The sequence below is a fragment of the Aliikangiella marina genome, assembly GCF_007004765.1.
GTDB classification, from domain to species: domain Bacteria; phylum Pseudomonadota; class Gammaproteobacteria; order Enterobacterales; family Kangiellaceae; genus Aliikangiella; species Aliikangiella marina.
Genome location: NZ_VIKR01000003.1, coordinates 576,716 through 659,075 on the forward strand (window position 1 = coordinate 576,716; position 82,360 = coordinate 659,075).

The following is an 82,360-nucleotide window of genomic DNA, read 5'->3' on the forward strand; positions in this document are numbered from 1 at the left end:
GTACAAAAGAAAAATTGACCATTAATGTTGTTGCCAGTGAAGGGAATTATGATCATTACAATTATTTTCCCAGCCGTTCAATAACCACTGTTGGCAATGAAATTTGGGTGGCCAATAATTATCAACCGACGATCACGCGAGTTGACCCAGTCAGTATGAAAAAACTTGGCGAGATTAATACTGGGCAATGGCCAGTGGCAGTCGCTCACAACGAAAATACTTCATTTCCAATCGTTGTTCACATGGCAGAGGATACGATAGGGTTTATTAATCCGAAGACAAAACGTCTCGAAGAGTCGCTTTGGGTGGGCGATGAGCCAAGTAACATTGCACTTTCAAGTGATGGCCTATTTGCTTATGTGACCTTGTCAACCGCCGGGCAAGTTGCAATCGTTGATCTCACTGAACGACGAGTGGTCAAAAAAATTGCGGTAGGCGCGTTTCCTAAAGCGATTGCATTAAGCCCTGATAATCAAAAACTCTATGTGGGCTCCTATCGTTCAGGAACGCCTAACCGAGTCGATTATCCCGATGATCCGATAGAAGCTGAAAAAGATATAACGGTCATCGATCTGAACACGCAATCTGTTGAATACACGTTTATTGATTACGGAAATGTGATTCGCTCAATGACGGTCTCCGACGATAATCAGTTCCTTTTCGTTTCGATTACTCAAGGTTTTAATGATACGAGAATATTTAATCCAAGAGAGATAAGCTTTGCTGATGAAATTATAAAAATTGACCTAGCCTCGAAGACGATCGTCGATCGGATTGATATCTATCGCCAGAGTGGGGAGGGAAAAACTGAAGATGCTGCATTTAATCTATTTAGTGTTACCTACAAAGATAATCGACTTTACGTCGTTTCGGAAGCCTATGAAACGATCATTGAGATCGATGCTGAGTCGATGACCGAAATCCGTCGTGTTCCTAGCGGTCAGGGAAGACCAAGAGCGCTGTTGCTTGATCAACAAGGCAATTTTTACGTGCACAACTCTCAGGGCTTCAATCTGACTAAAATCAATTTCGATCACGCATCAATTATTGCAACAACTCAAACGGCTGACGATCCGAGAACATCGGGAATGGCTTTCGGTCAACGATATTTTACCAACACCGGAATTGGAGTGGGAATCGATCGAGGCTGTAATACCTGTCATGTCGACGGAGAAATCGATACCTTAGTTTGGTTAAACGGAGCGGCGGGAGAACCGGTACTTGCAAAACCTTTAATGTGGATGGAAGGGACTGCACCGATGACATGGAATGGCAATGTCACAAGTATTGAAGGTTATTCTCTTTCAGGCAATGCGAGCGTTGGGCGCAAACCAACTAAAGAAGAGTTTAACGGGCTTTATGAATATATGTCAGGGGTTATGGCGCCGCCGCCTGCTAATGATTGGACTGAGAGAGATGGAAGTCTGTCCGCTGAAGCGATAGCGGGACGAGAAATTTTTGATAGTGCAGGGTGCCGAGATTGTCACTCAGGAAATATTTACACTGATAATCTTCGTTATCTTGATCCGGAAGGTCGGAGTCTTTCCGATACGACAAGTCTAATCGCTACTTATCGGCGTGGCACCTGGGGAAAACGCGGCGATGATATGACGCTAGCACAATCAGTTGAGAGAATGGCAAACGAATGGAGCCAAGTGGGATTAAGTGAAGATGAATTAAGTCAGTTAACTCGTTACGTGTCAGAAATTACGAGTCGCCAGTTCTTTTTGTTATTCTCGTTACCGGCAAACAACGAGCTTTCTGCTGCGATTGATCAACCTATTCGACTAGAGTTTTCTCACAGTATTTGGAAGGCCAGCAAAAATACTAATCGAATTAGACTCATTGATGACGCAGGAAAACAAATTGATACGACATTGGAGATTACTCGTAACGAGTTAATTATTACACCCGCTTCCATGCTTGATTACGATACTCATTACTCCATCGAAATTGATAAAACATTTGAAGCATCTAATGAAACACCATTGGACAATCATTTGTCGCTAGTTTTCAAAACTGCCAAAAAGCCTACAGTGACCTTAGATCCAACGAAGCAGTATGAGTGGCTGGTAGATTTTCCGCATGTGGATCTTTCTTTACCCTCTGGTATTAGTCCAACGCATACGGCTGTTGTGGCTGAACCATTTTCAATTGAAATTACGCCATCAGGGATTGCATTAGATGTTAAGTATTTTGACAATGAAACTGGCAGTAATATCGAACGTGTCATCGGAGTTATCGATGGTGACAAACTTTCTACTGGTCGAATCGGTATTCCTGCAGGGCCAATCGCATTAGCCGATACGACTGGCATGCATGCGACGCTTGTCGACAACAATGGCGATGGAATCGCCGATGTTTATCCATTAGAAGTCGTCAATCAAGATCCACCGCCGCCGTTGCCGAGTGATGATGGAACCCATATAGAAGCGGTGCTAGCTGACGGTCACTCGAAGGTATTGTCGACCTGGTTTGAGGAAGATGTTAGTTGGCGAATCAAAGCCAAAGCTATTGTTGATATCCCTGACAATTGCGAAAGCGATCCGAATGACAATGGTTTAAGTGAAATGTTTGTTGACGGAGCATTCTCTGTAACTTGGCAAAGTGGTAATGGCGTATCGTTTTTTGTCACTTCGCCAGAAGCCGTTATTGAGCAAGATCAGAGCGCACCAGGCGGTTTTAGAGTGACATCAGGCACGACTCACTGGGCGGTCACTCGAAATGGCTTTTCACCCTTTAATGGGCTTTATCTGACATCACCGGTTTTCTTAGAAGGGCAATTGGAAGAGGTTGACGATATCACTGAAGAGAACGGCGGTACCTTTGGCTCATTCAATCCGAATGAGAGCGGATGTTATCGGATAACCGCGATTTATCATGACGGCGGTTTTGCTTTTAGCACTGTAAATACTTTTTACCGGATTGACTAACTGATGCTAGCCAGTTGATTCGAACCATTGAATGAGGGGCAATTGATTAGTTGTGATTGCCCTTATTGTTGACTTTGCAGGTTCGTGACCGATAAAAAAGAGAAAAATGTCGACGTTCTTGATGAATCAATTAACCCAATTCAGCGCGGCCGCAAACCATCTGTACAAAGCAATTTATTTTTTAGTGATTAGGTGCCCATCAGCCTATTGTGCCATGTCTTGCCATCCCAAAAAATTTTCTGAGTCGGCCAGTATCTTAAGTCTTGCTTGAGTGTGATGATCGATTCACGACCAATCAAGTCAAGCATTCTGATACGAACGTACAATTTGTCGGAATGTTTTTGAGATAGCGCAATGAACTGTTCCAAGTCTGTTACTTTTTCACCTTCAAACTCAGTAATCCGCATTAATGGCCTAAGGTTATATCGGTTTGCTGGTGAACCAAAGTAATACCAAGAAATATAAACACCCTTGGGTTCAATGCCGTATTGTGCTGCAACCGCTCGATGCGGTTTTTGGATGAGTGCACCGGACCAAAGATAAAAATTTAGGGTGTCCGTTTCGGTTAATTTCTTGGTAGCGACTAAGAAATCCTGTTGTTTTCCATCACGCCAAACGCTGACCTTAACTCGATCTTTTTCGATGGCATCTTCTAACTCATTAAAATCGCGGATCGGTGAGTTGTCTATGGCCAAAAGTAAGTCACCGTCTTTAAGTTTATCGAAAGCTTCTGAGCCAGCGACACGTCGAGTAATCCTGAGCGCTTGAGGTTTTTTATTACTGTCTTGCAACTGTTCCATCCACTCATCAGATAGACCAAAGTTTCTCGCACTGGCGATAGTGATTGGGCGCAACTCGACTTCGAGCGAATAAACTTCGACAGCCTGATTCTCTGCCCATTGATCGCGAATATCGATGATATGCTTGATAGGCAGTCCGCGATCGATGGTTTGGCTTGTACTATTACTGTAAGCATAATTAGTCCACCAGGAACGAACTTTGCCGCGTTTATCAATTAATACACCACTGGCGACGCTTGGTGGATTATTGATTAAAATACTATTGATATTGCTGTCTCGAAACTGGGGGACATTGGGTAAGGGCAACTCCAATGGTTCGACGGAAGATACCTTAACGCGTTCACTGATGATTCTGTCTGTCGCTTGGTAGCCAACCAACCAAGCAGAGTCTCCTGCCGATAGCTCTTTTGACGAAAGCGGCGCCGAGCGTAAAGGTTTTCCGGGTAACAACATGGGATCGTACTTGAGTAAGGCATAACTATGAACGGGATGTACAAATAAAACTTCTGCAGGAATTTCTGCAATACCTGAGACGTTAATGGTTACGTCGACGAGCTTTATTGGAACAGTATTTCTATCGACCAATACTAACCCATTATCAGCATCCAGTACTAAGCCAGTGCCCGAATAGTGATCATAGTTTTGACCATCAATATGATAAGGTAAATCGGCATTAACCATCACTAAAGAGCGGGCGATCTTTGCCGTTTGCTTATCACTGAAATTAGTAAACTTGACTTCAGTGGGCGGGAATGATTCAAATGATTGATTCCATTCCAAGGGCTCACATTCCCAGATTCCTAACGAATCGTTTCTGAGACATTTTTGTGAATGGTGCAGGTTAGAAATAAATTTAACATTACCAATTTGCTGATTGTTCGGTGAACCGATAGAGACATACTTTATTTTGAAATATTGATTTTGTTTGAGTGGTTTAAGCGCATTCACAAAATCAGCTAAGTTATCCACTTTGCTTTCATTAATTCCCTGAATAACCACGCCACGTCCAATTCCGGCATTACCAAACATAAATCCTGGTGATGCGATATAGACGCCTTTGGCAGATAGGTTGGTTTGGCGTGCAATTTGATAGGAAAAGTCATTAAAGATCCCGCCGGCTAACTGGACAAATTCATCCGGCGTGATTTGATGTAAATCATCGACCGCTAACTCTATCGTCATCGCCTTGCCTTGACGCAGAACTTTAAGCTCGATAGTTTTACCGACATGTTCATCTAAGAAGATTTCAAAAACTTCGTAGCGAGAAACATAGTCGATCGCTTGTGCGGCCGATTTTACCGAAATAATAATATCGCCGGGTCGTAGCTTTTCATATGCAGGTCCCTCAAAAACAGTTCGTTCAACCGTCAGTAAACCATTGCCATTGCCTTTATCTCGAAACGCCTTTTCGAAACTCTCAGGAAGACCTAAACGTCGTACTTGATCATAGGGTTGATAACTTAAGGTCGTTTGGATAGTTCCTCTTGCAATCGGTTGTCCTTTTTGAATCGCCTCGAGTGCGCGGGTCACTTTGTATAAAGGAAGGAAAAAACTCGATGAACTTCGGGTATTACCGCCGGCATTAAGTGCGACAACCTCTCCTTTGATATTGACAACGGGGGCGCCGCTGGAGCCTCCGGAAGTATCAGCCGATGATTGATAGTAGAAGGTATTAAAGTCGTTGTAGCCACCTCGTCGATACCGCGGCGCAGAGCGATCTAATCGTGCCAAGGTTCCGGACAAGATTGACATATGTTCGCCAGAGTCATTACCGATAACCCGGATGTCATCACCAACTTTTGCACTTTTAGCATTAAGCTTGAGTGCTCGAGGTTTTATGAATTGCAAGTCATTAGGATTAAATCGAAAGAATCCAAAGTCGTGCACCGGATCGCGGTAAATTGGTTTGAGTTCAATTTCTTCACTATTTGAGAAAACCGCCTCGGCAGTAATGGGTCCAGGATGAACAACGTGACGGTTGGTCAAAATAATTCCGCGCTCAGCATCAACAATAAATCCGGTGGCTTGAGTAGTCTTGCTACCCTCTGTATCGAAAGTACGAACGGCATTAACGCGAATACTCACAACGGAGTTAGCTAAGTCTTCAATGGTCTTTTTCCATTGGGGAGATTCTGAGGCAGACAGTGAGTGAGCGAATAAGGCTAGGAGGTATAGAGTAATGGCTTTTTTAAACAAAAGAGTGCTACCTTCATGAACTACAAAAATCTATCTGATTACATCATAGCAGTAAATAGACGGCAATCTAGTAAATGAAACTAAGTATGACTAATTAGCTTAGATTTTTAACGGATATTGTTTGCGAATGGTTGAGGTGCGGAAAGTTTTCCGGCAAGAAGTAGCTCAATGTTTCATTGAGAAAGTTTAGGCCTGTACTAGTAGGGCGGATCTTCCCATTTGAACGTTCTAAAAGAGCCGCTTCTTCAGCCGCAGATAAGGCCGTTTCGATTTCAGATAGCAACAAACCGGTGTGGGCAAAAAATAACGATTCATCAACGCCATTCTTAAGCCTGAGTGCATTCATCATAAATTCCAGCGGTAATTCTGCCACTGGAATCGTTTTGCTTGAATCAATAAACGACAAATCGGCGTTCAAGTAATCTTTAGGATGTCGTCTTTTACTGCTCCGAGTGATAGTTTGTTCATCTTGACGACTGATTTTTGCATGCGCGCCAGCACCAATCCCAAGATAGTCGCCGAATTGCCAATAATTGAGGTTATGGGCAGATGGATAGACGCCGTTTTTACTGTAAGCAGACACTTCATAACGTTGATAACCAGCGTTAGCCAGCTTTGCAATACCATGCTCTGAAATTTCGGCTGTTTTGTCGTCGTCAGGCAGAGGCGGCGGTTGATGATAAAATAATGTATTCGGCTCTAGGGTGAGCTGATACCAAGAAATATGCTCTGGCCCCAATTCAATTGCTCTGCTGAGGTCGGCCATGGCTTCGAAGATAGATTGATTGGGTAGTGCATACATCAAGTCTAAATTAATATTGTCAAAACCAGCCTCTCTCGCAATTTGAAAGGCTCGTCCCGCCTCGTCTGCCGAGTGGATTCTGCCGAGCTTGGATAGGAAGCGATCATCAAAGCTCTGTACGCCAATAGAAATACGGTTAATACCTGACTCAAAAAAACCGTTAAATTTATCTGCTTCAACTGTCCCCGGGTTGGCTTCCATAGTTATTTCGATATCGGCATGAAAGGGGATTAAGGCTCTAATTCCGCTAAAAAGCTTTTCGTAACTGTTAGGGCTCAATAAACTGGGCGTTCCGCCGCCGATGAATATACTGTTGAGTTGACGTCCCCACACCTTAGGAATGTCTTGAGAGAGATCTTCAATCAGTCGCTCCACGTACGCGTCTTCGGGTAGCTCTGTTTTAAGTTGATGAGAGTTAAAATCACAATACGGGCATTTCTGAACACACCAGGGAGTGTGTATATAAAGTGATAAAGGAGGAAGTTCGCTTAATGCCATTGACTTATTCGTTATTTACGAAAGTATTGATGATGAAAAGTTTCTTGAAACTGTTTGAGCGCTTTACCCCGATGACTAACCTTGGCCTTTTCCTCGGGCGTCATTTGCGCCGCGGTTTTTTGACTTTGCGGATCAAAGAAAATTGGGTCATAACCAAAGCCACCGTTACCCCTGGGTGATGATAATAGCAATCCTTCCCATGAATCCTGACAAATAATAGGAGTGGGGTCTGCGGCATGACGCAGATAAACAATGACGCATTGATAGCGGGCAACTTTTTCCTCTGGAGAAAAATCTTTGGTGGTTGTTAACAGTTTTTCTAAATTGGTTTGGTCGTTTGCATCTTCTCCCGCATAGCGTGCGGAATAGATCCCTGGTGCACCATTGAGGCAGTCAACTTCAATACCAGAATCGTCGGCGATTGCCGGTAAACCGGTATGCTCGCAAGCATAGCGAGCTTTTTTAATCGCATTTTCGACAAATGTGAGACCATCTTCCAGGGCTTCTCCGATGTCGAATTGGGTTTGCGGGATAAGTTCAATTTCAAACTGCGCCAAGATTCCGCTCAGTTCCGCTAGTTTTTTCTTGTTCCCGCTCGCTAGCACGATTTTCTCAGGCAACATATATTAATTTCCGTTATTCACGATGAAGAGAGAGACAGGCTGAAAAGTCTTAGCCGAGTATTTAGGACCGACTCTAGACGCAGTATACCAAGATACAAAAAAGCCGGCGATATCGGCGCCGGCTTTTTTTAAAACATCATTAATACAACTCGTATGATCGGTTAGTCAACAAGGTTGGTTAATCAATAAACAATTCTTGTCTAAACGTTAACGGTATCAATTTGCCTTTGCGTTCAGGTTGAATTTGTAAGTCGAAACTTAATTTCTCAGAATTATTAAAAGTAAAAGTCGCGATATAATAGACGGCTTGATCTTCACGAATTTCCTTAAATGCCAACTCTTTGAGCTGACCGGTCAAATTTTTTCCATTACCGAATACATTTGCAATCACCGGCTTATCATTTTTCATCACCGTGATATTGACGATACCTGTCCGGCCACTACGTCTGATCTTGTAGGCCGCTGCTACTTCTGCGGGAATATTAGCAGTACTCAATGCATTGTAGTGGATAGTGATATCGCCAATTGTATGCACATTGGCTTGGGCAATAGGTGCAAATAAAAAGCATGTTGCTATGATAATGGACAGCTTGAGGTTTGCATGCTTTAAAAACATCGTTTACTCCTTGTCGTTAAAAGACTAGTGAGACAGATAATTACAAGTACTGATTCAAAATAAAGTGATAGTCACTTGGTTATTTGTTCTTTTAGGTTGGATCTGCAATTAATATTTTAACCTTATTTACTAACCCGTGGCTAAAAATTATTTTTTTATATGACAAAGATCTAATAACTTACAGGGAAATCAGTACTAGGCATAACCTAAATCCTAAAATGCAGACTGATGAAGTAAAGCAATATTGCTCAGCGCTATTAGTCGCTTTTACGTGAAGTCTTATCAAAAAACGCAGCATAAGCTGCGTTTCCATGGTGGTCGTTGTGAACCGATTCGTTTCTGCGGATAAATCTATCGGTTAACGCTAGAAATTCGCACTATGTTAGAGTCTTGGTCGGTAGGCTTTTTATCTTCTAGCGATTTTATCAACTCATTGGCGGTTTGAGTTTCCATCTCTATTTCTTCGACCAAGTTATTCAAAGCCTTTATTTTCCCATCAAGGTTGGCGCGTGACTTGTTGAGTTCGGCTAACTCTTGTTGGTGCTCGGTAATCAGCTTTTGCTGAATTTTTAGTTGTTGAGTGAGCGGATGAATAACATTCTCTGTCCAGCTAATAAGTTCTTGGCGAGTCGATTGAAAGAACTGCAAAACTTCGGTAACCGTACCTGAGAAGAAGCGTCTTACAGCCAGGCTATGCTCGGTAAAGGTGGTGAATAAATTTTTATCAATGCGCTTGGAGTGCTTAATTATCGTATTCAACTCACGCGATAGGCGCTTGGCTGGAAACAGTTTAGGTTCTAACAAAGTCATACCGAAATCATTTGAAAATTTATCATACAGCGAAATCGCCATTTTGTTGGTCAGCTCCGCTTCTCGAGTCAGCTCTTTCATGATGGTGTTCACCGCCAAGAAGAACTGCCTCATATTACTGAATAGGCCGATGGTGGTTTTACTGTTGACTAATTCGTTGAGGGTAATCTCAACTTCTTTGGTCAGTACAGTTGCGCCAATCGTTGATAACAAAATTTGAGTCTGTCTTTCCAGTAATCGTTGGCTGGGCTTTATTGCCAGAAGGCGGTGCTCAAATTCAATTAAATCTTTCTTGTTTTCCTCGATGAGCTCATTAATTCTTTGTTTGTTTTCACCCGTTAAGCTCTGTAGCTCTTCTCTCTGTTTATAGATGCGGTCATTTTTATTCGCTAACAGCTGTAAAGCTTCTTCAACTAACTCTTTACCTTCTTTTGCAACCGAATCCCAGATAATTTGCTCTTTATTTTCCAACAAGCTACTTGATAATAAATGTTCCAGCTCGGTAATCTGGCTTTTTATCAACATCGACTTATCCGCGCGCACCTTAGCAACGAGTGCTTTTTGCGCGGAAACGGGAATCACTTGTTTAGCATCAATTTGCAACTGTCGCGCAGTGGTACTGACCATGCGTTTTACCGCTTTCTCAACTTTTTTGCGACTCGATAACTCATCCCACAAGGTGTCGACCTTATTTAACACTGCATACAGTCCCAACCTTGATTCACCGTCGAGAGGCTGAATATAGTCTTCCCAGATTTTCATATCGGATGCAGTTACGCCGGTATCAGCGCCAAGTAGGAATACAACGGCTTGCACAGAAGGCAGCAGTTTTAGCGTGAGCTCTGGTTCGCTGCCAAGCGCGTTGAGCCCAGGGGTGTCCAGAATACACAAGCCCCGCTTGAGCAATGGATGAGCAAAGCTCACTTGAGCGTGTCGCCACGCCGGAATTTCAACCATTGAAGCATCATCTTCTGAGCGTTCGAGCATGTCTTCTTTAAAGCCTAGTTTAATCGCTTCGTCTAGAGAGACCCGCTTAGTCTGCGTAATTGTGTGCAGTGCTAAAGTCATTTCTTGGGCGGAGGCGGTCATCAAAGGTACCTCGGTCCATTGACTCGGCATGTTTCGATATTCAGTCAGTGTTGTCTCTTCAAGGCGGGTTTCAATGGGAAGTAATCTTAAATAAGGGCGGTCTTCTTTGCGGTCGTAATAGATTTCTGTTGGGCACATAGTTGTTCGGCCCGCCTCAGAAGGAAGAATTCTTTGTCCATACTCGGCGAAAAACAATGAATTGATCAGCTCTGTTTTTCCACGGGAAAACTCGCCAACAAAAGCTAAGGTAAGATACTCACTTTTCAATGATTCTTGTAATTTGAACAGTCTGCTATCGAGATCCTCACTGAATAAGTCGTTGCGACGCAACCACAAACGAAAGCGACTGAGCGATCGACCAATGTCGGATTTCCACTGATCGTAGGTATCGATATTATCTGTAAATTCTTGAGACATAGCTATTTTTCTTCACGTTTCTATTGCCGTTTAAAATTATTTTTGGGTGATTATGGCAATAATTGAACAACAAACGCGTCCTGCAACCCCAGCAGTAACCTATTGAGTCTAGCAGAAAACCCATAAAAATCCGTTATCTATATCTCAAAATTGTTGTTAATTCTAGATTAGCGGGAGTTTTGGCGGATTTAAAGGTAACTTGCTGGATTTACGGAGACTTTTTATCTCTCTTTGAGTTTTTATGCGGGGCAAACGCCTTTATCGCAAAGGCGCTGCGTTTTGCCTGGCACGTTTCGCTTAGTCAGTGCTTTAAATCACTAAAGTAGTAAACCGCCAACTAACGGCTCGATATAATAAGAAATTGAGCTTTTCACGAAGAATAGACCAAGTAAAGCCAGCATGGGTGAAAGGTCAAACCCCTCCATTGGGGGAAGCATGCGTCTGATGCGTGCCAACAAGGGTTCAGTGAGTTGAGCGAAAACCAGCATAACCGGGCTAGGCCCCGTGCTCATCGCAAACCAGCTTAAAATCGCGCGGACAAAAATCAAAAACATATATAGGTTGAGCGCAGCGTAAACCACACCGAAAATCGAACCAAATAAGAGCACGATGATGTTGATGCTGCCCATGCCCCCTGAGAGAAGGCTGACTAGGAGAAACTTCGCAATAATGACTAACCAAGCAAGTATAATACTTGATATGTCGAGTCCGCCGAATCCGGGGATGATTTTTCTTAGGGGTTTGACTAATGGGTCGGTTGCTTTGACGACTAACTGCGAAATTGGGTTATAGAAATCCGCTCTAAAATATTGAAGAAAAAACCTGAGTAATACAATACTGGTATAAAAGCTAAGTACTATTTCGATAACCGCTGCAAAAGGATTCATGCTTTATTTTTCTCTTAATTAATTGAGTTGTCCGAGTTCTTTGCCTCGTTGAATCGAGGCATCAACTGCTTTGCGTACTATATCTTCAAATTCATTTGATTTGAAACTCGCAATGGCTGCTGCTGTCGTACCGCCGGGAGAGGTAACTTCTTTGCGCAATTGCTCAAGTGATTTGTTTGGGGTGGATTGAGCTAAAGTTGCAGCGCCTTTCATCGCCTGAGTAATAAGCTCAAAAGCGGTCTTTTCAGACATCCCAGCCTGCACAGCTGCGGTAATCATCGATTCCATCATCAAAAAGAAGTAAGCTGGCGAGCTTCCTGCGATAGCAGTAACTGTATCCATCTGTGCTTCTGCCGCTATCCAGCTGGTCGTTCCTATCGCATTAAAAATAGTTTCTGTAATGCGCTTTTGTTGCTGGTTAACACGACTATTTGCAAAAAGTCCTGAAGCTCCCTCGCCGACAAAAGCGGGTGTGTTGGGCATTGTTCTCACCACAGCGAGTTGTTGTTGCAAATTTTGCTCGATGCGTTGAATTGGCCAGCCTGCAGCAACGGAAATAATAAGTTTATGACTTAAATCGACGCTTTTAATCTGCGAGCAGACATCGGCTAATTTTTGCGGTTTGACCGCGAGTACCAAAATATCCACTTGTTCGGCGAGTGCTTGGTTACTTTGAGTGGTTTTGATATTGAATTTTTGGGTAAGTCGCTCTAACTTTGGCAGGCTCGGATTACTGGCGTATATTTTATGTGCTGGCCAATTTGCGCTGATTAAACCAGCAATGATCGCGGACGCCATATTGCCGGCACCGATGAAACCAATTGTAGCTTCGCTATTTGGCGCGGGAAGATCTGGATGAGTATCTGCGGTCATAGGTGATTGTTTCCTCTTGGGCCGAAAATAGCGGTGCCAATTCTTATCATATTGCTGCCCGCTGCGATAGCTGCTTCAATATCGTTACTCATTCCCATCGATAAAGTATCCATAGATGGAAATTGGTTTTGTAATTTGTGATAGGTCTCCGCCACTTGAACAAATTGTTCGAGTTGTTTTGAATACTCACTTTGCGGGGGCGGAATAACCATCAATCCTCTCAATACAGTATTGGGTTGTTGGTCAACAAACCCAAGTAAGTCTAACAACGCGTCTTTAGACACGCCCTTTTTTTGTGCTTCGTCAAAAAAATTAACTTGTACACAGATTTGCAGTGCTGGTAAATGACTCGGTCGCTGAGCGCTCAGTCGCTGGGCAATTTTTGGTCGATCGACACTATGCACCCAGCGAAAGTTCTCGGCAATTGAGCGGGTTTTGTTGCTTTGAATAGGACCAATAAAATGCCAGGTAATTGCTTGATTTTGTATACTTTTTACCTTTTCAACTGCTTCAGAAACATAGCTTTCTCCAAAATCTGTGATACCGCTCTCATACGCTGCTTGTATTGCACTGACTGGATGTGTTTTACTGACCGCCATCAAACGGATATGGTCAGGGTTTCGCCCCGATTTTTGTGCATTTAGCTGGATAATTTGTCGAATCTGGTGGATTTGATCTGCTATAGTCATAAAAGCGCTTTTATGCTGAGATATGGTCGGTTTTTGAACAACTTAAGGTTTTCAATAATTAGGCTTAAGGTCTTCAAACGCTGAAAAGTGTAAAAGTATCAATCAATTAAAAAATCCGCTAGTATTTTAGCATCTAAAAAGAATAAATGTTGGAGTATTCAATCAATGGATATCACCGAGTTACTCGCCTTTAGTGTGAAGAATAAAGCTTCTGACTTGCATTTATCTGCGGGGTTGCCGCCGATGATTCGTGTTGATGGCGATGTGCGTCGAATTAATGTCCCACCAATGGACCATAAAATGGTTCATAGTTTGGTCTATGACATTATGAACGACAAACAACGCAAAGATTTTGAAGAATTTTATGAAACTGATTTCTCGTTTGCGTTGCCCGGTATTGCGCGCTTCAGGGTCAATGCTTTTAATCAAAATCGTGGCGCCGCGGCGGTGTTTCGTACCATTCCATCACAGGTGTTAACGCTAGAAGAGTTGGGTGCGCCGCAAGTGTTCAAAGAAATGTGTATGCATCCTCGTGGCTTGGTGCTTGTAACCGGCCCGACTGGTTCTGGTAAATCAACGACCCTTGCCGCGATGATTGACTACATCAATGACAATCATTACGGACACGTGTTAACGATTGAAGATCCCATTGAGTTTGTGCATGAAAGTAAGAAGTGTCTCGTAAACCAACGTGAGGTTCACCGTGATACGCTAGGATTTAGTGAAGCGCTACGTTCGGCACTTCGGGAAGATCCGGATATTATACTAGTTGGTGAGATGCGTGACTTAGAAACGATCCGATTGGCGTTGACTGCGGCCGAAACTGGTCACTTAGTTTTCGGGACCTTACATACTTCGTCTGCGGCCAAAACCATCGACCGTATTGTTGACGTTTTCCCCGCAGCAGAGAAAGATATGACCCGCTCGATGTTATCGGAATCTCTCATGGCGGTAATTTCGCAAACCTTATTGAAGAAAAACGGTGGTGGCCGGGTGGCGGCACACGAAATTATGATCGGTACGCCGGCGATCCGAAACTTAATTCGAGAAGATAAAGTTGCGCAAATGTATAGCGCGATTCAAACTGGTTTAGGTGTTGGTATGCAGACCTTGGATCAGTGTTTGAAAGACTTACTGGCGAAAGGCTTGATTAGCCGACAAGACGCAAGAGACAAAGCTAAAAATAAAGAAGAATTTTAATTCTTCAATAGTTAAATTATTAAGGTAATCCGGAGCAATTAATAATGGATTTTGAAGGTCTGTTAAAACTAATGGTCACCAAAAAGGCATCTGACCTTTTCATCACAGCAGGTGTACCACCGAGTATCAAAATCCATGGCAAGGTGATGCCAGTAACGCAACGAGCGCTAACGCCAGAAAAAGCACGTGAAGTAGTCTTGAGTGTGATGAACGAAGAACAGCGAAGAGACTTTGCGAGAGTTCATGAGTGTAACTTCGCGATCAGTGCTGCAGGTATTGGCCGATTTCGTGTGAGCGCTTTTCAGCAGCGCAATCATGTAGGAATGGTTTTACGGCGTATTGAAACCACTATTCCGACCATTGAAGAATTACGCTTACCGAATATTCTTAAAAAACTATCATTGACTAAACGTGGGTTGGTGATTTTTGTGGGTGCGACGGGTACTGGTAAGTCGACCTCACTTGCCGCGATGATTGGCTACCGAAACCGTTCCACTACAGGTCATATTATTTCAATTGAAGATCCTATCGAATTTGTCCACAACCACGATAAATGTATTATTACGCAACGAGAAGTTGGCATTGATACCGACTCGTTTGATATTGCTTTGAAGAATACGCTACGGCAAGCACCTGATGTTATTTTGATTGGTGAGGTTCGAACTGCTGATACGATGAATTACGCGGTGGCTTTTGCGGAAACCGGGCATTTGTGTATGTGCACACTTCATGCGAATAATGCCAACCAGGCGCTCGATCGGATCCTCCATTTCTTTCCAAAAGAAAAACATAATCAGGTTTTGATGGACTTGTCGCTTAATTTGAAAGCAGTGGTTGCACAACAGCTGATTCCTACGCCAGACGGGAAAGGAAGACGTCCTGCGATCGAAGTGTTGATCAATTCGCCGCTCATCTCCGATCATATTCGAAAAGGAGAGCTGCACTTATTGAAAGACTTGATGGGCAAATCGAACGAGCAAGGGATGCAAACTTTTGATCAATCTCTATTTAAGCTGTTCAAAGGTGGTGATATCACTTACGAGGATGCTTTACATCATGCTGATTCGCCGAATGATTTACGATTGATGATTAAACTTGATGCTTCTGAGTCTTCAGAGGGAGCTTTCGATACCAACCTAGGTGGCATGACACTAGAAGAGCAAGATCCTCGCTAGTGCTTGTTTTGTTCAAGCGACAAATTGAGTAAGCTGATTGGCTTGCTCTTAAAATATTTTAATGTCATTAACTTTCATAATTAGTTTCGTATTACTCATTCTAATGGCGGCCTTGGGTCGCCATTTTATCCAACTCCCTAAAAATATCTGGTTACTTTTTCTCGCTCAACCATTAGGTATGGCCTCCTCATCGATGGTAGTGTTTGCTGGAGGATTACTTGCAACTAAAATCGCTCCTCGTCCTGAGCTCGCAACTTTGCCATTGACTTTGATGATTTTAGGAACTGCGCTCGCTGTTATCCCCGCCTCGTTGGCAATGAAAAAATTTGGCCGAAAAAATGGCACGATATTAGGACTACTCATTGCGGTAATTGGTGCATTAGTTGCTATGCAAGCGGCGTTAAACTCTGCTTTTAGTTTACTAATCGTTGGCTCGATTTTACTTGGTGCAAGTCTCGCGTTTGTCGCACAAATGCGTTTTGCGGCAATCGAGAGTGTTGAACATTCTCTCGATGCGCCAAAGGCCATATCGGTGTTGATGGTCGGCGGAATTTTTGCCGCAATTCTCGGACCTGAAGTCGCCGTTAGTGGACAGAATTGGTTTGATTCACCTTACGGTTACGCGGGATCTTTTTTAGGCTTAGCGGGACTACTGTTACTGGCCATCATTGTGATTAGCTGGATTGATCCAATTAACCCTCCCCAGCAACATGAAAGCGAAGGTGCAAGACCATTAATTAAAATTATCCAGCAACCTATTTTTATTATTGCAGTCTTAGCGGGTGCAATCGGTTATTCAGTTATGAGTTACGTGATGACAGCGACCCCTTTGAGTATGCATGAGGTAGAGGGACACAGTTTGCACTCGACCAAATGGGTAGTGCAAAGTCATATAATCGCGATGTATTTACCGTCACTCTTTTCGGCGATTCTGATTCGTTACATTGGAATTGCGCGACTCATGATTTTAGGATGTGTCACCTACATCGGCGTTGTATTTATTGCCTTATCGGGGCAACACGTCATGCATTATTGGTGGGCTCTCATTCTATTGGGGATTGGTTGGAACTTTCTATTTACTAGCGGTACGTTATTACTACCTGAATCTTATCAAGGTAATGAGCGATTTAAAGCGCAAGCGGTTAATGATTTCTCTATCTTTATTGTTCAAGCGCTGGGTTCACTGTCTGCAGGCATCATATTATTTAGCCAAGGGTGGAATCAACTTATCTATATTTCGATTCCTGTCATTTTGATAATGTTTGGCATCAGTATTTGGTATTTCGTTTTGTCGCGAAAGGAACTTGTCACGAAAGAAGTTTGACGCGAAAGGAATTTGACACAAAAGGAGTTTGCCACAATAGGAGCTTGACGCGAATCAATCAACTGATTTGCTGTAGTGATCAAATGCGTCCAGCTTTTGGTACCCTAAACTCTCATAAAGCTTTTTTGCCTTGTCGTTGCTTCTTTGCGTCGCAAGTTTAATTGAAAAAATTCGCTGTAATTTTGCTTGCGCTTCGACATGTTGCATTAGGTGCTTGGCTACTCCTTTTTGCCTAAAAGCAGGGGCAACGAACAAGTCGTTTAACAACCAAGTCTGCTCCATACCAACTGATGTGAAGGCGGGGTAAATTTGAACGAATCCTGCTGGTTGTTTTTTGAAAAAAGCTAGCCAAATAATCGAGTCCTGACGATCAATCCGAGACTTTAAAAACGCTAGGCTTTTTGCTTCATTTGCCGGCATATCATAAAATGTTCGATAGCCTTCAAATAGTTCATGCAAGGCGTGAAGTTGCACCAGTGTAGCTGGTTTGATGTTGATCATTTCGTTGATTGTTCCAAAATGACATCAACAATGTAAATCAAGGTTACGACGAAAATCACGACCATAACAATACCAACAAAAATATAATTACCGGCACTACCACTTTCAAAGTCTTGTTTGCGTTTTTCTTCGCTTTGAACACCAAACATTGCAGCTAGAACACTTTGAAAAACACCGAGTACGCCTGGTGGAGTTTGAGTAGCTGATTTATGAGTCGACTCATGCTCTGATTCATTCCCCGAATTATTAACCGAAGTAGTAGCGTTGACTGATAGGTTATTGTCAGATGGGCGATTAGATGTATTCATAGTAATTTAGGCCGACAAATTGTTGGGGTGGTTATTTGATTGATTTTTTAGTGATAGTTTTTGGTTTAGCTGAACGATTCGCATTGCCATTTCTAGCGATTGGTCCGCATTTAAACGTGGGTCAACCAAACTTTTATAAGCGCGATTGAGATCAAACTCCGTCAGTCCTCGAGCACCTCCAATGCATTCCGTGACATGCTCACCGGTCAGCTCAAAGTGCACGCCGCCCAACTGGCTATCCATTTCCTTGTGGATGACAAATGCTTGCGATAGCTCATCAATAATGGCATCGAATCGTCTGGTTTTTACCCCTTGTGAAGTTACCGAGGTATTGCCATGCATTGGATCGCAACACCAAAGCGGCGTTCGTCCCTGTGACTTGATCGCAGTAATTAATTTGGGCAGGTGAGATTGAATATTTTTATTACCGAAACGGGTAATGAGTAATAGTCTCCCCGGTGCATTATCGGGGTCAAGTTGGTCGCAAAGCTTGAGTAGCTGCTCTGGTGAGCAATTTGAACTTATCTTGATACCGACCGGATTTGCGATGCCCCGCATATACTCGACGTGGGCCGAGTTGAGTTGCGCTGTTCGCATGCCAATCCATGGAAGATGGGTAGAAAGATTATACCAGTTACCATTGTCCCCCAGCCGAGTAAGGGCTTGTTCGTAGTGTAAATGAAGCGCTTCGTGGCAAGTATAGATTCTATCTTTAATTTCGTGTCTCGATTTATCTTGAGTGAGGTTATCAACTAACGCAATTGAATCTCGAATATGGGTAAGAATTTGATGATACTCGGCTTCAAATGGCGAGTGAGCAACAAAGTCTAAGTCCCAGCTATCCATTAGGGAGAAGTCTGCAAATTTGTTTTCTACTAAGGTACGAATGTAGTTAAGGGTCAACGAGGCAAATGAATAGCCTTTGAGTAAACGCCTCGGATCTGGTGCCCTTTCTCTTGGGTTAAAGTTCGCGCTGTTAATTAAGTCACCTCGGTAACTTGGCAAGCTAATTCCATCAATAGTTTCGGTCTCGGTTGAACGTGGCTTTGCGTATTGCCCAGCCATTCTACCAACTTTGATTACTGGTTTATTCAATCCATGGACAAGCACCAGCGACATTTGCAGGAGTATTTTTAATTTGCTAGAAATGACATCGGCGTTACAATCCGCGAACAATTCAGCACAATCACCACCCTGAAGAATGAAAGCTTCCCCTTTGGCGGCCTCTGCAACCTTTGCTCTTAGTTCTTCTATTTCATTGACGCCAACAAGTGGTGGTAGCAGACTCAGCTCGTCAATGACCTTGGTAAGCTGGACCGTGTCGGTATAGTTTGCTTGCTGGGATACTTGAAAATTTTGCCAAGTATCGGGTTGCCAAGAGCGCATGAGTTTAACTCGTTTTCACTGTTGCTAGCGGATTATTTCGCATCGGTGCAGCACTTAGAAGGGATTGTGGCATGCTGAATAACACTCAGGATCAAATTCATATTTGCAGTCCTTCTATGTCCGTTATACAACCATTCTTATAAGGCCGATCGAAGTTGAGATCTAATTGCCGGTAGCGAGAAAAATTGATAGTGGTATATTAGCAAAATAACCGTCAGTAATCACTGTCGCGTAAATTGATAAAAACTATGCACAGAAATTGTACAGTGCATACCGATAAAAAGCGTTTGTTATGTTTTTTCATCAAAAGCCTGTTTAGGCTCATCACTAAAACCGATTAGAAGAAATTTTGAATGTCGAAAGTTAAAACCCAATATGCCTGTACCGAATGTGGAGCAATTGCACCAAAATGGTCAGGGCAATGCAGTGAGTGCGGCCAATGGAATACACTGGTTGAGCAAATTGAAGCTAAAAAAGGACCACAAAATGCGCGCTTTGCAGGTTATGCAGGTGCCGACCAAAAACTGCAAAAGCTTAGTGAAGTAGAACATTCGGATACTGTACGAATCGCCACTAGTCTCAGCGAACTCGATAGGGTGCTGGGCGGCGGGCTCGTTCCAGGTTCGGTGGTGTTGATTGGGGGGGACCCCGGTATCGGTAAGTCGACGATATTGTTGCAATCCATGTGTCATTTAAGCGAGAAGTTAAACGCGCTTTATGTAACCGGTGAAGAGTCTGCACAACAAATATCCATGCGAGCCAAGCGACTCGGCCTTAATGGTGAAAACTTGAGTCTCCTGACTGAGACACAAGTGGAGACGATTATCGCGACATCTCAAACTTTGCAACCTCAAGTCATGGTGATTGATTCGATTCAAACAATCTACACCGATTTACTGCAATCGGCGCCCGGTGGTGTCGCGCAGGTGAGAGAAAGTACCGCGCAGTTGGTGCGTTATGCGAAACAAAAGGGTATCGCGTTATTTGTTGTGGGCCATGTGACCAAAGATGGTGCTCTCGCCGGACCGAGAGTACTTGAGCATATGGTCGACGCGGTGCTCTACTTTGAGGGTGAGCGAGATGGACGATATCGAATTTTACGGGCTGTAAAAAATCGTTTTGGGGCGGTTAATGAGCTCGGCGTATTTGCAATGACCGAAGAAGGCTTAAAAGAAGTTCAAAACCCGTCAGCAATTTTTTTGTCTCGTTATCAACAAGCTGCAGCAGGCAGTGCGGTAACCGTAACTTGGGAAGGCTCGCGACCGTTATTGGTGGAAGTTCAAGCATTGGTCGACGAATCACATCTCGGAAATCCGCGACGGGTGGCAGTCGGACTTGAACAAAACCGGTTAGCAATGTTATTGGCCGTGCTGTCTCGCCATGGAGGCGTTTTTTGTCATGATCAAGATGTATTTCTGAATGTTGTCGGTGGTGTGAGAGTCATGGAGACTAGTGCTGATTTAGCGTTAGTGAGTTCAGTAGTCTCCAGTCTTCGAAATCAAGTATTACCGCAAGACTTAATTGTCTTCGGCGAGTTAGGGTTGGCTGGAGAAATCAGACCGGTGCCAAACGGACAGGAACGTATCAAAGAAGCCAAAAAGCATGGATTTAAAACCGCGATAGTGCCTCAGGCAAACCTACCTAAAAAGTCGATGCAAGGCATAAAAACGATTGGTGTGAATCATTTAAGCGAAGCGATCAGTGCACTCGGGGAGGTCTAATCGTACTGCTGGTTCTCCTTCAACCTGGTACGTCGCCAATCGGTATAAATGATTAATTGGGGACAGGTATTTGTGCGAAGCTATAAAAGCGGATTTACCGGCAGGCAGTTGATCACGATGAGTTATTGGTGGGTTATTGCTAGTGGCTGTCTGCCACTAAGAATGACTGAGGGACTCAAAGTCTCTTTCAAGTAGTTGGCTGTCGCCCAAGTTGAGTTCCACTAAACGGCGTAAATGAGTAATGCTATCCAGATCGATATGACGACATTCAAGACCTAAAGAGCCGCCGTCCTGGTGAGTCAATTTAAGGTTCATTGATATCAGCGCTGAAGGGTCATCACTTAGTGGTATTCTCAATTCAAAATCAGACTCTTTATCAAGTGGGTCGAGGTGATTAATTTTAACGAGCGCACCGTGCAAGGATAAATCGATCACTTGGCATTCAACCGGCTCTTCATTGATGATGAATACCGCTTCAGCTTCAAATTGCACGCGATTAAAGTGTCTTCGCTCTTGATCGGACATGATTTTAGGTCGAGTTAAAAAACTATCTACTAAATTTAGCATATAAAACTAAATTTTGACCGCATTTTTGAGTCAAAATTAATCAAAGTTGTTGGGTGTGGGAATCCTACAGATAAGGTAAAATGTCGATTCAGTTAATCAACTAAGCGATTCGATGACAATTCAATGGTATCCCGGGCACATGCACAAGGCCCAAAAAGAAATCAAACAGGCATTGCCTGGGATTGATGTCATTATCGAAGTGGTCGATGCAAGAATCCCATTTAGCAGCGCTAATCCGGTGATTGCTGAGCTATCCTCTCACAAAGGCCTGAACACGCCAATAATCAAAGTAATCAACAAGATTGATTTGGCTGATGATAAGACCACCGCCCTGTGGTGCGAGTATCTCGATAGTCAACAAGGCGTCAAATCCTTACCAGTGACCTCCAATCAACCCGAACTGGTTAAAAAAATCATTCCTTTATGCCATAAAATGGTACCGCAAAGGAGGGAAAAGGGGGAGTCGGTGAGAGCCATGATTATGGGAATCCCGAATGTTGGTAAATCGACTATTATCAATATCTTATCAGGTAGAACTATCGCGAAAGTTGGCAACGAGCCGGCGGTAACTCAGAGACAGCAACGTATAGACTTAGCGGAAAAAGTGACCTTGCATGATACGCCTGGAATTTTGTGGCCTAAGATAGAAAACCGTCATAGTAGTTATCGTCTCGCAATCACTGGAGCAATTAAAGATACTGCACTTGCTTATGATGATATCGCGTTTTACGCAGTCGATTATTTTGCCGCGTATTACCCAGACCGATTAAACGAGCACTTTAAACTCGACTTTAATCCCTCTGATACGCTTCAGCTGCTGGAAGAAATCGGTCGAAAACGAGGTTGTCTCAAGGCCGGTGGTCGAGTCGATCTTGATCGTGTTTGTAAAATTCTCATCCATGAATACCGCAGTGGTTCAATCGGCAAGATCAGTCTTGAAACGCCGGAGATGATTACTAACGAACTAGTGGTTGTTGAGCAAGAGAAACGAGAAAAAGAAGCGAAAAAAGCAGCCCGTAAAAAAGCATTTAAGAAGAAAAAAAGATAATGTTCGACAAACAAGACTTGGTACGAGTAGCCAATACCAACATGCCATTTGGTAAACACCAAGGAATGAGACTGATTGAATTGCCCGAGCCTTATTTATTATGGTTTGCAGAAAAAGGATTTCCTGAAGGGCAGCTTGGGCGCCTGATGGCTTTAACGCTGGAAATCAAAATTAATGGATTAGAAGCATTAATTAAACCCTTGATTAAATCCGCCGATTGATTGTTTAAAAATTCACCGCTCTTATACCCAACTTGTTGATCCAGATTATATTGTGCTGTCTTGGCATATTGTAGTATTGTCATCATAACAATAAGGCGAAGGGGGTATTATGGGGCGTGATATAACCGAGCGTGAATATTCTGCTAGCGATTACGAACAGTTCAATAAAAGAATTCATGATCAGGTCGACTTGCTCAAGGAAGTCATAGCAAGGCCAGGTTTTGGAACCGATGAACCTTGTATAGGCGCAGAGCTGGAAGTCTACTTAATGGACGACAAGAGCGATGTCAGTCCTGTCAATGTTCAATTGTTAGACATGCTCAATGATTCGCAGTTTCAAACAGAATTAAATAAATTTAATCTTGAAATAAACCTTTCACCGGTTAAAGCCGCAGGTAAACCTTTCAGCAATCTCACTAAGGAGATGCTAACAAAATTCAACTATCTTTGGTCGACCGCAGAGCAAATTAATACACGCCCGCTAGCGGTAGGTATTTTACCCACCTTACAAGAAAAACATTTGTCGAATAAATACATGACTGATATCGGTCGCTATCGAGTATTAGGTCGCGAATTGCTTAAACAACGGGGAGAACCTTTCCATATTAAAATTGAAGGCGAAGAGTCGGTCGATTTTTTCTCTTCGGAAGTTTGCGTTGAAGGTGCCAACACTTCATTTCAAGTTCATTTAATGACCAAGCCAGATGAGTTTGCCAATGTATTTAACGCTGCTCAACTCACCTTACCGATGGCTCTTGGAGTGAGTGCAAACTCCGGAATTTTATTGGGTAATTGTCTCTGGGATGAGACTCGGGTGGTGCTATTTAAACAGTCAATCGACAACCGTATTCCGGATGCCTCCGGATGGCGACAACCCTCAAGAGTCACGTTTGGTCATGGTTGGGTGCGAAAAAGTGCCTGGGAATTATTTTCGGAAACGGTCAATCTTTATCAGCCAATTTTTCCGGAATTATACGATACCGATCCCGCTTTGGAAGTTCCCGAACTGGCAGAATTAAACTTGCACATGGGGACTACTTGGCCATGGAATCGCGCTGTTTATTCAAATCAAGGTAATGGTCATGTGAGAATGGAGTTTAGAGCCTTACCAGCTGGACCAACGGCATTAGATATGGCTGCAAATGCTGCCTTTTCGATCGGTATGGCAATGGGGCTTGCTGACAGAGTCGACGAATACATGGCGCGTATTCCATTTCGCTTTGCAGAATATAATTTTTATCGTGCCGCTAAGAAAGGATTAGATGCGACGATATTATGGCCACAAAAATATCAAAATAAACCACAAGAGTTACCTTTGAAAAATGTGATAGACGACATGCTTCAAATTGCCAATGATGGTCTAGCCAAAATCAATGTAGAGAGAGCTGAGCGAGATAAATTCTTAAATATTATTCAGCGACGATTAGCGACTGGTATTAACGGCGCACATTGGAAGAAACAAACCTTGCGACATTTGAGAAAATCCATGGACAATCACCAAGCCTGCGCACAAATGCTTGATCGATACTTTGTCAATCAAATGGGAGGACAACCGGTTAGCGAATGGGAACGTTGTTGGAAATGAAGGTACTCAATCCAGAAATAACTTACTATGATGATAGTTTTCGCTCGCAAATTGAGCCGACGGCGTTAGGGTTTTTACGGCAACTAACGGGATTAACCATTTTTGATCTCAAAGGAAAGGACACTAGTCGGACTCGGGTTGTTACAACATTAATTCATGGCAACGAACCTTCTGGTTTTATCGCGTGTCACCTATGGTTAAGAAGCCAGTCGGTACCAGCCACTAACGTGAGAGTATTAATTTGTAATCCAGAGGCGGCGCGCACCAAGCCCATTTTTACCAATCGTTATTTAAATACCAATGAAGACCTAAACCGTTTTTTTGATGCACCCGATAGTGACCAATCAGAGGTAGCCAACAGAGCGAGACAGATTAAACAGGCCGTTGCAGAGGTCAAACCCGAAGCGGTTATTGATTTGCACAATACTTCAGGAGCCAGTCCAGCATTTGGAGTGGCGTTGAGCGAGAGTGATAATGTACTTGATCTGGTTTCTTTATTTTCACAAAAGCTGATTTTAACCGGGCTGCATGTTGGTGCGCTCATGGAACTCGACTTTAGCGCGCCGATTGCGACTATTGAATGCGGTGGTGCGAATGAAATTTTTTCTCACCAAGTAGCGACCGATGGATTACATGAATATTTCACGAGAGAATATATTTTCGACCATCATGCAGGCCGAGTTGAAGTTCATCGACATCCATTAAGAGTTGAGTTAGTTGAAGATGCATCGGTAGGTTTTTCGCATACTCGGTTACCGACAACAGACATTACTTTGCGAGCAGATGTTGAAACTTTAAACCAGCAGTATACACCAGCAGGCGAGTTCCTCGGCTGGTATGATGAGTCCCAACCCCTTCCTTTAAAAGCCATTGATGAGCAAGGTAACGATCAAATTCATCGCGTGATCGAAATAAAAAATGGCTGTCTTTTTGCCGGCCAAAAGCTCCAACTCTTCATGGTAACCACAACCTGCGAAATTGCAACTAACGACTGTTTGTTTTACGCTACTGCAGAACAATAAATAATAATAGGGTCGATTTATGGAATCAATGCATTCTGCTTTGGTTGTTGCTGCAGTATTGGGGCTGATTATTCTACTGGCTGAGAAGCTAGCGTTAACGCGCTATGGCAAGCCGCTCGGCACGGCACTGATCGCGATTATCTTAGGAGCATTATTAGCCAATATTGGCGTCATTCCGAGCGCATCAAATAGTATACCGCTTTACGGTCACATCTTTCATTATATCGCCCCGATATCAATCTTTTTTTTAACTTTAGGCGTTAATTTAAAAAAGATTAAATCTGCCGGCATTCCCATGCTGATTCTATTTGCTTTGGGTTCGGTTGCTACTGTAATTGGTGTTTTCGTTGCGATGTTCATTATCAGTCCTGAGAGTGTTTTGGGAGAGGTAGCACCAGCAATTGCGGGAATGATCGCGGGTACTTACACCGGCGGTAGTGTCAATTTCAATGCAATTGCCTTACATTATAAAGTTAATGAATCTGGGGTGTTATTTGCCGGTACTGTGGCGGCTGATAATGTGATGACCACTTTATGGATACTCATAACCTTAGCCATTCCCAAAATAATGCAGCCATTTTGGCCTAGTAAGAAATTAACGGGTAGCGATAAAAAATCGATAGCAGCGTCGCATCAAACAACCCATCAAGAAACCACTAACTTATCAAGTTTAATGGTACTGATTCCAACTGCTTTGGTTGCTTTGCTGTTGTCCGAATATGTATCGTCCCTTTGGCCCGTGATTCCTTCCATTTTAGTCATCACCACTATTGGTCTTGCCTTAGCGCAAACCAAGTACTTTCATGAGCTACCAGGCAGCCACTTGTTGGGTCTATATTTAGTGTATTTATTTTTAGCCGTCATCGGTGCGTTTTGTGAATTTGCGGCTATCAATAACTTAGAAGAAATCGGATTTACATTGTTACTCTTTGTAGCCTGTGTTGTTTTAATACATGGTTTAGTGGTTATTTTTGTCGGTAAATTGTTAGTTAATGATTGGCAAATGATTGCGATTGCGTCGCAAGCTAATATTGGTGGTGGGACTACCGCTATGGCGCTGGCTGAAACATTTGGTCGCAAAGAATTAATTGTACCAGCAATATTAATCGGTACTATTGGTAACGCTGCCGGAACATATTTGGGCTTTATGGTAGTAGGGCTTCTTTAAAATTTAATAAAAACAATATAAGAGCCCGTTAAGAAAATTATATAGGTTATTCAAATAAAATTCGTCAAATAGAATAATAAGCAAGTCGAGCAAATTGGAATATCGGAGAAGGAGAAAACAATGTTTGTCACAACAAGCTTTAAAAGTAAGCTAGTCTTATTGGCACTGATTTTAAGCTGTTTTGTTACGCCAATCGCGGCAAAACAAAAAGTGGGTGTTGATATTCCATTTGTTAAATATGAGCTTGATAACGGTTTAACGCTGATCGTACATCAAGATAAAAAAGCGCCCATAGTTGCGGTCAATGTTTGGTATCACGTTGGTTCGAAAAATGAGAAAGTGGGTAAGACAGGGTTTGCACACCTATTTGAACATTTAATGTTTAATGGTAGTGAAAATTACAATGACGACTATTTCAAACCCTTTGATCGTGTTGGTGCAACAGGAATGAATGGTACCACCAATTTTGATCGCACTAACTATTTTCAAGTCGTTCCAAAAAATGCACTCGATATGGCGCTGTGGATGGAGTCTGACAGGATGGGGCATTTGCTCGGTGCAATCGATCAAGCGAAACTAGATGAACAGCGAGGTGTTGTGCAAAACGAAAAACGCCAAGGTGAAAATCAACCTTATGGCAAGGTCGTAACCACAATATTTGAGAATATGTTTCCTAAAGGCCACCCATATGCACACTCAGTGATTGGCTCAATGGAGGATCTCAATGCGGCGAGTCTAGAAGATGTTTATGATTGGTTTAAAACTTATTACGGTGCAGCGAACGCGACTTTGGTCATCGCGGGTGATGTTGAGCCTGAAGCGGTTAAGCAAAGAGTTGAACACTTTTTTGGACACATCCCTTCTGGACCACCGCTAGTTAAAAGTGACCAATGGATAGCTAAGCTTGAAGAGGATGTGCGATTAACAATGCAAGATCGCGTCCCTCAATCAAGGATTTATAAGTTATGGAAAATGCCTTCGATAGGCAGTCTTGAGTCGACAGAACTAGATTTAGTTGCAGGTATTTTATCTGAGGGGAAAAACTCTCGACTATACAAGCGTCTGGTTTATGATGAGCAAGTTGCTTCAGATGTTGCCGCTTTTGCTTTTCCTTTAGAAATCTCGGGAATATTTGGTATCCAAGTGACAGCATTGCCGGGTAAAGATTTGTCAGAAATTGAAAAATCAATTGATAATGAAGTCTCAAGGTTTCTCAGCAAAGGTCCAACTCGCGAAGAAATCAAGCGTGTTGTTACAGAACGTCGAGCCGCGTTTATTCGGGGTAATGAACGTATCGGTGGTTTCGGCGGTAAGTCAGATACTTTAGCCTTTAACCAGGTATACATGGGACAACCTGATTTTTATAAAACGACGCTCGCACGTTGGAATGCTGCGAATATCAAGTCGCTGACTAACGTCGCCAACGAATGGATGAAAGCCGGTCAGTTTATCTTGGAAGTTCATCCTTTTGATGAAGGTAAAGTTTCGGAAAATAAGGTTGATCGTAGCAAGATACCTGTTCCTTCTGAGTCGCCTACAACGCGGTTTGCACAGTATGAGACAGAGTCTCTAAGTAATGGACTGAGAGTGATTCTTGCCCAAAGAGATTCAGTACCGGTTATTAACATGCGTATGATGATAGAGGCCGGTTATGCGGCAGATCAATTGGCCGCGCCAGGCACGGCGAGTATGACGATTGATATGATGGATGAGGGCACTGATAGTCGGAGCGCTCTGGGAATCAGTAGAGAGCTTCAAATGCTTGGAACCGAGCTCAATGTTTCTTCCAACTTAGATGTGTCCACCGTCTCTATGTCAACTTTGACGGAAAATTTTGAAGCATCACTGGATATTTTTGCTGATGTAATAATGAACCCCTCTTTTCCTGAAGATGAATTTACACGCCTACAAGCCCAGCGCTTAGCAACAATTAAACAAGAAAAAGCTCGTCCAGTGAGTATGGCTTTACGAGTATTCCCGTCGCTAATATACGGCAAGAACCACGCTTACGGTCTACCAATGACTGGGTCGGGCTTTGAGTCCACGGTTAAATCCATGACGACGGATGATTTAAAGAAATTTCATAGTACTTGGTTTAGACCGAATAATGCGACACTCGTTGTTGTTGGTAACATCTCAATGGCGGAATTAAAAAGAAACCTTGAGGACTCTTTTGATGATTGGGAAGTCGGCGTCACTCGACAAATCAATATTAGTCAGGTAGCGCATCAAGATAAATCGAAAGTCTACCTAATTGATCGCCCTGAGTCGGCGCAATCGATAATCTTTGCCGGACATATCGCACCGCCTAAAAGTAATCAAAAGGAGTTTGCTTTTACGGTAATGGATGAAGTCTTGGGTGGCGGTTTCAACTCTCGACTTAATATGAACTTGAGAGAGGATAAAGGTTGGGCTTATGGTGCACGCACAATCTTAATGGATGCTAATGGGCAGCGTCCTTATATTGCGTATGCTCCGGTTCAAAGTGATAAGACGAGCGAAGCAATGCAAGAAATCTACAAAGAATTCACACAAATTGGCGGTGAATCCCCTCCAACCGATGAAGAGATTGCTCGCGCAAAAGACGCTCAAACTCTGACACTTGCTGGTCGCTGGGAAACAAACGGCGCAGTAGAAGAATCTTTGGCAGAAATGGTGCGCTTTAATTACTCTCCTGACTATTGGGATCAGTACGCCAAAAATGTTCGCCAAGTTAATCAAGCACAAATCGCGGATGTAACAAAGTCTGTGTTAAGTCCTGAGAAGCTGATTTGGGTTGTTGTTGGTGATCGAGCGAAAATTGAATCTAAAATAAAAGCGCTGGAGTTAGGCGAAATTGTATTGATGAACGCTGATGGTGAAGTTGTCGAATAATCGGCAATTATTGACCGTTTAATGATTTGATTGCACAGCTATCTACCAGAGCTTAAATGGTAGATAGCTTAATGATTGAACAGCCGAGTAGTTGATCACCCGAGTATTTGAACACCCGAAAAGCACATTGGTTTAACAATGCTTCGAAAATAAACGCTAAAAGGCAAGTTCATCTTGATACCACAGGCTTACATCTAAAAATTATGCCCCATTATAAAATCTCAAATAAGGAAATTTTAAAATAAATCAGCTAACGACTAGCCAATATATGAATGGGCTAATGTTAGAATGCCCGATCAATTTGTCTCGATGCTGAGTATCTTAGCGCCATTTGTCATTTGGATAACAGCCTTTTGGCCTTCGATGACTTTTCCAAAAACGGTGTAGTTGCGATCTAAATGAAAGTTACGTCCTGTATTGATAAAAAACTGGGAAGTACCGGTATCTTTGCCTGACGTAGCCATACCAACTGTCATTGGCTCATGATTTAAGAAACTAATTTCTTCTCTAATCGTTTGGTTGCTGGCGCCACTTAAATCGCCGATTGAGTCTCCTCCTTGGGCTACAAAATTACCAATTACCCGACTAAAATAGGCGTTATTGAAGGTGCCTTCTCGCGCATTACGCATAAAGTGCCACGCGGTATATGGTGCTGATTCCAACAATTGAATTTTTATTTTACCAACAGTTGTTTTCAACGTGACTATTTGATTAGTTGTTTTTGATACCTCTGAAAAAGACGGAGAAATAGCCTGAACGTTTTTAGGTGTTGCAACTTTGTCTACAACTCTTTTAGCGTAGGCAGCAACTTCTTTATTGGGATCTGTCGTAAAAAATTTAATCGTATTTTTGAAGTCATCTTGTGACTTGGCGTTGAGTTGACTAATCAAACTGATCTTTACATAACTACTTGGGTGGCGTAACAATTGAACGACCCAGCTCATCTCATCTTTTTCTTGTCGTTTGAGTAGACCTCTGATCGCTTCAACAACCATCGCATCATTCTGATGTTTAAGTTGACCTTTGAACAAAGCGATCATCTCTTCGCTTGCTAACTCTGAATTAGCCAGAGTGCTGAGCGCTGTGTGAGCGACTATTGGATTAGTCGATTTAGTGTGTTTACCGAGTTGAATAAGTGCTTGTGGGATGCTGGTTAAATGACGCATCGCTCGCAGTGCTTCTTGTTGAACGGCGATATTCGATGACTCACTTTGTTCTAATAACCAAGCCAAAATTTCACGATTTTTTTCGTTGCCCTTTTGAGTTATTTTGGCGGTGAGTCGAGCAAGGTTGGCCTTGGCCTCATCGCTCAATTCTTGTTGACTAATGTTTAACAAGTCATTAACCGTTAGAAAATTTTCGATTCCGGGAATTCGGTTAAGGAAATAACCGATCATTGCATGTGAAGTATCGCCTTTGGCAAACAGGCCTAATAATTTAGCGTAGTCAATCTTTTGATAATCGTCTTTAAGTTCGCGATTAAATACCAATGCAATCGCTAACCCTTGAAACATTGCGGAGATAGTTTCGGGTTGCTGTTCTTTGTCGAGCCTTGCAAGCATGCGGGTGATTAGATTGTCTGGCGCTAAATTGCCCAGTCCGAGATATAGCTCATGTTTAACCTGGAGGTCTTTCTCCTTTTCAAGGCGTTGCCATAGTAACTCCGCTGCGTTTTTTTGTTGACTCAGCCCAACACCGAGAGCTGCCAGTTTTCTTAATTCTGAACTATCGTTATTTAGCATCGGTGTTATTTTTTCTAAAGCGATTTGTCCCCCGATTCTCGCCAACCCCAATAACGCTGTCTTTTGGATAATTTTATCCTGGCTTTGCAATGCTTGATCAAAGACGAGCGATTCGGCGTTTCTTTGGTCAACAAGCTCGTAAATTTGATGTATCATTGGTTTATCAGCTTCTATTGATTCAGAAGCGCGGCTTAATGGTGTTATCAATAGGCTACAGGCCACAAAACAGGTAAAAATTACACGGTAACAACGCATTTATTAATCCAAGATTTCATTATTAATTGGCAGCCATTGTCTGACAATTAAGAATTTGGTACAAGGTTTCAGGCGAGCTTGAATTGAGAATTATCAACAGAACGCCTATTTTCAATAATTAAAAAACTGCTGAGTAAAAGGTAGAGCACTCAAATGGCACAATACATCTATTCCATGAATCGGGTCAGCAAAATAGTCCCACCTCAAAAAACCATATTAAAAAATATTTCTTTGTCTTTTTTTCCTGGTGCCAAGATTGGGGTACTCGGCTTGAATGGCGCGGGTAAATCGACTTTATTACGCATCATGGCTGGAATTGATACCGATATTGAAGGCGAAGCGATTCCCTTAAAAGGTACCAAAATCGGCTATTTACCGCAGGAACCTCAACTCGACGAAACCAAGGATGTTAGAGGTAACGTCGAGGAAGGGATTAAGGAAATTAAGGATATCCTTAACCGGTTTGAGGAAGTGAGTAATGCATTTGCTGATCCGGAAGCTGATTTTGATGCTTTATTAAAAGAACAAGCTGAGCTACAAGATAAGATCGATAGTGTTGGTGGTTGGGAAGTCGATAGAATGCTAGAAAAGGCTGCCGAAGCCCTGCGTTTACCGCCTTGGGAGGCCGAAGTAAAGCATTTATCAGGCGGAGAAAAGCGCCGCGTCGCTTTATGTAAGTTATTGCTGTCCAAACCAGATATGTTGTTGCTAGATGAACCGACTAACCATCTAGATGCAGAATCAGTCGCTTGGTTGGAACGTTTTTTACAGGACTTTAAAGGAACCGTCGTTGCAATAACGCATGATCGTTATTTCTTAGATAATGTAGCCGGTTGGATACTCGAGCTTGACCGTGGTGAGGGCATACCATGGGAGGGGAATTATTCTTCCTGGCTGGAACAAAAAGAGAAGCGTCTTGAGATTGAAGAAAAGCGCGAAACTGCGCGGATGAAATCGATGAAAGAAGAGCTGGAATGGGTTCGCTCAAATCAAAAAGGCCGCCACGCGAAAAGCAAAGCGCGTTTGAATCGTTTCGAAGAATTGTCTTCGCAAGAGTTTCAAAAGCGTAATGAAACCCAAGAACTATATATTCCGCCAGGGCCTCGACTCGGTAGTCAAGTTATCGAAGCGGATCACATTCAGAAGAGTTTTGGTGATAAATGTTTAGTCGAGGATTTGAATTTTCGCTTACCGCAAGGCGGAATCGTCGGCATTATTGGTCCTAACGGTGCAGGTAAATCAACATTGTTCAAGATGCTCACGGGATTAGAAACGCCTGATGCTGGCGAGTTAAAAGTTGGTGAAACCGTACAAATTGCTTATGTTGATCAGTCTCGCGATAGTCTCGATGATAACAAAACCGTGTGGCAAGAAATTTCTGATGACTCAGATACTATTACGGTTGGCAACTATCAAGTCCCATCTCGTCAATATGTCGGTCGATTTAATTTTAAAGGTGGTGATCAACAAAAATTTATTAAAGACTTGTCGGGGGGAGAGCGCAACCGAGTCCACCTCGCTAAATTATTACGTTCTGGTGGAAATTTGCTATTACTCGATGAACCAACAAATGATTTAGATGTTGAGACGCTCAGGGCCCTTGAGGAAGCTTTGTTGGCATTTCCTGGATGCGCGGTCGTTATATCCCATGATCGTTGGTTCCTCGACCGAGTCGCTACTCACATTCTCGCGTATGAGGGCGATAGCAAAACGGTTTGGTTTGAGGGCAATTATGCCGACTACGAAGCCGATCGAAAACGTCGCTTAGGGGCTGAGGCGGATGCACCGACTAGAATTAAGTACCGTAAAATAAGCTAATAAACTAGATATAATAATGTCGCCATTGGCTTTCGATATTATTGTAAGCTAATGGCGTTTTTAGTTGAATCGAATGATAAAAACACAGAATCCACTCGTCAGGTTTGTTGTAGATTACTTTAGCAGACCTAATAAAAACCGCTTTGAGATTGTCGACGTCTTACGTGGCCTTGCTGTTGTCCAAATGATGATCTTTCATTTCTGCTTTTTATTAAAAGAGTTTCGAATAGCGTTTTTAGATTTTTCTTACAATGCTAATTGGGCTGCTTTTCGAATCGTTATCGTGACGATGTTTTTGAGCTTAGTTGGCGTGAGTTTAAAAATCGCTTGGGAGCGCGGTCTCAAGCGAAAGAGCTACTATCGAAGACTTGCACAATTGTTTTTTTATGGATTAGCATTAAGTTTAACTACCTATATAATCGCTCCTTCTCGAACTGTCATTTTCGGAATTCTTCAGTTTATCTTTGTCGCAAGTATTTTGGGATTGGTTTTTGTTCGCTTAGTGTGGGTCAACTTAATTCTTGGTACCGTGATTATTTGGCTGGGATTTAATTATGCAAACCCAATCTTCAATCAAGCTGGACTGTGGTGGATAGGCATGGTAACTCGAGGTCCAGTGACATTAGATTATGTTCCTCTATTTCCCTGGTTTGGATTAGTTCTCATTGGTATTTTTATTGGTCATTTTGTCGTCCATAAACCTCAATTAGCCCCGATTAAAAGCTGGCATGCGAAAGACTTTGTGAGTCAAACTCTGGCGTTAACTGGTCGTCATAGCTTGACCTTGTACATGGCGCACGTACCCATATTTTTTGTGTTTATCTATCTCTTTATGACTTAGCATTGCCGTCAAATAAAGACACAGCGACCTCTTGCTCTAACAAGTTATTGAAAGTAATTTTGGCCAACTCTGGATCGGATGAATAATATTGGATTTCTCCAGAACCGCTTGCATTTTGCTGGTCCTTGATACGTCTCGCCAATTCGTTAGCAACCGGTAGAGCGCTCTCGAAAATTTTGACTTTCTCTCCGACTATTTTGCGAATGGTTGTTGTCAAAAATGGATAATGAGTGCACCCCAAGACTAAGCAATCGACTTGGCCAATGAACCCAGCTAACTCGTCAGCAATCCGTGCTTCTTCTTGTTTATCAATCGATTTTGCGGCTTCAACTAATTCAACAAAGTAGCTAGATGCTTTTTCGATTATTTGATTATCGCCTTGCAATTGGGATTTTAGGTTGAGGTATTTTTCGCTTTCAAGAGTCGCTTGCGTTGCTAAAACGCCTATTGTTTTTACTTTGGTCATCTCGAGCGCGGGCTTTATCGCTGGCTCTAAGCCAATAATTGGAATCGGGTAAAGGTTTCTAATATGATTAATGGCCGCAGCGGTCGCAGTATTACAAGCAACGACAATCGCTTTGACATTTTGCTTAACCAAAAACTCGGCAATTTCTAAGACTCGAGATTCGATAAAGCCTTGCGAGCGTGTGCCATAAGGCGAATGGAGGGTGTCTGCAACATAGATGATATTCTCTGATGGCATTACCTGATTAACCGCTTTTAAAACGCTTAACCCTCCGGCTCCCGAGTCGAATATTCCTATAGCTCTTGGATTTCTAATAATGACCTCAACAAAACACTTTTTTGCCCTAATTAATCGTTGGAGATTATAGATCATTTGTTTAATCTTTGGTTAATCCTTTGTTATGATGATTGAAGATTTAACAAGACCGATTTATTTATGAAGTACCTGCTAAAGATTGTTACCGCATTCTGCCTAATTATCGTCCTAACCAGCTGCGCCACTTATCGGCCAAGTAATCCAAACAATATTTGCGATATTTTTTGGGGGGAGACTGATTGGTATGAAGCAGCCAGGGACGCACAGCATAAATGGGGAACGCCAATCTATGTAATGATGGCTATCATGCATCAAGAGTCGCGCTTCGTCGATGATGCGCAACCCGAAAGAGATTGGTTCTTGTGGGTCATCCCGTTACCGCGTTCTTCTTCAGCCTATGGCTATGCACAAGCGCAAGATCCTGCCTGGGAAGAGTATACCACCCAAACTGGTAACAGCGGTGCAGATCGAGATGACTTTGAGGATGCGATAGATTTTATCGGCTGGTATACCGATGGTAGTCAAAAACGCTTAAAGCTTTCTAAGTGGGATACCTATGGTCAATATCTTGCCTACCACGAAGGTCGAGGTGGTTATGAACGAAAGACCTACAATAAAAAACCATGGCTTAAGAAAGTTGCGACGAAAGTAAAAAATAGAGCTGCGACCTATAATCGACAATTAAAATCTTGTCAGGCCGATCTCAATGACGAGGTAGATAGCTGGTGGTGATTCTTTATTTGAACTCATCAGGACTTTGTCGCGTCGAATAAAATTAAGCAACCGCTTTAGTGATAAAACGAATTAACTCTTCGACCGGAAGTGCCCTGGAACAGTAGTATCCCTGAATCGATACATCACCAATGGCTTTTACGAAGTCGAATTGGGATTTAGTTTCCACACCTTCACATACAACTTTCATTCCTAGCGCTTGTCCCATACTGACTGAAGCCTCTACGATGGCTTGGGTACGTTGATCATTGGTCAAGTCTGTCATAAAAACTCTATCGAGTTTTAGGGTGTCGATTGGGAAGTATTTAAGGTAGCTGAGGCTTGAGTAGCCTTTGCCAAAATCATCAAGTGCAATTGAAAAGCCAAAGTCTCTAATTTCATATAGTATTTTCTCAGCTAGCTTAAAATCATCGACAAGCAGCCCTTCGGTGATTTCAAATTCAACCAGTGAAGGGGCGATTCCTGCCTTGTTAACAATGCTGGCTAATGTTTTAGCAAGGTCATGGTGCCTGAACTGTCTCGCTGATAAATTAATAGAAAGTCCGATAGGTGACTCACAATTTTGATTAATTACTTTAAGATCTTTAATTGCTCGCTCAACAATCCACTCACCAAGTACTACGATTAAGCCGCTCTCTTCAGCAATCGGTACAAATAAGTCAGGAGGAACAAACTCACCCTGGTTTCGCCATCGCAGCAAGGCTTCGACTTTGATAGTTGAATTGTCTCTCGGTGATATTTGAGGTTGGTAATAAAGTTCTAATGCATCATCCTCTATTGCCGCTCGTAAGGCTTTTTCGGTCCGGAGACGGTCAACTGCGGCATGGTTGAGTTTCTCTGAGAAAAAATGAAAATTATTTTTACCCGACTCTTTTGCTGCATACATTGCCATATCTGCACACTTCAATAACCCTCCAGTGGTAAGTGCATCGTCTGGAAATACCGCAATACCGATGCTGGTCGAAACGTAAAGTTCATGTTCATTAATATTAAAAGGCTGACTAGCTGCAGCTTTAAGTTTACTGGCAATAACCCCGGCATCGTCGGGATGATGGGTTTGGCTGAGCAGTAGTACAAACTCATCGCCACCCAGCCTGGCAAGCGTATCTGTACTGCGCAATAGTTGATTAAAGCGCTCTGCCAAGCTCTTCAATAGCTCGTCACCGACATCGTGTCCTAAGGTATCGTTGATATATTTAAAATTATCTAAATCGATAAATAGCATGGTGACATTGTAGTTACCTCTTTTCGCTCTCAGTATTGCTTGTGAAGTTCGTTCTTCCAGGAGAACTCGATTAGGTAGACCGGTTAATGAATCAAAGTGAGCTAGTTTTTGGAGCTCTGCTTCGGTTTCTTTTAGATCAGTAATATCTGCGTAAATTCCCGTATAGTGGGTAACTTTACCTTCGCTATCTTTAATACTAGTGACCGTTAGCAATTGTGGAACGACCGAACCATCTTTAGTTTTCTCCCAAATCTCGCCGTGCCAATTTCCCTTCTCTTGTAGGCTGGAGTAGAGCTCGTCAAAGAAATTTTCATCGTGATAGTCTGAGCGAATGATTGATGGTTTATTGCCGAGCAATTCTGCGCGGCTATAACCGAAAAGACGCTCAAACGCAGGGTTCATATCGATGATGTTAAAATCTGGATCGGTAATGACTATCCCCTCAATAATATTTTCAATTACCGCATCACTTAAGCTCAATTTTGCATTAAGCTCTTGCAGGGCTTTTTCTTCTGCTTTCCGTTCGGTGATGTCGGTGGCAATACTACAGATGGCATAAATATTACCCGCTTTATTTTTTAAGGGAAATTTAACCGCAATGAATGTATGTTGATTACCGTCGGCGTGTACAGCATCTTCTTCAAAGCTCATAGGCTTATTATTTTCAATGACGATTTCATCGTTTTTCTGAAACTCTCGGGCAAGCTGAGTATCAAGCAATTGAAAATCCGTTTTCCCTATAATTTCACTTTCGCTTAACTGAAAAAAATCTAGAAAAGCATTGTTTACGAGGCGGTATTCACCAGTTGTGTTTTTAATGTTTACAATGGCTGAAGAATTATCCAAGATGTTCTTTAGCTGTTGACGACTTTCATCAAGGTTGTGTCGCTCAATTTCCAGCTGACTAATTTTTTCTTGGAGTGAATTAGTCATTTGATTAAAGCTTTGACTTAATTCGCTAATCTCATCGTTACTATGTTCCGACACTCTTAGGTCATAGTTACCACTGAGGATATTTTTCGTTGCCTCAAGCAAGGAGTTAATACGAGTCGTTATTAATCTCTTGGTGAAAAAGCTAAGAAACAAAACCTCGGTAACAATCATCGCAATAATCAACCAGATTGCAAACTTAGCTTGGCGGAATAGCGGGGCAAATACTTCTGACTCATCGATCACGCCAATGATTCGCCAGTCGATTGATTTAAGCCTATTTTTATAGAGGATAATATCCTTGTTTGGTTGAAGTGTGAGCGATGTAAAATTATTTTCAGTCTTAAATTGGCTCAGCTTAAGTGCATTGATCTCTGCGACGCGATTGGGTTGATTGGTCGATAGTGGTTTACTTCCAAGGTCAACCACCGCTAAGTATCCAGAATTATTAATATTGGTATTATCGACATGTTTAAAGTAGTCAGTTAAATCATAAAACACTTCAATTATACCCAATTGCTCTTGGGCGCGCCGGATAACTTGACTATAGATAAAGAGTGGTCGACTCGAATTCTCGGAAGCTTCAATAAATCTTTGACTTGGGTACAGAAAGTTATTCTCGTGATCGGCTAGTTGACACACTGTCTTGAGCGTATCATTCGTGACCTCGTTTGAGATATACTGAGAGGCTAATAAGCCGCCGTTTAAATCACAGATTTTTAAACCGATATAAGCAGGATTACGAACTGATTGATTATTAAAAAAAGTAATCACTGAATTTAAATATTCTTCGGCTTCTCTATCAAGTCCATATTTTAAATTGAGGTAGTATGATTCTAGTGCGGGTAAACTGCCAATAATTTCAACGTCGCTACTTAACTGAGACAATTCATTCTCAATTTGATTGCTTGCTTGTTCAACTGATACGCGGACATTTTGCACTGTCAGCTCGCGGAGCATTTTTGACATTTGATAAAAGCTCGCAGTTTCAAAGGTTGCTACGCCGAGTGTCAATACAAAAATACTTCGGACTAAAAATTTAAAATGAAGCTTAGCAAATAAGCTCCTGAAAATACGGCTCATTCTGACTCAACCACCTTTGCTCTGGTGAGTACTTCGTAATTAAGGTGGCCAGTAGTATTGTACTCAGTAATATCAAACTTTTTACGGACTGCCGCTGTAATGATTTTTTGGGTCGTAAACAAAAGAAGCGCGTTATCATGAACATATTTGTCCAAGGCTTGTAGTCGTTTTTCATGTTCACTTAGATCGACAACTTGTAGGGCATAGGTAAAGCGCTTATCGAATTCTGGAGAATCCAAAAGCGACCATGGGCTGCCCGACTCGAGAAAAAGCCCAGCGTGAAAAGCGAGATTAAACATTGGGTTGTCGACGAAATTGATCACCATGTCATAATCAGGGCGTTGCCCGGTTTTTATCTTGTGGATGACGACTCGGTTAGACCATTCGGTGCGGCTCACGATTTCAAGTGTCAAATCGACGCCGATCACTTTTAGGTTCTGTTGAATAATTTTTGCCGCTGGCACTGCGGTATCTGCGACCAGTGCTTTGAGTTTTATTGGCAGAGTCACTCCACTATTTTTTAAGAGTGTTCTCGCTTTCCTCGGAGAATACTCATAGGGAGTGAGTTGCGGGTTTGCCCCGAATTCTCCGGACTTACCAATTGATGACATGGGTAGCGCGTTACCAAAATCAGCGAAACGAATAATGTCATCTTTATTGATTGCATGGTTGAGTGCTTTTCGCACATCCAGACTGGCAAGCGCCCCTTGGTTTTTGAGTAAAACAAAATAACTTGCCAAGACGGGTCTTTTAATGATCCGTGCTTGATTGACCGATTGACGCATTAACTTCCCGGTATTGTTGCCACTCAGATTTGGGATAAAATCTAAGGTTCCATCTTCAAATCCTGCCAGCCAGTCGTTGGTTTTGACAATAACATAATTGAGATAATCAATATGCGGCAAGCCTTTTTGCCAGTAATTTGGGTTCTTTTTAAGGCGTATGCTCTGATTACTCAGCCAGCTCTCAAATTGATAAGGTCCCGTACCGACTGGATATTGTTGAAAATGTTCGATGCCATGCTCTTGGATATATTTAGGCGGACATATCGAAGAAAAAAGATTGAGTCGATTCAAGAAAAGACCATCAGGAAATTTGGTATTAAAAATCACTACATAAGGATCTTGAGGCACCGTTTCGACAGATTCTAGGCTGCTAAAAATCCAATTGTTACCAGCCTGATTTTCTGGGTTTAAGATGTAATCGAAAGTGAATTTAACGGCCTGCGCATTGAAGTCCTCACCATTATGAAATTTGACGCCACGGCGAAGCCTAAATACCCAGCGCGTATCAGTAAGCGGTTGCCAGCTGGTTGCTAAGCCAGGCTGAAAATGGCCGTTCAAATCTAGATAAACCAGACCATCGAAAATTTGCGCAATTACGGTGTAAGAGTCCGGATCAAATGCTGGCGATAAAGGTACGATACTCGGCGGATCTTGAGCAAAATAGGCTATTTTTAATTCACTGGCATCAAGGTGACCGCTGAGTCCAAGGAGGAGTCCTAGCACGATCCCCTTCCAATTGGGATACTTCATGTTAACTTATTGATTTAGCGCGCTTTGTATAAGTCTAGCGCAAGATTTCGAATTATCCAGTCGAGCGGAAAAAGGGCCGGTTTTTGGCTTTAATTAGCAGAAGATGGCATTGTCGATAATTAGATCAAATCGTTCTGTTTAAAGGCTCATGAAATTGGCGACAGGGTCAGTCTTTTACTATACAATACGCGCAATTTTTGACCTCAGGCGTATCTCAAAAAGATTCGCTCCTCCTCGAGTAATTACTGGCGGGAATTGACATGTTAGACAACCAACAAACTATTGCAGAATTTGACCCAGATTTATGGCAATCCATTGAAGCTGAAAAAAAGCGTCAAGAAGAGCATATCGAACTTATCGCATCTGAAAACTATACAAGTGCTCGAGTGATGGAGGCCCAGGGATCTGTTCTCACCAACAAGTACGCTGAAGGTTATCCACATAAACGCTATTATGGTGGATGTGAGTACGTTGATATCGCTGAAGATTTAGCGATTGAGCGAGTTAAAGAATTGTTTGGTGCGGACTATGCAAACGTCCAGCCTCACTCGGGCTCGCAAGCAAACTCGGCGGTTTACCTTGCTCTTTTAGAGCCTGGCGACACCGTGTTGGGGATGAGTTTGAATGAAGGCGGTCATTTGACTCACGGTTCGCCTGTTAACTTTTCCGGTAAAATCTATAAATCAGTTCAGTATGGTTTGGATGAGAATGGCTACATTGATTACGCCCAAGTTGAAGCACTCGCATTAGAGCATAAACCAAAAATGATTCTGGCTGGCTTTTCGGCTTATTCGCGCACGGTTGATTGGTCTAAATTCCGAGAAATTGCAGATAAAATTGGCGCCTATTTCCTAGTAGATATGGCCCATGTTGCTGGATTGGTCGCAGCCGGACTTTACCCAAATCCGGTCCCTCATGCAGACGTAGTTACCTCGACCACTCACAAAACTTTGGCAGGACCTCGCGGCGGGATCATTCTTGCTCGAGAGAATGAAGCGCTCCAAAAGAAATTTAACTCGGCAGTATTCCCAGGTGGACAAGGTGGTCCATTGATGCATGTTATCGCCGGCAAGGCGGTGGCATTCAAAGAAGCCCTAAGCGATGAATTTAAAGCGATGCAAAAACAAGTTCTCGCCAACTCAAAAGCAATGGTCGCAACAATTCAAGAGCGAGGCTATAAAATCGTCTCAGGCGGAACAGACAACCATCTATTTTTAATCGATTTAATCGATAAGGATATCACTGGCAAAGATGCTGAAGCTGCACTTGGCGAAGCATTCATCACGGTCAACAAAAATACGGTACCTAATGAGCCTCGTTCACCATTTGTAACATCAGGTTTAAGAATGGGCACGCCAGCTATCACCACTCGCGGACTTAAAGAAGCGGAGTGCACTGAATTAGCCGGTTGGATCTGTGACATTTTAGACGATATTACTAACCAACAAGTTATTGCTGACACCAAAGAAAAAGTGTTAGCGTTGACGGCTAAATTTCCAGTGTACGGCAAATAACGACTTTTGCTGGTATACTTGCAAGCCATTCCGACGTTCAGTTGGAATGGCTTTGTTGTTTCTGTCTTGCGAGTTGTTATGGATTACTGGTAGTTCGGTTACTTTTATCAGTTATTAGGCACAAGTTAGGTCTTTAGTGTTGATTAATAGCGAGCAAGAATGAGTTAACTATGAATTTGGAGCCACCATGCGTTGCCCATTTTGTTCTTTTCACGATACAAAAGTAATCGATTCTCGACTTGTTGCTGAGGGCGATCAAGTTCGTCGCCGACGCGAGTGCCAAGAGTGTGGCGAACGCTTTACGACCTTTGAAGGGGCCGAATTACTGATGCCAAGGGTCATTAAAGGCGATGGAACCCGACAACCTTTTGATGACCAAAAACTGAAATCGGGGATCATGAGAGCGGTTGAAAAGCGTCCTGTGTCGGTCGAAGATGTGGAAAAATCCATTCTAAAAATTCAATCACAGATTCGTGGTTTGGGTGAACGAGAGGTATCCGCCCAAATTATCGGAGAGATGGTCATGGATGCATTGAAAAAGCTCGACCAAGTCGCCTTTGTTCGTTTCGCATCGGTTTATCGTCGCTTTAAAGACGTTAGTGAATTTCGAGAAGAAATTGAGCGCTTAGAATCGAAAGATTAAGCAAGCTTTGTGCAACTGCATCATCAAGTTATGAACCAACCCAACAAGTCAACAGCAACCTGGACAGCAGACGAGCATCGTATGATGTCGCTGGCATTGCAGTTGGCGCGAAAAGGCGTTTACACCGCAAGACCGAATCCTTGCGTGGGTTGCGTCATTGTTAACGATGGCGTGATTGTCGGTGAAGGCTGGCATCAGCAATTTGGTCAAGCTCATGCGGAAATTAATGCACTCAAACAAGCTGGTGACAAGGCGCGAGGAGCGACTTGTTATGTGACTCTCGAGCCCTGTGCCCACATGGGGAAAACTGGACCTTGTGCAAATGCGCTAGTGGATGCGGGTATTAAACAAGTTATCGCTGCAATGGGCGATCCTAACCCGCGAGTATCCGGTAAAGGGTTCGATATTTTAAGAGATGCAGGAATTGAAGTAAAAGTTGGTTTACTTGAAGCGTCCGCAAAACTAATCAATAAAGGGTTTATATCCCGAATGCAGCGCAATCGACCATGGGTGATTTGTAAGTTAGCAATGAGTCTCGATGGCCGAACGGCACTAGCCAATGGAAAAAGTAAATGGATAACAGGGCCTGCTGCGCGTGCGGATGTTCAAAAGCTGCGCGCTCGCCAAGATGCTATAATTACCGGAATTGGAACCGTGATAGCAGATAATCCAAGCTTAACCGTCCGGGCTGCTGACACCATGGAGGACGATGACCCTTGGTTTACTGAAGCTAACAAAAATGGTTTCCAGCAGCCCAAAAGAGTGTTGCTTGATCCCAACCAAAAAGCGTCAGGCCAAGAAAAAGTGTTTAATGCCGACACCCAAGTTTTTTGGGTCACAAGGCGCCCCATTGATAGCGCGCTCGATGACCATATTGTTAATTGGTCTGCGACAGACGCTCTTCCCGCTTTATTGGAAGAAATGGTCAAGGTCGGGTGTAATAGCGTTCTGCTTGAAGCTGGCCACACACTAGCGGGCTCATTTTTAAAAGCTGGGCTTATTGACGAATTAGTTGTCTATATGGCGCCTAAGCTGATGGGAAGCACCGCGATGGGGCTTGTCTCACTTGATTTAGACTGTATGCAAGATATCGTGGATCTGGAACTGACTGATTTGCGTAAAGTCGGCAATGATATCCGTATGACCTATCAGGTAAAAGGTGATTAACTCAACACGACACTCACAAAATGAGCGTCAGTGACAAGTCAGAGGCGAGATAAAAAAATATGTTCACTGGAATTATAGAATCGGTTGGTACAATCGAATCGATAGAATCAAAATCAGGCGATAAGCGATTCAAAATTAATGTTGGCAAGCTGGATATGTCCGACGTCGCTTTGGGGGACAGTATTGCTTGCAATGGTGTTTGCTTGACAGCCATTGCATTTGACGACCACTCATACACTGCAGATGTTTCAGGTGAGTCGCTTAAATTAACCTCATTAGGTGATATCGCTGTAGGGGCATCATGTAATTTGGAAAAAGCTTTGACCCCAACAACCCGCCTTGGAGGACACTTAGTCAGTGGTCATGTTGATGGTATTGGGGAGGTGGTTTCAGTCAAAACTGAGTCGCGAAGTATTCAGTATCAGATCAAAGCGCCACAGGAACTCGCGAAATACATTGCGAAAAAAGGTTCAATCACTGTCGATGGAATCTCGTTAACCGTTAATGAAATTGATGGTGAAACTTTCATGTTAAACTTGGTCCCTCACACGCTCCAAGAAACCAATGCGAAAGAGTGGCAACCCGGCGTTAAAGTTAATCTAGAAGTTGATTTACTGGCTCGTTATTTGGAAAGGTTGTTACAAGGACAAACCCAAGATGTGAATAGCAATGTTACATACCAGTTACTGGCCGAAAGTGGTTTTGTAAAATAAAAAGGATTCAAAATTGAGTGAACTACAACGCTCAAAACAGTGTAAAAAATTAACCAACAACGAGTTTTAACAATATGCAATTGAATACTGCCCAAGAACTAATAGAGGATATTGCCGCAGGTAAAATGGTTATCTTGATGGATGATGAGGATCGCGAAAATGAAGGCGACTTGGTCATGGCATCAAGCATGGTGCGACCAGAAGATATTAATTTTATGGCACGTTATGGCAGAGGTTTAATTTGTTTGACCCTAACTCAAGAGCGATGCGAACAACTTCGGTTGCCGTTGATGGTCGGAAAAAATGCAGCGTCTTTTGAAACAAATTTTACGGTATCGATTGAAGCTGCCGACGGCGTGACAACTGGAATCTCTGCCGCAGATAGAGCTAGAACGATTCAAGCGGCCGTGGCTTCCGACGCTAAGCCCGAAGATATTGTGCAGCCAGGTCATATTTTTCCGATTATGGCAAAGCCCGGCGGCGTGTTGAACAGAGCTGGTCATACTGAAGCTGGCTGTGATTTGGCGCGATTAGCGGGGCTCGAACCGAGTGGTACCATCGTTGAAATTCTTAATGAAGATGGCAGTATGGCGCGTCGCCCCGATCTGGAGAAAGTCGCCCAAGAACATAACCTTAAGATTGGTACAATCGCTGACTTAATTGCTTATCGGATGCATACAGAATTATCTGTCGAGGAAGTCTTATGTGTGGATTGGCCGACTGAATATGGCGAATTTAAGTTGCATGCTTACTCGGACAAAATTGATGGTCAAACCCATGTTGCATTGGTTATGGGAGAAATATCCGCTGAAGAAGCAACCATGGTACGAGTGCACTTATTGGACTATGCAACGGATTTGCTGGGCAAAGATAAGAAGAGTCAAGGAAGCTGGACCATGAACCGGGCTTTGGCCAAAGTGGCCGAGGAAGGTAAAGGTGTCGTTTTATTATTGGGTAATCAATCGTCACCGGAGGCAATTATTGATAGAATAGCGACCCTAGCCGGTGCAGAGAAGTCGAAGAAGTCAGTAAAAGCGCAAGCTGCTGCAAGTAAGGCGTCACGGACTGTCGGTATTGGCTCGCAGATTTTAATGGAGTTGGGTGTCCACAAAATGCGCTTGCTGAGCCCAGAGAAAAAGTATATTGCACTGTCTGGTTACCAGCTAGAAATTGTTGAATACATTGAAGATAAATAGAATATTTAAATAGCGAACGGTTAGAAAAAATTAAGCTGGCTCAAATAGAGTTTGTCAAAAAGAGAGAATAGTATGAAAACCATCGAAGGTAATATGATTGGAAATGGCGCGAAGTACGCGTTGCTTGTTGCGCGATTTAACAGCTTTGTTGTTGAGAGTCTAGTTGATGGTGCTGTCGATGCCCTTAAAAGACATGGGGTTAAAGAGTCGGATATTGAAATCATTCGAGTACCAGGTGCCTATGAAATGCCGATTGCTGCACAAAGAGTTGCCGCAACTGAAAAATATGATGCGATTGTGGCACTTGGTGCGGTGATCCGTGGCGGCACGCCCCATTTTGAATATGTAGCTGGTGAATGCGTTAAAGGGCTCTCACAAGTTTCACTCAACCAAAACTTACCGATTGCATTTGGGGTGTTGACGGTTGATTCAATCGAGCAAGCCATTGAACGTGCAGGTACTAAAGCTGGTAATAAAGGCGCGGAAGCAGCGCTAAGTGCTTTGGAAATGGTGAACCTTTTTAACCAAATTGGCGAATAATTTCCACCAACTGAGTTTATATACATGATTCAAAAACCTTCAACTCGTAAAAAGGCCCGCCGCTACGCTGTACAAGGCATTTACCAATGGCATATGAGCGGCGCACCGATCAATGAAATCGAGTTACAATTTCTAGAAACAATTAATCAAAACAAAGTTGATATAGAGTACTTTAGAGAAGTATTAGTTAATACATTAGCGAAAGTTGCCGAGCTAGACGATTTGTTGACCCCTTATCTAGAAAGAGAGTTTGAAGAGATTAATCCGGTCGAGTTAGCGGTGTTGCGATTGGCAAGTTATGAATTGCAATCGCGAATGGATATACCCTACAAAGTCGTCATCAATGAAGCACTGGAATTAAGTAAAACTTTTGGTGTAACAGACGGTCATAAATTTGTTAATGGAATTCTGGACAAGCTTGCTAAAAAACTAAGACCACTCGAGGCGAAATAAAAGTAGAGCATTTTTCTCTCCGAGGCAAAGCTTGTTTAATCATTCGTAATACTCATTAACACATTTACCTATTTTTAAACCTTATCAATTGATCGAGTGCAAAGGATGCTTGTTAAGATCGCTGTTTTTGTAAGGTTGCTATTGACTCAATTAGCTTCTAAAAGAGTCCGTTACAAGGATTTGAATGAACGAATTTGACATTATTGATCAGTTTCTCAATATCAAAACGGGTCAACGTAAAGACGTAATTAAAGGTATAGGCGATGATTGTGCACTGGTCAAAGTGCCACGCGGTCAGCGCTTAGCATTAAGTATGGACACTTTAATTGCGGGCGTGCATTTTCTCGCGGATGCCAATGCCGCAGATGTTGCTCATAAAGCGGTTGCCGTCAACTTGAGTGATTTATCGGCAGCAGGAGCCGAGCCGGCTTGGATCACTGTTTCATTGAGCTTGCCGGAGTTTGATGAAAACTGGCTCATGGATTTTCATCGAGGCTTGAAGAAAATCGCTGACTTTTTCACGGTGCAAGTTATCGGCGGGGATACCTGTCGAGGACCTTTGTCGATTACCATTCAAGCCCACGGATTTGTTCCTGAAAATGTTTTTCTACAACGTAGTACAGCGCAAGCCGGAGAGTTAATCTGTGTGACTGGAAACCTTGGTGACGCGGCCCTCGGACTAAAGGTTGCACAAGGGGATTTGCAGGTACCGCCCAACGTTGCATCACAACTGTTAAAAAAATATTATACGCCTTACCCGCGAGTAGCAGCCGGAATCGTGTTGCGCGGAAGAGCGACCGCCGCAATCGATATTTCTGATGGGTTACTTGCCGATGTCAATCATATCAGTCAGCAAAGCGGTGTTGGCGCTTTACTTAGATGGGAACGTATTCCCCTGTCAAAAGAAGCACAATCACTCGACAATGAAGAAATGGTAATGCGGGCTGCGCTAACTGGCGGTGATGACTACGAGCTATGTTTTACGGTTGATGAAGATGAGTTAGAGTCGACGAAACAAGCGTTAGAAACCGTTGGTATCGACTGTATTCCGATCGGCCGATTAACCGGTAAGCCTGGTGTAAGGTTATTGCACCATAAAGAAGAATTAACGGTTGAAGCGCTGGGATATAGCCATTTTTAAGCGAGTTGGCGTTTGCTTTGTCCTTTATTACTCACTGAAAACTGAATGCTATTTTAAACTTGCTATTATTTTTCGCTGTATGTCATGATAACTGACATCAAAGCGCGATGAATTGAAGTACGACACTATGGCCGAAAAAATAGCAGCAAGCCAAGTTATGACCAATCCGGTTAATTTTTTTGCATTTGGGTTTGGCGCTGGCTTGGCACCCAAAGCGCCAGGCACTTTTGGCACGCTGGTGGCAATTCCTTTTGTTTGGTTGACCGCTGATCTAAGTCTTTTTTATTACCTAGCATTAACCGCGGTCATTTGTATCGTTGGCGTTTATTTGTGCCATAAATCAGCTGAACAGCTTGGCGTTCATGATCACCCTGGAATTGTTTGGGATGAGATCGCGGGTTATTTTATTACAATGATCGGTTTCTCTTTCACTTGGACTAATGCCATTGTTGGATTTGTATTGTTCCGTTTTTTTGACATCATCAAGCCTTGGCCGATTCGTTGGGCTGATAAAAAAGTCTCTGGTGGGTTCGGTATAATGTTAGACGATATAATCGCGGGAATGTTTGCGTGGGTCAGTTTGTTTTTATTCAATTATTTTGGGAGCGGGCTATGAGACAGTTAGCTTTCCTAATCATTTTCTTTACATTAATTGGAGTGAGTCTGCGCACTATTGCAACGGAGAATTTGAAAGTCATTGGGCTTTTCAAAAATGCAGCGATGGTTGATTATAATGGCAAACAAAAATTGTATCGTGCAGGCCAAAATATTGATAAGAACATTAAACTGATTAAGGCCGATACGAAGGTTGCAGTATTTGAAATCAACGGTAAGTCAGTCGAAATGGGGCTTCAAGCGACACAATCATTTAATGCTAATTACTCTCAGCCTGCGCAAGAAACGCCGAGTGCAAATAAAGTGGCCAAAATCTTACGTGGTAACAATGGCATGTATCATACCCCGGGTTTTATCAATGGTGTAGCAGTTAATTTTTTAGTTGATACTGGTGCTTCTCAAGTTGCTATGAGTGAGCAGGTGGCTAAACGAATCGGCCTGCTCTATGAATTAAACGGCCAACGAGTAGGCGTCAATACCGCTGCGGGCATGGCGACAGCATGGGCTTTAAAGTTGAATAAAGTCAAAGTTGGCGGTATTGAGTTAATTAATGTCGATGCACTAGTGATTAAAGGCGCAGGTCCAACGGATGTTTTACTCGGCATGTCATTTCTTAATCGAGTAAAGATGATCGACAATGGTCAAATTCTGCAACTGACGAAGAAGTTTTAAAAACATTTGAACAACTCAGTTGTAAATCAGTCACGAGAAACGCCCTATGAAAGTCACCTATTACGTTGCCGCTAGCCTTGATGGTTTTATTGCTAAGGCAGATGGCGATGTATCCTGGTTGGAACAACTCGGTATACCAATGGAAGACACCGGTTATGATGTGTTTTTCTCGTCAGTTGATGGGCTCATAATGGGACGAAAAACCTATCAACTGATTAACACGTTTGGTGACTGGCCCTATGGGAGTAAGCCGGTTTGGGTTTGTTCTCACCAATCGGTCAATGCAAGTCCTGGTATTAATTTGCAAGACGAAAATACCCCTCAGTTAGCGTTCGAAGCTGCTGAAGCGAAAGGAATTTCTCATCTTTGGTGTGTGGGTGGCGGAAACTTAGCATCGTCTCTGATTGAAATCGAAAAGTTGTCTAATATTTACTTATCGTTGATGCCGATTATTCTAGGTGATGGCATTAACTTGTTTTCTCAATTAAATAATGCGCAATCGATCAGATTAAAACAGCAAAACACGCATCCCTCGGGAATGATTCAATTAGAGTATCAAATCAATAGTTTTAGCGCCTCTGATGGATAAGATTTGGCTGTTAATAAATTAGATGATTGAATAGCGCTATAAAATTGATGTTTAACGAAACTGGCACATTATGAAGTTACTTTTTTCTTTACTTACAATAGCGTCTCTAGCTGCATGTACAACTGGTCGTTTGGAATATATTACCAAAGAAGGCGAACGAAAATTTGCCTGTGAGACCGAGTACACCTGGGCGCCAAGCGTGGATAAATTTGCGGTTGAATATATTCTTAGTTATTGTGCTCAGCAAGCCAGCGAGAAAGGCTTTACTGTCGTTGATAAGTCACTACTTGAACTTGACTTGAGCGTGCCCAATCCACCCGAAGGAAAGCGCTGGTCGCACGAGTTAGCAAAAGAATTGTATCAGCAAAAAAAACTTTCTGACAAAGAATACGGTTACATCATTGCGTATTTAGATTTAGAGCATGACAAACTTAACTGATTAAAAGCGTGAAGCCAGACGAGAGAAGCGGCATGCTTTTTAGCAATGTCAGAAAATATCAGCTTGTTTATATTATTGCTAGATGAAATAGTCTAACCGTTAAAGGGTCTAACACAATGTCTTCTATTTCTAAGTCCTCTCCAAATCAAGGCATAACATCTTTCCAAGCGTTCACGCAATTAGTCGACTATTCATTGATGGATCAGTTAAATGCTGATCCGAATGCAACAAGCGATGGCGTTGATCATCACCCCCGCCAAGTATTTTCAGGTCACTATGTTCCAGTGATACCGACGCCAATCTTAGATCCAGAATATATTATTCATAGCCATGCATTTTTTGATGAGTTAGGGCTAAATGAAGAGCTTGTACACGACAAAGATTTTATAAGCGTTTTTTCAGGGGATTTAACAAAAGCGAGTAGACCGTTGCGCCGATTTGGTTGGGCTACGGGATACGCGCTTTCAATTTATGGTACAGAATATAGCCATCAATGTCCTTTTGGTACTGGCAACGGTTATGGCGATGGGCGAGCAATATCGCTATTCGAAATTGTAGTCAATGGTCAGCGCTGGGAAATGCAACTCAAGGGTGGTGGACAAACCCCCTATTGTCGAGGGGCCGATGGTCGCGCAGTGCTTCGCTCCAGCGTCCGCGAGTTTCTTGCTCAAGAATATATGCACTCACTTGGTGTACCGACTTCTCGATCACTAACACTTATTGTCAGCCGCTCGGAGACAGTCACTCGACCTTGGTATTCTGAAGATTCAAGTTCCACTGATCCGGACATATTAGTCGATAATCCCGTAGCAATTTCTACTCGAGTAGCCCCTTCATTTTTGAGAGTGGGTCAACTGGAGCTATTCGCTCGGCGGGTTAGAAACAATGATCACCGTGATGCTCGCAAAGAACTACGCATGATTGTTGAGCATCTGATACAAAGAGAATATCAATCGGATATTCCTCAGGGCTTAGATTTTGAAAGCCAATTAGTTCGACTAACTGATTGCTTTCGAAATCGACTGACATCACTAGTGGCTCAATGGATTCGTGTCGGTTACTGCCAAGGAAATTTTAATAGTGATAATTGTGCCGCGGGTGGATACACGCTCGACTATGGTCCATTTGGATTTTGTGAAATTTTTGATTCTGAGTTTCAACCATGGACCGGTGGTGGCAAGCACTTTTCGTTCTTTAATCAGCCTGTTGCCGCAGAAGCAAATTTTCATATGTTTTGGACAGCGATACGTTTACTCGTCGAAGACAACCCCGAAATCTTAGAAAAAGTGGACAACATACGTCGTGGTTTTCGCGAGGAAATGCAAGCTAAAATGAGAGAAATGTGGGCTTGCAAACTTGGTTTAATCGAATATGATTCTGAGTTGTTGAGTAAGCTGCTGCAATTGATGGAGCGCTCTGAAGTTGACTACACAATCTTTTTCCGTGAGTTATCTCATGTCCCAGAAGATATTTCTTCGCTAAAGAAAAGCTTTTATATTAAAACTTCGCCAGAACTCGATGAGCAATGGTGTGCCTGGCTGAGTTGTTGGCGTGATCGAGTCGGTAATAATCGCGATTTAGCCAGTGTTTCGACAAGTATGAAGGCTGTCAATCCAAAGTATACTTGGCGAGAGTGGTTGATTGTTCCTGCATATCAACAAGCCGAACAAGGCGACTATACTTTAATAAAAGAAATCCAAGCAGTGCTGAGCAAGCCCTACGATGAACAATCGAAAGAAGTGGAAGAGAAGTACTATCGATTAAAACCGAAACAATATTTTAATGCGGGTGGTATATCGCATTATAGTTGTTCGTCATAAGGCTAGAAAAAAAAACTTAGTGAAGGGCGGAGTCAATCGAGTCGATAAAGTCAATGACTCAAACGCTTAACTTCAGCCATTCAAATAAGATTTATAGCTTGTAAACCGATAGTCGATCACTGGTTTCACTCGCGCCGGCTTTTGCTGCACCAGCAATAACATAAATATTATTGTCAATAGCGACTGCGCCTAGTCCATGGCGCGGCACTGGCATTTCTCCCACTTGCGCCCACTGGTCGCTATTGGTGTCATATTGCCAAACTTTCTTATAAACTCCACCGCCATTATCGAAGAACTCTCCACCAAATACGTAAATATTCTCGCCAACTGCGGCTGCGGCTAAACCGCCTTGTGCTTGAGGCATCGGTGCTCTTGTTTGCCATTGGTTATTTTTAACATCGTAAACCTCATTGGTTGCCAGATTGCCTCCGTTGACTGTTCGCCCGCCAATGACATACCAAAGGTTATTGACCAGCGCGCTGCATGCACTGTTGCGTGCTGTTGGTATTGCTGGTGCATCAGTCCATTGTTCTGTGGCTGGATCAAAAACAAGGTGGCTATCGATGTCGCTATGGTGGCTCCATTGTCCATTCGCTTGTTTTAGCGGGGTTCTACCGCTCACTAGGTGAATTTTATCGTTAATAACGGCTGCCACGGTTTCACACATCGCAAAGGGCATTTTAACTTTACTCTTTCGCCATTTTTTATCTTCGAGCACTAGCACATCATTACTGGCATACCATCTTTGATCGCCTTTCCCGATAAAACCACTAAACCCGTATAATTTCGATTGATAAGACACTAAAAATGGGTGATGCCTTGGCTCTGGTAAATCGGCCAAACTAGACCAAGTATCAGTTTTGGGATCATAACTAATTACTGAAGAAGAAACTCCGCGAGTGGGGTTTCGATCTGGCGACAATCCACCCGCAACTATTATTTTGCCATCATGGAGCGTAGGATATATTTCCTGCACTCGATAGGGTAAGGGCTGTTTAGTTTGCCATGCGGCATAGCTAAGAGTCGGTAACATGAATAGTGCGCTGGAAGCGCCCAATAAAAGTTCACGTCGTTGCATGGTTAACCCCGAAAAATTAACTGGTTCTATTTTGAAAGTAACATATACTGGCTCAACAGTTTAGATTATTTTTCAAATAAATGGGGTCTGCTCCGTTCTTCAGCTCCTTTTTTGGAGTATGTAGGGCGCTCGTCTGTAGCAAGGTCTGCATCATTATTATAGTGAAGAATTATTTAGTAAGATTGCAAGTTGACTCTAATCCTAATGACTTAAACTATAAAAAAGGATAAATAGATGTTTTTGGACATACTGATAGCTTGGACTCCACTAATTTTGGTTATTATTAATGGGTCGGATTCGGATATTATTTCGGAAACAAGGTAAAGAAGCATCAGGCAGAATTAAAGCCAGATACATCCAGGCCAATGTCTTCACTATCGTTGGTCAGGGGAATAGAGCCCACAAATTATTTTCGAAAATATATTGTGATTATTGATGGCTGTGCAGTGGGAGAAATTTCTTCTGGGGAAACTAAACATTTTGAATTAGAGCCTGGTGAGCATTCAATTCAAATTAGAATTGATTGGTGTAAGACAGTTCCTTTCAGTTTTGAAGTAATGAAAGATAAGAATACTCGGCTAGTTTGTGGTGCAAACTATAATGATTGGAGGTGTTCTTTCATGTGGATGATTAAGCCGTCTAACTGGGTTTATATATCAGAGTTTCAGAGTTACTGATATGATGTATGCAAGGCAAATTCCATTACAACTCTGTCAGTCATTACCTATTAAGCTTATAGAAAAGCAGACGTTCATTACGCTAGGACTCAACAAAACGGGATATACGGTTCTTAGCATCCGTTAAGCCCAATGCGATACGGTTAAAAAAGTAAAGTGGAACGGCCAAGCAAAGATAAAATTGACAGAATCATCAGAGAGAAATACTCAGTGTCTCTGATGAGTGATACTAAATGGGAAAAAATTATAGATCGCGTGACTGATGTAGTAGGCGAGGTTTTTGTAAATTATAAGTTAATCTACTCAGAAGAGGTGTATGATAGTTCTCTTGACAGCTCTGATTTTAAGCCTTTTTTTATCGAGCCCACACTATACAAAGAAGTTGAGTGGTTGGAGTTTCCATATAGTTATTGTGCTCCAGTCAATCGCAATAATCTTAAAGCTGGTACAAAGACATATGATCAAGATGTAGCGGCGATTAAAGATGTGTTGGATATGATTGGGAGGTTTGATTTGGAGCAGTCACAGGCAGGACTAAAAATATACGGTTACAGATAAATAGCATAACAAAGATAGGTTAGAGGCGACCCTAGCGGGCCTCGCCAACTATCGGCGTTCGACAAGATCCATAACTAGGGAGACGCTCATCAATATAAATAGGTTTAAATAAAAGCAGTAATTAGAATACGTTGCTTTCTTAAATGTGATAAGCGCTATAAATTCGTTATTTTGATAGGTGCTAGAGTTAATAATGTCCGATTATACTAAATTATTAGAGTTTAATAGACCTCAATATGTGAAAGACCTAAACGTAAGCCGTGAAATTGAACAAGGGGTTGTTAAGGTTTGGCTGAGACTATCGAGTGAAGAGAGCCTACATCTAGTAGGTTTTGATGATCTTGCTGAATCTATAAGTAACCTAATACAGGCAGAGCGCGCAATAATTTCAAAAGAAAATAGTAGTGGTAAAGAATATGGTACTATTCGGATCGAGTGCTGGGTGGAAGAGAGTTATTCTGAGTTTTTTTGCGACTCTGCATACCAAACTAATTCGACAAGCTTTGTATAGAAGAAAGCACTATCCGACTAGATACATCACAGACTGTGTGAAAACGATCGATTATTTGTTTGATTTGTGATCTAATGATCTTACGGTCATTCAGCCATCGGTTAACTCAATGAAACGTTTCATTCAAGGTGAAAACCGAAGTCAAAGTACCTTATTTCCCGAAGCATTAGATGATTACATCAGCGAAGAAAATCAGATAAGAGTCATCGATGCTTATGTCGATTCAATCGACTTATTATCACTAGGCTTCAAAGGTGTAGAACCGAAAGACACGGGTCGTCCATCCTACCACCCATCAGTCATGCTTAAGTTATATATCTATGGCTACTTAAATCGTCTTCAATCAAGTCGGCGTTTAGAAAATGAAACGCATCGTAATGTTGAATTAATGTGGTTACTCAGCCGATTAACACCAGACTTTAAAACGATAGCAGATTTCAGAAAGGAAAACGGTCGAGGGATCAAGAATGTCTGTCGCCAGTTTATTGATTTATGTCGTCAGTTAAATTTGTTTAGTGAGACAGTGATAGCGGTTGATGGTAGTCGTTTTAAAGCTGTTAATAGAAAGAATCGAAACTTCACCCAGGCGAAAATCAAGTCACGGATTGAGCGAGCGGAAGCGAGTATCAGCGCGTATATGTCAGCGCTTGATAAGGCTGATAGGGACGCACCGAAAGATACAACTACTCAAGAAAAACTAAAAGATAGAATTCAATCATTAAAGGCTAAAATTGTTGAGCTTAATGAAATAGACAAGCGACGAAAGAAGTCACCCGATGGCCAACTGTCATTAACCGATCCAGACTCGCGTGCGATGTCAACAAAGGCGAATATATCAGGGCTTGTGGGATACAATGTTCAATCCGCAGTAGAGTCTAAGCACTATCTGATAGTCGCCCACGAGACGACCAACAGTGGTTCAGATCGAAATCAGTTAGCGAATATGGCCAAGCAAGCACGCTCAGCAATGGGAAAAGAATCCCTAACGGTATTAGCGGACAAAGGCTATTACAGTAGCTTGGATATATTAGCCGTTAAAGAGTTAGGAATGAAGCCATTGGTGCCTAAAATCTTTACCTCAGGCAAGCGAAAGCAAGGAATGTTTACCAGGGATGAGTTTAAGTATCAGCCCAAAAGAAATGAATATAGATGCCCAGCAGGAGAGCGACTACCTTATCGCCATTCGTCATTTGAGCGAGGAATGAACATTCATACTTACTACAGTAGCAACTGTCGAACTTGTAAGCTCAAAGAAAAATGTACAACGGGAAAAGAGCGCAGAGTTCGACGGTGGGAACATGAAGAAGTCTTAGAAAAAATGGACGATGCGTTAAAGAAATTTCCTGACCCAATGTTGGTTCGAAAATCGACAGTTGAGCACCCGTTCGGAATCATAAAATCATGGATGGGTGCAACGCATTTCCAAATGAGGACATTAAAACATGTAAGCACTGAAATGAGTCTGCATGTGTTGGCGTACAATCTAAAACGAGTGATGAAAATAATGGGAAGTAAAACGCTGATAGAAGCGATAAAAGCCTGAGGAAGGCTTGGCTTTAATATATCGATGAAATAAGGCCTTATACGAGCGTATATGACGGCTCTTAAATTGGCGCAAATATTAAAGAAAATATTTCATAATAAAATTAAAATTCGTTAAACCGGCTAAGAGAAAGCCTAAATAGCAATTGAGAGCATAATATGTGATGATAGGGTTTTTTCACACAGGCTGATCACATTTAAGACGTTCGATTGAAAATCTAGGAATTCAAAAAGCTGTCATTAGAATATTCTAACTGTTTCAAATAGAGTATTTTTCACGAGAAGGACGAATGAAAATAGTTCATATATTTCGGTTCGAAAAGCTTAGGGATGGTGGTTCACTAATCGTATCTTTTCAGTCAGATGATTCATGTGAGTATTGGGTCATGTTCCCTGTAGCGAATTTAGAATCTAATCTACCTAAATTTAAGAATCCAGTGCTAGTAAACCGGACTACAGGAATAGAAGTTGAACTGAGTCGAATGGGAGCGAAACAATGGCTTAATCAGCTAGCGCCTTTGTTTTATGCTCGCGATGAGCTTCCTCACGTATCCAAATATTCGGAAAAACGAATTCTCGGTGATATGCTAGCTTTGTGTGATGAAAGCACTTAATATCATAGCGCAAGAACCATCACTTTGCCGTCAAACTCAAGAAATATACCTGAAATCGATGAAGAAAAAGCCGACGTTCACTTTGAGTAATTTAAAGAATTAGAAGATTCGAATAAGTATGGATGAGCAAGATAAAAAAGCATTAGATGATATAGAGCAATATGGTTGCCATGTTCTTAGTATTATGGAAGGTGAAGGAGAACCTTGTTTCTCATATTCAATTGGTATAAACAAGAAGCAAGGCAAGCCCGATTTAGTTGTAGTTGGTTTAAAGAGCGAATTAGCTCATTCCATTATCAACAACTATAAAGACAGACTTCAAGAAGGTGAACTCATCGAGCCCGGAAAATTCTATTCGGACTTTTTAGGTGGATTTGATGTGTGTTTTGATAAGGTATCACTTAAACATTACGATGAATACTTTGGTTGGGGTAAGTGGCTTCATGACGGTTATGAATTCGATGTTTTACAATTGATATGGCCAACTACTGAAGGAGTTTGGCCGTAGGATGAGAATAAGTCCGATTACTATAAATGGGCTCAACCAATTTTGAATGAAAAAGGCGTGATAGAGAAGATAGGCTAAAAGGCTCGAACCATCACAGAGTTGACACTCAGTAAATATGGTAAAGTAAAAATCATTAAAAAAAGCAGTCACTCAAAAGCTCAGCTGACTCGATTTTAGATTTGAGGCTATGGATAAAAAAATATTTGGAAAAGAAGCCTTGGAACAATTAAATGGTTCTGAGAGAATACTTAGACTCAGGTCACTTCAAGGTCTACTCGTAAAAAGACTATCGGTACACGCTTCAGAGAAAGAGTTTTTTAGTGATATGAGACAGATCGTAGAATCCCTTAAGGAAATGGGGCACGATTTGTGGAGTAGAAGTTATGATGGAGAGACTGAAGTTTGGGGTGGTGATTATACGAAGCCCAAGACCAGCGGAAAACTTATTATTTCTTTCAACTTCGATAAAAAGGCATTTGTTGAGTGGGAACCTGATTTAAAGGATTGACAACATTTTAACAGCGAACAATGGATTCAAATTCGCTGAATATGTGTGTATGGCAATCTCCATCACCTAGCTGACGCTCATCGATGAGTTAATGAATAGTTTTAGCGGACATTGAGTCTACGATTCAATTAATATTATGAAAGTTCAAGATTAGTAAATTCGGAACATAGTATGCTTATTTTTATTAAGTTTATTGCAGCGATCTTTGCGATGTTCTTTATTGTAATGGCTTTTGCTGCGGCAAAGGTCTTCTTGGACTCTTTTAAAGAAGAAGATAGGTTTGGAAAGCCAGCAAGCATATTTAACGTATTTGTTATGGGTAATATGCTAAGCGAGAATGGGAGAAAGTATTTAAAGTTATTTAGAGTTTCCCTGTTATCAGCACTAATTTGCGCAGGTTTATTTGCTTTATTGATTTATCTTAATCCTGAGTACATGCCAGAAACAGTGGTTGTGAATAAAAAGTGACAGTCTCTGATCATCACAGAGCGGCCTCTCATTGACTTAGCATACGAGAGAAGTATTATGAGAAGCGGCCACTAAACATGCCAAGTTATCTACCCCTACTAGCTCTCTAGTGTAATCTAAGATGGTGTATTAAATGAGAGATCCGGAACGAATTGACGAAATACTTGATTTAATTGGGCGTATTTGGAAGAAGTACCCTGATCTTAGATTTCAACAATTAATTTATATTTGTCAGTCTGAATACTCAGAAATGCATAAAGGTTTGGGTAAAGTTGAAAGTGAAGAAAAAGACGGATTTAAAAGAGTTGGTTTTGATCTTTTCAATTTAGAAGATGATCAGTTTCTAAAGTATCTGAAATTTAGCCTTAAACATGGCACTTGGAGTAAGGATGCTTGAATTAACTGTTCCGAGTAGTTACATCGATAAGTTATTGGACTGTTTCACTCGTCAAAGAAGGTTTAGATCAGGCTCGAGTCATCACTATCGAGACGTTCGATATGGAATTATAGAAAACAAAAAACAGTCATTCGAAGTGCGGAGTATTTTAGAGAGAAATTAATTGGTTTTAGGCGAAATAATTAAAGTAACAGTTACTAAAGTTCATCCTTCTTACGTTAAAGTTGAATATGAAGGGCGTGAAGCAACCTTGCAGATAGCTGAAATAACGTGGAGAGCTGGAAAAATGTATAGTTCCGATTACGTTAAGGAAGGGCAACAAATTAGAGTAAAGGTTGTCGCTGTAGAAGGTGACGCATTCAGTGTCTCTTTAAAAGAAGCATCTTATGGAGGAAATCCATGGAAGTCTCCACCGAGAGTAGACGAAGAATTCTTTGCATCGGTAGTGCGGATAGCAGAATACGGTTACTTTTTTGAGCTAAATTATTATTGCCATGCGTTAATGTTATTAGAAGACGCACCTGAAACTCTTCAGATGGGTGATAGAGTTAAAGTGAAAGTTAAGTCTTGTAGTTCCGAGAGGCAGCGAGTCGAAGTAGTTCCGGTTTAAAGCTGTAGGTGGCAGGCTTAATTCATCACTTACCTGCCACTTAGTGAGTAAATTTAATAAATGAAAAGCAGACGCTGATAATTTATTTTCACCAACTAATAATACTTAAATGCGTTCGTCAGACTTTTTCAATTAACCAAGAGATACTAAAGAGAAAATAAAGAGAGACCGACGCGCAATTCGCGGGTCTCAATTAAGCGTTAGAAACAAGAAAATGCAATGAGTGAAATTTCAAAATTAATCGATGAATGCATTAAGCTAGGAATAGCCAAGTTTTTGAAGTCTCATGGTTTTAATAAAAGCGGACGAAATTGGCATAAAGAAGTCGACAATAATTGGCAAATCGTAAACGTTCAAGCAAGCTCTGGAAATTTTGCTTCAGAAGGAAGGTTTGCAATAAATTTAGGTGTTTATATTTCGGAGATAGAAAGTTATTGTGGCAATACCTTAAATGGTAAGCCTAAAGAATATGATTCAACAATAGGGATAAGACTGGGATCAACTGATTCCGCGTCAGATTTCTGGTGGGAAATTGATGCTAAATCAGATTTACAAAGTATTTCTAATGATGTTGTGCAAAAACTAGAAAGTCAGGGCATTTCTTGGCTAAATCATCATCTAGATATTAGCAATGTATCAAATAGTCTTAACGTGCAACCATCTGTCCAATCTTTTAGCGCAGCCCTTTTATCAGGCAACGAAGAAGAGGCGAAAAGAAGAGTCATTGCTGCGATAGAGGACAGACCCAGGGCAGAAGCTCACTTTAAACGTTGGTCTACAAAAGCAGGTCTGGAGCTATGAAAGGCTTAACAAGGTTCTGTTGCAGAGCTCTGCCTCGCAATACCCACAAAGCACAGCGTTGAATGTCCACTTTCGGGAAGTAAAAATAGCCCTAAATTTTTGAATCACGACAGTCCGCTTTATGGCAATGAATTATTCGACTCTACTGAGTGCTTTAGCTACCGTAAAATTATCGGTAGACTAGCTCTAGCCATCACAAAGGGGCCTCTGGAGTAAGAACGATGCTTATGCAGCGGCTCAAAAAGCAGTCGTTCAGATATGTGGTCGCAAGTGATCTGAGCCCTTTAGTCTCAAATTAAAAAACTCATGTTATGCGGTTCTTAGGGCCTTATAACACTGTGTTAAGTGTATAAAGTTAGCCGTCTATATAGGATTCAGATGATTATAGAAGAGCCTCTAGGAAGGATTCTAGATATATACTGTGATGTTAACTCATTAGATTTAGTTAATAATATATCTGAGAATTTGAAAGGGTACGATGAAGTTAAATTAAAACAACAGCTAAGAGACGCCATTGAGAATGATTCGATTAGCACAAAGAGTTACGAGATAGTAACCGGAGAGGAATACGAATCACAAGAAGATTTAAAGGCATGGTTTGTCGAGCTTTGGGAGATTATCTTCAAGACTAAATATAGTGATAAATTATAATCAATTAACGGGGCTTTGGAGTCTGACACTTTGTAATTAAAAGGCTCTAAACATCACACTGTAGCCATTGGACGAGTGGATTTTCTAAAGCAAAAGCTGTCGTTCGCTTGTGATGGTCATCTGACCGCGCTAACGCAAGGAATATTTCGGAGTTAGTCTCGTTTTACTCGTTCGAATCTACATAGAAATAACACAATGATTAAATTAAAAGACGCTTATTTAGCCCTTATCTTAAGTTTTGCCTTGGCTTACATGATTGAGTTTGTACTGGGCTATACCAATGCTTGGACGGTTCCGAAAAGTATTTATGAATTTCTCGGTATGCATTTTGGTCACTTTATAGTTGGGTTGCTAACAATAACCCTACCTTATTTTTTAGTTGCTCTGATAGTGATGCCTGCTCTTGTCGTTGTTTGTGGTAAGAATGCTCCTAAATATAGTGTGATTACTTTATTTGGTGTACTTGTTGTATTTGGGTTGTCTTCAAGCTCTTTCGTATTTACCGCGTCTAATTTTGTATTGGTTTTACCCGTAATAATGGGTTTACTCTCTATAGTATTAGCAACATACATCGTGACCAACAAGCTGAGACTTTCTTAGAAGAGTTGGATTAAAGAAAAATGGTGCTTAAAAAGAGTTCTTTGTCAGGCTCTGTTCATCACTTTTCGGACGGCCCTTGCGTTGTTTTAAGCCATTATTGACTTTAAAAGCGGACACTGAAGTCGAGAGATGGGCTCAATAATATTTAATACGAAAGTTTTTCAAGAAAGTACTTAATGAATTGTTCGGTTGAGAAAACATTTGATGGCAAAATAAATACACTTTTGATTTCTGGTGTGATTATTAATAGGTGGCTTTTAGCTAGAGCACTACGAAAGGTGCCAGGGTTGAGAATTACTGTAAAACCTAGTTTATCTGGATTTTATTCTAACAAACCTATATTGTGTTTTAGTTATAAAAATATCGATTTTGTCGCAGAACTAGATCCTTTCTCCAATAACCAGATTGAAATAAGAGAAAAGCATTGCCATGCAAAGCATGAATTACTTGAAGTTTATAAGGTGTTAAATAGTTTTGGATTTCCTTATGTCTGAGAAACTGGACAGAGAATCCTTTGCTGGCCGACTTGAAACATCACATTTTAGCCGGTCGTTTAATCACTATAGTATTTTAAAAGTGGACGTTCGAAAGGAAAGAGTCGTAATTATCGAATTTTCACATTTACCAACTCGCTGAGAGAATTTAGATAATGAAAATTAGAAGCAATCAAACAGTTTGTGAGTGGGTCGGAGTGGTTCCTAGCGAACCTGAAAGTGGAACTAAACTAGGTATCGCTCTTGAAACTCTGGGAAAATCACCTATTAATGGATTGCGACACAAAGAAGAAAATGGAACAAATGGTTGGTATATTTGGTGTGGAGAAGAAATGTCCGACGAGAGTGACTTTTTCGCTCCATTACATATAGGACATATCTCCGAGTACCTTCCGGAAGTTAAAGAGTATTTATCATTGCCACCAGGTTATAGATTCTTAATCGATGGTAAGGATTATGAAGACGTTTGGTATGATGAGGAGTTACTCAATACTTAGCATAATTGGCTTGAGCTGAGTTTGTTGCTCGGCAATCTTCATCACGTTGTTGCCGTTTAGGGGGGACCTACGACCTAAAAGCAATCAAGCGAGCAAGATTTCTGATCCAACTAATTTACAAATAGCGAAGCGTTAAGTCCAAAATGAATAAACACTTACTAATAGTTTTGATAATGTTGACAAGTTCTGGAGTATCTTATTCTTCTAATGTTTTAAAAGATCCGACGATACAACGCGGTGATTTTACGACTGAGGAGAGAGATAAGATAATCCAGCAAGTAAATTCATTGGGAACGAAAGAATCTGTATGTGTGCGGCAATTTTATAGGTCGTATCAAAAATCACTTTTTGACTACTGTGAAGCTAACGGCAATGGAAGTAGTGTAGGTGGAGACTGTGAGCATATTGCATATGCTTGGTCTTTGCATTCAGCGGTTACAGTACAGGCGTTTAGACATTGCGATATTGAACTTAACCAGTCATTGAAGAAAGACGATAAAAGCAAAAGCGCTTCTTAGCGAAGCGTTATGTTGAAGAGGTAAGTTTGATGAAAATTTTAATGTACATAACCCTTTTGACTTTTTCTAGTTTTTCGCTAGCTTGTGCAATGCCGATATCCGGCGAAAAGTACGATGCTTTAATTGAAGTTACAAAAGCTGAGACAGACTTTCATGTGAATGAGTTTGGATATACTGTTAAATTCCCTTCGGTTGTAGATGGGCAAAAGCTTGAATTTGCCGCATTTTATATTGCAAGTTTGAATGACAAAAATTATGAAAACCATATTCGAATACCTATAGATACTAATAAACAAGGTAAGTTTTCTGTAGGCTATGTTGCAGTGATGGGTAAGCTAGATTCAAGTGTTACTGTAAGTGTTGGTTGGGGGCGAGGTGGGATATGTCCTATTAGCGCTAGCAAAACTATAAAACATGACAAATTAAAGCAGTAGATGAACTACTGTTTGAGGCGTTGAGTGTCCACTTTCGGGCACCAATAATGATGCTAGACTAGCAGTATGTGAATGTCTCTTATATGGCATTTCTTGCCTCTAATTAAAGTGAGCCTGCAACGTGAGAACATCTCTCCACTACGGTCGAAATGACAGGCGCAGGACCACTTCATAGTGGCCCCTGTCATTTTTTACAAAGAGTAAACGCTCTATTGTGAATCTTTATACTTTAATAATCTGCTTATAAAGACCATCAATACCTGCTTTATCTTCAGCAATAGCAATTAGCCCATGCGACGCTAAATTTTTAATTTGCCCCATTAATTTACCATCACCAAACAGCTTATTCTCTTCCAGTGGTGCTTTAGTTACAAATAGCGTCACTTGTTTGCCGTCGACTTCAGCAATGATATGCATTGCCTCATCGTTACCAAAATCACAGCCGCTAGCGAAGGTAATTTTTTCTGGTAAGCTTGGCAACGTTAACCCCATCTTAGCTAATTTTGCGATGACAGCTTTGCTTGAAATCACTTTATCTCGTTCTAAATAACCGGCCTCATGATAAACATGCGCAAGTGCTTCTTCGGTGACGGGAAGTTGTTCCTTATTGATTAAGTTAAAGCTTAAAATCGAAACAAGTGCGACAGAGGCCGCTATCGCAAAATTAAAAAAACGATTGCGTCTTTTAGTTAATCGTTGGTTTAAGATAACCTTATCCGCGAGAGCTTCCGGTACATCAATATTCATTGCCTGCTGAAGTTGACTTTCAAACTGTTGCGACTCTTTGATTTCCGCGAGCTTCTCATCGGAAATATTTTCAAATGATTCAACATCAACATCACTCAATTGACTTTGAGGATCGGCGAGCTGACGTCTTTTCTTTTCTAGCTCATCCATTATTACTACCTCTTTCTTGGGAATTATCGACCATAAGTTTTTTCAATTCGGCTCTTGCTCTAAATAATCTTGTGGAAACGGTGTTTAAGTTGACTTCCATCACATCGGCAATTTCATTGGTTGATAAACCGCCGATAATCTGCAGCGATAACGGTTGTCGGTATTGATCGGGTAACTTGTATATTGCTCTGCGTAAAAACATCGATTGTAAATCGTCTCGCCCATCGGCAATTTGCTCTAATTGCCATTCTTCATTGAGTTCGACTAGCGGCAATTGCTTGCGCTCAAATCGCCTCGCATTTTCACGACTGAGAATTGTAAACAGCCAAGGTTTCGCAGAATTAAAGTCTTTTAGCTGATGAATGTTTTTCCAGGCTCGAGTAAATGTTTCTTGGACTAAGTCTTCGGCAATTGAGCGACTTTTGCTTAGCCAATAAGCATAGCGAAAGAGCTGCTGATAGAAGCTTTTAACCAAGCTCTCAAATTGTTTGTCTTTGATTGAAATCATAGTCTAAGATTTGTCTAAAGCTGCAACGTAGTAGGTGGCACAGAGTCTATTCTGTTCTCAACCTATTTAGACCTGCCTAACTGAGCTTTTCTTACACTATAAACCAAAAAAAGGAGCACAAAGGCTCCTTTTTCTAAAATGAGCATGATTTTTACAACTCAGAGAATACGCTATCTGCTGCAGTTAGGGTCTTTTCAAGGGTATCGTCGTCATGCGCAGCACTCACAAAACCAGCTTCAAAAGCTGAAGGTGCTAAATAAATGCCAGCATTGAGCATACCATGGAAAAACTGCTTGAACCGCTCTTGATTTGAATTAACGACCTGCGAAAACCGCGTGACTTGCTTCTCCTCGGTAAAGAAAAGACCAAACATGCTACCCACATGATTGGTCGTAAACGGAACCTTGTGCTTGTCAGCCAGTTCTTGCAGTCCTCTGACCAATCGCTCAGTGTAATCATAAAGGGGCTTTAAATAGTTTTGGATTGCTAACAGGTTGAGCGATGCTAACCCAGCATTCATGGCGATAGGATTACCGGAAAGCGTACCCGCTTGGTATACCGGACCTGCAGGTGCAAGGTGCTGCATAATCGCCTTTTTGCCACCGAAAGCACCAACCGGCATGCCGCCTCCTAGGATTTTCCCTAACGTAGTTAGATCGGGTTCGACATTGTAAAGTGCTTGTGCACTGCCTGGACCAACACGAAAGCCACACATGACTTCGTCAAAAATCAGTACTGCGCCATGTTCGTCACACAGAGTTCTCAAACCTTCCAGAAAACCTGCAACCGGCGGAATACAATTCATATTACCGGCGATAGGCTCAACAATTATGGTCGCGACATCATTGGGATTGGCTTCTAGTAGCTCCCTAACGCTGTCGAGGTTATTGAATTCTGCGGTGAGTGTGTGCTTGGCAAAATCTGCGGGTACGCCGGGGGAAGTGGGTTCTCCCAGAGTGAGTGCGCCTGAGCCCGCTTTAACTAACAAACAGTCAGCATGGCCATGATAACAGCCTTCAAATTTAATCAGTTTGTCTTTACCAGTATATCCGCGCGCTAATCGTATTGCAGACATGGTCGCTTCAGTACCTGAACTAACCATTCGCACTTGGTCCATTGATGGGATCATTTCGCATACCTTGCGAGCCATTACCAATTCGATTTCAGTCGGCGCTCCAAAGCTTAAGCCGTTGAGTGAAGCTTTGACCACCGCTTCCCGAATTGCGCTGTGGTTATGCCCATGAATCATCGGCCCCCAAGAGCCAACATAGTCCACATAGTCTTTTCCGTCGACATCGGTGAAATAGGCGCCATTTGCTTTTTCGACGAAAACGGGTGTACCGCCAACACCATTAAAGGCTCGTACTGGTGAGTTTACAGCACCAGGAATAACTTCTTTTGCTTGGTTAAATAGTTCTTCAGATTTGCTCATAATATTATGTCTTATTAGATAAAAATTTCTCGGTGCATGATATTCAATATATGCGCGGCGTTATTCAACAGCCAATATCCAACACCCTTCACTCCAATACCGTCTTGATTCTAATCGTCCAAGCCGACAAACCAATTGACCTCGCGCTCATATTGATGAAGCTGATTTTCAACGCCGAGGATACAAGCAAACAATGCCATTCTGACTAAAACGCCATTGTCAGTTTGGCGGAAAATCGCCAGTCCCGGTTCTGTATTTAAGTCGTTGTCTAGCTCATTAGCATCGTTGCGAGAGTCTCTAGGAAGCGGGTGCATGATGACAGCATTAGGTTGGCAGTGTTGAGAATAAATTTGTTTGTTCAGCCTAAAGTATCCCCGATATCGATTAGCTTCTTCTTGCGAGCTAAATCGCTCTTCTTGAATTCTGGTTTGGTAAATTACATTGGCTTGCGGCAACCCTTGTTCGAGGGTGTTGCCAATTTCCACTTGATGTCCAGCATTGGTTAATATGTCTACGTACTTGGTAGGCATGGCGAGCGCTTCCGGCGAGATCAATTGAATTTTCAAGCCTTGATAAAGCCCAAGTAATTGGCAAAGCGAGTGCACTGTTCGACCGTGTTTTAAATCGCCGAGAAGCGTCAGGCTAAGGTCTTGAATACCTCTGTCTTGGCTGGCCAGTTCCTGATGAATAGTAAATAAATCGAGCAACGCCTGAGTTGGGTGCTCGTTGGGACCATCGCCGCCGTTAATCACCGGTACTCGGCTGCCGTGCGCAAATTCTGCAACTGACCCGGCTTCTGGATGGCGCATCGCAATTATATCGCTATAACCTGAAAGCACTTGAGCTGTGTCGTAGAGGGATTCACCTTTAGCGAGCGCAGAGTTGGAAAGCCCGGTAGTTTCTCTTACTTCACCACCGAGCAAGTTGAAGGCGCAACCAAAACTGACTCGCGTGCGAGTACTGGGTTCGAAAAACATATTGCCGAGAACCGCTCCTTCCAACACTCGAGTCACTTTTTGACGAGTCGCATAAGGGCGCATCGACTCAGCAACTTTGAATAGGTCATTAATCAGTTCGAGTGATACGTCTTTTACAGAGAGTAAGTGCTGACCTTTGAGTTTCACGGTGACATCCCAGCGAGAATAAGCGAATTAGAAAAGTGCGGCTATTTTAGTCTTTTTTAATACCACTGCCTAGTTTGCATGAGGTTAATCTGAATACAATTGCACGACAAATAAGCTCATCGGGTAAAAACGCCTAGCTTCTCAAGGAGCGGGCTTTTCTTATTGTGCATATGATTAATTAACTCTTCTCGCGCTTGCTCAGCGGTTAACCCATGCTCGACCAGCTGTTTAACGACTTTATCAAAGGCCAAGCGCCTCACATCACCTTGCTCACTGGTATCTCGGCGATCGCCGAAATGATCTAAGATTGCTTGTCCACAAGCACATTGGCGAGCAATTTTGATATAGGTGTTACCCGCCTCATCAATGGACTCAGAGACTTGAGGGGCTGATTGGTAAGCTGTAGTTTGACTAATAAATGCCTGTTCATTTTCATAGCGTTTGCCACAGTTACTGCACGCCTTCGGAAAAGAGGCGTCTTCCAGAGCTTTGAGGTTGTTAAATAGCTGGTTTTCGTTCAAGTCGAGACACCTGTATGCATCATTATACGAGAGTGATCATCGTCACGTTGAGTTAGCAGCTGAAAGTTGCGCTTTTAACTCGGTAAATATCTTATTCATTATGTGTCATTCGCAGACGTCGTGTTCTGCACAATAACCACGCCAGAGTTTGCCATTATAGTCTTTTTACTATTGCTTTGCGTCGCACTATCCTTATTGCTTCGAAAATGGGTAAAAACCAGTGAAATTAGTCACTCGCCCTTTGGTTTTGCTTGGCGGCCTACGAGCGGGCGCCCATCTCATAGCGGCTATCTGAATGTCTTTATTTAATTATCTCTTGTGACGAAACACTGAATTTAACCGGTTTTGTGATTGATCTTTTTGTATTTACAGTCTCAAAAAGGTAGGATGTGCTCAGATAATATTAAAAATACTAACATAATTAGTCAGTTAGCGAATTATTAGCTAAAGTTAAGTTAGACGCAACTCGGTAGGATGCGAGCCTTATGCTTCGGTTTTTAGTCAAATATCTTTTGTTGGCGATTATTTTAGCGGCCGCCGCCATGCTTACAGCACAGTGGAAGCTTGAAAAAGATATTGATAGCTTTGCTAATATGATCGGCGCCTTTGCCGAGTTTGACTATGAGTCGGCCAAGATTAACCTCACCGGTGAAGTGAGGATCAACTCAATCAGAATTTATATTAATTCGATCCAAGCAAACATTGAAATTGGCGAATTGCGCTTTTCAGCGGGTAACCTTTACGATCTCGCTTTTCTTGAATCAAGCTTAAGAGAGCAACAGCTTCCCGAAAACGGGCATCTTTATTTAACGGACGTGCTCATCCCATTCAATAATACCTTACTGAAAGCTGTCAAAACGGACGAAGCGCCAACTTCTGCAAATATTCTCGATGCTGCATTTTGCGGCCAGCATGATCGCATCAGTCCAGTTGAATTAGAAGCAATGGGTTTTGACTACATTGCATTCTCTGGAAAACATTTTTATTTATTAGATAAATATAGTGGAAGTGTGGTTTTCAACGGCAACTTTGATGTTGAAGAAATGTTCGATGTTACTTACCAAATCAATATTAGTGGTGTTATGGCATGGTTGGAGTCGCTTGAAGAACGACGAATAGGTCAGTTTCAAGAACGCGTTATTCCACCGCAGTTGGCGCTATTGGAAGTTCGCAAAAAAGATAGAGGTTTTAATCAAAAGAAAGCTGAGTACTGCGCAATTCGAGAAGGTGTTACAACTGATGAATACTACGCGGGACATATTACTGAAGTGGACAAGCAATTATCCAGTGTGGGTATTTCGGTTAAGGATGATTTTAAAGCGGCTTATCAAGCCGCGATAAAACCAGATAGCCAACTTGCTTGGTTTATTCAACCTAAAGCTAACTTTGAATTCGAAGGGGTTAACTATTATACCTTTGAGGAACTTCGTGATCTAAGTGGTTTAAGGGTGAGTGTAAATGGTACTCAGGTATCAGATTATTTTGAAGGTTGGACTGGTGAGAACTTTAATTTGATCGCTGAAAATTTGATGAAAGAGCGAGCGGCAAAATTGGGTGCGACTTCACCGCTATATCAGCAGGTAGTGATTACTCGAGAGTATAAAGCGATGAACTTAAATCGCGCCGCAGAATTCCTTGAAGAAAAAGTACGCGTAACGCGTGACGATGGGCGAGTTTTTGAAGGTATCTTGTCGCGCACGTCAGACAGGTCGATTTGGCTGTTCCAAAAGTCGTTAACAGGCGATGTGACGATCCCATTTGCTCGGACTCGCATCGTTAAGTTTGAAGTTTATCAATAACAACTGACAAAAACTTGCGAGTTACTGACTGTAATCAAAATTGACATAAGGATAGATAGCGGTCTATTTATTTATGTTGAACATTAGAAAACCTGGTCAATCTAAAAAGGTTTCACGACCGCTAATACGACAACGATAAAAAGAATGATCACCGGAAACTCATTAAACCAGCGATAGAATATATGCCCTTTATCAAAAGTTTTAGTTTGAAATTTTTTTAAATGGTTGCCGCATAAGAAATGGTAACCAATGAGAATTGTCACCAGCGCTAGTTTCACATGCATCCATCCCATCTTCATCCAAGCAGAATTTAAATACAGTAACCATACGCCGAGTCCGACCGTGATAAATAAAAATGGCGTGATAAACCGATACAGCTTTCTTGCCATTATCAATAGGTGATCGTAAGTATTTTTGTCTTCGACCATCGCTAAGTTGACAAATATTCGTGGCAAATAGAAGAGTCCTGCAAACCAGCTAGTAAAAAAAATGATATGGAATGCTTTGATATACAGATACCAGTCTTGCATGAGAGTGTTCGCTCGATTTTTAAAAGTTGCGGTAAATTGGCACCGATAGTTTAAACGCGAAAAACATTAAAGTCTTTTGTTTTGTTAGATTCGTTGCCGGTAGCGTGATTCTGAGCCAATGGGTTCAAATATTTGCGACCTGTTGTTTATGGCTCGAGCTATTTATAACTGTAGTGTGACTCAATCGCCTCACGAGTTAGTATCCCGTATATTTTATCATTGAGTGGTGCAGTGGTTCTGAATATGTAGACTGCGTCAACCGATTCACGATCCATCGTGTCGAGCGCCTCTTCAAGGTTTGCTTGTAAATAAACCGAGGCAATGTCTTGTCGGTCTGCAGGTATCGAAAACAAGTCTATATCGCCATGTTCTGGGGCTTCGTACATTTCTCCCGACTCTTCGGCATTTTTTTTATCTTCAGCGTCTTTTTCTTTTTGCTCAAAATAATATCGAGCTAGATCATTAGCGAGCATAAGATATTTGGGGACCTTATCTTCCATAATTAAAATCCAACGCGGCGTCGACTCTAACAGCTTTTCAGTTTGTTCAAAGGGCAAGTACTTGTCTTGGACTACCATCTTACGTTCCATCAAGCCCGCAACACCGACACTCCGTAAAAATTGGGACAATGGATTAACTTTTAATTCGAGACCTTTGACGCGTAATTGTGATTCGAATATTGATGGCTGCTTGAACAGCTGAGAAACGATTAAATTAGCGATTACCAGGGAGAGCATTCCTGGCAGTAAAACATTCGGGTTGTTGGTTAATTCGAGTAAAGCCATCAAGGCTGCGAGTGGTGCTTGAAGGGTTGCACTCATCATCGTGGCCATGCCAACCATTGAATAAAATGCGTAATCGGACGCATAGTTCGGAAACATGTATCCGCCAAAGACTCCCAGAACGCCGCCAAGTGTTGCCCCAATAAACATCGCCGGACCGATGACTCCGCCGGGCAGCGACAAACCAGAACAAATAATAGTCGCTAAGAGTTTACCAACGAAAGCAATTGCCAAAATTTGTAAGCTTAATTCGCCGTGCAATGCCGAGTTAACGGTATCGTAGCCGATTCCCATAATTTGTGGCGCACCGAGTGCAATTATTCCACAGCAAGTACCCGCGGTTCCGCACTTTAACCAGCTCGACCAATCTCTTGCTCGAGTGGCAACGACTCTAGTCGCCATGATAAAGAAACTCGCAACGACTCCAATGACGAGCCCCAATAAGATAAAGTAAGGAATTTCCCACAAGGATTGAAGATCTAAAGAGGGAACGATAAATGCCACGTCATTTCCAAAAACAATTCGTGACATAATTGCTGCCGTCACCGATGCGATGATCAATGGAATGAAGCTCGCCACGGCATACTCCATCATGACGACTTCCATCGCAAAAATAACCCCGGCTAGCGGCGTGTTGAAACTTGCAGAAATTGCAGCGGCCGTCCCGCAACCAACCAGGATACGAATACTATTATTGGGTAAGTGCATTTTCTGACCCAGCCAGCTGCCAGCAGTTGAGCCGAGATGTATACCAGGCCCTTCTCGACCGACTGATTGCCCTGAGGCAATCGTCATGCCTCCAACAACAAACTGCACTACCGCATTTCGCCAATTCATATAACCTTGGTGAAAAGACATCCTTTCTAGCACGTGGCCGACACCAACTTGGCGTCTCTCTTTACCAACTTTGTGGAGGACGTAGCCAACTAAGAAACCGCCGACTAGGGGTAACGTTAAACGAAACCACCAAGGTGACCCTTCAAAATCATTAGCGCCTTCGCCTGAGTGCCAGAGCACCAAGCCACTTTCGATGAATAATCTAAATAAGATAACAACGCCGCCAGCGAGCAATCCACACACAAGACCCATTACAGTCAAAATGGGGAGCGCGTTTAAGCTACCGAGTTTTAAGCGAATTGTTTCTATAAAGGACATTGATTTTTATTGGTATCTGCCAAGCTCAATTGGGTTTTACTTTAGTTGCAGGGCGACCTTGTAATGAGTGCACAAAATAAGAATGTAGTGAACTTTTACATAAAATGTCGGAAATGCTGCTCGTTTTCCTAAATAACTTTAAGAACAGCATATAACCTATTGATAAAAAAGACAAATAAAATATGAATTTATCGCCCACCGTCTGATATTTTTAGAGACTTGTGAGTCCGAATGTACTAATATGCCGATTATTATTGTCGTAAATCTCAAAATCGATTAATTTGAGCGCCCCGCGGATATTGTTGCGCTACAACCACTTATTCGCAGGTGCCGCCAAGGGAAGGTGGATAGCTTTCGATACAGTTGATGATTTTTAAACGAGCATAGGGCTCGAAATCAGTAAAAGAATTCTTATGCAAGGTCCACAATTAGTCATAAAAGAACAAAAGCCGACGCTCTGGTACGTCGGTATCGCCGCTTTGGCATTAGTCGTTATTCTGATTACCTATTTTATCGGTCGATTTCACGACAAAGCGATTCAAGAAGCGTTGAATGAGAACGTCGCCAACTTGCAACAAGAGTTGGATAAAGTTCAGCGGGCGTACCTGAAAGCTAATGAAAGTCTTGTGATGCAAGCGCAAACGGCCAAAGTCGATAATCAGTCAAACCAGCAGCTCGTTGAAACAGTCAAACAACTGCAAGAGTCAGAGCGTCAACTTCAGTCTGAGCTTCGCTTTTATCGGAATATAATGGCACCCGAACTTGATAAGCAAGGTTTGACTATCGCCGAATTTGATTTAATAAAACCATCTCCCGAGAGTAACCCTCGTTTTAAGTTAGTACTCACTCAGGTGGGTCGACATGAGCAATTTTTGAAAGGCGAAGTGCAACTCAAGGTTCATGGTAAAGTGGGTGAGGTGGTAAAAGTCTATCCGTTTCGTGAACTAGGTACTTTTAGTAATAAAGATTTTCAGTTCCAATTTAGATACTTTCAAAATATCGAAGGTGAGCTTTCTTTACCGGAAGGTTTTACCGCAGAATATATAACGATAGAAGCCAGAACCCGAGGGCTTCGCAAAAACCAAACAGCACAAACACAAGTTAACTGGACCATCTAGGAGAACAGTATGTTGGGTCGAAAGAAGAATCAATCGCCAAAAGCCAAAGCGGGTGCGGCGGATACATTGATTAGCAAAGAAGCCAAGATCAATGGCAATATCAGTTTTACCGGCGTGCTGCATATCGATGGTCATGTACAAGGGGATATCACCGCAGAAGAATTTGAAAACTCACTATTAACCATTGGCCAGAATGGCTACATAGAAGGGGAAATTAATGTCCCGCACATAATGGTATTTGGCCGAGTTAAAGGGGATGTGCACGCACTTGAACATATTGAATTAATGTCAGATGCCAGAATCGAAGGTAATGTCTACTACAAACTTATCGAGATGGCCATGGGGGCAGAAGTCAACGGGCAAATGTTGCACAAAGAAGAAAAACCTAAACTACTCGCCCATCAAAACAAGGCAGAAGCAGAAAATGCTGACAAAACTAAGGCCGAACCTTCCCCACAAACAGAGTTAGAAGTCGACACCGCAGCTAAGTCGTAATTGTTGCCAATAACGATTGGTTTCGTCTTTGAATAAACAGAAATCCCTTATATATTGCAGGGTTATATCATAGTAATGTCCTATGAAATAACTCTGTGATGATTTGCCTTTGCGAGCCGATTAGGGAATAATCGCGTTCATTAAGTCGTGTTTTTTACCAGTAAAGAGTTTCTTATGTCTGCAACAGGCGTAGCATCAGTGAGTCCAATTATTTTCACCCAAGCAGCGAGCGCGAAGGTGAAAGAGTTGGTGACCGAAGAAGAGAATGAAGCACTTAAGCTGCGAGTTTATGTAACGGGTGGCGGGTGTTCTGGATTTCAGTACGGTTTTACTTTCGACGAAAAACAAGCCGACGATGACATGGTGATAAATCGTGATGGTGTTTCGATGGTTGTCGACGCATTGAGCTTTCAATATTTAGTTGGCTCTAAGGTAGATTATCGAGAAGATTTAGAAGGATCGCGGTTTGTTGTGGAGAACCCAAACGCAACGACGACATGTGGTTGCGGGTCATCGTTTTCGATATAGTGATGCGCAAAAACGAGAAAGGCGACCCTTGGTCGCCTTTTTTATGCTTCCTCTGTTTGCAGCGAGCTTTCGCTGAGACTCGTCGAATTAGCGGCATCGGCATCAGCTTCAATCGGCGAATTGCTTTCTAAGTAAAGCGCGATAGTATAAAGCAGAACGCCAAACAACAGCGCGGCGCCGCGAATTGACCAGCCGATGGATTCTCCCCAGTTATCGATCCAAGTAACAAAGCTATAATTTAAGCCGAAAAGTGTGAGTAGAATATAAAGGGTTCCGAAAGTCGTTAGCAATAGTCCTAAATTTTTCATGATGCCGATCCTTTTAAATCAATAGTAAAAATGTTTGCTAGCTTGAGAGTTGTGTCGCTCAATCCACCCAACTAATCTAGTCTAGATTTTAAAAAATGAACGAGTAGCGTTAGAAATCCCGTTTTTTTGTGAGACAATCCACACTTATGAATGACTCCGCATCTAAAATTGAGAAACATGTTTTTGTAGACAAGGAAAACTTGCCACTCATAGCGCATTTGCAAGCGATTTGTCCGGAGTTTTCCAAGCAAAAACTCAAACGAATTTTGCAAGCGGGCTCAGTGTGGCTAACCCAGGGAAAATCAACTAAGCGAGTTCGCAGAAGTCAACGTAAACTCGGCATCGGCACACAAATCCATTTATATTTTGATGAGCAAATCTTAACTCAACAGATTAACCCTCCTGAGCTTGTCGCCGATGCAAAAGATTTCAGTGTTTGGAATAAACCTAAAGGGATGTTCTCTCAAGGTACCAAATGGGGAGACGCTAACTCAATTTGTCGTTGGGTTGAGCAAAATGGTTTTCCCGATAGACCTGCTTTCCAAGTACATCGTCTCGATCGTGCGACCAGTGGATTGATTTTGGTCGCCCACAATAAATCGACCGCTCGAAAACTGACTGCCTTGTTTGAAAATAGACAAGTCGAAAAACATTATCGAGTATCAGTTGAGGGAAACTTTCCAACTATCGATTTAATTGATTCGGATATCGATGAAAAACAAGCAAAAACCGTGATCTTAGAATCGAGTTATAATGAAAATCTCAATCAATCTGCTTTAATCGTGCGTATTGAGACGGGTCGTAAACATCAGATTAGAAAACACTTAGCTAGCCTCGGTTATCCGGTAGTGGGCGATAGGCTTTACGGCAATAATTTTCCTGATGCGCTAAAAACTCCAACAATAAACGAACTCACAAAGGGCATACCGACTGGGGAAATTCGTGCAAAGAATCGATTGTCAAGAAATGAGCGAGCGGATCTTCAGTTAGAGTCGTGCTTCTTGCGGTTCAAACTATCTGATGATGACAAGCGTTATGAGTTTAGTTTGCCTAAATAATTCAAGAAACCAATAACATGATTTGAGCAAAAAATTAATGCTATGTTTTCCACGAGTCTTCAAACTCTAGGGCGAGCTCGTTGAATAATGCGTTCAAACGGAGTGGATTGATCAAGCGTGCCTAACATGCGGCTGGCATTTGAGTTAAGCCGATTATTGATGAAAGTTTCTGCAATAAAGTCTTCCGAAAATTGGATAAGCGCTGATGCTTGCCACACCAAAGCAAGCTTCTCCACAGTAGCTCTCAATTGTGATTCTTGCATTGGGGTGTTGATTTCCTGCTTAATCTCATTCAATTTGTCATCAAACAATTGATATTTGCCTTGCGCCAACTTTAGCTCTGCCATAAACGAGGCTAAAACTTTCGGTTCTTTGAGAATTGCGCGCGCGACATCTAAGCATTGAATATTACCCGAGCCCTCCCAGATGGCGTTGACCGGTGATTCACGATACAGTCTCGCCAAAACATTTTCTTCGATTGCCGCGACGCCACCGATGCACTCCATGGCTTCAGCCGTATGAAGAGATGCCCTTTTGCATACCCAATATTTACCAATGGCTGTCCCCAACCTGATCAGCTGCGATTCTCTTGAACTGTCGAGGTTGTCGAGTGCTTTGGCTAACCGCATACTGATTGCTAAAGCGGCTTCAGATTCGAGGGCGAGATCGGCGAGGACGTTTTGCATCAATGGTTGTTGATGAAGGTTCTTCCCAAAAGCATCGCGGCCACCTGTATGATGAATTGCTTGTGCGGTGGCCAATCCCATTAAAGCTGCCGAACCCACCATGCAGTCAAATCGGGTCATGGAAACCATCTCTAAAATTGTTTTAACACCTTTACCTTCATTACCGATTAACCATGCAAATGCATTTCGAAATTCGATTTCGGAGGAAGCATTGGACACGTTGCCCATTTTATTTTTAAGGCGTTGTATATAGAGTGAATTTTTTTCACCGTCAGGTTTCCATCGCGGTAATAAAAAACAAGATAAACCTTGGTTGGTTTGTGCGAGTACTAAAAACGCATCGCACATAGGCGCGGAGCAAAACCATTTATGCCCCGTCAAAAGATAGGCCTCTCCGGGGCCCGCTTGGTCCAGTGCTTTGGCGCGACTCGTGTTGGCGCGTACATCGGACCCGCCTTGTTTTTCAGTCATTGCCATACCGATTGTGAGCCCCTCTTTTTCGAAGAAGGGAATATTTCTTGAGTCATAAATGTTGGCGGTAATCTTCGGTAGCCACTCTTTGGCGATATTTTCTTGTAACTTTATTGCTGGTACGGCCGAGAACGTCATGGTGAGCGGGCAGCCACTGCCGGGATCGGCTTGATAGTGTAAGTACTCAATTGCGGCTCTCACCACGTGAGCGCCAGGTTGCGCTTCCTTCCAAGGGATAGAGTGATGACCGATCTCGATAGCGGCTCGCATTAACTCATGATAGGCCGGGTGATAATTTACCTGATCGATCCGGCGGCCAAATCGGTCGTGTGATTCTAATTCTGGTTTGTATTTGTTCGCGGCAAATCCAGCATCTAACAATTCATGGCCTACCTTGTAGCCATACTGAACCAATCGTCCTTCGCCCCAACTTCCCGCAAATTGGTCAACATAGTGGGTTAGTATCCGATCACTAGAATAAGCATTGTATTCGCAAAGCGGTTCTGGTTGATTGAGTACCTGATGGGTTTGGTAAGTAAAATCGTTTGACATAGCGAGTAGTGATACTTGAGTAATAAAAAGTTAATCGAGAATGGTTCAGCCAAATACCTTCTAATAAATACGTTTAAAACATAGGTGTTGAACTGCGCTTTTTGTTAATAAGCGGTTTGTCCAAATTAGCTTAATAGGAAGGAAACTATAACATGGATGTAGGAAATCGTCAGATACGCTTCAAAAACATGAGTTCTTTTTTTGTAACTGTCTAAGTTCTAGTTGTGACTCAACGATTAGTGCGAGTTCCCCTTTTTGCTTTTTATACTCTGTCCAGTGCTTGTTTTCTATCGCCCCCAACATTGCATAAAGCAAGTTAAAACTCGGTTGCTTGTTCGACTTTTCTGCTATTGATACAAAAATTTCAATAGCACCAGTTTCGATTAATTCGCCAAGCGTTTTGATACCGTAGTTAGCGAGTTGTTTAGCGCTCACTGGCCCTAAGTTTCTGCATTGTATTATTGGCGTTTTCGAACACTGCATGGTTTATCATCAAGGCAAGTATAGGGCCCCAAGAATTTTTTCTGAGGAAGCGCCGGTGACCGAGGGTAAATTACCACTTTGGAGATGCAGTCTTTGCCGAGCGAGCCAAGCAAAGGTCATCGCTTCTAAATAATCACCACTAATGCCAATTTTATCGCTGGCAAAAATAGTCTGCTTTAAGTGATGTTCGATACGTTCTATTAACAGACGGTTATGAGTACCACCTCCACAAGTATAAACATTGAAGGCGTCTAAAGATAAATCTTGAATGGCTTTTGCAATCGTAATTGCACTAAATTCGAGGAGCGTCTTTTGTACGTCAGCTGGCGATGCATTACTATCAGATGTCGTTATTTTCTCTTCAAGCCAATCGATAGAGAAGTACTCTCTACCAGTACTCTTGGGTGGGGCTAGTTCAAAGTAAGGATCGTTTAAACAATGTGTTAAAAGCGACTGGTCAACTTCCCCTTTTTGGGCGAATCCTGAGTCACGATCGAAATCATCAACTCGAGCTGGATGTTGTTTCATAAACCAAGCATCCATCAAAGTGTTGGCTGTCCCGGTATCGAATCCAATAACGTCGCTCTCTGACTCCTTGGGAAGATAAGTTATATTGGCGATGCCACCTAAATTCAAAATAATGCGATTTTCTTCTGTCGACCGCATAACGGCATTGTGAAACGCGGGAGCTAATGGTGCGCCCTGACCGCCGGCGGCAATATCCATGCGCCTGAAATCTGCGACCGTTTGAATGCCCGTTTCTAGCGCGATGATATTGGGATCACCAATCTGCAGTGTAAAAGGAAACTCGAGTTTAGGTTGATGTCGAATTGTCTGACCATGACTACCGATAGCTTTGATTTTTTCCTTAGGGATGTTTTTAATAGATAAAAACTGATTAACTGACGCCGCAAACACATGGCCCATTTGCACATCCAATTTGCCCATCAGTTCAATACGATTTTCCAGGCTTTTCAAATTTGACTCGTTATCAGCAAGGCTGCACAACTGTCGAAGCGAATCTTTTATGGGAGCGGTTATTGGATGGAGGTAATGCTCAACAAGTTCGCATCGAGCTTGGTCTATCTTAACGAGCGCAACGTCGACTCCATCAATACTCGTTCCACACATCAAGCCAATGTAGAGTTCGGAGTCTGAATTTTCATCATGAATCTGCGACATTAAGGGGCAACTGTATTGTCACTATTTTTAACGGAGTTGTGTGCATATAACTGCGTAAGCCATGGACGTGTCGCATTGGTAAAACGTGCCTTTTCTGATTTATCAATCGGCTCAGCTTGCGGTAGTTTTACCGTTCGTGGATTTCGATGCACGCCATTGACAACAAACTCATAATGCAGATGTGGCGCTTCGGCTAAACCGGTAGCACCAACATATCCGATCACTTGGCCTTGTTTGACACGCTTACCTCGACTAACGGCGCGCTTAGACATATGCAAGTATTTAGTGACTATGCCTTGGCCGTGTTGGATAAAGACATACTTACCATTAAATTTGTTATAGCTTGAAGCAATAACTTTTCCGTCTCCGGCGGCACGGATAGGCGTTCCTGTTTTTGCCCGATAATCGATTCCCCGGTGAGCTTTCCATTTTTTGAGGATTGGATGGAAGCGTCGTGGTTTAAAGTTGGAACTGATATATTTAAATTGCAACGGGGCGCGCAAAAACGCTTTGCGCATGCTCAAACCTTCTGGCGTGAAGTAGCTGGTCGAATTGTTAATATCAGTGTAGCGCACTGCTTTGAAGCTTTTGCCTTGATTGACGAACTCGGCGGCTAAAATTTCGCCATTACCAATTTTTTCACCTTCTAAATACTTTTCCTGATAAAGCATTGAAAAGCTATCGCCTTTACGGATGTCCAAAATAAAATCGATGTCCCAGTCAAAAATATTAGCCAGCTGCATGACTTGGGTATCCGTTAACCCTGCAGCTTTGCCTGCTGCAAAAAGTGAGTTTTCTATGACGCCTTGAGCATAGGCCGTTCTGTATTCGATCGACTTGTTTTCGAAGCGGCTGGCTAAGCTGCCATCGACTTTTTCGATAAACAGCGTTTTTTGAATATCAATCGTATACCTGAGAGCCATTAAATCTTTATCGTTGGATAACTGGTAGTCGAGAACTTCGCCTGGCTTGAGGTTTTTCAGCATCTTGGTGTTTTCATCGAGGGTGATGACTTGGTGAACTTGCTGCGGCGTTAGGCCGATTCGCTGAAATATCTTGGAGAGGTTGTCACCTTTGCGAACCGATTCGCTTTTCCAATTATTCTCACTATCAATAGCCGCTATCGACACTGTCTCTGGTTGTATGCGTTTAATTTCGAGGGGGATTTCAATCGGATCTGAGTATTGTTTATTGTCAATGTTAGTTTCGACAACCTCGATTTCTTGGTTAACTTCTTCAACCACCATTAACGTTTCTGGTTCAGGCTCAGAACCAGACAAGATCAATGTCAAAGTTAAGATACAAATTGCCATAAAACCGATGAGGTAAGGATGGAACATCCATTCCGGTAAAGGCAGTTTATGGGAACGACTAACGAACTCTTTGTTATTTTGTGGCTTGTAATCGTGTTTAATCATACAACTTTGCTTGAGTTCCGTATAAAATGCGCGCTGGCGTTGATTTTGATTGTATTCAAAGTCCGGAAAATAGGCTAGTCCGGTTGCGGTCTCAATATTATCGAACTTCGCGCCGGATTTAAAATCCTAATGCGGCTAATCGCTGCTTTATTAATGATGAGGCCAAAATATGGCCTTGAGAATTGGTTTTATCGAGTAAATCAGGTTTTTGTTGGTAAAAATATGGCAGAGCAAGACTTAATTCAGGATCTCTCCTGGCGCGGCATGATTCAGCAAATGACAGCTGAAGATGAATTAAAAGAGCACCTCTCTGAGGGCCCTAAAACGGTTTATTGTGGTTTCGACCCAACCGCGGATAGTTTGCATATTGGTAGTCTGGTGCCCTTGTTAGCATTAAAGCGCTTTCAACAATATGGCCATAAACCCATCGCTCTAGTCGGTGGAGCGACTGGCCTTATCGGTGACCCATCTTTCAAAGCGGCTGAGAGACAACTCAATTCCGCTGAGGTTGTAGAAGGTTGGGTAGAGCGGCTGAAAGAGCAAGTGAGTCAATTCGTTGACTTTGATTGTGGCGAAAACTCGGCTATTGTCGCTAATAACCTTGACTGGACTAAAGATGTAGACGTTTTGTCCTTTCTAAGAGATGTGGGCAAACACTTTTCAGTCAACGCCATGATTCAAAAAGAGTCAGTGAAACAACGAATTGATCGCGAAGGTGCTGGTATTTCATTTACCGAGTTCACTTACATGATTTTACAGTCCTATGATTTTGCTGAGCTCAATAAACGTTATGACTGTACCATTCAAATTGGTGGTAGTGATCAATGGGGAAATATCACTGGAGGAATCGACCTTACCCGTCGTATGAATCGTCAGCAAGTGTTTGGCATTACCTTACCTCTAGTCACTAAAGCGGATGGGACCAAGTTTGGTAAAACAGAGAGTGGTACTATTTGGTTGGATCCTAAGAAAACGAGTCCCTATGCTTTTTACCAATTTTGGTTGAATACGGCCGATGCAGATGTATACAAGTTTTTACGGTACTTCACGTTTTTGAGTGAAGCGGAAATTATTGCAATTGAAGAAAAAGACAAAGACGCGCAAGGTCGTCCGGAAGCGCAAGGTATCCTCGCTCGTGAAGTCACCAAGCTGGTTCATGGTGACGAAGGTCTTGCTGCAGCAGAACGAATTACTCAAGCAATGTTCAGTGGCTCGTTGTCTGATTTAAGTGAGAGTGACCTCGAGCAGTTAGCGCAAGATGGCTTACCGAGTAGTGAACTGCCAGTTGAAATGGGAGAAAAGCCATTGACGAGTTTGTTGGCTGAATGCGGTATGGTTAATGCTGCACGTGAGGCCAAGGATGCACTGGGTCGCAATGCCGTATTGGTTAACGGGGAAGCAAAAGGTTCTGCCGACAATATGAATAATTCTCAGACGTTCGCGCAAGAGAAGGCTCTTTTTGGCAAATTTTTCTTGGTTAAACTCGGTCGTAAGAAGAACCATTTATTTGTCCTTGGCGATTGATATAAGTCGTGAAACGGGAGTCGGAAAAGGCACTTCGATGAAGCGCCTTTTTTGTTTTTTGGATGTAAATTAACCGATCTGAAAATAAATTTATCTTTTCATTAAAAAAAGCTTGCCAACAAATTTCAACCCCCTATAATGCGCGTCCGCTTCGGGGGAAATGCAACGCAAATCACCGAAGAATGGGTCAACAAAAAAGACTTTAAAAAATAAGTCATTATGATTGTTGACAGGGTGTCTGAAGCTAGTATAATTCGCGCCCCAAGCTTGCTGAGCATGTCCTCAGGAGCGATGTTCTGAAACATTGAAGAAAAAGCAATCTGTGTGGGTACTCATTGATGAATTCACAGTGGTTTTGACCACAAAATTTATCAAGAGATACACCATTGATTGATTTGAGATAGGTTACTTGATTTATTAAGTAATTTAATTTCCTAATTTAATCAGTATTCTTTTGAGCTATTTAAGAACTTTAAACTGAAGAGTTTGATCATGGCTCAGATTGAACGCTGGCGGTATGCTTAACACATGCAAGTCGAACGGCAG

At 42.3% G+C, this 82,360-nt stretch carries 78 protein-coding genes and 1 rRNA gene (1 of these 79 only partly in view); 50 read left to right on the forward strand and 29 right to left on the reverse strand.

Translation table 11 applies throughout. The features are described from left to right. On the forward strand, positions 1-2,933 hold the 3' portion of the coding sequence (locus FLL45_RS14445) for an Ig-like domain-containing protein (RefSeq protein ID WP_142942762.1). Its footprint begins 400 nt before the window's first position; only the last 2,933 of its 3,333 coding nucleotides appear in the window; its start codon lies off the left edge, out of view; its stop codon occupies positions 2,931-2,933. Between the two features lie 188 nt (positions 2,934-3,121). Here FLL45_RS14445 and FLL45_RS14450 read toward each other — a convergent pair whose 3' ends face one another. From FLL45_RS14450 to FLL45_RS14485, 8 genes are all read right to left on the reverse strand, one after another. Beyond that, on the reverse strand, positions 3,122-5,929 hold the full coding sequence (locus FLL45_RS14450) for a trypsin-like peptidase domain-containing protein (protein ID WP_142942763.1): 2,808 nt from the start codon (positions 5,927-5,929) through the stop codon (positions 3,122-3,124). Between the two features lie 94 nt (positions 5,930-6,023). Beyond that, entirely contained in the window at positions 6,024-7,229 is a 1,206-nt protein-coding gene (gene hemW, locus FLL45_RS14455) for a radical SAM family heme chaperone HemW (RefSeq protein ID WP_142942764.1), read from the reverse strand. Positions 7,230-7,240: 11 nt separating this feature from the next. Beyond that, positions 7,241-7,852: an RdgB/HAM1 family non-canonical purine NTP pyrophosphatase gene (rdgB, locus tag FLL45_RS14460; protein WP_142942765.1), complete on the reverse strand. Its 612-nt coding sequence runs from the start codon at positions 7,850-7,852 to the stop codon at positions 7,241-7,243. 178 nt (positions 7,853-8,030) lie between these two features. Then, a complete protein-coding gene (locus FLL45_RS14465) occupies positions 8,031-8,468 on the reverse strand; it encodes a DUF4426 domain-containing protein (RefSeq protein ID WP_142942766.1) in 438 nt (145 codons plus the stop codon). A gap of 351 nt (positions 8,469-8,819) precedes the next feature. After that, a complete protein-coding gene (locus FLL45_RS14470) occupies positions 8,820-10,784 on the reverse strand; it encodes a dynamin family protein (RefSeq protein WP_142942767.1) in 1,965 nt (654 codons plus the stop codon). A gap of 317 nt (positions 10,785-11,101) precedes the next feature. Then, positions 11,102-11,671 carry a YggT family protein gene (locus FLL45_RS14475; RefSeq protein WP_142942768.1) on the reverse strand — a complete coding sequence of 190 codons (570 nt, stop codon included), beginning with the start codon at positions 11,669-11,671 and terminating at the stop codon, positions 11,102-11,104. 18 nt (positions 11,672-11,689) lie between these two features. Further along, complete coding sequence (gene proC, locus FLL45_RS14480) at positions 11,690-12,544, reverse strand: pyrroline-5-carboxylate reductase (protein WP_142942769.1); 855 nt, start codon at positions 12,542-12,544, stop codon at positions 11,690-11,692. Then, on the reverse strand, positions 12,541-13,233 hold the full coding sequence (locus FLL45_RS14485) for a YggS family pyridoxal phosphate-dependent enzyme (protein WP_142942770.1): 693 nt from the start codon (positions 13,231-13,233) through the stop codon (positions 12,541-12,543). The genes proC and FLL45_RS14485 overlap by 4 nt, the downstream gene beginning before the upstream one ends. A gap of 165 nt (positions 13,234-13,398) precedes the next feature. Between FLL45_RS14485 and FLL45_RS14490 the strand changes: the two genes are divergently transcribed. From FLL45_RS14490 to FLL45_RS14500, 3 genes are all read left to right on the forward strand, one after another. Beyond that, positions 13,399-14,433, forward strand: a complete 1,035-nt coding sequence (locus tag FLL45_RS14490) for a type IV pilus twitching motility protein PilT (protein ID WP_142942771.1) — start codon at positions 13,399-13,401, stop codon at positions 14,431-14,433. Positions 14,434-14,477: 44 nt separating this feature from the next. Continuing rightward, on the forward strand, positions 14,478-15,608 hold the full coding sequence (locus FLL45_RS14495) for a PilT/PilU family type 4a pilus ATPase (protein ID WP_142942772.1): 1,131 nt from the start codon (positions 14,478-14,480) through the stop codon (positions 15,606-15,608). A 61-nt stretch (positions 15,609-15,669) separates the two neighbouring features. After that, positions 15,670-16,932, forward strand: coding sequence for an MFS transporter (locus FLL45_RS14500; RefSeq protein ID WP_142942773.1), 1,263 nt, complete (start codon positions 15,670-15,672; stop codon positions 16,930-16,932). 54 nt (positions 16,933-16,986) lie between these two features. Here the strand turns inward: FLL45_RS14500 and FLL45_RS14505 are convergent, their stop codons facing one another. The 3 genes from FLL45_RS14505 to FLL45_RS14515 are packed head-to-tail and all read right to left on the reverse strand — an operon-like array spanning position 16,987 to position 19,127. Continuing rightward, positions 16,987-17,433 carry a GNAT family N-acetyltransferase gene (locus FLL45_RS14505; protein WP_142942774.1) on the reverse strand — a complete coding sequence of 149 codons (447 nt, stop codon included), beginning with the start codon at positions 17,431-17,433 and terminating at the stop codon, positions 16,987-16,989. Next, positions 17,430-17,741 carry a DUF2970 domain-containing protein gene (locus FLL45_RS14510; protein WP_142942775.1) on the reverse strand — a complete coding sequence of 104 codons (312 nt, stop codon included), beginning with the start codon at positions 17,739-17,741 and terminating at the stop codon, positions 17,430-17,432. Before FLL45_RS14510 ends, FLL45_RS14505 begins: the two co-directional genes overlap by 4 nt. A 6-nt stretch (positions 17,742-17,747) precedes the next feature. Continuing rightward, positions 17,748-19,127 carry a 3-deoxy-7-phosphoheptulonate synthase class II gene (locus FLL45_RS14515; protein WP_142942776.1) on the reverse strand — a complete coding sequence of 460 codons (1,380 nt, stop codon included), beginning with the start codon at positions 19,125-19,127 and terminating at the stop codon, positions 17,748-17,750. 353 nt (positions 19,128-19,480) lie between these two features. Here FLL45_RS14515 and radA point away from each other — a divergent pair, with 353 nt between their 5' ends. Beyond that, on the forward strand, positions 19,481-20,848 hold the full coding sequence (gene radA, locus FLL45_RS14520; RefSeq protein ID WP_142942777.1) for a DNA repair protein RadA: 1,368 nt from the start codon (positions 19,481-19,483) through the stop codon (positions 20,846-20,848). A gap of 156 nt (positions 20,849-21,004) precedes the next feature. Here radA and FLL45_RS14525 read toward each other — a convergent pair whose 3' ends face one another. Next, positions 21,005-21,373 carry a PilZ domain-containing protein gene (locus FLL45_RS14525; RefSeq protein ID WP_185964474.1) on the reverse strand — a complete coding sequence of 123 codons (369 nt, stop codon included), beginning with the start codon at positions 21,371-21,373 and terminating at the stop codon, positions 21,005-21,007. A gap of 154 nt (positions 21,374-21,527) precedes the next feature. On the opposite strand from FLL45_RS14525, the gene ylqF reads away from it, so the two are divergent. The 6 genes from ylqF (at position 21,528) to FLL45_RS14555 (ending at position 29,333) form a co-directional block, all read left to right on the forward strand. After that, entirely contained in the window at positions 21,528-22,463 is a 936-nt protein-coding gene (ylqF, locus tag FLL45_RS14530) for a ribosome biogenesis GTPase YlqF (RefSeq protein WP_142942779.1), read from the forward strand. Further along, on the forward strand, positions 22,463-22,684 hold the full coding sequence (locus FLL45_RS14535) for a DUF3820 family protein (RefSeq protein ID WP_142942780.1): 222 nt from the start codon (positions 22,463-22,465) through the stop codon (positions 22,682-22,684). The genes ylqF and FLL45_RS14535 overlap by 1 nt, the downstream gene beginning before the upstream one ends. A gap of 109 nt (positions 22,685-22,793) precedes the next feature. Further along, positions 22,794-24,269, forward strand: coding sequence for a glutamate-cysteine ligase family protein (locus FLL45_RS14540; RefSeq protein WP_142942781.1), 1,476 nt, complete (start codon positions 22,794-22,796; stop codon positions 24,267-24,269). Next, positions 24,248-25,291 (forward strand): M14 family metallopeptidase, encoded by a 1,044-nt coding sequence (locus FLL45_RS14545; RefSeq protein ID WP_142942782.1) that lies wholly within the window; start codon positions 24,248-24,250, stop codon positions 25,289-25,291. The genes FLL45_RS14540 and FLL45_RS14545 overlap by 22 nt, the downstream gene beginning before the upstream one ends. Before the next feature lie 19 nt (positions 25,292-25,310). Then, positions 25,311-26,459 (forward strand): DUF819 family protein, encoded by a 1,149-nt coding sequence (locus tag FLL45_RS14550; protein WP_210247195.1) that lies wholly within the window; start codon positions 25,311-25,313, stop codon positions 26,457-26,459. A 120-nt stretch (positions 26,460-26,579) separates the two neighbouring features. Continuing rightward, the gene (locus FLL45_RS14555) at positions 26,580-29,333 is read left to right on the forward strand and encodes a M16 family metallopeptidase (protein WP_142942783.1); all 2,754 of its coding nucleotides are present in this window, start codon (positions 26,580-26,582) and stop codon (positions 29,331-29,333) included. Positions 29,334-29,629: 296 nt separating this feature from the next. On the opposite strand, the gene FLL45_RS14560 is transcribed toward FLL45_RS14555, so the two are convergent. After that, positions 29,630-31,231 (reverse strand): peptidylprolyl isomerase, encoded by a 1,602-nt coding sequence (locus FLL45_RS14560; RefSeq protein ID WP_185964475.1) that lies wholly within the window; start codon positions 31,229-31,231, stop codon positions 29,630-29,632. Positions 31,232-31,483: 252 nt separating this feature from the next. Between FLL45_RS14560 and ettA the strand changes: the two genes are divergently transcribed. Both ettA and FLL45_RS14570 read left to right on the forward strand, forming a co-directional pair. Continuing rightward, a complete protein-coding gene (gene ettA, locus FLL45_RS14565; RefSeq protein WP_142942785.1) occupies positions 31,484-33,148 on the forward strand; it encodes an energy-dependent translational throttle protein EttA in 1,665 nt (554 codons plus the stop codon). 73 nt (positions 33,149-33,221) lie between these two features. Further along, positions 33,222-33,989: a heparan-alpha-glucosaminide N-acetyltransferase gene (locus FLL45_RS14570; protein WP_142942786.1), complete on the forward strand. Its 768-nt coding sequence runs from the start codon at positions 33,222-33,224 to the stop codon at positions 33,987-33,989. Here the strand turns inward: FLL45_RS14570 and murI are convergent. Continuing rightward, positions 33,979-34,827, reverse strand: a complete 849-nt coding sequence (gene murI, locus FLL45_RS14575) for a glutamate racemase (RefSeq protein ID WP_142942787.1) — start codon at positions 34,825-34,827, stop codon at positions 33,979-33,981. The genes FLL45_RS14570 and murI overlap by 11 nt on opposite strands. 63 nt (positions 34,828-34,890) lie before the next feature. Between murI and FLL45_RS14580 the strand changes: the two genes are divergently transcribed. Then, the gene (locus FLL45_RS14580; RefSeq protein WP_142942788.1) at positions 34,891-35,502 is read left to right on the forward strand and encodes a transglycosylase SLT domain-containing protein; all 612 of its coding nucleotides are present in this window, start codon (positions 34,891-34,893) and stop codon (positions 35,500-35,502) included. 43 nt (positions 35,503-35,545) lie between these two features. Here FLL45_RS14580 and FLL45_RS14585 read toward each other — a convergent pair whose 3' ends face one another. Then, a complete protein-coding gene (locus tag FLL45_RS14585; RefSeq protein WP_142942789.1) occupies positions 35,546-38,740 on the reverse strand; it encodes an EAL domain-containing protein in 3,195 nt (1,064 codons plus the stop codon). Then, positions 38,737-40,275 (reverse strand): ABC transporter substrate-binding protein, encoded by a 1,539-nt coding sequence (locus FLL45_RS14590; protein WP_142942790.1) that lies wholly within the window; start codon positions 40,273-40,275, stop codon positions 38,737-38,739. The genes FLL45_RS14585 and FLL45_RS14590 overlap by 4 nt, the downstream gene beginning before the upstream one ends. Positions 40,276-40,535: 260 nt before the next feature. On the opposite strand from FLL45_RS14590, the gene glyA reads away from it, so the two are divergent. The 13 genes from glyA (at position 40,536) to FLL45_RS14655 (ending at position 51,777) form a co-directional block, all read left to right on the forward strand. Then, positions 40,536-41,789 carry a serine hydroxymethyltransferase gene (glyA, locus tag FLL45_RS14595; RefSeq protein ID WP_142942791.1) on the forward strand — a complete coding sequence of 418 codons (1,254 nt, stop codon included), beginning with the start codon at positions 40,536-40,538 and terminating at the stop codon, positions 41,787-41,789. A 187-nt stretch (positions 41,790-41,976) separates the two neighbouring features. Then, on the forward strand, positions 41,977-42,432 hold the full coding sequence (gene nrdR / locus FLL45_RS14600) for a transcriptional regulator NrdR (protein ID WP_142942792.1): 456 nt from the start codon (positions 41,977-41,979) through the stop codon (positions 42,430-42,432). Between the two features lie 9 nt (positions 42,433-42,441). Next, positions 42,442-43,599 (forward strand): bifunctional diaminohydroxyphosphoribosylaminopyrimidine deaminase/5-amino-6-(5-phosphoribosylamino)uracil reductase RibD, encoded by a 1,158-nt coding sequence (gene ribD, locus FLL45_RS14605; RefSeq protein ID WP_246075833.1) that lies wholly within the window; start codon positions 42,442-42,444, stop codon positions 43,597-43,599. Between the two features lie 59 nt (positions 43,600-43,658). After that, positions 43,659-44,312 (forward strand): riboflavin synthase, encoded by a 654-nt coding sequence (locus tag FLL45_RS14610; RefSeq protein WP_142942793.1) that lies wholly within the window; start codon positions 43,659-43,661, stop codon positions 44,310-44,312. A 74-nt stretch (positions 44,313-44,386) separates the two neighbouring features. Further along, complete coding sequence (ribBA, locus tag FLL45_RS14615) at positions 44,387-45,508, forward strand: bifunctional 3,4-dihydroxy-2-butanone-4-phosphate synthase/GTP cyclohydrolase II (RefSeq protein ID WP_142942794.1); 1,122 nt, start codon at positions 44,387-44,389, stop codon at positions 45,506-45,508. 72 nt (positions 45,509-45,580) lie between these two features. Next, the gene (ribH, locus tag FLL45_RS14620) at positions 45,581-46,048 is read left to right on the forward strand and encodes a 6,7-dimethyl-8-ribityllumazine synthase (protein ID WP_142942795.1); all 468 of its coding nucleotides are present in this window, start codon (positions 45,581-45,583) and stop codon (positions 46,046-46,048) included. A gap of 24 nt (positions 46,049-46,072) precedes the next feature. After that, positions 46,073-46,501 (forward strand): transcription antitermination factor NusB, encoded by a 429-nt coding sequence (gene nusB / locus FLL45_RS14625; protein WP_142942796.1) that lies wholly within the window; start codon positions 46,073-46,075, stop codon positions 46,499-46,501. 184 nt (positions 46,502-46,685) lie between these two features. Further along, positions 46,686-47,642, forward strand: coding sequence for a thiamine-phosphate kinase (gene thiL / locus FLL45_RS14630; RefSeq protein WP_142942797.1), 957 nt, complete (start codon positions 46,686-46,688; stop codon positions 47,640-47,642). A 127-nt stretch (positions 47,643-47,769) separates the two neighbouring features. Next, on the forward strand, positions 47,770-48,258 hold the full coding sequence (locus FLL45_RS14635) for a phosphatidylglycerophosphatase A family protein (RefSeq protein ID WP_142942798.1): 489 nt from the start codon (positions 47,770-47,772) through the stop codon (positions 48,256-48,258). Further along, positions 48,255-48,929: a retropepsin-like aspartic protease family protein gene (locus FLL45_RS14640; RefSeq protein ID WP_142942799.1), complete on the forward strand. Its 675-nt coding sequence runs from the start codon at positions 48,255-48,257 to the stop codon at positions 48,927-48,929. Before FLL45_RS14635 ends, FLL45_RS14640 begins: the two co-directional genes overlap by 4 nt. Before the next feature lie 46 nt (positions 48,930-48,975). Next, positions 48,976-49,518 (forward strand): dihydrofolate reductase family protein, encoded by a 543-nt coding sequence (locus tag FLL45_RS14645; protein ID WP_142942800.1) that lies wholly within the window; start codon positions 48,976-48,978, stop codon positions 49,516-49,518. 70 nt (positions 49,519-49,588) lie between these two features. Continuing rightward, positions 49,589-49,957: a hypothetical protein gene (locus tag FLL45_RS14650; RefSeq protein WP_142942801.1), complete on the forward strand. Its 369-nt coding sequence runs from the start codon at positions 49,589-49,591 to the stop codon at positions 49,955-49,957. A 116-nt stretch (positions 49,958-50,073) separates the two neighbouring features. Beyond that, positions 50,074-51,777, forward strand: coding sequence for a protein adenylyltransferase SelO (locus FLL45_RS14655; RefSeq protein ID WP_142942802.1), 1,704 nt, complete (start codon positions 50,074-50,076; stop codon positions 51,775-51,777). 91 nt (positions 51,778-51,868) lie between these two features. Here the strand turns inward: FLL45_RS14655 and FLL45_RS14660 are convergent, their stop codons facing one another. Then, the gene (locus FLL45_RS14660) at positions 51,869-52,855 is read right to left on the reverse strand and encodes a Kelch repeat-containing protein (protein WP_142942803.1); all 987 of its coding nucleotides are present in this window, start codon (positions 52,853-52,855) and stop codon (positions 51,869-51,871) included. Between the two features lie 833 nt (positions 52,856-53,688). Between FLL45_RS14660 and FLL45_RS14665 the strand changes: the two genes are divergently transcribed. From FLL45_RS14665 to FLL45_RS14740, 16 genes are all read left to right on the forward strand, one after another. Continuing rightward, positions 53,689-54,090, forward strand: coding sequence for a DUF6678 family protein (locus FLL45_RS14665; RefSeq protein ID WP_342778761.1), 402 nt, complete (start codon positions 53,689-53,691; stop codon positions 54,088-54,090). Between the two features lie 193 nt (positions 54,091-54,283). Beyond that, on the forward strand, positions 54,284-54,601 hold the full coding sequence (locus FLL45_RS14670; RefSeq protein WP_142942805.1) for a hypothetical protein: 318 nt from the start codon (positions 54,284-54,286) through the stop codon (positions 54,599-54,601). A 109-nt stretch (positions 54,602-54,710) separates the two neighbouring features. After that, the gene (locus FLL45_RS14675; RefSeq protein WP_142942806.1) at positions 54,711-56,144 is read left to right on the forward strand and encodes an IS1182 family transposase; all 1,434 of its coding nucleotides are present in this window, start codon (positions 54,711-54,713) and stop codon (positions 56,142-56,144) included. A 289-nt stretch (positions 56,145-56,433) separates the two neighbouring features. After that, complete coding sequence (locus FLL45_RS14680) at positions 56,434-56,757, forward strand: hypothetical protein (protein ID WP_142942807.1); 324 nt, start codon at positions 56,434-56,436, stop codon at positions 56,755-56,757. A 118-nt stretch (positions 56,758-56,875) separates the two neighbouring features. Beyond that, the gene (locus FLL45_RS14685; protein ID WP_142942808.1) at positions 56,876-57,265 is read left to right on the forward strand and encodes a DUF4262 domain-containing protein; all 390 of its coding nucleotides are present in this window, start codon (positions 56,876-56,878) and stop codon (positions 57,263-57,265) included. A gap of 187 nt (positions 57,266-57,452) precedes the next feature. Further along, positions 57,453-57,773: a hypothetical protein gene (locus FLL45_RS14690; RefSeq protein ID WP_142942809.1), complete on the forward strand. Its 321-nt coding sequence runs from the start codon at positions 57,453-57,455 to the stop codon at positions 57,771-57,773. Between the two features lie 171 nt (positions 57,774-57,944). After that, positions 57,945-58,241: a hypothetical protein gene (locus FLL45_RS14695; protein ID WP_142942810.1), complete on the forward strand. Its 297-nt coding sequence runs from the start codon at positions 57,945-57,947 to the stop codon at positions 58,239-58,241. A gap of 133 nt (positions 58,242-58,374) precedes the next feature. Further along, positions 58,375-58,638: a hypothetical protein gene (locus FLL45_RS14700; protein WP_142942811.1), complete on the forward strand. Its 264-nt coding sequence runs from the start codon at positions 58,375-58,377 to the stop codon at positions 58,636-58,638. 163 nt (positions 58,639-58,801) lie between these two features. Continuing rightward, entirely contained in the window at positions 58,802-59,248 is a 447-nt protein-coding gene (locus FLL45_RS14705; protein ID WP_142942812.1) for a S1 RNA-binding domain-containing protein, read from the forward strand. A gap of 219 nt (positions 59,249-59,467) precedes the next feature. Further along, positions 59,468-60,049, forward strand: coding sequence for a DUF4304 domain-containing protein (locus FLL45_RS14710; RefSeq protein WP_142942813.1), 582 nt, complete (start codon positions 59,468-59,470; stop codon positions 60,047-60,049). Positions 60,050-60,427: 378 nt separating this feature from the next. Further along, a complete protein-coding gene (locus FLL45_RS14715) occupies positions 60,428-60,700 on the forward strand; it encodes a hypothetical protein (protein WP_142942814.1) in 273 nt (90 codons plus the stop codon). Between the two features lie 195 nt (positions 60,701-60,895). Beyond that, positions 60,896-61,300, forward strand: coding sequence for a hypothetical protein (locus FLL45_RS14720; RefSeq protein WP_142942815.1), 405 nt, complete (start codon positions 60,896-60,898; stop codon positions 61,298-61,300). 176 nt (positions 61,301-61,476) lie between these two features. Continuing rightward, complete coding sequence (locus FLL45_RS14725) at positions 61,477-61,794, forward strand: hypothetical protein (protein ID WP_142942816.1); 318 nt, start codon at positions 61,477-61,479, stop codon at positions 61,792-61,794. 155 nt (positions 61,795-61,949) lie between these two features. Next, positions 61,950-62,291, forward strand: a complete 342-nt coding sequence (locus FLL45_RS14730) for an immunity protein Imm33 domain-containing protein (protein WP_142942817.1) — start codon at positions 61,950-61,952, stop codon at positions 62,289-62,291. 143 nt (positions 62,292-62,434) lie between these two features. Then, positions 62,435-62,809, forward strand: coding sequence for a hypothetical protein (locus FLL45_RS14735; RefSeq protein WP_142942818.1), 375 nt, complete (start codon positions 62,435-62,437; stop codon positions 62,807-62,809). Between the two features lie 29 nt (positions 62,810-62,838). Further along, complete coding sequence (locus FLL45_RS14740) at positions 62,839-63,243, forward strand: hypothetical protein (protein WP_142942819.1); 405 nt, start codon at positions 62,839-62,841, stop codon at positions 63,241-63,243. A gap of 222 nt (positions 63,244-63,465) precedes the next feature. On the opposite strand, the gene FLL45_RS14745 is transcribed toward FLL45_RS14740, so the two are convergent. The 5 genes from FLL45_RS14745 to FLL45_RS14765 form a co-directional block, all read right to left on the reverse strand. Then, on the reverse strand, positions 63,466-64,140 hold the full coding sequence (locus tag FLL45_RS14745; RefSeq protein ID WP_142942820.1) for a DUF3379 family protein: 675 nt from the start codon (positions 64,138-64,140) through the stop codon (positions 63,466-63,468). Then, positions 64,133-64,648 carry a sigma-70 family RNA polymerase sigma factor gene (locus FLL45_RS14750; RefSeq protein WP_142942821.1) on the reverse strand — a complete coding sequence of 172 codons (516 nt, stop codon included), beginning with the start codon at positions 64,646-64,648 and terminating at the stop codon, positions 64,133-64,135. The genes FLL45_RS14745 and FLL45_RS14750 overlap by 8 nt, the downstream gene beginning before the upstream one ends. 151 nt (positions 64,649-64,799) lie before the next feature. Then, positions 64,800-66,080, reverse strand: a complete 1,281-nt coding sequence (hemL, locus tag FLL45_RS14755; RefSeq protein WP_142942822.1) for a glutamate-1-semialdehyde 2,1-aminomutase — start codon at positions 66,078-66,080, stop codon at positions 64,800-64,802. A gap of 110 nt (positions 66,081-66,190) precedes the next feature. Beyond that, on the reverse strand, positions 66,191-67,204 hold the full coding sequence (locus FLL45_RS14760) for an aspartate carbamoyltransferase (protein WP_142942823.1): 1,014 nt from the start codon (positions 67,202-67,204) through the stop codon (positions 66,191-66,193). 116 nt (positions 67,205-67,320) lie between these two features. Beyond that, positions 67,321-67,725, reverse strand: coding sequence for a hypothetical protein (locus FLL45_RS14765; RefSeq protein WP_142942824.1), 405 nt, complete (start codon positions 67,723-67,725; stop codon positions 67,321-67,323). 485 nt (positions 67,726-68,210) lie between these two features. Here FLL45_RS14765 and FLL45_RS14770 point away from each other — a divergent pair, with 485 nt between their 5' ends. After that, the gene (locus tag FLL45_RS14770) at positions 68,211-69,524 is read left to right on the forward strand and encodes a hypothetical protein (RefSeq protein WP_142942825.1); all 1,314 of its coding nucleotides are present in this window, start codon (positions 68,211-68,213) and stop codon (positions 69,522-69,524) included. 101 nt (positions 69,525-69,625) lie between these two features. Here FLL45_RS14770 and FLL45_RS14775 read toward each other — a convergent pair whose 3' ends face one another. After that, positions 69,626-70,054: a CopD family protein gene (locus FLL45_RS14775; RefSeq protein WP_142942826.1), complete on the reverse strand. Its 429-nt coding sequence runs from the start codon at positions 70,052-70,054 to the stop codon at positions 69,626-69,628. 158 nt (positions 70,055-70,212) lie between these two features. Then, positions 70,213-71,991: a chloride channel protein gene (locus FLL45_RS14780; RefSeq protein WP_142942827.1), complete on the reverse strand. Its 1,779-nt coding sequence runs from the start codon at positions 71,989-71,991 to the stop codon at positions 70,213-70,215. Positions 71,992-72,404: 413 nt separating this feature from the next. On the opposite strand from FLL45_RS14780, the gene FLL45_RS14785 reads away from it, so the two are divergent. The 3 genes from FLL45_RS14785 to erpA all read left to right on the forward strand — a co-directional run bounded on the left by FLL45_RS14785 (position 72,405) and on the right by erpA (position 74,132). After that, complete coding sequence (locus FLL45_RS14785) at positions 72,405-73,109, forward strand: DUF6776 family protein (protein WP_142942828.1); 705 nt, start codon at positions 72,405-72,407, stop codon at positions 73,107-73,109. A 9-nt stretch (positions 73,110-73,118) separates the two neighbouring features. Beyond that, on the forward strand, positions 73,119-73,604 hold the full coding sequence (locus tag FLL45_RS14790) for a bactofilin family protein (protein ID WP_142942829.1): 486 nt from the start codon (positions 73,119-73,121) through the stop codon (positions 73,602-73,604). 174 nt (positions 73,605-73,778) lie between these two features. Then, positions 73,779-74,132 carry an iron-sulfur cluster insertion protein ErpA gene (gene erpA / locus FLL45_RS14795; protein ID WP_142942830.1) on the forward strand — a complete coding sequence of 118 codons (354 nt, stop codon included), beginning with the start codon at positions 73,779-73,781 and terminating at the stop codon, positions 74,130-74,132. Between the two features lie 41 nt (positions 74,133-74,173). On the opposite strand, the gene FLL45_RS14800 is transcribed toward erpA, so the two are convergent. Continuing rightward, positions 74,174-74,440, reverse strand: a complete 267-nt coding sequence (locus FLL45_RS14800) for a hypothetical protein (RefSeq protein ID WP_142942831.1) — start codon at positions 74,438-74,440, stop codon at positions 74,174-74,176. Between the two features lie 146 nt (positions 74,441-74,586). Between FLL45_RS14800 and FLL45_RS14805 the strand changes: the two genes are divergently transcribed. After that, a complete protein-coding gene (locus FLL45_RS14805; RefSeq protein ID WP_142942832.1) occupies positions 74,587-75,498 on the forward strand; it encodes a pseudouridine synthase family protein in 912 nt (303 codons plus the stop codon). Positions 75,499-75,557: 59 nt separating this feature from the next. Here FLL45_RS14805 and FLL45_RS14810 read toward each other — a convergent pair whose 3' ends face one another. The 4 genes from FLL45_RS14810 to FLL45_RS14825 all read right to left on the reverse strand — a co-directional run bounded on the left by FLL45_RS14810 (position 75,558) and on the right by FLL45_RS14825 (position 80,290). Continuing rightward, on the reverse strand, positions 75,558-77,207 hold the full coding sequence (locus tag FLL45_RS14810; protein WP_142942833.1) for an acyl-CoA dehydrogenase family protein: 1,650 nt from the start codon (positions 77,205-77,207) through the stop codon (positions 75,558-75,560). A 180-nt stretch (positions 77,208-77,387) separates the two neighbouring features. Next, the gene (locus FLL45_RS14815) at positions 77,388-77,690 is read right to left on the reverse strand and encodes a TfoX/Sxy family DNA transformation protein (protein ID WP_142942834.1); all 303 of its coding nucleotides are present in this window, start codon (positions 77,688-77,690) and stop codon (positions 77,388-77,390) included. Positions 77,691-77,699: 9 nt separating this feature from the next. Continuing rightward, positions 77,700-78,872: an anhydro-N-acetylmuramic acid kinase gene (locus tag FLL45_RS14820; protein WP_142942835.1), complete on the reverse strand. Its 1,173-nt coding sequence runs from the start codon at positions 78,870-78,872 to the stop codon at positions 77,700-77,702. Then, complete coding sequence (locus FLL45_RS14825; RefSeq protein WP_142942836.1) at positions 78,872-80,290, reverse strand: OapA family protein; 1,419 nt, start codon at positions 80,288-80,290, stop codon at positions 78,872-78,874. The genes FLL45_RS14820 and FLL45_RS14825 overlap by 1 nt, the downstream gene beginning before the upstream one ends. A 222-nt stretch (positions 80,291-80,512) precedes the next feature. On the opposite strand from FLL45_RS14825, the gene tyrS reads away from it, so the two are divergent. Both tyrS and FLL45_RS14835 read left to right on the forward strand, forming a co-directional pair. Continuing rightward, on the forward strand, positions 80,513-81,814 hold the full coding sequence (gene tyrS / locus FLL45_RS14830; RefSeq protein ID WP_142942858.1) for a tyrosine--tRNA ligase: 1,302 nt from the start codon (positions 80,513-80,515) through the stop codon (positions 81,812-81,814). Between the two features lie 474 nt (positions 81,815-82,288). After that, positions 82,289-82,360: ribosomal RNA gene (locus tag FLL45_RS14835) — 16S ribosomal RNA — on the forward strand; the annotation flags it as partial.

Excerpts from the sequence above, each read along its gene's own strand:
- hemW (WP_142942764.1), bottom strand. The coding sequence starts at position 7,229 with ATGGCATTAAGCGAACTTCCTCCTTTATCACTTTATATACACACTCCC.
- rdgB (WP_142942765.1), bottom strand. The coding sequence starts at position 7,852 with ATGTTGCCTGAGAAAATCGTGCTAGCGAGCGGGAACAAGAAAAAACTA.
- FLL45_RS14465 (WP_142942766.1), bottom strand. The coding sequence starts at position 8,468 with ATGTTTTTAAAGCATGCAAACCTCAAGCTGTCCATTATCATAGCAACA.
- FLL45_RS14470 (WP_142942767.1), bottom strand. The coding sequence starts at position 10,784 with ATGTCTCAAGAATTTACAGATAATATCGATACCTACGATCAGTGGAAA.
- FLL45_RS14475 (WP_142942768.1), bottom strand. The coding sequence starts at position 11,671 with ATGAATCCTTTTGCAGCGGTTATCGAAATAGTACTTAGCTTTTATACC.
- proC (WP_142942769.1), bottom strand. The coding sequence starts at position 12,544 with ATGACCGCAGATACTCATCCAGATCTTCCCGCGCCAAATAGCGAAGCT.
- FLL45_RS14485 (WP_142942770.1), bottom strand. The coding sequence starts at position 13,233 with ATGACTATAGCAGATCAAATCCACCAGATTCGACAAATTATCCAGCTA.
- FLL45_RS14490 (WP_142942771.1), top strand. The coding sequence starts at position 13,399 with ATGGATATCACCGAGTTACTCGCCTTTAGTGTGAAGAATAAAGCTTCT.
- FLL45_RS14495 (WP_142942772.1), top strand. The coding sequence starts at position 14,478 with ATGGATTTTGAAGGTCTGTTAAAACTAATGGTCACCAAAAAGGCATCT.
- FLL45_RS14500 (WP_142942773.1), top strand. The coding sequence starts at position 15,670 with ATGTCATTAACTTTCATAATTAGTTTCGTATTACTCATTCTAATGGCG.
- FLL45_RS14505 (WP_142942774.1), bottom strand. The coding sequence starts at position 17,433 with ATGATCAACATCAAACCAGCTACACTGGTGCAACTTCACGCCTTGCAT.
- FLL45_RS14510 (WP_142942775.1), bottom strand. The coding sequence starts at position 17,741 with ATGAATACATCTAATCGCCCATCTGACAATAACCTATCAGTCAACGCT.
- FLL45_RS14515 (WP_142942776.1), bottom strand. The coding sequence starts at position 19,127 with ATGCGCTCTTGGCAACCCGATACTTGGCAAAATTTTCAAGTATCCCAG.
- radA (WP_142942777.1), top strand. The coding sequence starts at position 19,481 with ATGTCGAAAGTTAAAACCCAATATGCCTGTACCGAATGTGGAGCAATT.
- FLL45_RS14525 (WP_185964474.1), bottom strand. The coding sequence starts at position 21,373 with ATGTCCGATCAAGAGCGAAGACACTTTAATCGCGTGCAATTTGAAGCT.
- ylqF (WP_142942779.1), top strand. The coding sequence starts at position 21,528 with ATGACAATTCAATGGTATCCCGGGCACATGCACAAGGCCCAAAAAGAA.
- FLL45_RS14535 (WP_142942780.1), top strand. The coding sequence starts at position 22,463 with ATGTTCGACAAACAAGACTTGGTACGAGTAGCCAATACCAACATGCCA.
- FLL45_RS14540 (WP_142942781.1), top strand. The coding sequence starts at position 22,794 with ATGGGGCGTGATATAACCGAGCGTGAATATTCTGCTAGCGATTACGAA.
- FLL45_RS14545 (WP_142942782.1), top strand. The coding sequence starts at position 24,248 with ATGGGAACGTTGTTGGAAATGAAGGTACTCAATCCAGAAATAACTTAC.
- FLL45_RS14550 (WP_210247195.1), top strand. The coding sequence starts at position 25,311 with ATGGAATCAATGCATTCTGCTTTGGTTGTTGCTGCAGTATTGGGGCTG.
- FLL45_RS14555 (WP_142942783.1), top strand. The coding sequence starts at position 26,580 with ATGTTTGTCACAACAAGCTTTAAAAGTAAGCTAGTCTTATTGGCACTG.
- FLL45_RS14560 (WP_185964475.1), bottom strand. The coding sequence starts at position 31,231 with ATGATACATCAAATTTACGAGCTTGTTGACCAAAGAAACGCCGAATCG.
- ettA (WP_142942785.1), top strand. The coding sequence starts at position 31,484 with ATGGCACAATACATCTATTCCATGAATCGGGTCAGCAAAATAGTCCCA.
- FLL45_RS14570 (WP_142942786.1), top strand. The coding sequence starts at position 33,222 with ATGATAAAAACACAGAATCCACTCGTCAGGTTTGTTGTAGATTACTTT.
- murI (WP_142942787.1), bottom strand. The coding sequence starts at position 34,827 with ATGATCTATAATCTCCAACGATTAATTAGGGCAAAAAAGTGTTTTGTT.
- FLL45_RS14580 (WP_142942788.1), top strand. The coding sequence starts at position 34,891 with ATGAAGTACCTGCTAAAGATTGTTACCGCATTCTGCCTAATTATCGTC.
- FLL45_RS14585 (WP_142942789.1), bottom strand. The coding sequence starts at position 38,740 with ATGAGCCGTATTTTCAGGAGCTTATTTGCTAAGCTTCATTTTAAATTT.
- FLL45_RS14590 (WP_142942790.1), bottom strand. The coding sequence starts at position 40,275 with ATGAAGTATCCCAATTGGAAGGGGATCGTGCTAGGACTCCTCCTTGGA.
- glyA (WP_142942791.1), top strand. The coding sequence starts at position 40,536 with ATGTTAGACAACCAACAAACTATTGCAGAATTTGACCCAGATTTATGG.
- nrdR (WP_142942792.1), top strand. The coding sequence starts at position 41,977 with ATGCGTTGCCCATTTTGTTCTTTTCACGATACAAAAGTAATCGATTCT.
- FLL45_RS14610 (WP_142942793.1), top strand. The coding sequence starts at position 43,659 with ATGTTCACTGGAATTATAGAATCGGTTGGTACAATCGAATCGATAGAA.
- ribBA (WP_142942794.1), top strand. The coding sequence starts at position 44,387 with ATGCAATTGAATACTGCCCAAGAACTAATAGAGGATATTGCCGCAGGT.
- ribH (WP_142942795.1), top strand. The coding sequence starts at position 45,581 with ATGAAAACCATCGAAGGTAATATGATTGGAAATGGCGCGAAGTACGCG.
- nusB (WP_142942796.1), top strand. The coding sequence starts at position 46,073 with ATGATTCAAAAACCTTCAACTCGTAAAAAGGCCCGCCGCTACGCTGTA.
- thiL (WP_142942797.1), top strand. The coding sequence starts at position 46,686 with ATGAACGAATTTGACATTATTGATCAGTTTCTCAATATCAAAACGGGT.
- FLL45_RS14635 (WP_142942798.1), top strand. The coding sequence starts at position 47,770 with ATGGCCGAAAAAATAGCAGCAAGCCAAGTTATGACCAATCCGGTTAAT.
- FLL45_RS14640 (WP_142942799.1), top strand. The coding sequence starts at position 48,255 with ATGAGACAGTTAGCTTTCCTAATCATTTTCTTTACATTAATTGGAGTG.
- FLL45_RS14645 (WP_142942800.1), top strand. The coding sequence starts at position 48,976 with ATGAAAGTCACCTATTACGTTGCCGCTAGCCTTGATGGTTTTATTGCT.
- FLL45_RS14650 (WP_142942801.1), top strand. The coding sequence starts at position 49,589 with ATGAAGTTACTTTTTTCTTTACTTACAATAGCGTCTCTAGCTGCATGT.
- FLL45_RS14655 (WP_142942802.1), top strand. The coding sequence starts at position 50,074 with ATGTCTTCTATTTCTAAGTCCTCTCCAAATCAAGGCATAACATCTTTC.
- FLL45_RS14660 (WP_142942803.1), bottom strand. The coding sequence starts at position 52,855 with ATGCAACGACGTGAACTTTTATTGGGCGCTTCCAGCGCACTATTCATG.
- FLL45_RS14670 (WP_142942805.1), top strand. The coding sequence starts at position 54,284 with ATGTCCGATTATACTAAATTATTAGAGTTTAATAGACCTCAATATGTG.
- FLL45_RS14675 (WP_142942806.1), top strand. The coding sequence starts at position 54,711 with ATGAAACGTTTCATTCAAGGTGAAAACCGAAGTCAAAGTACCTTATTT.
- FLL45_RS14680 (WP_142942807.1), top strand. The coding sequence starts at position 56,434 with ATGAAAATAGTTCATATATTTCGGTTCGAAAAGCTTAGGGATGGTGGT.
- FLL45_RS14685 (WP_142942808.1), top strand. The coding sequence starts at position 56,876 with ATGGATGAGCAAGATAAAAAAGCATTAGATGATATAGAGCAATATGGT.
- FLL45_RS14690 (WP_142942809.1), top strand. The coding sequence starts at position 57,453 with ATGGATAAAAAAATATTTGGAAAAGAAGCCTTGGAACAATTAAATGGT.
- FLL45_RS14695 (WP_142942810.1), top strand. The coding sequence starts at position 57,945 with ATGCTTATTTTTATTAAGTTTATTGCAGCGATCTTTGCGATGTTCTTT.
- FLL45_RS14700 (WP_142942811.1), top strand. The coding sequence starts at position 58,375 with ATGAGAGATCCGGAACGAATTGACGAAATACTTGATTTAATTGGGCGT.
- FLL45_RS14710 (WP_142942813.1), top strand. The coding sequence starts at position 59,468 with ATGAGTGAAATTTCAAAATTAATCGATGAATGCATTAAGCTAGGAATA.
- FLL45_RS14715 (WP_142942814.1), top strand. The coding sequence starts at position 60,428 with ATGATTATAGAAGAGCCTCTAGGAAGGATTCTAGATATATACTGTGAT.
- FLL45_RS14720 (WP_142942815.1), top strand. The coding sequence starts at position 60,896 with ATGATTAAATTAAAAGACGCTTATTTAGCCCTTATCTTAAGTTTTGCC.
- FLL45_RS14725 (WP_142942816.1), top strand. The coding sequence starts at position 61,477 with ATGAATTGTTCGGTTGAGAAAACATTTGATGGCAAAATAAATACACTT.
- FLL45_RS14730 (WP_142942817.1), top strand. The coding sequence starts at position 61,950 with ATGAAAATTAGAAGCAATCAAACAGTTTGTGAGTGGGTCGGAGTGGTT.
- FLL45_RS14735 (WP_142942818.1), top strand. The coding sequence starts at position 62,435 with ATGAATAAACACTTACTAATAGTTTTGATAATGTTGACAAGTTCTGGA.
- FLL45_RS14740 (WP_142942819.1), top strand. The coding sequence starts at position 62,839 with ATGAAAATTTTAATGTACATAACCCTTTTGACTTTTTCTAGTTTTTCG.
- FLL45_RS14745 (WP_142942820.1), bottom strand. The coding sequence starts at position 64,140 with ATGGATGAGCTAGAAAAGAAAAGACGTCAGCTCGCCGATCCTCAAAGT.
- FLL45_RS14750 (WP_142942821.1), bottom strand. The coding sequence starts at position 64,648 with ATGATTTCAATCAAAGACAAACAATTTGAGAGCTTGGTTAAAAGCTTC.
- hemL (WP_142942822.1), bottom strand. The coding sequence starts at position 66,080 with ATGAGCAAATCTGAAGAACTATTTAACCAAGCAAAAGAAGTTATTCCT.
- FLL45_RS14770 (WP_142942825.1), top strand. The coding sequence starts at position 68,211 with ATGCTTCGGTTTTTAGTCAAATATCTTTTGTTGGCGATTATTTTAGCG.
- FLL45_RS14775 (WP_142942826.1), bottom strand. The coding sequence starts at position 70,054 with ATGCAAGACTGGTATCTGTATATCAAAGCATTCCATATCATTTTTTTT.
- FLL45_RS14780 (WP_142942827.1), bottom strand. The coding sequence starts at position 71,991 with ATGTCCTTTATAGAAACAATTCGCTTAAAACTCGGTAGCTTAAACGCG.
- FLL45_RS14785 (WP_142942828.1), top strand. The coding sequence starts at position 72,405 with ATGCAAGGTCCACAATTAGTCATAAAAGAACAAAAGCCGACGCTCTGG.
- FLL45_RS14790 (WP_142942829.1), top strand. The coding sequence starts at position 73,119 with ATGTTGGGTCGAAAGAAGAATCAATCGCCAAAAGCCAAAGCGGGTGCG.
- erpA (WP_142942830.1), top strand. The coding sequence starts at position 73,779 with ATGTCTGCAACAGGCGTAGCATCAGTGAGTCCAATTATTTTCACCCAA.
- FLL45_RS14800 (WP_142942831.1), bottom strand. The coding sequence starts at position 74,440 with ATGAAAAATTTAGGACTATTGCTAACGACTTTCGGAACCCTTTATATT.
- FLL45_RS14805 (WP_142942832.1), top strand. The coding sequence starts at position 74,587 with ATGAATGACTCCGCATCTAAAATTGAGAAACATGTTTTTGTAGACAAG.
- FLL45_RS14810 (WP_142942833.1), bottom strand. The coding sequence starts at position 77,207 with ATGTCAAACGATTTTACTTACCAAACCCATCAGGTACTCAATCAACCA.
- FLL45_RS14815 (WP_142942834.1), bottom strand. The coding sequence starts at position 77,690 with ATGCAGTGTTCGAAAACGCCAATAATACAATGCAGAAACTTAGGGCCA.
- FLL45_RS14820 (WP_142942835.1), bottom strand. The coding sequence starts at position 78,872 with ATGTCGCAGATTCATGATGAAAATTCAGACTCCGAACTCTACATTGGC.
- FLL45_RS14825 (WP_142942836.1), bottom strand. The coding sequence starts at position 80,290 with ATGATTAAACACGATTACAAGCCACAAAATAACAAAGAGTTCGTTAGT.
- tyrS (WP_142942858.1), top strand. The coding sequence starts at position 80,513 with ATGGCAGAGCAAGACTTAATTCAGGATCTCTCCTGGCGCGGCATGATT.